General features: G+C 67.4%; 112 protein-coding genes and 1 tRNA gene (2 of these 113 only partly in view). 66 read left to right on the top strand and 47 right to left on the bottom strand.

Annotated elements, in window-relative coordinates; all coding sequences use genetic code 11:
* The 3 genes in view from J0J01_RS18515 to J0J01_RS18505 are tightly spaced (at most 34 nt apart) and all read left to right on the top strand, a layout consistent with a single transcriptional unit that may run on beyond the window.
* Positions 1–1,156 carry the 3' portion of a polysaccharide biosynthesis tyrosine autokinase gene (locus J0J01_RS18515; RefSeq protein WP_296383230.1) on the top strand. 1,088 nt of this gene lie to the left of the window's left edge, so 1,156 of the gene's 2,244 nt are visible here — the last part of the coding sequence; its start codon lies off the left edge, out of view; its stop codon occupies positions 1,154–1,156.
* Between the two features lie 34 nt (positions 1,157–1,190).
* Positions 1,191–2,177, top strand: coding sequence for an MBL fold metallo-hydrolase (locus J0J01_RS18510; protein ID WP_296383228.1), 987 nt, complete (start codon positions 1,191–1,193; stop codon positions 2,175–2,177).
* A gap of 21 nt (positions 2,178–2,198) precedes the next feature.
* Complete coding sequence (locus tag J0J01_RS18505; RefSeq protein ID WP_296383225.1) at positions 2,199–3,086, top strand: decaprenyl-phosphate phosphoribosyltransferase; 888 nt, start codon at positions 2,199–2,201, stop codon at positions 3,084–3,086.
* An 11-nt stretch (positions 3,087–3,097) separates the two neighbouring features.
* On the opposite strand, the gene J0J01_RS18500 is transcribed toward J0J01_RS18505, so the two are convergent.
* A tRNA-Gln gene (locus tag J0J01_RS18500) sits at positions 3,098–3,171 on the bottom strand.
* A gap of 86 nt (positions 3,172–3,257) precedes the next feature.
* Between J0J01_RS18500 and J0J01_RS18495 the strand changes: the two genes are divergently transcribed.
* Positions 3,258–4,664, top strand: coding sequence for an SDR family NAD(P)-dependent oxidoreductase (locus tag J0J01_RS18495; protein ID WP_296383224.1), 1,407 nt, complete (start codon positions 3,258–3,260; stop codon positions 4,662–4,664).
* Between the two features lie 5 nt (positions 4,665–4,669).
* Here the strand turns inward: J0J01_RS18495 and J0J01_RS18490 are convergent, their stop codons facing one another.
* Genes J0J01_RS18490 through J0J01_RS18475 form a run of 4 tightly spaced genes read right to left on the bottom strand, consistent with a single transcriptional unit; the run spans position 4,670 to position 9,434 of the window.
* Positions 4,670–5,827: a hypothetical protein gene (locus J0J01_RS18490; RefSeq protein WP_296383223.1), complete on the bottom strand. Its 1,158-nt coding sequence runs from the start codon at positions 5,825–5,827 to the stop codon at positions 4,670–4,672.
* A 2-nt stretch (positions 5,828–5,829) separates the two neighbouring features.
* On the bottom strand, positions 5,830–7,254 hold the full coding sequence (locus J0J01_RS18485; protein WP_296383221.1) for an MBOAT family O-acyltransferase: 1,425 nt from the start codon (positions 7,252–7,254) through the stop codon (positions 5,830–5,832).
* Positions 7,251–9,182 (bottom strand): HAD-IIIC family phosphatase, encoded by a 1,932-nt coding sequence (locus J0J01_RS18480; protein WP_296383220.1) that lies wholly within the window; start codon positions 9,180–9,182, stop codon positions 7,251–7,253. Before J0J01_RS18480 ends, J0J01_RS18485 begins: the two co-directional genes overlap by 4 nt.
* 9 nt (positions 9,183–9,191) lie before the next feature.
* Positions 9,192–9,434 (bottom strand): acyl carrier protein, encoded by a 243-nt coding sequence (locus J0J01_RS18475; RefSeq protein WP_296383217.1) that lies wholly within the window; start codon positions 9,432–9,434, stop codon positions 9,192–9,194.
* Between the two features lie 229 nt (positions 9,435–9,663).
* Between J0J01_RS18475 and J0J01_RS18470 the strand changes: the two genes are divergently transcribed.
* Together J0J01_RS18470 and J0J01_RS18465 are read left to right on the top strand one after the other, a co-directional pair.
* Entirely contained in the window at positions 9,664–10,746 is a 1,083-nt protein-coding gene (locus J0J01_RS18470; RefSeq protein WP_296383215.1) for a Ppx/GppA phosphatase family protein, read from the top strand.
* A 4-nt stretch (positions 10,747–10,750) separates the two neighbouring features.
* Complete coding sequence (locus J0J01_RS18465) at positions 10,751–11,473, top strand: RlmE family RNA methyltransferase (RefSeq protein WP_296383452.1); 723 nt, start codon at positions 10,751–10,753, stop codon at positions 11,471–11,473.
* Here J0J01_RS18465 and J0J01_RS18460 read toward each other — a convergent pair.
* Positions 11,470–12,474, bottom strand: a complete 1,005-nt coding sequence (locus J0J01_RS18460) for an SGNH/GDSL hydrolase family protein (RefSeq protein ID WP_296383213.1) — start codon at positions 12,472–12,474, stop codon at positions 11,470–11,472. The two genes, J0J01_RS18465 and J0J01_RS18460, sit on opposite strands and share 4 nt — an antisense overlap.
* A 124-nt stretch (positions 12,475–12,598) precedes the next feature.
* Between J0J01_RS18460 and J0J01_RS18455 the strand changes: the two genes are divergently transcribed.
* Positions 12,599–13,108: a DUF1993 domain-containing protein gene (locus J0J01_RS18455; protein ID WP_296383211.1), complete on the top strand. Its 510-nt coding sequence runs from the start codon at positions 12,599–12,601 to the stop codon at positions 13,106–13,108.
* Between the two features lie 125 nt (positions 13,109–13,233).
* Positions 13,234–14,694: an IMP dehydrogenase gene (gene guaB / locus J0J01_RS18450; RefSeq protein WP_296383210.1), complete on the top strand. Its 1,461-nt coding sequence runs from the start codon at positions 13,234–13,236 to the stop codon at positions 14,692–14,694.
* 25 nt (positions 14,695–14,719) lie between these two features.
* Here the strand turns inward: guaB and J0J01_RS18445 are convergent, their stop codons facing one another.
* Positions 14,720–15,790, bottom strand: coding sequence for a GDSL-type esterase/lipase family protein (locus J0J01_RS18445; protein WP_296383207.1), 1,071 nt, complete (start codon positions 15,788–15,790; stop codon positions 14,720–14,722).
* A gap of 1 nt (position 15,791) precedes the next feature.
* Entirely contained in the window at positions 15,792–16,817 is a 1,026-nt protein-coding gene (locus tag J0J01_RS18440; RefSeq protein ID WP_296383205.1) for a GDSL-type esterase/lipase family protein, read from the bottom strand.
* Between the two features lie 177 nt (positions 16,818–16,994).
* Here J0J01_RS18440 and J0J01_RS18435 point away from each other — a divergent pair, with 177 nt between their 5' ends.
* From J0J01_RS18435 to J0J01_RS18365, 15 genes are all read left to right on the top strand, one after another.
* Positions 16,995–18,419: an RsmB/NOP family class I SAM-dependent RNA methyltransferase gene (locus J0J01_RS18435; RefSeq protein WP_296383203.1), complete on the top strand. Its 1,425-nt coding sequence runs from the start codon at positions 16,995–16,997 to the stop codon at positions 18,417–18,419.
* The gene (locus J0J01_RS18430; RefSeq protein WP_296383201.1) at positions 18,385–18,972 is read left to right on the top strand and encodes a GNAT family N-acetyltransferase; all 588 of its coding nucleotides are present in this window, start codon (positions 18,385–18,387) and stop codon (positions 18,970–18,972) included. The genes J0J01_RS18435 and J0J01_RS18430 overlap by 35 nt, the downstream gene beginning before the upstream one ends.
* A gap of 426 nt (positions 18,973–19,398) precedes the next feature.
* Positions 19,399–20,949, top strand: coding sequence for a glutamine-hydrolyzing GMP synthase (gene guaA / locus J0J01_RS18425; protein WP_296383199.1), 1,551 nt, complete (start codon positions 19,399–19,401; stop codon positions 20,947–20,949).
* Between the two features lie 74 nt (positions 20,950–21,023).
* Positions 21,024–22,334: a GTPase-associated system all-helical protein GASH gene (locus J0J01_RS18420; RefSeq protein WP_296383198.1), complete on the top strand. Its 1,311-nt coding sequence runs from the start codon at positions 21,024–21,026 to the stop codon at positions 22,332–22,334.
* Between the two features lie 3 nt (positions 22,335–22,337).
* Positions 22,338–23,282 carry a hypothetical protein gene (locus tag J0J01_RS18415; RefSeq protein WP_296383196.1) on the top strand — a complete coding sequence of 315 codons (945 nt, stop codon included), beginning with the start codon at positions 22,338–22,340 and terminating at the stop codon, positions 23,280–23,282.
* A gap of 2 nt (positions 23,283–23,284) precedes the next feature.
* Positions 23,285–24,115 carry a hypothetical protein gene (locus J0J01_RS18410; protein WP_296383195.1) on the top strand — a complete coding sequence of 277 codons (831 nt, stop codon included), beginning with the start codon at positions 23,285–23,287 and terminating at the stop codon, positions 24,113–24,115.
* A 6-nt stretch (positions 24,116–24,121) separates the two neighbouring features.
* Entirely contained in the window at positions 24,122–26,578 is a 2,457-nt protein-coding gene (locus J0J01_RS18405) for an effector-associated domain EAD1-containing protein (RefSeq protein ID WP_296383193.1), read from the top strand.
* Positions 26,578–27,645, top strand: a complete 1,068-nt coding sequence (locus J0J01_RS18400; RefSeq protein WP_296383192.1) for a caspase family protein — start codon at positions 26,578–26,580, stop codon at positions 27,643–27,645. The genes J0J01_RS18405 and J0J01_RS18400 overlap by 1 nt, the downstream gene beginning before the upstream one ends.
* A gap of 305 nt (positions 27,646–27,950) precedes the next feature.
* Positions 27,951–28,937, top strand: coding sequence for a tripartite tricarboxylate transporter substrate binding protein (locus tag J0J01_RS18395; RefSeq protein ID WP_296383190.1), 987 nt, complete (start codon positions 27,951–27,953; stop codon positions 28,935–28,937).
* A 55-nt stretch (positions 28,938–28,992) separates the two neighbouring features.
* On the top strand, positions 28,993–29,433 hold the full coding sequence (locus tag J0J01_RS18390) for an AbrB/MazE/SpoVT family DNA-binding domain-containing protein (protein WP_296383188.1): 441 nt from the start codon (positions 28,993–28,995) through the stop codon (positions 29,431–29,433).
* Positions 29,414–29,950: a DUF6036 family nucleotidyltransferase gene (locus J0J01_RS18385; protein WP_296383186.1), complete on the top strand. Its 537-nt coding sequence runs from the start codon at positions 29,414–29,416 to the stop codon at positions 29,948–29,950. The genes J0J01_RS18390 and J0J01_RS18385 overlap by 20 nt, the downstream gene beginning before the upstream one ends.
* Before the next feature lie 46 nt (positions 29,951–29,996).
* On the top strand, positions 29,997–31,625 hold the full coding sequence (locus J0J01_RS18380) for an ABC-F family ATP-binding cassette domain-containing protein (RefSeq protein WP_296383183.1): 1,629 nt from the start codon (positions 29,997–29,999) through the stop codon (positions 31,623–31,625).
* Positions 31,626–31,986: 361 nt separating this feature from the next.
* The gene (locus J0J01_RS18375) at positions 31,987–32,994 is read left to right on the top strand and encodes a C-terminal binding protein (protein WP_296383181.1); all 1,008 of its coding nucleotides are present in this window, start codon (positions 31,987–31,989) and stop codon (positions 32,992–32,994) included.
* Positions 32,995–33,071: 77 nt separating this feature from the next.
* Positions 33,072–33,413 (top strand): metalloregulator ArsR/SmtB family transcription factor, encoded by a 342-nt coding sequence (locus J0J01_RS18370; RefSeq protein WP_296383179.1) that lies wholly within the window; start codon positions 33,072–33,074, stop codon positions 33,411–33,413.
* A complete protein-coding gene (locus J0J01_RS18365; RefSeq protein WP_296383177.1) occupies positions 33,406–33,864 on the top strand; it encodes an SRPBCC family protein in 459 nt (152 codons plus the stop codon). The genes J0J01_RS18370 and J0J01_RS18365 overlap by 8 nt, the downstream gene beginning before the upstream one ends.
* A 26-nt stretch (positions 33,865–33,890) precedes the next feature.
* On the opposite strand, the gene J0J01_RS18360 is transcribed toward J0J01_RS18365, so the two are convergent.
* Together J0J01_RS18360 and J0J01_RS18355 are read right to left on the bottom strand one after the other, a co-directional pair.
* Entirely contained in the window at positions 33,891–34,283 is a 393-nt protein-coding gene (locus J0J01_RS18360; protein ID WP_296383175.1) for a cupin domain-containing protein, read from the bottom strand.
* A complete protein-coding gene (locus tag J0J01_RS18355) occupies positions 34,280–34,810 on the bottom strand; it encodes a DinB family protein (RefSeq protein WP_296383173.1) in 531 nt (176 codons plus the stop codon). Before J0J01_RS18355 ends, J0J01_RS18360 begins: the two co-directional genes overlap by 4 nt.
* 91 nt (positions 34,811–34,901) lie before the next feature.
* On the opposite strand from J0J01_RS18355, the gene J0J01_RS18350 reads away from it, so the two are divergent.
* The 4 genes from J0J01_RS18350 to J0J01_RS18335 all read left to right on the top strand — a co-directional run bounded on the left by J0J01_RS18350 (position 34,902) and on the right by J0J01_RS18335 (position 37,093).
* Positions 34,902–35,561 (top strand): TetR/AcrR family transcriptional regulator, encoded by a 660-nt coding sequence (locus J0J01_RS18350; protein WP_296383172.1) that lies wholly within the window; start codon positions 34,902–34,904, stop codon positions 35,559–35,561.
* 34 nt (positions 35,562–35,595) lie between these two features.
* Entirely contained in the window at positions 35,596–36,450 is an 855-nt protein-coding gene (locus J0J01_RS18345) for an oxygenase MpaB family protein (protein ID WP_296383170.1), read from the top strand.
* Positions 36,447–36,794, top strand: a complete 348-nt coding sequence (locus J0J01_RS18340; protein WP_296383168.1) for an ArsC family reductase — start codon at positions 36,447–36,449, stop codon at positions 36,792–36,794. Before J0J01_RS18345 ends, J0J01_RS18340 begins: the two co-directional genes overlap by 4 nt.
* Before the next feature lie 80 nt (positions 36,795–36,874).
* Entirely contained in the window at positions 36,875–37,093 is a 219-nt protein-coding gene (locus J0J01_RS18335; protein WP_296383166.1) for a bacteriocin, read from the top strand.
* A 39-nt stretch (positions 37,094–37,132) separates the two neighbouring features.
* Here the strand turns inward: J0J01_RS18335 and J0J01_RS18330 are convergent, their stop codons facing one another.
* Entirely contained in the window at positions 37,133–37,465 is a 333-nt protein-coding gene (locus J0J01_RS18330) for a DUF2794 domain-containing protein (protein WP_296383164.1), read from the bottom strand.
* 109 nt (positions 37,466–37,574) lie between these two features.
* Here J0J01_RS18330 and J0J01_RS18325 point away from each other — a divergent pair, with 109 nt between their 5' ends.
* The 3 genes from J0J01_RS18325 to der are packed head-to-tail and all read left to right on the top strand — an operon-like array spanning position 37,575 to position 40,974.
* A complete protein-coding gene (locus tag J0J01_RS18325) occupies positions 37,575–38,219 on the top strand; it encodes a tetratricopeptide repeat protein (RefSeq protein WP_296383162.1) in 645 nt (214 codons plus the stop codon).
* A gap of 9 nt (positions 38,220–38,228) precedes the next feature.
* Positions 38,229–39,551 carry a PQQ-binding-like beta-propeller repeat protein gene (locus J0J01_RS18320; RefSeq protein ID WP_296383161.1) on the top strand — a complete coding sequence of 441 codons (1,323 nt, stop codon included), beginning with the start codon at positions 38,229–38,231 and terminating at the stop codon, positions 39,549–39,551.
* The gene (gene der / locus J0J01_RS18315) at positions 39,538–40,974 is read left to right on the top strand and encodes a ribosome biogenesis GTPase Der (RefSeq protein ID WP_296383159.1); all 1,437 of its coding nucleotides are present in this window, start codon (positions 39,538–39,540) and stop codon (positions 40,972–40,974) included. Before J0J01_RS18320 ends, der begins: the two co-directional genes overlap by 14 nt.
* A 216-nt stretch (positions 40,975–41,190) precedes the next feature.
* Here the strand turns inward: der and J0J01_RS18310 are convergent, their stop codons facing one another.
* From J0J01_RS18310 to rpsF, 13 genes are all read right to left on the bottom strand, one after another.
* Complete coding sequence (locus tag J0J01_RS18310; RefSeq protein WP_296383157.1) at positions 41,191–41,901, bottom strand: SDR family NAD(P)-dependent oxidoreductase; 711 nt, start codon at positions 41,899–41,901, stop codon at positions 41,191–41,193.
* Between the two features lie 129 nt (positions 41,902–42,030).
* Complete coding sequence (gene purF, locus J0J01_RS18305; RefSeq protein ID WP_296383154.1) at positions 42,031–43,485, bottom strand: amidophosphoribosyltransferase; 1,455 nt, start codon at positions 43,483–43,485, stop codon at positions 42,031–42,033.
* A 45-nt stretch (positions 43,486–43,530) separates the two neighbouring features.
* On the bottom strand, positions 43,531–44,100 hold the full coding sequence (locus tag J0J01_RS18300; protein WP_296383152.1) for a CvpA family protein: 570 nt from the start codon (positions 44,098–44,100) through the stop codon (positions 43,531–43,533).
* Positions 44,101–44,124: 24 nt separating this feature from the next.
* Entirely contained in the window at positions 44,125–45,576 is a 1,452-nt protein-coding gene (gene radA, locus J0J01_RS18295) for a DNA repair protein RadA (protein ID WP_296383149.1), read from the bottom strand.
* 3 nt (positions 45,577–45,579) lie between these two features.
* Positions 45,580–46,428, bottom strand: coding sequence for a protein-L-isoaspartate(D-aspartate) O-methyltransferase (locus tag J0J01_RS18290; protein WP_296383147.1), 849 nt, complete (start codon positions 46,426–46,428; stop codon positions 45,580–45,582).
* 11 nt (positions 46,429–46,439) lie between these two features.
* Positions 46,440–47,216, bottom strand: a complete 777-nt coding sequence (locus J0J01_RS18285; protein ID WP_296383145.1) for an ATP-binding cassette domain-containing protein — start codon at positions 47,214–47,216, stop codon at positions 46,440–46,442.
* Position 47,217: 1 nt separating this feature from the next.
* Complete coding sequence (locus tag J0J01_RS18280; protein WP_296383143.1) at positions 47,218–47,997, bottom strand: ABC transporter permease; 780 nt, start codon at positions 47,995–47,997, stop codon at positions 47,218–47,220.
* Positions 47,994–49,151, bottom strand: coding sequence for an alanine racemase (gene alr, locus J0J01_RS18275; RefSeq protein ID WP_296383141.1), 1,158 nt, complete (start codon positions 49,149–49,151; stop codon positions 47,994–47,996). Before alr ends, J0J01_RS18280 begins: the two co-directional genes overlap by 4 nt.
* Positions 49,152–49,160: 9 nt before the next feature.
* Positions 49,161–50,684, bottom strand: coding sequence for a replicative DNA helicase (locus J0J01_RS18270; RefSeq protein WP_296383139.1), 1,524 nt, complete (start codon positions 50,682–50,684; stop codon positions 49,161–49,163).
* Positions 50,685–50,789: 105 nt separating this feature from the next.
* Positions 50,790–52,037: a cyclopropane-fatty-acyl-phospholipid synthase family protein gene (locus tag J0J01_RS18265; RefSeq protein WP_296383137.1), complete on the bottom strand. Its 1,248-nt coding sequence runs from the start codon at positions 52,035–52,037 to the stop codon at positions 50,790–50,792.
* Positions 52,038–52,248: 211 nt separating this feature from the next.
* A complete protein-coding gene (gene rplI / locus J0J01_RS18260; protein WP_296383135.1) occupies positions 52,249–52,827 on the bottom strand; it encodes a 50S ribosomal protein L9 in 579 nt (192 codons plus the stop codon).
* Entirely contained in the window at positions 52,824–53,084 is a 261-nt protein-coding gene (gene rpsR / locus J0J01_RS18255) for a 30S ribosomal protein S18 (protein ID WP_296383134.1), read from the bottom strand. Before rpsR ends, rplI begins: the two co-directional genes overlap by 4 nt.
* Positions 53,081–53,539 carry a 30S ribosomal protein S6 gene (gene rpsF, locus J0J01_RS18250; RefSeq protein ID WP_296383132.1) on the bottom strand — a complete coding sequence of 153 codons (459 nt, stop codon included), beginning with the start codon at positions 53,537–53,539 and terminating at the stop codon, positions 53,081–53,083. The genes rpsR and rpsF overlap by 4 nt, the downstream gene beginning before the upstream one ends.
* Positions 53,540–53,764: 225 nt before the next feature.
* On the opposite strand from rpsF, the gene fabD reads away from it, so the two are divergent.
* The 10 genes from fabD (at position 53,765) to J0J01_RS18200 (ending at position 63,173) form a co-directional block, all read left to right on the top strand.
* Positions 53,765–54,706, top strand: coding sequence for an ACP S-malonyltransferase (gene fabD / locus J0J01_RS18245; protein WP_296383129.1), 942 nt, complete (start codon positions 53,765–53,767; stop codon positions 54,704–54,706).
* 58 nt (positions 54,707–54,764) lie between these two features.
* Positions 54,765–55,502, top strand: coding sequence for a 3-oxoacyl-[acyl-carrier-protein] reductase (gene fabG, locus J0J01_RS18240; RefSeq protein ID WP_296383128.1), 738 nt, complete (start codon positions 54,765–54,767; stop codon positions 55,500–55,502).
* A gap of 131 nt (positions 55,503–55,633) precedes the next feature.
* Positions 55,634–55,873 (top strand): acyl carrier protein, encoded by a 240-nt coding sequence (locus J0J01_RS18235; RefSeq protein WP_296383124.1) that lies wholly within the window; start codon positions 55,634–55,636, stop codon positions 55,871–55,873.
* A 33-nt stretch (positions 55,874–55,906) separates the two neighbouring features.
* A complete protein-coding gene (fabF, locus tag J0J01_RS18230) occupies positions 55,907–57,163 on the top strand; it encodes a beta-ketoacyl-ACP synthase II (RefSeq protein WP_296383122.1) in 1,257 nt (418 codons plus the stop codon).
* A 14-nt stretch (positions 57,164–57,177) separates the two neighbouring features.
* Complete coding sequence (gene mltG / locus J0J01_RS18225; RefSeq protein ID WP_296383120.1) at positions 57,178–58,218, top strand: endolytic transglycosylase MltG; 1,041 nt, start codon at positions 57,178–57,180, stop codon at positions 58,216–58,218.
* A 2-nt stretch (positions 58,219–58,220) separates the two neighbouring features.
* Positions 58,221–58,922 (top strand): molecular chaperone DnaJ, encoded by a 702-nt coding sequence (locus J0J01_RS18220; protein ID WP_296383118.1) that lies wholly within the window; start codon positions 58,221–58,223, stop codon positions 58,920–58,922.
* A 115-nt stretch (positions 58,923–59,037) separates the two neighbouring features.
* Complete coding sequence (gene galU / locus J0J01_RS18215; RefSeq protein WP_296383116.1) at positions 59,038–59,916, top strand: UTP--glucose-1-phosphate uridylyltransferase GalU; 879 nt, start codon at positions 59,038–59,040, stop codon at positions 59,914–59,916.
* A gap of 3 nt (positions 59,917–59,919) precedes the next feature.
* On the top strand, positions 59,920–61,230 hold the full coding sequence (locus J0J01_RS18210) for a UDP-glucose/GDP-mannose dehydrogenase family protein (RefSeq protein ID WP_296383115.1): 1,311 nt from the start codon (positions 59,920–59,922) through the stop codon (positions 61,228–61,230).
* Positions 61,231–61,250: 20 nt separating this feature from the next.
* A complete protein-coding gene (gene pgmG, locus J0J01_RS18205; RefSeq protein WP_296383113.1) occupies positions 61,251–62,651 on the top strand; it encodes a phosphoglucomutase/phosphomannomutase PgmG in 1,401 nt (466 codons plus the stop codon).
* 96 nt (positions 62,652–62,747) lie between these two features.
* Positions 62,748–63,173, top strand: a complete 426-nt coding sequence (locus J0J01_RS18200; RefSeq protein WP_296383111.1) for a gamma-glutamylcyclotransferase family protein — start codon at positions 62,748–62,750, stop codon at positions 63,171–63,173.
* Here the strand turns inward: J0J01_RS18200 and J0J01_RS18195 are convergent.
* The gene (locus tag J0J01_RS18195) at positions 63,160–64,512 is read right to left on the bottom strand and encodes a D-alanyl-D-alanine carboxypeptidase (protein ID WP_296383109.1); all 1,353 of its coding nucleotides are present in this window, start codon (positions 64,510–64,512) and stop codon (positions 63,160–63,162) included. The genes J0J01_RS18200 and J0J01_RS18195 overlap by 14 nt on opposite strands.
* Before the next feature lie 161 nt (positions 64,513–64,673).
* Here J0J01_RS18195 and J0J01_RS18190 point away from each other — a divergent pair, with 161 nt between their 5' ends.
* The 4 genes from J0J01_RS18190 to J0J01_RS18175 all read left to right on the top strand — a co-directional run bounded on the left by J0J01_RS18190 (position 64,674) and on the right by J0J01_RS18175 (position 68,435).
* Positions 64,674–65,399: a hypothetical protein gene (locus tag J0J01_RS18190; RefSeq protein ID WP_296383107.1), complete on the top strand. Its 726-nt coding sequence runs from the start codon at positions 64,674–64,676 to the stop codon at positions 65,397–65,399.
* Positions 65,400–65,470: 71 nt separating this feature from the next.
* Complete coding sequence (gene clpS, locus J0J01_RS18185; protein WP_296383105.1) at positions 65,471–65,896, top strand: ATP-dependent Clp protease adapter ClpS; 426 nt, start codon at positions 65,471–65,473, stop codon at positions 65,894–65,896.
* A gap of 26 nt (positions 65,897–65,922) precedes the next feature.
* Entirely contained in the window at positions 65,923–68,247 is a 2,325-nt protein-coding gene (gene clpA, locus J0J01_RS18180) for an ATP-dependent Clp protease ATP-binding subunit ClpA (protein ID WP_296383103.1), read from the top strand.
* Positions 68,244–68,435: a hypothetical protein gene (locus J0J01_RS18175; RefSeq protein WP_296383102.1), complete on the top strand. Its 192-nt coding sequence runs from the start codon at positions 68,244–68,246 to the stop codon at positions 68,433–68,435. Before clpA ends, J0J01_RS18175 begins: the two co-directional genes overlap by 4 nt.
* A 4-nt stretch (positions 68,436–68,439) precedes the next feature.
* Here the strand turns inward: J0J01_RS18175 and J0J01_RS18170 are convergent, their stop codons facing one another.
* Positions 68,440–69,621 carry a GNAT family N-acetyltransferase gene (locus J0J01_RS18170; RefSeq protein WP_296383100.1) on the bottom strand — a complete coding sequence of 394 codons (1,182 nt, stop codon included), beginning with the start codon at positions 69,619–69,621 and terminating at the stop codon, positions 68,440–68,442.
* Between the two features lie 415 nt (positions 69,622–70,036).
* A complete protein-coding gene (locus tag J0J01_RS18165; RefSeq protein ID WP_296383098.1) occupies positions 70,037–73,669 on the bottom strand; it encodes a vitamin B12-dependent ribonucleotide reductase in 3,633 nt (1,210 codons plus the stop codon).
* Between the two features lie 303 nt (positions 73,670–73,972).
* On the opposite strand from J0J01_RS18165, the gene J0J01_RS18160 reads away from it, so the two are divergent.
* The 4 genes from J0J01_RS18160 (at position 73,973) to J0J01_RS18145 (ending at position 75,533) form a co-directional block, all read left to right on the top strand.
* Positions 73,973–74,329: an NADH:ubiquinone oxidoreductase subunit NDUFA12 gene (locus J0J01_RS18160; RefSeq protein ID WP_296383097.1), complete on the top strand. Its 357-nt coding sequence runs from the start codon at positions 73,973–73,975 to the stop codon at positions 74,327–74,329.
* 4 nt (positions 74,330–74,333) lie between these two features.
* On the top strand, positions 74,334–74,783 hold the full coding sequence (gene mlaD, locus J0J01_RS18155) for an outer membrane lipid asymmetry maintenance protein MlaD (protein ID WP_296383095.1): 450 nt from the start codon (positions 74,334–74,336) through the stop codon (positions 74,781–74,783).
* Positions 74,783–75,025 (top strand): hypothetical protein, encoded by a 243-nt coding sequence (locus J0J01_RS18150; RefSeq protein WP_296383093.1) that lies wholly within the window; start codon positions 74,783–74,785, stop codon positions 75,023–75,025. Before mlaD ends, J0J01_RS18150 begins: the two co-directional genes overlap by 1 nt.
* A gap of 70 nt (positions 75,026–75,095) precedes the next feature.
* Positions 75,096–75,533: a DUF2155 domain-containing protein gene (locus J0J01_RS18145; protein WP_296383091.1), complete on the top strand. Its 438-nt coding sequence runs from the start codon at positions 75,096–75,098 to the stop codon at positions 75,531–75,533.
* Here J0J01_RS18145 and aat read toward each other — a convergent pair.
* From aat to J0J01_RS18120, 5 genes are read right to left on the bottom strand one after another with little or no spacing between them, the layout of a single operon-like run.
* Positions 75,470–76,120 carry a leucyl/phenylalanyl-tRNA--protein transferase gene (gene aat, locus J0J01_RS18140; protein ID WP_365737452.1) on the bottom strand — a complete coding sequence of 217 codons (651 nt, stop codon included), beginning with the start codon at positions 76,118–76,120 and terminating at the stop codon, positions 75,470–75,472. The two genes, J0J01_RS18145 and aat, sit on opposite strands and share 64 nt — an antisense overlap.
* Before the next feature lie 4 nt (positions 76,121–76,124).
* On the bottom strand, positions 76,125–77,468 hold the full coding sequence (gene accC / locus J0J01_RS18135) for an acetyl-CoA carboxylase biotin carboxylase subunit (RefSeq protein WP_296383090.1): 1,344 nt from the start codon (positions 77,466–77,468) through the stop codon (positions 76,125–76,127).
* Positions 77,468–77,926 (bottom strand): acetyl-CoA carboxylase biotin carboxyl carrier protein, encoded by a 459-nt coding sequence (gene accB / locus J0J01_RS18130; protein ID WP_296383088.1) that lies wholly within the window; start codon positions 77,924–77,926, stop codon positions 77,468–77,470. Before accB ends, accC begins: the two co-directional genes overlap by 1 nt.
* Before the next feature lie 21 nt (positions 77,927–77,947).
* Positions 77,948–78,424 carry a type II 3-dehydroquinate dehydratase gene (gene aroQ / locus J0J01_RS18125; RefSeq protein ID WP_296383086.1) on the bottom strand — a complete coding sequence of 159 codons (477 nt, stop codon included), beginning with the start codon at positions 78,422–78,424 and terminating at the stop codon, positions 77,948–77,950.
* A gap of 40 nt (positions 78,425–78,464) precedes the next feature.
* On the bottom strand, positions 78,465–78,980 hold the full coding sequence (locus tag J0J01_RS18120; RefSeq protein ID WP_296383085.1) for a MarR family transcriptional regulator: 516 nt from the start codon (positions 78,978–78,980) through the stop codon (positions 78,465–78,467).
* Between J0J01_RS18120 and hppD the strand changes: the two genes are divergently transcribed.
* The 5 genes from hppD (at position 78,979) to J0J01_RS18095 (ending at position 84,715) form a co-directional block, all read left to right on the top strand.
* Positions 78,979–80,076: a 4-hydroxyphenylpyruvate dioxygenase gene (hppD, locus tag J0J01_RS18115; protein ID WP_296383083.1), complete on the top strand. Its 1,098-nt coding sequence runs from the start codon at positions 78,979–78,981 to the stop codon at positions 80,074–80,076. The genes J0J01_RS18120 and hppD overlap by 2 nt on opposite strands.
* 145 nt (positions 80,077–80,221) lie before the next feature.
* On the top strand, positions 80,222–81,382 hold the full coding sequence (locus J0J01_RS18110; RefSeq protein WP_296383082.1) for a homogentisate 1,2-dioxygenase: 1,161 nt from the start codon (positions 80,222–80,224) through the stop codon (positions 81,380–81,382).
* A gap of 136 nt (positions 81,383–81,518) precedes the next feature.
* A complete protein-coding gene (locus tag J0J01_RS18105) occupies positions 81,519–82,511 on the top strand; it encodes a fumarylacetoacetate hydrolase family protein (protein ID WP_296383080.1) in 993 nt (330 codons plus the stop codon).
* Positions 82,512–82,604: 93 nt separating this feature from the next.
* The gene (gene maiA, locus J0J01_RS18100) at positions 82,605–83,249 is read left to right on the top strand and encodes a maleylacetoacetate isomerase (protein WP_296383078.1); all 645 of its coding nucleotides are present in this window, start codon (positions 82,605–82,607) and stop codon (positions 83,247–83,249) included.
* Positions 83,246–84,715: a hypothetical protein gene (locus J0J01_RS18095; protein ID WP_296383076.1), complete on the top strand. Its 1,470-nt coding sequence runs from the start codon at positions 83,246–83,248 to the stop codon at positions 84,713–84,715. The genes maiA and J0J01_RS18095 overlap by 4 nt, the downstream gene beginning before the upstream one ends.
* 360 nt (positions 84,716–85,075) lie before the next feature.
* Here J0J01_RS18095 and J0J01_RS18090 read toward each other — a convergent pair whose 3' ends face one another.
* Together J0J01_RS18090 and J0J01_RS18085 are read right to left on the bottom strand one after the other, a co-directional pair.
* Complete coding sequence (locus tag J0J01_RS18090; protein WP_296383074.1) at positions 85,076–85,834, bottom strand: DsbA family protein; 759 nt, start codon at positions 85,832–85,834, stop codon at positions 85,076–85,078.
* Positions 85,835–85,855: 21 nt separating this feature from the next.
* Positions 85,856–87,181 carry a M48 family metalloprotease gene (locus tag J0J01_RS18085; protein ID WP_296383071.1) on the bottom strand — a complete coding sequence of 442 codons (1,326 nt, stop codon included), beginning with the start codon at positions 87,179–87,181 and terminating at the stop codon, positions 85,856–85,858.
* Between the two features lie 130 nt (positions 87,182–87,311).
* On the opposite strand from J0J01_RS18085, the gene J0J01_RS18080 reads away from it, so the two are divergent.
* From J0J01_RS18080 to J0J01_RS18070, 3 genes are read left to right on the top strand one after another with little or no spacing between them, the layout of a single operon-like run.
* Positions 87,312–88,601, top strand: a complete 1,290-nt coding sequence (locus J0J01_RS18080; RefSeq protein ID WP_296383068.1) for a gamma-glutamyltransferase — start codon at positions 87,312–87,314, stop codon at positions 88,599–88,601.
* A 4-nt stretch (positions 88,602–88,605) separates the two neighbouring features.
* Positions 88,606–89,757, top strand: a complete 1,152-nt coding sequence (locus J0J01_RS18075; protein ID WP_296383066.1) for a pyridoxal phosphate-dependent aminotransferase — start codon at positions 88,606–88,608, stop codon at positions 89,755–89,757.
* Positions 89,754–90,749: a DUF3298 domain-containing protein gene (locus J0J01_RS18070; protein WP_296383064.1), complete on the top strand. Its 996-nt coding sequence runs from the start codon at positions 89,754–89,756 to the stop codon at positions 90,747–90,749. The genes J0J01_RS18075 and J0J01_RS18070 overlap by 4 nt, the downstream gene beginning before the upstream one ends.
* Here the strand turns inward: J0J01_RS18070 and J0J01_RS18065 are convergent.
* Positions 90,708–91,178 (bottom strand): nuclear transport factor 2 family protein, encoded by a 471-nt coding sequence (locus J0J01_RS18065; RefSeq protein WP_296383062.1) that lies wholly within the window; start codon positions 91,176–91,178, stop codon positions 90,708–90,710. The genes J0J01_RS18070 and J0J01_RS18065 overlap by 42 nt on opposite strands.
* A gap of 77 nt (positions 91,179–91,255) precedes the next feature.
* Here J0J01_RS18065 and J0J01_RS18060 point away from each other — a divergent pair, with 77 nt between their 5' ends.
* Both J0J01_RS18060 and J0J01_RS18055 read left to right on the top strand, forming a co-directional pair.
* On the top strand, positions 91,256–92,413 hold the full coding sequence (locus tag J0J01_RS18060) for an acyl-CoA dehydrogenase family protein (protein ID WP_296383060.1): 1,158 nt from the start codon (positions 91,256–91,258) through the stop codon (positions 92,411–92,413).
* Positions 92,414–92,425: 12 nt separating this feature from the next.
* Entirely contained in the window at positions 92,426–93,481 is a 1,056-nt protein-coding gene (locus J0J01_RS18055; RefSeq protein ID WP_296383057.1) for an acyl-CoA dehydrogenase family protein, read from the top strand.
* A 17-nt stretch (positions 93,482–93,498) separates the two neighbouring features.
* Here the strand turns inward: J0J01_RS18055 and J0J01_RS18050 are convergent, their stop codons facing one another.
* Positions 93,499–93,897 carry a hypothetical protein gene (locus tag J0J01_RS18050; protein WP_296383055.1) on the bottom strand — a complete coding sequence of 133 codons (399 nt, stop codon included), beginning with the start codon at positions 93,895–93,897 and terminating at the stop codon, positions 93,499–93,501.
* 301 nt (positions 93,898–94,198) lie between these two features.
* On the opposite strand from J0J01_RS18050, the gene J0J01_RS18045 reads away from it, so the two are divergent.
* Together J0J01_RS18045 and J0J01_RS18040 are read left to right on the top strand one after the other, a co-directional pair.
* Positions 94,199–95,140 carry a 2OG-Fe(II) oxygenase family protein gene (locus J0J01_RS18045; protein ID WP_296383052.1) on the top strand — a complete coding sequence of 314 codons (942 nt, stop codon included), beginning with the start codon at positions 94,199–94,201 and terminating at the stop codon, positions 95,138–95,140.
* Entirely contained in the window at positions 95,137–95,844 is a 708-nt protein-coding gene (locus J0J01_RS18040) for an ABC transporter ATP-binding protein (RefSeq protein WP_296383050.1), read from the top strand. The genes J0J01_RS18045 and J0J01_RS18040 overlap by 4 nt, the downstream gene beginning before the upstream one ends.
* 3 nt (positions 95,845–95,847) lie before the next feature.
* Here J0J01_RS18040 and J0J01_RS18035 read toward each other — a convergent pair whose 3' ends face one another.
* The 5 genes from J0J01_RS18035 to J0J01_RS18015 all read right to left on the bottom strand — a co-directional run bounded on the left by J0J01_RS18035 (position 95,848) and on the right by J0J01_RS18015 (position 100,716).
* Positions 95,848–96,570, bottom strand: a complete 723-nt coding sequence (locus J0J01_RS18035) for an ABC transporter ATP-binding protein (protein ID WP_296383046.1) — start codon at positions 96,568–96,570, stop codon at positions 95,848–95,850.
* Positions 96,567–97,508, bottom strand: a complete 942-nt coding sequence (locus J0J01_RS18030) for a branched-chain amino acid ABC transporter permease (protein ID WP_296383044.1) — start codon at positions 97,506–97,508, stop codon at positions 96,567–96,569. The genes J0J01_RS18035 and J0J01_RS18030 overlap by 4 nt, the downstream gene beginning before the upstream one ends.
* Complete coding sequence (locus J0J01_RS18025) at positions 97,505–98,380, bottom strand: branched-chain amino acid ABC transporter permease (protein ID WP_296383041.1); 876 nt, start codon at positions 98,378–98,380, stop codon at positions 97,505–97,507. Before J0J01_RS18025 ends, J0J01_RS18030 begins: the two co-directional genes overlap by 4 nt.
* Before the next feature lie 151 nt (positions 98,381–98,531).
* Entirely contained in the window at positions 98,532–99,761 is a 1,230-nt protein-coding gene (locus J0J01_RS18020; RefSeq protein ID WP_296383038.1) for an amino acid ABC transporter substrate-binding protein, read from the bottom strand.
* Positions 99,762–99,825: 64 nt separating this feature from the next.
* Entirely contained in the window at positions 99,826–100,716 is an 891-nt protein-coding gene (locus J0J01_RS18015; protein WP_296383036.1) for an NAD(P)-dependent oxidoreductase, read from the bottom strand.
* Positions 100,717–100,767: 51 nt separating this feature from the next.
* Here J0J01_RS18015 and J0J01_RS18010 point away from each other — a divergent pair, with 51 nt between their 5' ends.
* From J0J01_RS18010 to J0J01_RS18000, 3 genes are read left to right on the top strand one after another with little or no spacing between them, the layout of a single operon-like run.
* A complete protein-coding gene (locus tag J0J01_RS18010) occupies positions 100,768–101,550 on the top strand; it encodes an SDR family NAD(P)-dependent oxidoreductase (protein WP_296383034.1) in 783 nt (260 codons plus the stop codon).
* Between the two features lie 34 nt (positions 101,551–101,584).
* Positions 101,585–102,676: a TRAP transporter substrate-binding protein DctP gene (dctP, locus tag J0J01_RS18005; protein ID WP_296383032.1), complete on the top strand. Its 1,092-nt coding sequence runs from the start codon at positions 101,585–101,587 to the stop codon at positions 102,674–102,676.
* 46 nt (positions 102,677–102,722) lie between these two features.
* Complete coding sequence (locus J0J01_RS18000; protein ID WP_296383029.1) at positions 102,723–103,025, top strand: hypothetical protein; 303 nt, start codon at positions 102,723–102,725, stop codon at positions 103,023–103,025.
* A 138-nt stretch (positions 103,026–103,163) separates the two neighbouring features.
* On the opposite strand, the gene J0J01_RS17995 is transcribed toward J0J01_RS18000, so the two are convergent.
* The 3 genes from J0J01_RS17995 to J0J01_RS17985 all read right to left on the bottom strand — a co-directional run bounded on the left by J0J01_RS17995 (position 103,164) and on the right by J0J01_RS17985 (position 105,227).
* Complete coding sequence (locus J0J01_RS17995) at positions 103,164–103,334, bottom strand: hypothetical protein (protein WP_296383027.1); 171 nt, start codon at positions 103,332–103,334, stop codon at positions 103,164–103,166.
* A 73-nt stretch (positions 103,335–103,407) separates the two neighbouring features.
* Complete coding sequence (locus J0J01_RS17990) at positions 103,408–104,280, bottom strand: aldose 1-epimerase family protein (protein WP_296383026.1); 873 nt, start codon at positions 104,278–104,280, stop codon at positions 103,408–103,410.
* Positions 104,281–104,285: 5 nt separating this feature from the next.
* Entirely contained in the window at positions 104,286–105,227 is a 942-nt protein-coding gene (locus tag J0J01_RS17985; protein ID WP_296383024.1) for a tripartite tricarboxylate transporter substrate binding protein, read from the bottom strand.
* Positions 105,228–105,431: 204 nt separating this feature from the next.
* Here J0J01_RS17985 and J0J01_RS17980 point away from each other — a divergent pair, with 204 nt between their 5' ends.
* Together J0J01_RS17980 and J0J01_RS17975 are read left to right on the top strand one after the other, a co-directional pair.
* A complete protein-coding gene (locus J0J01_RS17980; RefSeq protein ID WP_296383022.1) occupies positions 105,432–106,628 on the top strand; it encodes an aminotransferase class V-fold PLP-dependent enzyme in 1,197 nt (398 codons plus the stop codon).
* A gap of 122 nt (positions 106,629–106,750) precedes the next feature.
* Complete coding sequence (locus J0J01_RS17975; RefSeq protein ID WP_296383020.1) at positions 106,751–106,978, top strand: hypothetical protein; 228 nt, start codon at positions 106,751–106,753, stop codon at positions 106,976–106,978.
* A 170-nt stretch (positions 106,979–107,148) separates the two neighbouring features.
* On the opposite strand, the gene J0J01_RS17970 is transcribed toward J0J01_RS17975, so the two are convergent.
* Entirely contained in the window at positions 107,149–107,403 is a 255-nt protein-coding gene (locus J0J01_RS17970; protein WP_296383018.1) for a hypothetical protein, read from the bottom strand.
* An 86-nt stretch (positions 107,404–107,489) separates the two neighbouring features.
* On the bottom strand, positions 107,490–108,704 hold the full coding sequence (locus tag J0J01_RS17965; protein WP_296383016.1) for a tetratricopeptide repeat protein: 1,215 nt from the start codon (positions 108,702–108,704) through the stop codon (positions 107,490–107,492).
* A gap of 137 nt (positions 108,705–108,841) precedes the next feature.
* Here J0J01_RS17965 and J0J01_RS17960 point away from each other — a divergent pair, with 137 nt between their 5' ends.
* Positions 108,842–109,630: an RMD1 family protein gene (locus tag J0J01_RS17960; protein ID WP_296383014.1), complete on the top strand. Its 789-nt coding sequence runs from the start codon at positions 108,842–108,844 to the stop codon at positions 109,628–109,630.
* A 10-nt stretch (positions 109,631–109,640) separates the two neighbouring features.
* Here the strand turns inward: J0J01_RS17960 and J0J01_RS17955 are convergent, their stop codons facing one another.
* Positions 109,641–109,961, bottom strand: the 3' end of a protein-coding gene (locus J0J01_RS17955; protein WP_296383012.1) for a ribonuclease E/G. Its footprint extends 2,439 nt past the window's final position; 321 of the gene's 2,760 nt are visible here — the last part of the coding sequence; its start codon lies off the right edge, out of view — the gene reads right to left on this strand; its stop codon occupies positions 109,641–109,643.

The raw sequence follows: 109,961 nt of genomic DNA, 5'->3' as shown, positions 1-109,961 counted from the left end.
GATCATCTCCAGCGTCCAGGGCGACGCCGAGGCCGCGCGCGCCAAGGAGGCGCAGTTGCAAGCCCAGGTCGACGACCTGGAGCGCCGTGCCGGCGGACTGGGCCTGAACGAGGTCGAACTGCGCCAACTCGAGCGCGAATCCCAGTCGTCCCGCGCTGTCTACGAGGACTTCCTGAAGCGCTCCAAGGAACTGCGCGAGCAGCAGGACATCCAGCAGCCCGACGCGCGCATCCTGGCACCGGCCAACCTGCCGACCTCGCCGGCCTTTCCGCGCTATGCGCTGACCATGGCTGGCGCGCTGGCGATCGGCCTGGTGCTGGGCGCCGTCGTCATCCTGCTGCTCGAGCGCCTCGACGGCGGCTTCCGTACCGGCGAGCAGATCGAGCGCCTGACCGGCCGGCCGCTGATCGGCATGGTCCCCGGCCTGTCGCGCTCGACGCTCGGCAAGATGGTGCCGGCACGCTTCGCCATCGAGAAGCTGACATCGGCCTACGCCGAGGCGCTGCGCTCGGCCTATACCGCGATGACGCTCGGCAACCTCGACAAGCCGCCGCGCGTGGTGATGGTCACCTCGTCGCTGCCGGCCGAGGGCAAGTCGACCTTCGTCTGCTCGCTGGCAGGCTTGGTGGCACGCTCCAACATCGACAAGAAAATCCTGGTGATGGACTGCGATCTGCGGCGCTCCTCGGTCGCCGGCACGCTCGGCGTACAGCGCACCGAGGGCACGATCGACGAGTACCTGGCCGGCACCAAGACGCTCGACCAAGTGATCGGCCGCGACGAGCAGAGCGGCGTCTATTATATCCTGGCCCGCAGCAATACGCCGAACTCGGCCGAAATCCTCGATTCGAACGCGATGAAATCGTTCATCAAGTCGCTGTCGGAGCAGTTCGACCTGATCTTCCTCGACACGCCGCCGATCATGGCGGTCGCCGACGCGCTGGTGGCGGCGCGCATCTCCGACTACGTGCTGTTCCTGGTGCGCTGGGAGCGCACGCCGCGCGAGATTGCGATCAATGCGTTGCGGCTGTTCCGCGACCTTCCCAAGAGCATCGGCGTGGTGTTGGTGCAGGTCGATATCCGCCGTCACTCCAAGTACGGCTACGGCGACTACGGCTACTACTATTCCAAGTATCGCGACTATTACAGCAGCTGAGCTCCCTCAGACGCGCTGAGCCTTCGAGACGGCCATGCTTCGCTTCAGCTTCATCGGCAATGCCTGCGGGATCTTCATCGGCAAAAACGGGACCCGGGTCCTCTGCGATCCCTGGCTCGTGGACGGCGTGTTCGAGGGGAGCTGGTGCCATTATCCGCCGCTGAAGACCAAGGTCGAGGATGTCCTCGGCGTCGATGCGGTCTACGTCTCCCATCTCCATCCCGACCATTTCGACGACCGTCACTTCAACTTCGCCAAGGACAAGCCGCTGATCGTCCTCGATCACGGCCGCAACTTCCTGCCGAAGAAGCTGCAGGCGATGGGCTACACCAACTTGATCGCGATCAAGGAGTGCGAGACCGTCAAGTTCAACGAACTCGAGATCACGCTGTTCGCGCCGTTCGTCAAGCACGCCTACGAGGATGCCGAGCTCGGTAACCTGATCGATTCGGCGATGCTGATCTCCTGCGACGGGGTCTCGGCGTTCGACGCCAACGACAACAATCCCGGCCGATTTGGCGACGTCAGCGCTGCCGAGATGATCGGCCGCGAGTACGGGCCGATCGGCCTGGCGATGCTGCCGTACAACGGCGCCAGCGGTTTCCCGTCCTGCTTCGACCATTTCACCGACGCCGAGAAAGTCGAGAAGTCGCGGTGGGTGCTCGGCCGCAATTTCGAGCTGATGCGCGAGGAGATCCTCGCCATGAAGCCGCGCTTCGTGCTGCCCTTCGCCGGCGCCTATGTCCTGGGCGGCGACCTGCGGCATAAGAACGCCTATCTCGGCACCACGACCTGGGACGAATGCGCCGACTGGCTGCGCGAGCGCGGTATCACCAACGTGCGCTGCCTGCGCGAGGGCGACGTCCTCGACTGCTCGCTCGACCCGCGGCTGCTGCGGCGGATTCTCGACCGGCGGTCGCACTGGAATAACGCGGAGATCGGCTGCCATATCTCGATGCGCCGCATCCCTGACAAATATGAGCCGGACCTGCACACCGCCCTGCAGTTCTTCCATCTCTAGGTCCGGCCCGCTTTTGCTATCATGGGTGCCGGGGTAAGGGGAGTAAGGACAATTCCGAGCACAGCCTATTCGCTGCTGCGGCTGGGGCGGCCGAAGCAGTGGGTCAAGAACACGTTCGTCCTGGCGCCGCTGGTCTTCGCGCGGTCCTTCACGGATCCAGTCGCCATCCAGCAGGCGCTGTTCGCGCTGGCGATGTTCTGCATCGCGTCGTCGGCCTGCTACGTCGTCAACGACATCAAGGATATCGAGCGCGACCGCGCCCATCCGATCAAGAGCTGGAGCCGGCCGCTCGCGGCCGGCCACGTGTCGCTGAACGCCGCGATGGCGCTGCTGGCGGCGCTCTACGCGGTGCTGGTGGCGGGCTTCATCCTCCACCCGGCGCTGATCGTGCCGATCGGCGGCTACATCGCGCTGAACCTCGCCTACAGCTTCTACCTCAAGAACCAGCCGGTGCTCGACATCTTCTCGGTCGCCGGCGGCTTCGTGCTGCGCATCTATGCCGGCGCCGAGGCGATCAACGTGCCGCTGTCGAGCTGGATGGCGGTCACCACGCTCTGCCTTGCGCTCTACCTCGCCGCCATCAAGCGCCGCCAGGAGCTGGTCACCGCGGGCTCCGAGGGCCGCCGCGTGCTCAAGGACTACTCGGTCAACCTGGTCGACCGCTATGCCGAGATGTCGGCGGTCGGCGCGCTGATCTTCTACAGCCTGTTCGTGATGTCGAGTAACCCGCAGCTGGTCATCACCATCCCGATGGTGATCTTCGGCCTGTTTCGCTACTGGTACCTGGTCGAGACGCGCGAGAGCGGCGAATCGCCGACCGACGTGCTGCTGACCGACTGGCCGCTGATCGCCTGCATCCTGGCGTGGGGCGCGGCCTGTCTCTATGCGTTGATGGGGAGCACGGCCTGAAGGCGCGCGGCTGGCTGGGGGACCAGGATTCGAACCTAGACTAACCGGGTCAGAGCCGGTTGTTCTACCGTTAAACTATCCCCCAGCGGGCGCCGAACGGCCGGCAGGCGGGTGGGTTTAGCGGCCTCTCAGGCCCTTGGCAAGCGGCCTCTCGAAGGCACAGGAGTCGACGTGACGGTCCGTTCTTTCGCCCCGCAGGAAGTCCAGAGCTTCGGCCGGCTGTCGGGCGACGTGAACCCGATCCACGTCGATCCGATTGCGGCGCGCCGGATGATTTTCAATCGGCCGGTCGTGCACGGCGTCATGCTGATCGCCTGGCTGCTCGACGATCAACTGCGACAGCATGGAGGCGGGCGGGCGCGCCTGCGGGCGTTGAAGGCGCTCTTCCTTCAGCCGGCGCCGGTCGGCGATGAGCTCACGCTCGAAAGCAGCGGCCAGTGGCCGAAGCTCCGGTTCAGGATCCTGTGGCGTGGCACGGTCGCAGCGCGCGGCTCGGTCGAATACGAGGACCGCTCGGCCATCGACGACATGCCGGTGAGCGAGGCGCCCGCACCCGGGGCGCCGGCTCTGGTCGACAGCAGCGCCTTCGCGTCGATGACGGGCGAGGAACGGCTCGAGCTCGGCCCGGGCCTCGAAGCGCTGTTTCCCGATCTCGCCTCCGGATTGCCGCGCAGCCAGATTGCCGTGCTTGCGGCGCTGACGCGAATCGTAGGCATGCATTGCCCCGGCCTGCGCTCGATCCTGGCCGAGATCGATCTCGGGTTCGAACAGCAGGCCGCGCCGGCCCTGGCGTGGAAGGTGGCTGAGTTCGACGACCGGTTCGGCCGCCTGACGCTCGAGGTCGGCTCGCCCCTGGTGCGCGGCACGATGGTCGCGTTCGAGCGGCCGGTCGCCGAACGCTCGGCGAAGGAGGCTGTGCTGCTGTCCTCGATCGCCTCCGGTGAATTCAATGGCGTCAAAGCCCTCGTGGTCGGCGCGACTCGCGGCCTGGGCGGAACTCTCACCCGGCTGCTGGTCGTGGGCGGCGCCGAGGTGGTTGGCACCTTCAACATGGGCAAGGACGAAGCGGCAGCGCTCGCGAAGGAGCTGGGCAGCGGGCCCGGCCAATGCCGGTTCGAGCGGCTCGACATCTTCGAGCACGACACCGCAGGCCTGCGGAGGATCGCCGACGATGCCGGCGGCTTCACCCATCTTCTCTACACGGCGACGCCGCCGATCTTCGTCGGCGCCAAGGGAAGCTTCTCGGACGCGCTGTTCGAGCATTTCCTCGAGGCCTATGTCCGGGCGTTCCTGCGCCTGTTCGAGACGGTGCAGGCGCAGGGCCGGTCGCTGTCGAGCGTGCTCTTCCCGTCATCGGTGGCCGTCGCCGAGCATCAGCCGGGACTCACGGAATACGCGATGGCCAAGGCCGCCGCCGAGGCGATGATCGCATCGCTGGCGGCGAAGCATCGTGACATCCGCTTTCTCGCGCCGCGGCTGCCGCGGCTCGAGACCGACCAGACGATCAACCGCTCCGGCGTGACGGGCGAGGACCCGGCGCCACTCGCGCTCGACCTGCTGCGCCAGCTCCGGGGTTAGTTAGGTCAGCGGCACTGATCGCCGGTGACGATCCCGAGCTTCTCCAGCGTCTTGGCGAGCTTCTCGGCGACCAGCCGCTGCGATGGGACGTTGAGATGGCCGTCGACCGGATAGAACAGCCGTGAGGGATGAGGTTCGCTGGAGATGAGCTCCAGCCCGTCGATGTACGGCACGCCGCTCGCCTTGGCGATGGCGCCCATCTGCTTGGTGAAGGCGGTGGCCGAGGCGCGGGTCTCGTCGGTCTTGAGTTCGAGCAAGGCCGCCTGCACGCGCTGCGGAAAAGCGACGAGCACCAGCCGCGCGCCGGCCTGCCGCGTCTTCTCGGCCATCTCGCCCAGGATCAGGTGAGCGTCGTCATAGCGCTTCTGCCAACCCGGCGACGTCGCGGCCAGCAGGTAGTCCGAGGTATCGCCGAAGGCGGCGTCGGTATAGGCGCGGTAGAGGCGGACGTAGAGCGGCAGGTTCTGGAACACGTAGTGCTGCGTGATCTCCAGCACGCGGCTCTTCCGGAGCGACCGCCGTGCCCGGACCAGCAGCGACATGCCGCTTTCATCGGTCGTGGGAATCCGCGACTTGCGCATGACATTGGGGGCGTGCCGGCTCTCCCACTCCTGCCTGGACATCGGCTCGAACATGTCGGTCGGCATGACCATCAGCACGACGGCCGACGGATGCAGCTTCAGCGCCGCGTCGAGCCGGAAGTACTGATCGAAGAACAGGTAGTCCTCGACGGCGAGGTTCTGGAGGTCGATCCCCCTGGTGCACTGCTTGCGCAGTGAATCGGCCATCACCTCGGCGAGCGAGTCGGGCTGGTTCACCCGGTTGCCGGCGAGGAACGAGTTGCCGAGTAGAGCGATCCGGACCCCGGTCGGCATCTCGGCGGCGCACGGCCCGTCGCTGCGCAGGCCGCAGGCGTTGTAGCGATAGAGGATCTCGCTCTGGCCTTCGGAAATGCGCTCCCGCCGCACGCAATTGGGGGCGTAGACCTGGCCGAGCCGCGCCGGCACGAGGCAGGTCGGATCGCTGTACTTGGGCCACAGCCAGCGCGCCAGGATCTCGGCCGATCCCATCATCGCGACCGTCGTCAGGATCGCCGTCGCCAGCATGGCGAGCAGCATCTTCCGGAGCGGAAGCCCGGCGGCGGGGACTTGTACGGTGGCCACGGTCAGAATCCCCCGTAGACGAAGCCGGGAACCGGGGCGTCGACCACGAAGGTGGAGAAGACGAGGATGATGATCTGCGCCGTCGCCAGCGAGGTGCGCGCGAGATAGGCCGGCGGCCAGCGCGGGATGCCGGCCATCACGGCGGCGGCCGCTGCCGCGACAATGCCCAGCACGAAGATCGCAACAAAGATCAGGGCGAGGCCGCCGGCGATGTCGAGCGTCGGCAGGTTGTGCAACAGGATCGCGACCATGGCCTGGTCGGGCCACAGGCAGACCACGCTGGCGAAGAAATGCGTGAGTGTCAGCGCCCGTGCGGCCGATCGGTACCAGAGCTCGCCATCCAGCGCCCGCAGGCCCTGCCGGCCGAGCCGGGTGGCGAGCCAGGTGCGATAGCGCTGATGGGCAAGCGCGCCGAGGCCGAGCAGGGTGCCGTAGACCAGGCCCGAGAGGGACGGGCTGTGCCAGGCGCCGATCACGAAGAAGGCGATGAAGGTGCAGGCGAGGCTGGCATTGGCGGCGGCCGCCTTGGTCGCGGTGCGCTCGACCATGTAGCGCTGCAGGGGGCCGAACAGGTAGATGCGGATCCACAGCGACAGCGTGATGTGCCAGCGCTGCCAGAACTCCTGGATGTTGGCGGCGGAGAATGGCCGGTCGAAGTTCTCCGGCAGGTCGAAGCCGAGCAGCCGCCCGATCGCGACAACGACGTCCATGTAGCCGCTGAAATTGGCGTAGAGATAGGCGACGAAGGCCACGATCGCGGCCGCGATCCACCAGGCACGCGCGCCGTGGTCGGCTGCCGTCGGGATGTCGGAGAGGGCCGTCCGGAAGAAGTACTCGAACACTCCCGACAGGACGAGGATCTTGAACAGGCCGGTGACGACGCGCGCGGCCTGCCGGCCGAAATCCTCGATCGAGATGCTGACGCGGCGATCGAGAAAACTGCTGCCGGCAAAGCCCTCGAGGCGCTGGATCGGGCCAGACAGGAACGACAGGAACAGGAAATTGTAGTTGAAGGTCGTGGCGATCGACGGCCGCTCCGCCAGGCTGCCGTCCTTGAAGTCGATCATGATGTGCAGCGTGCGGAACAGCACGTAGGACAGGCCGACGGTCGCCATGATCGCCGCCGGTCCGGTCGGCAGCGCATCGAACGGCGGATAGCGCTTCACATAGAGGAAGAAGGCGATCACGACGGCGATCGAGGCCATCGCCACGCCGCGCGATTGGCGGATGAAGAACAGCGAGGCGTAGCCCATGGCGGCCAGCGCCAGCACCGGCCACAGCGCCAGCACGTTGCCGACCATCAGGTGGAGGACGACGACGTTCGCCGCCACCAGCACGGCCCCGCGCAGCAGGCGCGACGGCGGCAGGCGGCCGACGACGAAGAGGGCCGCGCAGACGGCCAGGAACCGCGTATCGACGAAGATCATTCGGCCGCGGCGCTGTCGAGGATGACCGGGGTGAAGCCTTCGCGGATCACCTGCATGGGCAGGCTCTTGTCCGCCGTCGAGGCGACGTCGAGGCGCCAGACGCTCTCACCGCCATCGCTTTGCTCGACCAGATCGAAGCCCAGCGTCTTGTAGTGTTCGCGCACCATGCCGTTGCGCTCGGTCGGGATGTAGCGGCCGACCACGGTCTTGATCCCGGCCTGGCGGGCCTGGGTGACGATCTCCTGCAGCACGGCTTCCTCGACGCGCCGCTTCAGCACGCGGCAGCTCATCAGCCAAGTATCGATCTCCCAGATCGAGCCTTCGGCGCGGCAGACGATGACGCAGATCATGCCGTTGTCGCCGAACATGTCGGCAAGGCGGACCTGCAGGGTGAAGATGCCGGCCTGGCGCTGCATATCGGAGACATCGACCTCCGAATAGCGCCGGGTGGTCAGGTTGAACTGGTTGGACTTGTTGATGAGCTGCGAGATCCGTGCGCGACCGGGATCGTCGAACGGCGCGAAGTGGATCTTCATCTTGAGCGACCGCAGGTAGCCGTCGAGGTCGCCGGCGGCGCCCTCGAGCTTTCGGCGGCTGGCATTGGCCTGATAGTCGTCGGCCCGCTTGCCGTCCTCGGACGAGTAGGCGATCGCCTCGAAATAGCCCGCCGCCCAGATCGTCGAGGCGTATTGCGACGGATCGGCTGGCAGCTCCGGCACCGCGACCTGCGGCAGGAAGCGGCGGACCAGCGCGCGTTCGGCCGGGTTGTCGTCGAGGAAGACGAACGAGTCGAGGCCGAGCGACAGCTCCTCGGCGATGGCGCGGATGTTGGTCGCCTTGTCCTCCCAGTTGGCCTGGAAGCAGGCGATGTGGTTCTCGTGCAGCAGCATCTCGGGATGGCTGCGGAAGGGCTCCAAGGCGCGCGCCTCGTCGTTCTTCGACGACACTGCCAGCACGATGCCGCGCTGACGCAGCCGCAGCGCCATCTGCTGCACCGACAGGAAGGCCTCGCCCAGCGCGCTGCCGTTGCCGAGCGCGATGCCCTCGAGGCCATCGTCGCCGATCACGCCGCCCCACAACGTGTTGTCGAGATCGAGCACCAGCACCTTGCGGCTCTTGCCGCGATAGGCGGCGAGCAGGCGGCACAGGTGGTCGGCGTAGAGCGGGGTCAGGTGCGGGTCGAACGGCAGCTTGCCGTGGTTCCAGTTGGCTGAGTCGTGCCAGCGGTCGAGGCCGACGGTGGCGGCAAGCGACGCGACGTCGAACAGCAGGTCGCCGCTGGCGCCGATCGAATCGGCCAGCTCGCGGTTGAAGCCGTCGATCGCGCGCCCGAGGGTACCAGGCAGGGCGGCATCGAAGCTGCCGAACAGCGCGGCCGGGACGCTCGGCACGGTCTGGACGATCGAGGCGGCACCCGCATTCTCGCGCAGGTTGGTCCGCAGCGTCTGGATGAGGGACAAGCTGTCGACGACGCCGTTTTCCGACTGGCCCGGATTGTCGATACTTTCAATCAAGGGTAGTGCACGATGGTCGATCGCCAGTAGCGCCAGGTCGGGCTTCCACTGGCTCACCGTTGACTGGGCGTCGAGCGCCTCCTGGGCGACGGCGCCGAACGGCGCCTCGAGCACTTCGACCCGCAGGCCGTGACGCAGGCCCGTGGCGCGGATTGCCGGCGCCAGCAAGGAGAGGGTGCCGTTGCCGAGCAGGGCGAGGCGGACGGTGCCGAGGGTCTTCAGCGCGTTGCCGGCGGCCTCGCAGCGGCCGAGGAGGCGGGCGAGCTGGCTGAGCTGGTTGATGTCGAGGGTATGGTTGGCAAGGCGCCGAAGCTCGCTATCCGCGCCGCTCGAGGCAGGGTCGACGGCGCGACACCGCTCGCGAAACTCCTCTGCCGCGGGCAGCCACGGCAGCTCCGGAAGAGACCACGTCATGGCGACCGCTCAGCTCCCCGCTTTGGCTGTGATGAGCCCCACAAGCTCGCCGACATTCTTCAACATGCCGACTTCCGATGCCGCGAAACGCACACGGAATTCCTTCTCGACGGCGAGAATGAGCCGGATGTGGCTCAGGCTGTCCCACCCTTCGACATCGGCGGCCGTGGTCCGGTCGCCTATTTCGGTCTCTGAATCAAATACGTCGAGAAAGATCTTCTTCAGGCGTTCGTAAACCTCACCCCGTCCCACTCAGCCCCCTTAGAAAATCGCGCAAGGGTAGCGCGGGGGCGCTGTCGGGTCCAGTGACCATGCATGAAGTGTTGACGACGATGGCACTGGAATCCCGTGTCTTTCCGTCGCTTGCGGCGGGCTTGCCGCAGTTCGCGGGAGACCGCCGGGTGCAGCCGGGCTGTGGCGCGGCATTTGGTCCGGGGCCCGTCCTCGGTTACCATCCGAACAGAAGAAACAAGAGATCGGAATGGCCGGGGACCTAACGCCGGATCAAAGGCAAAAGGGAGGCTGGCACAGCGGTCGTTTCGCGCACACCTTCGCCGCCATCGATCTCGGCACCAACAATTGCCGGCTCCTGGTGGCCCGGGCGTCCGTCGACGGCTTCGAGGTGCTCGATGCCTATTCGCGGCCGGTCCGGCTGGGCGAAGGCGTGGCGCTGAGCGGAACGCTGTGCGGCGAGGCGATCGATCGCACCTTGGAGGCGCTGGATGTCTGCGCCTCCAAGATCGAGCGTCATCGCGTCACGCGTGCCCGCCACATCGCCACCGAGGCCTGCCGGCGTGCCTGCAACGGCGAGGACTTCCTGGGCGTCGTCCATGCCCGTACCGGCCTGCGCTTCGAGGTCATCCCGCCCGCCGAGGAGGCGCGGCTGGCGCTCGCGAGCTGCGAGAACCTGCTCGATCCGGACGTGCCCTATGGCCTGCTGATCGACATCGGCGGCGGTTCGACCGAGGTGAGCTGGATCAAGGTCGGCCGGAGCGGCGGCCGCTGCGGCGGCACCTCGATCGAGCTGATCGACATGACCTCGGTGCCGTGGGGTGTCGTGACGCTCACCGAGTCGTGCGTGCACGGCCATCCGCGCGAGCGGCGGGTCGAGCGCGCCTGCTACGACGAGATGGTGGCGCGCATCCGCGCCGACCTGCGGCCGTTCTGCGCCCGCCACAGCATCGGCGGTGCCGTCCAGCGCGGCGAGGTCCAGATGATCGGGGCGTCGGGCACGGTCACCACGGTCAGCGCCCATCACCTCGGGCTGAAGCGCTACAACCGCACCCTGGTCGACGGCTCGCGGCTCAGCCACGAATCGATCCTGCGCGTCTGCGACCAACTTTCGGTGATGTCGGTTGACGAGCTCACCACCTTGCCCTGTATCGGCACCGACCGTGCCGATCTCGCCCTGGCCGGAGGCGCGATCCTCGAGGCGGTATGCCGGCAGTGGCCGGCAACGATGGTCACCGTCGCCGATCGCGGCCTGCGCGAGGGCGTGCTGATGGACCTGATGCGCCAGGCCGACCGCGATGCCGATCCGCACCACCGCCGCCAGCCCGGCTGATCCCATGAAGAAGAAGGGCAAGGGGAGCCGGCCGACGGGAAGTCTGCCGACGGGCAGGGCCGCCACGGTGCGCGTGAAGACCGCGCGTGGCCGCACCACCTCGTCGCAGCGCTGGCTGCAGCGCCAGCTCAACGATCCCTATGTCGTCGAGGCGAAGAAGCGCGGCTATCGCTCGCGCGCCGCCTTCAAGCTGCTGCAGCTCGACGACCAGTTCCGCTTCCTCAAGCCCGGGGCGCGGGTGGTCGATCTCGGCGCGGCGCCGGGCGGCTGGACCCAGGTCGCGGTCGAGCGGGTGCGGCCCGAGCGCAGCGGCGGCGTGGTGGTCGGCATCGACCTCACGCCGGTCGAGCCGATCGCCGGCGCCACGGTGCTGGCCAAGGATTTCTACGACGACGATGCGCCCGAGGTGCTGAAGGCGCATCTCGGCGGCCCGGCCGACGTGGTGCTGAGCGACATGGCGGCCGCGGCGACCGGCGATCCGCAGATCGACCATCTGCGCATCATGGGGCTGGCCGAGGCGGCGCACGATTTCGCGTCAGAGGTGCTGAAGCCCGGCGGCAGCTTCGTCGCCAAGGTGCTGCGCGGCGGCACCGAGCGCCAGCTGCTCGATCGCCTGAAGCGTGACTTCGTCAAGGTGAAGCACGTCAAGCCCGAGGCCAGCCGCACCGATTCAGCGGAGATGTACGTGGTCGCGACGGGATTCCGCGGCGGAGCAGGCGCTCGCTAGCAGCCCTTCTGCTGGGTGCGGCAGAGGTCGTCGAGCACCGGCAGCAACTGCTTGATCATGCCGTCGGTGAAGGCGGCGTCGGCCTTGCTGTTGGGATGTGGGTCGGGGACGGTTACCCACAGGCTCGACGGATCCATCTTCTCGACCGTCGGCAGCAGGTCGACGAAGGGCAGGCCGGCGGCGTCGACAGCCTTCTTCACCTTGTCGGTCACGTCCTGGAAGGGATAGGGCTCGAGCTCGCGCAGCTCGGGCAGGTGGAAGACGATGATCTTGATGCCGGTGGACTTGGCGATCTGGCCGAACTCCCCGAGCGCTTTCTGTGTCGCCTGCCAGCCGGGTGCGTCGTCGCGGTAGAGGTTGCGATAGTAATGCCTCCAGTCGGGCCGCGGGCCGAACTGGCGGATCAGCGAATCGAGGCGGTAGTTCAGCACGATCCACGCCGCCGAATGCAGATCGAGCCAGCTCTCCTTGGGATAGGTCGGCATCGGCTCGCCGTCGTTGATGAAGTAGGTCAGCACGACGATGTCGGGCTTCATCTTCATCCCGGTGTCCTTGAAGTTCGTCAGCTCCTGGGCGGTGTTCCAGTTGCCGACGCCCTCGTTGAAGCCGTCGACCTTGCGGCCTTGCCTGGCGAGCTTGTCGATCACCAGATGCGCGAAGGTGTCCTGCTCGGCGACGCCCCAGCCCATGGTCGTCGAATCGCCGACGAAGGCGATGCGCGCCACGCCCGGCGCCGCCTGCTCGCCGATCGCGGGGCCGCGGAAACCGTGCGCCTCGGTGCGCACCGGCACGCTCATCAGCGAGGCGCTGCGGTTGGCGCCGTGCTTGTGGCCCATGTCGGGACGAAAGTCGCGCTCCTTCACCTGGGTCGCGTACTTCCACATCTCGAGCTCGTAGGTCATGCCGTCGTCGACGAACAGCCGCGTCATCGCCTCGAGCAGAAGGCCGCAGACCACGAGCACGACCGCCACCAGGACGATGTTCTTCAGCGCGCTTTTCATTCTCTCGTCATCATCCCGGCGAAACGGCCGGCACCATACTCCACCGAGCCTGATTTCCAAGCTGTGTGAAGGCCCTCGGGTTGGCTAGATTTGCCGCATTCCAGCCCAACCGGAGGAGAGTTCCGTGGCTTTTGGCATGTATGCAGCATCGGTTCCCGTCTATCAGCGCCAGCTCGGCGCCATATCCAAGGTCCTGGAGAGGGGCTCGGCCTGGGCCGAGGCCAGGAAGGTCGACGAGGCCGTCCTCATGGGCACCCGCCTGATCCCCGACATGCTGCCCTTCAGCCGCCAGGTGCAGATCGCCTGCCGATTTGCCGAAGAGAGCGCCGCCCGGCTGGCCGGCGCCGAGGTGCCCAAGGCGCCGGAAAACGCCGAGAAGACCCTCGCAGAGCTCAGGGCGCGCATTGCCGCGGTGCTCGAAGCGCTCAAGGCCTACAAGCCCGGGCAGATCGACGGCAGCGAGAGCCGCGAGATCAGCCTCACCATCGCCGGCAACCCGATCAAGCTCACGGGCGAGCAGTACCTGACCGGTCTCGCCCTGCCGAACTTCTATTTCCACTGCACGACGACCTACGCAATCTTGCGTCAGGCCGGCGTGGAGATCGGGAAACGAGATTTCCTCGGCGCCCGGTAGGGCTTTGTGGACAGCCGCGGGTTGCCAACAGGCTTGGTTTATCCGCGGCAATGTGTATAACGGCTCGCCAACCCGGCGGCCCCCCAAAGGGCCGCCGGTTTTGTTTTCTCCGAGCGGAGGTTGGCATGCGGTTTCAGGAAGCGCTCACATTCGATGACGTCCTCCTGAAGCCTGCCGCCTCGGCAGTGCTGCCCAACCAGACCGACACCCGGACCCGGCTCACCCGCACCATCGAGCTCAACATCCCGCTGATGTCGGCGGCGATGGACACCGTCACCGAGGCCCCGATGGCGATCGCCATGGCGCAGTACGGCGGCATCGGCGTCATCCACAAGAACCTCGATCCCGAGGCGCAGGCCAACCAGGTCCGCAAGGTCAAGAAGTTCGAGTCCGGCATGGTGGTGAACCCGGTCACCATCCATCCCGACCAGACCCTGGCCGACGCGCTGGCGCTGATGGAGCGCTACAACATCTCCGGCATCCCGGTGGTCGAGCGCACCGGCAAGCTCGCCGGCATCCTGACCAACCGCGACGTCCGCTTCGCCACCGACAACAGCACGCCGGTGAGCGCGCTGATGACCTGGGAGAAGCTGGTCACGGTGCGCGAGGGCGTGAGCAGCGACGAGGCCAAGAAGCTCCTGCACCAGCGCCGCATCGAGAAGCTGCTGGTGGTCGATGCCGAGTACCGCTGCATCGGCCTGATCACCGTCAAGGACATCGAGAAGGCCAACAAGTTCCCCGGCGCCAGCAAGGACGAGAAGGGCCGCCTGCGCGCCGCCGCCGCGACCGGCGTCGGCGAGGACGGGCTGCGCCGCGCCCAGATGCTGATCGACGCCGACGTCGACGTGATCGTGGTCGACACCGCGCACGGCCATTCCAGGGGCGTGCTCGAGGCGGTGACCAGGGTCAAGAAGCTCAGCAACTACTGCCAGGTGATGGCGGGCAACGTCGCCACCGCCGAGGGCGCGCAGGCGCTGATCGATGCCGGCGCGGATGCGGTGAAGATCGGCATCGGCCCGGGCTCGATCTGCACCACCCGCATGGTGGCGGGCGTCGGCGTGCCGCAGCTCACCGCGATCCTCGAGGCCGCCGAGGTCTGCCACAAGGCGGGCGTGCCGGCGATCGGCGACGGCGGCATCAAGTTCTCGGGCGACCTTGCCAAGGCGATCGCCGCCGGCGCCGACTGCGCCATGATCGGCTCGCTGCTCGCCGGCACCGACGAGGCGCCGGGCGAGGTGCTGCTCTACCAGGGCCGCTCCTACAAGTCGTATCGCGGCATGGGCTCGATCGGCGCCATGGCGCGCGGCTCGGCCGACCGCTACTTCCAGCAGGAGGTCGAGAGCACGCTGAAGCTGGTGCCCGAGGGCATCGAGGGTCGCGTCCCGTACAAGGGCCCCGTCGGCAATATCGTCCACCAGCTGGTCGGCGGCCTGAAGGCGGCGATGGGCTACACCGGCAACGGCACCATCAAGGCGATGCAGACCAACTGCCAGTTTTTGCGCATCACCGGCTCGGGGTTGCGCGAGAGCCATGTGCATGACGTCGAGATCAGCCGCGAAGCGCCGAACTATCGGGTGGGCATGTAGTTGTGACATCGCGCGAGCGCGCGGATTACCGCGCGGTGGCCGGCGGGATGTGACGCGCCGCGAGCTCGGCGGCGATGCGTTTCGCCGCCAGCTCGGTGCCGATGGGCGAGGGATGGCCGCGGCGGTAGATCGTTCCCAGGCCCTGCCGGCGCACGCCCTCGTCGATGGTCTCGAACAGGTCGAGGGTCGCCAGCCCCGCCGCTCCGGCGCAGGCCAGCACCGCGTCATCGGTCTTCCGCGTCACCCGGCGCCAGCTCTCGTCCCGCCAGTGGAACGAGTCGTACTCCGCCACCACCAGCACCGGCACGCCGATCGCCGCCAGCCGCTTGAAGAGGGGGCAGGCGAGGCGCTCGCCCTCGCCGTGCGGCAGCACGCGCACATGGTCGATCGCCCATTCGTATTGCCAGCCCCAGGGGCGCAGCACGGTGTCGAGCAGCACCGACCAGCCGAACAGCCGCTGCCAGAGGTCGAGCGTGGAGCGCGGGTCGGGCGAGGGCGGCACCGGCACGTTGCGCTCGACCAGCTCGCCGTTCACCGGCTCGAAGTACGGCTTCTCGGCGCCCCAGACGCGCTTCATCTCGGCCCGCCGCACGTCGTCGGCGATGAAGCTCAGGATGATCGCCGCGGGCTTCGCCTCTTTCGCCACGATCTCGGCGCGCAGCACCATCTGGTCGATGCCGTAGCCGCTCATCGCGGCGTTGATCACGCGGCGGCCGATCAGCGGCTGCAGCCGCGCCGGCCAGCTCTCGCCGTCGCGCACCTCGTCGCCATGCGCGAACGAATCGCCCACCACCAGAACCGGCGGCTCGGCGAGCGCTATGCCCTCCGGCGCCGGCGTCGGCCGCAGGCCGTGCGCGTCGTAGGTGAGCGCGCCGTCGCCGCCCGAGCGGTAGCCAGGCCGGCCGACGAAGCCCAGCCGCGGATCGGGCACGGCGCGGCTGCTGTCGCCGCGGGCCCAGCTGTCGTTGCGCTGCTTCAGCACCAGGTTGGGCCAGTGGGTGAGGCCGTCCCAGCCGTCGAGGGCGCGCACGCCGAGCTCCAGCACGACCAGGCTGAACAGGATCGAGCCGACCAGAAGCGCGAGGCGTCCGGCCATCTCAGGGCGCGCCGTTCAGCGCCGCCGCGACCAGCGCAGCGATCAGCCGGTTGCCGGCGTCGTTCATGTGCCACAGGCCGTAGAGGTGCTTGGGCTCGGCGCGGGCCAGCGGCTCGAAGGTGTCGAGCACGCCGAGGCCGGCCCGTTGACCGCAGCGCAGCACGCCGGCGGTCAGGCGCCGCTGCTCGGCGGCGAACTTGGGATCCTGCCAGACCACCGGATCGTACTGCGCCATCAGCAGCACGCGCGCGCCGCTGATCTGCTGCAGCTCGGCCAGCCGGCCCGCCAGCAGGCAGGCGATGCGCTCGCCCTCGCCCTCGCCGTGGACGCGGATGTGGTCGCCGAACCAGTCGTGCAGCAGGTCCAGCCGGCGCAGCACGAAGTCGACCAGGAACGAATGGCCGAGCGTGCGCTGCCAGATCGAAAGCGTCGTGCGCGGATCGGGCCGCGGCGGCACCGGCACGTTGCGCAGCACCAGGCGGTCCCCGGCGATGTCGAAGTAGGGCTTGTTGGCGCCCCACAGCCGGCTCATCTCGGTGCGGCGGATGTCGTCGGCGATGAAGCCGACCACGATCGCCGACAGCGCGCGGCCCGCCGCGACCTTCTCGGCGCGCAGCACGCTCTGGTCGAAGCCGTAGCCGCTCACCCCGGCATTGAGCACGCGCGCGCCGCCGAGCCGCTGCAGATGGGCGGGCCAGGTCTCGCCGTCGCTCACCTCGTCGCCGTAGGTGTAGGAATCGCCGACGGCCAGCAGGGCCGGGCCGGGCCGGGCCTCGCCGGTCAATCGGAAGCCCTCGCCGTCGAAGGTGACGCCGGCCGCCGTGTAGCCGGGCCTGGGCTCGTAGCCTAGCAGGGGATCGTCGATGAAGCGGCTGTGCTCGCGGTCGGCCAGCACTTGCCGCGCGTTGAGCACCAGGTTGTCCCAAGGCGGCCAGCCGTAAACGGCGCGCAGCCCGATCTCCAGCACGCCAAACGTCAACACGACGGCCGCGATGGCAAGGCCGGTCCGCCCGATCCACTCTCTCATCGCGGCCACCATAGCCCATTGCGGTCGCGGGCAGGGCGCCGAGAGCCTGCGCGCAGCGCGCGCAGAGTTGGTCGCAGAGTTGGCCGCAGAGTTAGCCGTTGCGCGGCAGGTCCATTCATCGTAGCGGCAGGGTCGAAAGGAACGACTGTGACACCGGGCGCACGGGTTGCCGCCACCATGGAACTGTTGGACGCGATCGTCAGCCAGCCCCTCAGAGAGGGAAGGGCCCGGCCGGCCGACGGCGTCGCCAACGCCTACTTCCGCACCCGCCGATTCATCGGCGGCGGCGACCGCCGCGCCGTGTCCGATCGCGTCTGGGGAATCCTGCGCCGCTGGGGCCAGCTCTACTGGTGGCTCGAGCGCACGCGCCATCCCGACAGGTCGCCAAGTGGCGACCGCTCGGCGCGGGCGATCGTCGCGGCCGACCTGATGCTGCACGAGGGCGTGAAGCTCGCCGAGCTGGAGGCGATGTTCGACGGCGGCCGCTACCGCCCGGCGCCGATCGACGATGCCGAGCGCCGCGCGCTGCGCCAGATGGAGGGGCATTCGCTGCCCCATCCCGAGCAGCCCGACTGGGTGCGGCTCAACGTGCAGGAATGGGTGGCGCCGCATCTGCGCGATGCCTACGGCGACGCCTGGGGCCGCGAGATCGCCGCCCTCGAGACGCCGCCGCCGGTCGACCTGCGCGTCAACCGGATCAAGGCGACGCCGGAGCAGGCGCGCAAGGCGCTGCATGGCGAAGGCATCGAGACCGAGCCGATGCGCTACGCGCCCGACGGCCTGCGGCTCAAGCGCCGGCTGTCGGTGGTGGCGGGGCCGGCCTTCCAGGAGGGGCTGGTCGAGATCCAGGACGAGGGCTCGCAGCTCATCGCGGTGCTGGTCGGCGCGAGGCCGGGCATGCAGGTCGCCGACTATTGCGCCGGCGCCGGCGGCAAGACGCTGGCGATCGCCGCCGGCATGAACAACAAGGGCCGTGTGGTGGCGATGGACGTGCTGGAGACGCGGCTCGACCGCTCCGCCCAGCGCCTGCGCCGCGCCGGCCTGCACAATGTCGAGCGCCGCTCGATAACCGACAACGCCAAGTGGCTTAAGCGGCAAAAAGGCGCCTTCGACCGCGTGCTGGTCGACGCGCCGTGCACCGGCACCGGCACGTGGCGGCGCAATCCCGACGGCCGCTGGACCTTGGCGCCCAAGGACCTCGAAGAGCTGGTGCCGAAGCAGGCCGATATCCTCGACCAGGCGTCGCGGCTGGTGAAGCCGGGCGGCCGGCTGGTCTATGCGACCTGCTCGGTGCTGCCGGCCGAGAACGAGCGGCAGATCGAGGCCTTCCTCGAACGGCATCCCGAGTTCGCCGTGACGCCGATCGCCGAGCTCGAGTTGGCGCCGGAGCTCGCGGCCGGGCCGTACCTGCGGTTGTCGCCCCTCAGGCATGGCACCGACGGCTTCTTCGGCGCCGTGCTGACGCGCCAGGGGATCGATAAGGAAATCGAACGTCCGCGCGATCGCGATCATACCGACGGCTATTTCGACGATCTCGACGACCCCGACACCGGCCCCCACCCCGACGATGTCGATCACGATCCGCCGCGCCCGGAAGAGTGACGCCGGGGCGATCGGCCGGGTCCATGTCGAGACCTGGCAGTCGGCCTATGCCGGGCTGCTGCCCGACGCGATGCTGGTGCGCATGTCGGGCGTGCGCCAGTCGGCGTGGTGGTCGCGGGCGATCGAGGACCCGCGCGAATCGCGCGGCATCTTCGTCGCCGACGACGAGGACATGGGCGTGGTCGGCTTCGGCAGCTGCGGGCCGGTGCGCGACATCCCCGAGGGGCTCGACGGCACCGAAGCCCGAGTCGGCGAGGTCTACACGCTCTATGTCGAGCCCGACTTCCAGAACCGGGGGCTGGGCCGCCGGCTGCTCGACGCCATGTTCCGCCAGCTCCAGGCCGACGGCTGCGACACCGCCGTGCTGTGGATGCTGGCCGACAACCCGACGCGCTTCTTCTACGAGGGGCTGGGCGGCGCCCTGGTCGGGCGGCGGACCGACCGCATGGGCAGCACCGAGGTCGAGGAGGCGGCCTATGCCTGGCGCGACCTCGAGGCGCCGCTGATCCGCCGCAAGCTCGCGCCAGAATCGGAAGGCGGGGAGGAGGGCTAGAGAGTCCACGGGAGTCCACTCGCGAGTGGACCGGATGGAGGCCGATGGCATCGGCATTTGGGGCTCCGAGTCCACGAATCCACCGACACAGGGGCCCCCCGAAAAAAACACCCATCGCCGGGAGTGCCGGGCTGTCCGGGGTGGGTGAAGGGCATCAGGCGCAAGGCGGGCATCGTCATGCGGGCACACTGCCTCAGGCCGGCCGGAACACCTATTCTGGGCAATGGAAGCTGCTGTTTGTTCGGGAACAGGGCCCTCTCAGGCCGTTCCATTGCCCATAATGCGGTTGCACCGCGAGCCCTTATCCACAGGCTTTTCGCTGGGAGTGCGCCTCTCCAGAGGCGCTCATGAGCGGCACTGGAGTGCCGCGCTCCCAGCACCCGAATCCCACATTGCAGCGTTCCGCCCACGCCCTTATATCGGCCCATGAGCGACCGTCTGCTGATCGTCGATTTTGGTTCCCAGGTCACCCAGCTGATCGCCCGGCGCGTCCGAGAAGCCGGCGTCTACTGCGAGATCCATCCCTTCCAGTCGGTCGATGCGTCGAAGATCGAGAAATTCGACCCGCGCGGCATCATCCTCTCCGGCGGCCCGGCCTCGGTGATCGAGGGCCAGTCGCCCTCCGCCGATCCGGCGGTCTTTTCCGCCAAGGTGCCCGTGCTGGGCATCTGCTACGGCGAGCAGACCATGGCGCAGCAGCTCGGCGGCCAGGTCGAGGCCGGCCATCACCGCGAGTTCGGCCGTGCCGAGGTCGAGGTCAAGGCCAGGTCGGCGCTGTTCGACGGCGTCTGGCAGCCGGGCGACCGCAAGCAGGTCTGGATGAGCCACGGCGACCGGGTGACCAGGCTGCCGCCCGGCTTCGGGGTGATCGCCACCAGCGAGAACGCGCCGTTCGCGGCGATCTCCGACGAGGCTCGCGGCTACTACGCCGTGCAGTTCCATCCCGAGGTGATGCACACGCCCGACGGCGCCAAGCTCCTCCGGAACTTCGCGCTCAAGATCGCGGGCTGCAGCGGCACCTGGACCATGGCGGCGTTCCGCGAGCGGGCGATCGCCCAGGTCCGCGCCCAGGTCGGCAAGGGCAGGGTGATCTGCGGCCTCTCGGGCGGCGTCGACTCCTCGGTCGTGGCGGTGCTGCTGCACGAGGCGATCGGCGACCAGCTCCAGTGCGTGTTCGTCGACCACGGCCTGCTCAGAAAGGACGAAGGCGAGCAGGTCGTGCGGCTGTTCCGCGACCACTACAACATCCCGCTGGTCCATGCCGACGCCTCGGGGCTGTTCCTCAAGGCGCTGGCCGGCGTCACCGACCCGGAGACCAAGCGCAAGACGATCGGCGCGCTGTTCATCGACGTGTTCGAGGCCGAGGCGAAGAAGATCGGCGGCGCGCAGTTCCTGGCGCAGGGCACGCTCTATCCCGACGTGATCGAATCGGTCTCCTTCACCGGCGGCCCGTCGGTGACGATCAAGAGCCATCACAATGTCGGTGGCCTGCCCGAGCGCATGAACATGAAGCTGGTCGAGCCGCTCCGCGAGCTGTTCAAGGACGAGGTGCGCGAGCTCGGCCGCGAGCTCGGCCTGCCGCCCGACCTGGTGAACCGCCATCCGTTCCCCGGGCCCGGGTTGGCCATCCGCATCCCCGGCGACATCACCAGGGAGAAGCTCGACCTGCTGCGCCAGGTCGATGCCGTCTATCTCGACGAGATCCGCCGCGCCGGCCTCTACGACCAGATCTGGCAGGCCTTCGCGGTGCTGCTGCCGGTGCGCACCGTCGGCGTGATGGGCGACGGCCGCACCTACGACCAGGCCTGCGCGCTGCGCGCCGTCACCTCGACCGACGGCATGACGGCCGACTACTTCCCGTTCGACCACGGCTTTCTGGGCCGGGTCGCCAACCGCATCATCAACGAGGTGCGGGGGATCAACCGGGTGACGTACGACATCACCAGCAAGCCGCCGGGGACGATTGAGTGGGAGTAGAAGTTTTTCTCGGTTTGGTTGATGCTGTGCCTGTGCCTAAGCATCAAAGCGGGGCGGAATAGGTGAAAGCATCCATGAGCGACGAGATTCTCCTTAAGTTTCTAGAAGCCGGCGTACTGAATGTTGGCTCCGACGATACGAAGCTCGAAAAGCTGCGCGACACGACCAAGGATCTTGCTGCTGCTCTGGAGAAGACGCCTGCGCGAACGACACAATGGACTCTCGTTGCGGTTGATCCGGAGATTCCAGCGCAAGACCCGATCGTCGCTGAGGCTTGGACAGCCCTCAAGAAGAATTGGGTTACGGTCGTCAATAGCTACCAGTCTGTGCCGATCGCGCTTCTACGAGCGTCTCTGCTCGACGCTCTCGTTCAGAGCGCTGCCAAGAACGACGCGATTGCAGTGGCTTTCGCCAACAGTGCGCGGAACATGCTGCCGCACATGCCGCTCGGCGATGAGGCTGGTGTGTGGCAGGCAGCCGTCGAACGTGTCGAAGATTTGGTCGACGCCAAGGCAGAGGCTGAGTGGACGACGCCAGAGGCCGTCCAGATCGCGCCCATGGCCTATGATGGAGCCGGCGACATAAAGATCGGAGGCGGCGGTAGCGTTCTTAAACGAGAGTCCCTCCAGGCAAAGATCCTCGCGGCAGCGGGCGCAACCGGTGGCAATAACGCCAACCCGCATTGGCCGAACAACAATCCAAGTGCCTGGGCTCAGGAATTCGCCTCTCGCATGACCGTGGCTGTCGCGGATGCAATCGATGCCGTCTCCAAGGCCAACGCGATCGCGCCTGTGGATCTGTCACCGCCCCTCAAGGATCTCGCATCTGCTGTCGGTGGGTATGTCGGCGACGTTATGCAAGCCTTCAGTGCGGCCACCTCCGGGCTGCAGCGACGTGCGAATCTCCTATGGTGGAAAGAGGCGCTCTATTCCCCCAGTGCCCGGATCAGCTACCGCGTGATGGAACCGTTTTCCGCAGCGTCAATCATGGCACTAGATCTGTTCGAGCAGGTGCCGACGTTCTCGCCTGCGAGCGTGTCGGCCTTTCTCAACGAGGCGATCCTCCTTCTGCCAAAAGTATCCGCCCGTGAAGACACGAGCGTGCCCAAAATCGTGGCCGATTTGCTTAGCGATGTGCAGACCGCCCCGTTGCGTGAAGTTGCCAAGGGCTGCGCCCCATCGTCGGAAGGGCGCCGTCCGGTCCTTACCATCATCGGCCACGTCTCGCCCGAGACGGTGAGCGGCATTGCATTTCGGCAGGCTGTTGGCCTCGGAGACGACGTTCGCATGGGGCCCGCGCAATGGGGAGCGCATCTCTTCCGCGAACTGCAGGCGGCCCGCGCTACGCAAACGGCCAATCCCAAGCGGCCTCGGCGCAAGGCTTAAGCTATGGCGAAATGCCCAGTAGCGACATGCTTCGCGCCTGATACCCTGTGTGGGCTCGGCAATCTCGACTATCGCAAATGCCCGCGCTGGGCAGGCGACGGGGACGGGTCGCCTACCGTTTCCGGCGCGGATGAACAGATTTTGCTGCCTTGGACGGGCACGGCGCTTGGCCTAACGGACTTGAGCTTCATTTCGGGTCGAGAGAAGCCCCTTACTGTCGCCATCGCCGGACCCGAGAGCGCGGGCAAAACTACCCTACTCGCCAGTTGGTACCTTCTGATGGGGCGGGGCAGGCTGCTCGACGACCAGACGAATTTTAACGGCTCCTTCTCGCTAGCCGGTTGGGAGGCGATCGCCGGATCTCTGCGATGGGAGCCAGGCCAGCCTCCCACTTTCCCCCCACACACCACGAGCCGCGACGCTCGTGCTCCCGGTCTTCTCCACGTCGCGATCCGAAAGAGGAATGGGCGGTCGCGCGACTTGGTCTTTGCTGATGCCCCGGGCGCCTGGTTTCAGAAATGGTCAGTGAACGCTGATGCGACGGATGCTGAGGGTGCGCGCTGGCTCGCGCGCCATGCAGACATCTTCCTGATCGTCGCCGATCGGCAGGCTTTGGCTGGACCAAAGCTCGGTCAGGCTCGCAACGGATTTCAACTGCTTGCCAAGCGTATCGCGGCCGAGCGACGCGGGCGGCCCCTCGCCCTTGTGTGGACCAAGGGCGATGTCGCGATCGGCAGTGCAGTGGAAGCCGTCATCCGTGCGGCGGTCATGGACGAGATGCAGGATGCAGCAGAATTCACGATCAGCATCTTTGGAAAGGAAGAGGAGAGCCGGATCAGCTTTGTATCCTTGTTTGAATGGATCATTCGGACCCGGCGACCAGGTGCCGTTTTCACGCGCGATATCGGCGCAAAGACCGACCCCCTGTTCCTCTTCGGCCGGAGATAGTAATGGCCGGTTCTCAACGATCTATCCTCCTGCTCGGGGAGTCCAATGTCGGCAAGACCCATTATGGCGCGCAGGTGCTCAAGCGCCTGATCGTCGGTCGCTCATCCCTAAAGATGTTTGGTCAGGCGACAAATCTCGGGCCGTTCGAGCAGGCGATGGACTGCCTCGCGGACGGTCGCGCGACCGGTCATACGCCGTCCAAGACCTATGACGAAAGCGTCTGGCCGGTCGTCGACGCTCGCGGCAATCGTGCAGAGCTGATCTGGCCGGACTATGGCGGCGAGCAGATTAAGAACCTAATTGCCGATCATCGGATCGCCGTTGCTTGGCGTGATCGCGTGCTCTTGGCGACCGACTGGATCCTGTTGGTGCGCCTTCATATCCTGAAGCACGATGCCGATATTTTCTCGCGCCCACTCGCAGAGCTTGGCAAAACGTCGACGCCGCCAGCCGAGCGTAAGCCTTCCGATCAGGCGCGGCTGGTCGAGTTGCTACAGATGCTGCTCCATGTTGCACCTGTATCACGCGACATGCCGATCGGAGTGCCTTCGCTCACTATTCTCCTGAGTTGCTGGGACGAGGTCGAGGCGAAGACTTCACCTCGCGAGGCGCTCCGGTCGAGCCTGCCTTTGTTCAGTGATTTCGTGGAAAGCGTTTGGGAGCGACCAACTGTCGTTGGGTTGTCGGCACTCGAGCGGCCACTCAGCGAGGAGCAGTCGGACATCGATTACGCCACCCGGGGGCCTGAAACCTTCGGGTATATCGTGCAGCCAGAAGGATCCGAAAACCACGACATCACTTGGCCGATCACGCGCCTCATCGGAGGGACTTAGCGCGAGATGCGGGTCGAGTCCGCTATCTACGGGGAGGTCGCCAATGGCCACGCTCTTCGCGTTGCCAGCGCGGATGTCGAATTCGCTAGGAGCATTGCCGGGCGTTTCGATCTCCCGTCCAACCCACCTCCCGGCGTCGTGTGGTCACCCGCCATCAGCGGTTTCCCGGCGCATGGCCGATATGTTGTGGGGCGGACCTTCCTCGATACGGATGCTCCGCGCGGTAACATGGTACTCGCGCATGCACTGTTCACGTCACTCGATGACATCCAGGATTTCACCTCGCTCGCGCGCCTGCTCGATCGGCTCGCGGTCCGATTTGATCAGATTCCGGAGCCTGTTGGGTTCGAGATCGAGGACGCGCCCATCGTGGTTACGGCGCCAGAGCTTCGCGAGGTCGCTGCGCTGTTGGGCGTACGCGGAAAGAGGCCGATCGTAAAACTCGGAGCCGACGGGATCGAAACGCTCGCTGCGGCGCTATGGGCGCATCTCTGGCCGGGCATGCGCCGGAAGTTCGCCTTTCGTCTGAGCTTTGGCCCCGACGATGTTGTCGAGGCTCCTGCCCCGGTGATCGTCTACAGCCCACAGTCGCTGGCGGTGCGCTGGCAGGCCTATCCGGTGATCGGCCAGGCGTCCTCTCCGGCATCGCGTGCAGCGGAAATTCTTTCCGGCGATGCCGACGCCGCCCTGGTGATGGGCTTCGCAACGAGCATCGGTCGGCCCGACCTCGATCTATCCGAGTTCCCGCTAGCCGTACGGGCTCAAGATCTGATTGCACAGGGTACTGACTTTGATGCGCTCGCTGGGGGCATGCGGCTCATCAACTTGCTGGCACCTGCGGATTGTGGCGAACCGATCAAGGCGGACCTGATCCGGCGCTTGGCGGCCATGATGCCTACCGCAACCGCGGCGCAAATGATGAGCTTGCGAAATTTCAGTTTGGCGGGTTTCTCGACCCTGCAGCCGGTGTGGGAGGCGGCAGAACGCTGGATGGAGACACAAGACGCAAGCGCTTCGACGGAAGTGGTGGAACTGACCCGCATTATCGCGGCGAGCCACAACCCTGGTGAGGCAATTGCCGACTGGCGAATGGCAATTACACGCGGCGGGCGCGCTATGGCCTCCGTCCAGCCTACTCGGTTTGCGATGGCGTTCTGGACTTGGCTTTTGCGGCAGCCTCAGCTTATCGAGGCCTTGTTCGATTTCGTTCCTCACGACCCCGCGGCCGAAAGATCGCTCCTGGGCGCGATCCCACAGCGGCTCGATTTCGACGCCTCCGCACTGCTACACCACCTCGCGATCCGTAGCTGGCTCACGCTTCATGGAGCCGTTCTAGCGGCGAGCCGAGCACCAGCGGACGCCGTACGTGCGCAGCTCGATGTCGACAAATCGGCATCCTTTCTCGACGGGCTTCGTGCGGCACTCTCTCGCGCGCGGCCGGCGGAGCGCGTGGCTATTGCCATCGCGGGGCACGAGCAACGGCTCGACGTCATTGCTGGCGCTGAGATTGCGGCCGACTTCAGCCTCCTCCGGGCGCTTGACTATCGAGACGTTGCTACGCAGCGGCTATGGGTCGTGGCGATCGATATCAACGCCGCTAGCTGGCAGGGAGTTGAAGAGCCTTTTATTGCGCGCAACGCGATCCTGGATCGCCTTCTCGACAACGATCGCGTATTCGCGCCGCTCATCGGGGCTTTCAGCGCCACACCCCTCGCGGATCTTTCGGATTACGGGCGCCGCGCCGAGGTCTGGGATCGGATTGATCCTGCTGAGCCTTTCCTTGCAGCGACAGCCGAGGGCTGGCTGCGCCGCGCCGGGGATGGCAATCCCTATCCATTCGATACTCGACTGGAAGAGACCGTGATGCAGCCGGGGCGGCTGGATTCTTGGCTCGGCCGCCGGATTGGCATAGCCTTGAACATCATCGCGTCGCTCGACCGGTTGCCGCAAGAACGGGCTCTGGTCTGGTTTCGCGATCAAGCCAAAGCCGGATCATTCACCATTCATGACGCAGAGCTGCTGGGGCGGATCATTCTGGACCGCAGATGGTCAACCTTGCTCGATCGTGTTCGCGACCGCGTATGGCTTCAGCGTGAGTTCATGCCGGCGCTCAGGGTTTGCGCTACCATGCTCTTGCCCATCACTCGTTGGATGCTGGGACTCAGCCCTATCAGCGTGGAAGAGAAGTGGGAGGGCTTAGCTGCCCTCGCGTCCGATCTCTATCCCGGCGGCCCCGAGGAGCGGGACCTGTGGGAGCGTTCGGGGGGCCGCAATTCCGCTCTCTTGAGGCGAACTACGGGTGCTGAAATTTGGCGGGCAGCGCTGCGGGCAGTTCGTCGGGGTGACGGCCCACAAATAACGATACTGCTGGCGGAAATGCTAAAGGACTACAAGAATAATCGAGACCTTCGCTTCATGGTGAACGATACGGACATCACCCGGCCGCAGAAGAGGGGATGGTAATGGCCGCGACCGGTGCTTTTCCCGGAGCCCATGCGCTGTTAGTGGCAATCGCAAACTACCGCACGGTTCGCAATCTGCCAGAAGCGGTGATCAACGACGCGGATGATATCGCAACGGTCCTGCAGTCTTCTGAGCGATGCGGCTATGATCCTGCCAAAGTGCGCATCCTGCGTGACGCGAAAGCAACCAAGGACGCCATTCTAGCCGAGCTAGATCGCTTAGCAGCCGTGGCCGGTCCTAATGACTCGGTCTGCATCTATTTCTCCGGCCACGGCTGGCGGGCTGACCATGCGGAGGAGAGCTTTCTCCTCCCGGTTGACGTCGCTCGCGCCGACCTTACGGGTACGGCGATCGCGGCTTCCACCTTCTCCGATAAATTACATGCGATCGGCGCCAATCGGGTCACGGTGTTCCTGGACGCTTGCCATGCCGGTGGCGCTGGTGCGATCAAGGGCGCTTCCGATCCAGATGGCGAAACGCTTGGCATTTCGTCGAAATCGATCGACATGCTGTCAGCTGGGGTAGGCCGTGCAATCATCGCGTCGTCGCGGCTGACCGAGACTTCCCTGATCTTACCCGGTGCGCGGAACAGCGCCTTTACGACTGCGTTACTCGAGGGACTGAACGGTGCAGCCGACTTTTATGGCGAAGGCGTAGTGAAGCTTTTCAGTCTCTTCGAATATGTTGCCGATCGAGTGCCGGCGATAACTGCGGACCATCAGCATCCGATCTTGCGCACGAAAATCGAAAAGAACTTCGCCATTGCCTTGAACCTTGGGCGTAATGCAGGGGCGAAGGGACCTGGTGATGCTACGACGCTGCTAGACAGCGTTAGAGAGCTGATAGTCGGTCTCTACCCGGGCGGTCCTGCAGATCGCGATATCTGGGAGCGTGCGGGAGGCGACCTTTCGCGGCTAACCCTCGGTAGGCCAGGACGCAGTGTATGGTTCGAAGCACTGAAGCTTCTCGAAAGGGGAGGTGGCGGCGACAACATAAGTATCAAGAAGCTGATCGCGGAAGCGCTGAACGACTATCCTCGCAACGAGCACCTGCTTGCGTATTCTTGAACGGTTGGGTCAGTCATGTGGGTGCCTAGGTCAGCTTTGATCGTCGGATGTGCTGCCGATCTTCCGCTAGGAAATCCGCATTGAACTGCTGCTGGTCCATACCGCCGACGTGATGGCTGACGGCCGCGCCTGAGGCCAGCACGCGCGCTGTCTGAAATCGATCGGTGTCCCGCGCCTAGAGACCCGTACTGCTCAGGCGCCGAGGGGCAGCCATGGAGGTCGCGCGCGAAAGGGCGCATTCTGCCGGGAATCAACGGGGACGGCAGGATGCCGTGTGGCCGGCGTCATGTGGGAAGGAATGAGTCATGGACCGTCGATCCTTCACGAAGGGCCTTGCGGCGCTTCCCCTGATGCTGGGCGGTTCGGCCGGCCGATCCGCCCAGGCCCAGGCCCGCTGGGTGCCCGACAAGCCCATCCGCATCGTCGTTCCCTTCGCGGCGGGCGGCAGCACCGATGTCACTGCGCGGCTGGTGGCCGGTGCGCTGGCCGAGCGGCTGGGCCAGTCCGTCGTCGTCGACAATCGCGCCGGCGCCGGCGGCAATATCGGCGCCGAAACCGTCGCGCGGGCGGAGCCTGACGGCACCACGCTGCTCCTGGCGACGAGCTCGACGAACGCCACCAACGCCGCGCTCTATCGGCGGCTGGCGTTCAATCCGCTGCGCGACTTCACGCCGATCTCGCAGATCGCCTTCGTGCCGAACCTGCTCGTCGTCAATCCCGAGCTGCCGGTGAACAGCATCGCCGAGCTGGTGGCTTACGCGAAGGCCAAGCCGGGCCAGTTGAACTACGGCTCGGGCGGCGCCGGCAGTTCCCTGCATCTGGCCGCCGCCGTTTTCGCCTTCCGGGCCGGCCTCTCCATGGTGCACGTGCCCTATCGCGGCGGCGCCCCGGTCGCGGCCGACCTCGTCTCCGGCAAGCTGCAGCTGAGCTTCAGCCCAATGGTCGAGGTGCTGCAGCAGGTGAGGGCGGGCAAGCTGCGCGCGCTCGGCGTCACCCCCTTGCGGCGCTCGGCGCTGCTCCCGGACGTCCCGGCCATCGGGGAAGTGATCCCGGGCTACGAGGTGGCGCTGTGGAACGGCATCATGGGCCCGGCGGGACTGCCGGCGCCGGTGGTGGCGCGCCTCGGCTCGGAGATCGCCGCCATCGTCGGCAGCCCGGACATGCGGGCGCGTCTTGCCGAGCAGGGCTCGGATCCCGTGGGCAGCACCCCTCAGGACTTCGCCGCTTTCGTCGCCGCCGAGCAGCCGAAATGGGCGGAGCTGGTGCGTATCTCGGGGGCGACCGTCGATTGACCGCCCCGAGCTGGGCGGCTTGCGACTGTAGTTATAACGCGTTATAACTACAGTCATGAAACTGGGCATTCGCAGGATTGGCAATTCGCTGGGCGTCATCCTGCCCAAGCCGCTCCTCGAGTCATGGGCGGTCGGCGAGGGCGACCAGGTGGAAGCGACCCCCAAAGGTCTGCGCCCTCCTACGAAGGGGGAGCTGGCACCGCAGGCTCTGGATGACCTGAAGCGGTCGATTGCACTCGCCGTCGTGCGGGATTTCACGCCGTCGCAGGTTCGCGCCCAGATCCTGGCCAACCTGCATCGCTGGCGGGAGCAGGGCGTCTGGGTATCGGCCTACGACGAGTGGCGGGACATCGCCCGGCGCGGCGACGACGGCGAGCTGTTCGCGGCCATGCTGGGGCGCGACGATACGGCGACGCGGCTGCGCGAATCGATGCCGTTCGTCGGTCTGTTGGCACAGTCGGAGGTTCGGCGCCTGCATGAAGAAGCAGCAGCTTGATCACATCCTGCGGGCGGCGGGCACCATCACGGGGCAGAAGCAGTTCGTGATCGTCGGCAGCCAGGCGCTGCACGGCAAATATCCCGATCTGGCCGACACGATCGTGATGTCCGCGGAAGTCGATCTGTTCGCGCCCCGGCAACCGGATGCGACCGAGCTGCTGAGCGAGATCGGCGTCGATTCGCCGTTCCACGCGACCTACGGCTTCTACGCCGACCCGGTCGATGAAGCGACGGCGGTGCTGCCGAAGGGATGGAAAGGGCGGCTGGTCAATCTGCCGGCCGGCGATACGGGCGGCGTCAGAGGCCTCTGCCTGGAGCCGCACGGTCTGGCCATTTCGAAGTACGCCGCTCGCCGCGACAAGGACAAGGCCTTCACCCGGCAGCTCGCGAGGAGGGGGCTGGTCGATCGCGAGACGCTGTTGGCGCTGGTCGAACAAACGCCCATCTCCGCGGAAATCAAGGAGCGGATCCGAGGGTACATAGAGAGCGATTTCGCTTCTGTGCCTGCGCGCTAGCGTCACCTCGACTGACGGCACGGCGGCCGACTATGACCCCGGCCGCATGATTCGCCTCGATAACATCAGCAAGCAGCACGGCCATCAGATCCTGTTCATCGACGCGTCGATGGGGCTCCAGAAGGGGGAGAAGGCGGGGCTGGTCGGGCCCAATGGCGCCGGCAAGACGACGCTGTTCCGGATGATCGCCGGCCAGGAGCAGCCCGACGACGGCCAGGTGTCGGTCGATCCCGGCATGACGCTCGGCTACTTCAGCCAGGATGTCGGCGAGATGTCGGGCCAGAGCGCCGTATCGGCGGTGATGGATGGCGTCGGCCCGGTGAGCGCGCTCGCCACCGAGATCGCCCGGCTCGAGGCGGCGATGGCCGATCCCGAGCAGGCGAATGACATGGACGCCCTGGTCGAGCGCTATGGCGAGATGCAGGGGCGGTTCGAGGAGCTGGACGGCTATGCGCTGGAGGCGCGGGCGCGCGAGGTGCTGGCGGGCCTGAGCTTCAGCCAGGAACGCATGGACGGCGATGTCGGCCTGCTGTCGGGCGGCTGGAAGATGCGCGTGGCGCTCGCCCGCATCCTGCTCGCTCGGCCCGACGCCATGCTGCTGGACGAGCCGAGCAACCATCTCGACCTCGAAAGCCTGATCTGGCTGGAGGACTTCCTGAAGACGTACGACGGCGCGCTGCTGATGACCAGCCACGACCGCGAATTCATGAACCGCATCGTCGGCAAGGTGGTGGAGATCGACGGCGGCGCGCTCGTGACCTACTCGGGCAACTTCGATTTCTACGAGGCGCAGCGGGCGCTGAGCGAGCAGCAGCGCCAGGCGCAGTACGAGCGCCAGCAGGCGATGCTCGCCAAGGAGCTGAAGTTCATCGAGCGCTTCAAGGCGCGGGCGAGCCACGCCGCCCAGGTCCAGAGCCGGGTGAAGAAGCTCGACAAGATCGAGAAGGTGGAGCCGCCGCGGCGGCGCCAGTCGGTGCGGTTCGAGTTCCGCGCCCCGCCGCGCTCGGGCGACGACGTCGTGAGCTTCCGGAACGTCCACAAGGGCTATGGCAGCCAGCCGGTCTATGCCGGGCTCGAGCTGCGGATGCGGCGCAAGGAACGCTGGTGCGTGCTGGGCGCCAACGGCGCGGGTAAATCCACGCTGCTGAAGCTGGTCGCCGGCGCGACCGAGCCGGATCAGGGCAGCGTGACGCTCGGCGCCAGCGTCCGGATGGGCTACTTCGCCCAGCACTCCATGGACCTGCTGGACGGCGACGAGACGGTGTTCGAATCGCTGGATGGGTCGTTCCCGCAGGCCGGCACGGGCGCGCTGAAGTCGCTGGCCGGGTGCTTCGGCTTCTCCGGCGACGATGTCGAGAAGCCCTGCCGCGTGCTGTCGGGCGGCGAGAAGGCGCGGCTGGTCATGGCCAAGATGCTGTTCGACCCGCCGAACTTCCTGGTGCTCGACGAGCCGACCAACCATCTCGACATGGCCACGAAGGAGATGCTGGTCGCCGCCCTGGCGGAATTCGAGGGCACCATGCTGTTCGTCAGCCACGATCGCCACTTCCTGGCGGCGCTCTCCAATCGCGTGCTGGAACTGACGCCCGAGGGCGTCCATCAGTACGGCGGCGGCTACACGGACTATGTGGCGCGGACCGGCCAGGAAGCGCCCGGTCTTCACCCCGGCGCGTAGAGCAAGATGACTTGAGCTCCCTCCGTCGTCCCGACCGGAGCCGAGCGTAGCGAGGCGTAGCGGAGGGACCTCTTTTTACTGATGCATGTTCAAAAAGAGGTCCCTCCACTCCGCGCCTTCGGCACTCCGGTCGGGACGACGAGAGAACTCGAGTCATCCGCTCCAGAGCATCGCTCGGCTGGTTGGGGACGAGCTCGAGAGGGCGACCGCCGAAGGAGTGGCCGTTCCCCGTGGTGAAATTGCAGAAGGACATCTCGTGGCCACCGCATCGGGTTCGAGGAAGGCGCGGTCCTGTTTCCTGTTTTGCCGTCGTGCTCGAGGTGCCGCTAGGATGCCGCGTTCAGCGGGAGATGCCCAGACCATGGTCAAGACCGTCCTCTATGCCGAGAAGCTGTACGACGACGACGCCGTCGAGCGCGAGGTGTTCGGCTCCGACGTGCGCGTGGTGTGGCGCAACGTCGCCGACCTGTCGCAGCTCGAGGCGCGCGACTGCGCCGACGTCGACGGCCTTTGCGTGCTGCGGCACGCGGTGACCGCCGAGCACCTCGCCAGGTTCCCCAAGCTCGCCTGCGTCGTGCGCATGGGCGTCGGCTACGACAAGATCGATCGCCAGGCCGCCGCCGCGCGCAGGGTCATGGTGTGCAACGTGCCGGACTACGGCACCACCGAGGTGGCCGACCACGCGCTGGCCCTGGCCCTGTCGTTGCGCCGCGGTATCGCGCTCCATCTCGAGGCGCAGCGGCGGCCGCAGCCCGCGCCGTGGCGCTACGTGAGCGACCCGCTGCTGCGGCGCAACGGCGTGCAGACCTTCGGCATCGTCGGCCTGGGCCGCATCGGCACGGCGGCGGCGCTGCGGGCCAAGGCCTTCCAGTTCCGCGTCGTCGCCTACGACCCCTACATGCCGAACGGCACCGAGCTCGGCGTCGGCGTCGAGCGCGTGCATTCGCTCGAGGCGCTGATGGAGCAGACCGACACCTTGTCGGTCCACGCGCCGCTGACCCTGGAAACGCGCGGGATGATCTCGCGCGCCATGCTGGAGCGCATGCCGAAGGGCGGCGTGGTGGTCAGCACGGCGCGCGGACCGATCTGCGATGTCGACGCGCTCGCCGATCTCCTGAAACGCGGCCATCTCGCCGGCGTCGGGCTCGACGTGCTGCCGGTGGAGCCGCCGGTCGAGCCGATCCCCGAGCTGCTGCGCGCCTACCGCGCGCGCGAGCCGTGGTGCGAGGGGCGGCTGATCGTCACGCCGCACTCCGCCTTCTTCACGCCCGAGGCGTGGGACGACATCCGGCTCAAGTCTGCGGAAACCATGCGTGCGGCGATGGTCGGACCGCGGCCGCAGAACGTCATCACGCCGGACATGTTCTGACTGCCGTCATTCGAGGCGACAGACGCTGCGTGCAGGCCTTGACAGGCAACCTATTGGTTCCTTATTAATAGGGAACCATGAAGTTGCCTATTCCGCAGCAGGAGGACGCCGTCTTTCGCGCGCTGGCCGATGCCAGCCGCCGCCACCTGCTCGATCGCCTGCACCGCCGCAATGGGCAGACCCTGGTCGAGCTCTGCGAGGGGCTCGACATGACGCGCCAGGCGGTCGCCAAGCATCTCGCGATCCTCGAGGAGGCCAATCTCGTGGCCACCGAGCGGCAGGGCCGCGAGAAGCTGCATTTCATCAATCCGGTGCCGATCAACGCGATCGCCGAACGCTGGATCCGCAAATTCGAGCGCCGCCACTTGAGCGCGCTCGCCGCCCTCAAGAGCAAGCTGGAAGGAGAAGGCCATGACTGAAGGGGCAAGGAGCAGTTTCGTCTACGTCACCTACATCCGCACCACGCCCGAGCGATTGTGGGCGGCCTTGACCGGCGCGGAGTTCGCCCGGGAGTACTGGCGCGGCGCCTATCCCGAAGCCGAGTGGAAGGTGGGCGGCGCGTGGAAGCTGAAGTTCCCCGACGGCCGCCTGGCCGATGCGGGCGAGATCGTCGCCTGCGAGCCCAACCGGAAGCTCGCCATCCGCTGGCGCAACGAGTTCCGGCCCGAGCTCAAGGACGAGGGCTGGTCGCTCTGCACCATGGACATCGAGCTGGTGGAGGGCGTGGTGAAGCTCACGGTTACGCACGCGATCGAGCGCGCCAACTCGAAGTTCATCGAGGCCGTCTCGGGCGGCTGGCCGCAGATCCTGTCGAACCTCAAGTCGCTGCTGGAGACCGGCTCGGTCATCCTGGGAGCCAAGTATGTCTGATCAACCGAGGTCCGTTCGCGTGAGGGTCAGCGCGGGCGGTGCTCCGTCCCGACGCCGGCGGTGATGAACAGGGCGGTGGCGGGGCCGGCAACGTCCGCCGTGTGCCAGACGCCGCGCGGGTTGACCGCATATTCGCCCGCGCGAAGCGTGGTCTTGCGCGTGCCCTCGGGCAATTCCTGGAGCAGCGTGATCTCGCCGGCGGTGCAGATCACCGCCTCGTCGCCGGCCGGATGCCGCTCCCAGCTCGTCCAGCTCTCGCGGAAGTCGTAGAGCTGGACGATGCGGCCTTCGGCGCCGTCGGCCGCATTGCGTTCGACATAGGCGTCGTACCATTCCCGGCCGCTGAACTCGGGCTGCGGCACGGCGCGGGCGCCGAGGCCGAGATGGATGGGGAAACGATCGAGGGACAGCTTGTTCATCGTACCGCGACCTCCGCGAGGGGAGCCTGGCGCTGCCGGCCGGCGTTCCCGGCCTTCAGGAAATCCGTGATCCGGTCCGGCCAAGGCTGGATGCCGTTCTTCTGTAGCAGAAGCGCGACCTGACCGCGATGGCCGGCGGCATGCATCGCGACGTGCAGGAGCATCTCGCCGCGCGTCATGCTCGCGGGCTCGCCGTTGGAGAAGGCGAAGTCGATCGTCTCGTCGACCTCGTCGGCCACCAGGGCATCGGCATAGTCGGCGTACCAGTTGGCGGTCGCGCGGGCCTCGTTCCTCAGCACCTCGAGGGAAGGGATCTCGGCCGAGCGCGGCGCCGCATAGCCGTGCGGGATCGCCTCGAGATTGTGACGGAAGATCTCGTCGACGGTCTGGATGTGGTCGAGCAGACGCAGGACCAGCACCCGGTCACCGTCGGGCAGTCGGTCGATCGTCTCGGCGACGACGGCATTCAGCCCGTTGGTCGCCCAGCGCTTGTAGTGGATCAGGGTGCGATAGGGGAGGGTGAACATCGCGGCGCCTTTCGAAAGGAGCGTGTTGCGTGCCCAGAATTTGCGAGCTATCACTCGCATTGTCTACTCGCATTGGCAAAGAGGGCGCTCCATGGCGCGTGCAATCCCGACGATCCCGCGGAAATCGGCGTCGCAGAAGCGATCGAAGGCGACGGTCGAGACGCTGCTGGACGCAACCGCTCGCGTTCTCGTCAGGCAAGGCTACGATCGCGCCAGCACCAACCGGATCGCCGAGACGGCCGGCGTCAGCGTCGGCTCGCTCTACCAGTACTTCCCCAACAAGGAGGCGCTGGTGGCGGCGCTGGTCGCACGCCACAACCGGGAACTGCTGGAGCTCGTTCGCCATGCCGTGAAAAAGGTGGCGTCGCTCGATCTTGCGACGGCGATGCGCGAGCTGGTGCGGGCGGCGGTCGACGCCCACCTGGTCGATCCCGCTTTGCATCGCATCTTCGCCGAGCAGGTCCCGCGCATGGGCCAGTTGGCCAAGATCGAATCCCTGCAACAGGAAGCCTTCCTGCTGATGAGGAGCTACCTGGAGGAACACGGCGACGAGATCTCGGTGAGGGACCTCGATGCCGCGACCAAGATCTGCGTAACCGCCGTCGAAGCCCTGACCCATGAGTTCGTCATCAACAAGCCGGACGCGCTGGCCGGCGACCGCGACCGCTTCATCGACGAGGTCACCCGGCTGCTCATGGGCTACCTGATGCCGGGCCGCGTTCCCGATGAACAGAATCGCCGGCGGACCTGAACCCGCCGGCGTCGCGCATGGAAGACCTGTGGCAATGTTGAGCTTCCCGTCGGCCGACTTCACCACGCCTGCCGGCGAGCCGGCGCTGACGCCGCCTGAGTCGGTTTCATGGCGAATCTTCAAGAATCCCGTGGCGCTCTTCGTCGGCGGCGTCGCCGCCGTGCTGCTCGAGCTTGCGGAACCTTCGGTGCGCACCGGCGTGTGGGTGCACACCGATTTTCGCCGCGATCCGGTGCGGCGGCTGCAGCGCACCGGCCTCGCGGCCATGGTGACCGTCTATGGCGCCCGCAGCGTCGCCGAGAAGATGATCGCGGGCGTCGTGGCGATGCACGCGCGGGTGCAGGGCACGACGCCGGCGGGCGAACCCTATCGCGCCAACGACCCGCGGCTGCTCACCTGGGTGCAGGCGACCGCCGCCTTCGGCTTCATCGAGGCCTATCGCCGCTACGCGCGAACGCTCACGCCGGCAGAGATCGACCGGGCCTACGCCGAAGGCGCTCCGGCGGCGGCGCTCTATGGCGCGGCGGACGCGCCGCGATCGGATGCCGAGCGGCGCACCCTGTTCGAGGCGATGCGGCCGGGGCTCGAACCGTCGCCGATCGTCTTCGAGTTCCTGGCGATCATGCGCGACGCGCCGGTCGCGCCGTGGATGCTGCGGCCGCTGCAGCGGCTGCTGATCCGCGCCGCGGTCGAGCTGGTGCCCGACTGGGCGCGCGAGCGGCTGGGGCTCGGCCCGGCCTTCGGCCTGCGCCGGTGGGAGCGGGGACTGGTGCGGCGGCTGGGGGCGCTCGCCGACCGGGTGGTGTTGCCGGGCAGCCCGGCCGTGCAATCCTGTCGCCGGCTCGGCCTGCCGGCCGGCCATCTCTATCGACGGCGAGGGACGGGATGAACCTGACCATCTACGGCATCAAGAACTGCGACACGATGAAGAAGGCCCGCGCCTGGCTGGACACGGCCGGCAAGGCCTACGCTTTCCACGACTACAAGACCGCCGGCATCGACCGCAGCCGGCTGGAAGGCTGGGCGAAGAAGGTCGGCTGGGAAGCGCTGCTCAACCGCGCCGGCACCACCTTCCGCAAGCTGCCCGACGCGGCCAAGGAAGGGCTGACCGAGAAGAAGGCGCTGGCCCTGATGCTGGAGCAGCCGTCGATGATCCGCCGGCCGGTCCTGGAGGCGCCAGGCGGGAAGCTCCTGGTCGGCTTCAAGCCGGAAATCTATAAGGCGGAATTATGATTTAATCGCAGAGTATTACGGCTCCATCTTGACGTACAACCTTAAAAAGCAGAGGGTAGGATCCCCTCTGAGGTTCAACGATGAAAAGCAAGATCCTGGCTGTGATGCTCCTCCCGCTCGCCCTGTCGGTGTCCGCCTGTGGCGATACCTGGGGCCAGCGCGCCGTCACCGGCGGTGCGATCGGCACCGGCGCCGGTCTGGCGGTGGGTGCCGTGGCCGGCTGGCCGTTGCTCGCTCCAGCGCTGGTTGGCGGCGTGGTCGGTGCGGGGATCGGCGCGGCGACCGCCAAGGAAAAATAGCCGCGTAGAATAGCCACATAAAAATAGCCGCCGCAGCGGCTAGCTCAGCAGCAGCTTGAGCTTGCGATCAAAGACACGCAGCACGTCCTCCAGGCTGTCGCCGTGGGCCAATTTGCGCGGGCCGTTATAGACCATGTAGCCGCCCTGGGCGGTGCCCGGCACCTTGGCGATCGCGAACAGGGGCTGCTCGGCGGTGTGGCGGAAGATCGAGAAGGTCGCCATGCCCGGCCGAAAGTCGATGGCATAGTCGCGCCATTCGCCCGAAGCGACGCGCAGGCTGTAGAGATTCAGCAGCCGCGAGAGTTCCCGCCGGTCGAAGGAGACGATCCGGCGCCGGGCCTTCTGGTCGGCCAGACGGTACAGAGTGCTCATGTCGTACCGGTGAATTGTTGCAGAAGGCTGACGGTTTGCCAAACCCCGAGTGGGGGGCTATGAACCGCGGCCAAAGCTGTTGATTCTGCGTCATTTTCAGGAGCCCCGAGTGTCCGACTCCGCCGCCTTCCATGAAGTCGACGAAGCCGTCCGGCAGGACGATCTCAAGCTGTGGTGGAAGCGCTGGGGCACGGGGGTCGTGGCCGTCGCGGTGCTGCTCATCGTGGCGGTCGCGGGTCTGGTCGGCTGGCGCCAGTACGATGCTTCGCGCCGCGGCGAGGCCAGCGCCGCCTATTCACAGGCGCTCGCCAAGATCGAGACCGACCGGGCCGCCGCCCACACCGAGCTGAACAAGCAGGCCGAGAGCGCCCCCGAGCCCTATCGCTCGCTGGCGGCACTCGCCGCCGCGCAACTGCTCGACAGGCCCGAGGAGCAGATCGCCGCGCTGCAGGCGGTGTCTGCCCGCCTGCCGCCGGAGCTTTCCGACCTCGCGCTGGTGATCGCGGGCTACCGCAGCGTCGACAGCGGCAAGCTCGACGGCCTGCTGGGCCAGCTCGCCCCGCTTGCCCAGTCCGACCGGCCGTTCCATGCCGGCGTGATCGAGCTGCAGGCGCTCGCCGCGGCGCGCAAGGGCGACCTCAAGCAGGCCCGCGACCTGTGGAACTCGCTGCTCAAGGATACCGGCGCGCCGCAGGGCGTGCAGCAGCGCGCCCAGGCCATGCTCACTCTTCACGGCCCGGCCGAGAGCAAATAGAAAACACAGATGACCTACGCTTCGCGTTTCCTGCTCGCGGCCCTGCTGCTGCCGCTGTCGCTGTCCGGCTGCGACTGGTTCGACAAGAAGAAGCCGCCGCTGGTCGGCGAGCGGGTGCCGGTCTTCAGCGATCGCAAGGAGCTCGAGCCCGACAAGGAGGCCGGCGCGATCCAGGTCACCCTGCCGGCGCCGGCGGCCAACGAGAGCTGGCCCGAATCGGGCGGCTATCCGAACTACGCCATGCAGCACCTGGCGATCGGCGATTCTCCGCAGGTGCTGTGGACCGCCGACGTCGGCGCCGGCTCCGGCTCGTCGCGCATCCTGACCGCGCCGCCGGTGGTGGCCGAGGGCAAGGTCTTCGCCAAGGACGCCCAGAGCACGGTGTCGGCGTTCGACGCCAACACCGGCGGCAAGATCTGGAGCGTGACGCTGAAGCCCGAGAAGGCGCGCGACACCGACGAGTTCGGCGGCGGCGTCGCCTACTACGGCGGCCGCCTGTTCGTGACCACGGGCTTCGCCAACGTCTTCTGCCTCGATCCCAACGACGGCAACGTGATCTGGAACTCGACGGTCAGCGCGCCGATCCGCGGCGCGCCGCTGGTCATCGCCGATCGCGTGTTCGCGGTGTCGATCGACAACAAGCTGCATGCCATGGCGGCGGTCGACGGCTCGGACCTGTGGAACTTCTCGGGTCTGCAGGAAATCGCGGGCTATGTCGGCGGCAACAGCCCGTCGGGTTTCCAGGACGTCATCGTGGCGCCGTTCAGCTCCGGCGAGCTGGTCGAGCTGCGCGCCGAGAACGGCCGCACCGTGTGGAACGAATCGCTGGTCGGGCCGCGCCGCGAATCGCGCGCCTTCGGCAACCTGGCCGACATCCGCGGCCGGCCGGTGATCGATCGCGGCCTGGTGCTGGCGATGGGCTCGGCGGGCACGCTGGCCGCCATCGACCTGCGCTCGGGCCAGCGCGTCTGGGAGCGCAACATCGGCGGCAGCCAGACGCCGTGGGTGGCCGGCCGCTTCCTGTTCGTGGTCACCAGCGCGGCCGACGTCGCCGCCGTCGAGCGCGACACCGGCAAGGTGAAGTGGGTGACGCCGCTCACCCAGTATGCCGACGAGAAGCGGCGCAATCCCATCCAGTGGGTCGGGCCGGTGCTGGCCTCCGACCGGCTGCTGGTCGGCGGCTCGACCGGCGAATTGCTGGCGCTGTCGCCCTACACGGGCGAGGTGATCGGCAAGCTCGCGATCGGCTCGCCGATGCGGCTGGCGCCGGTGGTGGCCAACCGCACGATCTACATCCTGGCCGATACGGGCAGGCTCATTGCGCTCCGCTGAAGGCAAGTCCCCGGGCAAGCAAAGGGTCGCCATCGTCGGCCGCCCCAACGTCGGCAAGTCTACGCTGTTCAATCGCCTGGTCGGCCGCCGCCGCGCCATCGTCGACGACACGCCCGGCGTGACCCGCGACGTGCGCGAGCAGGACGCCCAGCTCGGCGATCTCGCCTTCACCCTGCTCGACACCGCCGGCTGGGAGACCGCGGGCGGCGAGAAGCTCGAGGCGCGCATGCGCCGCTTCACCGAGCGCGCCATCGACTCGGCCGACGCTGTGTTGTTCCTGATCGACGCCCGCGCCGGTGTGCTGCCGCTCGACGAGGCGTTCGCCGGCTGGCTGCGCAAGCGCGCCGCCAAGGTGATCGTGGTCGCCAACAAGTGCGAGGGCCGCGCCGGCCAGACCGGTCTCGCCGAGGCGCATGCGCTGGGCCTCGGCGCGCCGATCCCGTTCTCGGCCGAGCATGGCGAGGGCCTGAGCGACCTGCACGAGGCGCTTGCCAAGCACATCGAGCCGATGCCCGAGGAGGACGAGGACGACGAGGAGGTCGAGCTCAGCGAGGAGGAGCAGGCGGCGGCGGACGCCGAGCTGCAGAAGCGCCCCGTGCTGCTGGCGATCGTCGGCCGGCCCAATGTCGGCAAGTCGACCCTGCTCAACCGCCTGGTCGGCGAGGAGCGGGTGCTGACGGGACCCGAGGCCGGCATCACCCGCGACGCCATTCGCGTCGAATGGAATTGGAAGGGCCGCAAGGTGCGGCTGGTCGATACCGCCGGCATGCGCCGCCGCAGCAGGATCGAGGCCAAGCTCGAGGCCGCCTCGGTGGCCGACACGCTCGACACCATCCGTCTGGCCGACGTGGTGATCGTCGTGCTCGACGCCGGCGACATGATGGAGAAGCAGGATCTCGCGGTTGCCAGCCACGTGATCCAGGAGGGCCGCGCGCTGGTGATCGCGGTCAACAAGACCGACCTGCTGGCCGAGGACCGGTCGCAGGCGACGAAGCAGTGGCGCAAGCTGCGCGATCGGCTCGAGGCCTCGTTTGCCCAGGTGAAGGACGTGCCGATCGTCGGCATCTCGGCGCTCAACGGCCGCGGCGTCGAGCGGCTGATGCCGGCGGTGTTCGAGACCTATGCGGTCTGGAACAAGCGTGTGCCGACGCCGAAGCTGAACCGCTGGCTGCGCGAGATGGAGACCCTGCATCCGCCACCGCTGGCCCATGGCCGGCGCATCCGGCTGCGCTTCATGACCCAGATCAAGATCCGGCCGCCGACCTACATCCTGTCGGTCAGCCAGCCCGAGGAGTTGGGCGACGACTACCTGCGCTTCCTGATCAACCGCCTGCGCGACGACTTCGATATGCCCGGCGTGCCGATCCGCCTGACCATGCGCAAGCCGAAGAATCCCTACGCCGGCCGCGCCAAGCGGCGCTGAAAGTCTGTGGATAAGGCTTCGCGTTCGCCCCTCATTATGGGCAATGGAACGCGATTCGATCCTTGATCTCATTGCCGAAAATTCTCGGCCAATGCCCAAAATAGGTTTCCCGAAGCGAGCCTGCGATGCTGCCCGCGCGCGGACGTCCCGCGTCTTGAGGAGCAGCAAACCGTGGGTCTGGTCAAAAACGGCGAAAACGGTCGAAACGGCGCGCGGTCAGGACGCGTCGCCGGCCACCCATTCACCGTTCAGCGCGCAGTCGGGCGACGCGAGCGCGATCAGCCGCTCGCCATGCGCTTCCGGTGGCGGCAGCGACTGCGGATCCTCGCCCGGGAAGGCCTGCGCGCGCATGCCGGTGCGGGTGGGCCCCGGATTGTAGAGATTGACCCGCACCTTGGTGTGGGCGCATTCGGCGGCGTAGGTGCCGACCATCATGTCGAGCGCCGCCTTGCTGGTGGCGTAGAGCGACCAGTAGGGGATCACGCGGCGGCTGATGCCGGAGGTGACGAAGATCGCGCGGCCGGCGTCGGAGCGCTGCAGCAGCGGATCGAGCGAGCGGATCAAACGGAAGTTGGCGGTGACATTGACCGCCATCACGCGCTCGAAGGTGTCGGGATCGACATGGCCGATCGGCGACAGGCTGCCCAGCAAGCCGGCATTGCCCAGCAGGATGTCGAGCTTGCCGAAGCGCTCGTAGAGCGCCGCGCCGAGCCGATCGATGCCGGGGCCGTCGGTGATGTCGAGCGGGACCAGGGTGGCGCCCTCGCTGCCCTGCGCCTTGATCTGGTCGTCGACCGCCTCGAGCCCGCCGACGGTGCGGGCGACCAGCACGCAATGCGCGCCTTCCTTGGCGAAGGCCACGGCGGCGGCGGCGCCCAGCCCGCGCGACGCGCCGGTGACCAGCGCGATGCGGCCCTTCAGGCGCATGCTCAAACCTCCTCCCCCGTCACACGGGGGAGGATAGAGGAGGGGGAGAGCAATGGACGTGCCTGCGGCCGTCCCCCTCCCTGCCTCCCCCGTATGACGGGGGAGGTGAAGAAGTGGACGGCCATGATCCTAAGCCGGCTCGTGCAGGAGCGAGAGCTGACGGTCCTCGACACCGGTCACGTCGTCGAGCGAGATCGGATAGTCGCCGGTGAAGCAGGCGTCGCAGAAGGTCGGGTTGCGCGGGTCGCGGCCCGGCAGGCCCATCGCGCGGTACAGGCCGTCGATCGACAGGAAGGCGAGCGAATCGACGCCGATGAACTTGGCCATGCCGGCGACGTCGTAGCGCGAGGCCAAGAGCTTGTCCTTGTCCGGCGTGTCGATGCCGTAGAAGCATGGGTCGGTGGTCGGCGGCGCGGCGATGCGCATGTGCACCTCGCGGGCGCCGGCGCCGCGGACCATCTCGACGATCTTCATCGAGGTCGTGCCGCGCACGATCGAATCGTCGACCAGGATGACGCGCTTGCCTTCGATATGGGCGCGGTTGGCGTTGTGCTTCAGGCGCACGCCGAGATGGCGGATGTTGTCCGCCGGCTCGATGAAGGTGCGGCCGACATAGTGGTTGCGGATGATGCCGAGCTCGAACGGGATGCCCGACTGCTGGCTGTAGCCGATCGCCGCCGGCACACCCGAATCGGGCACCGGCACGACCACGTCGGCCGGCACCGGGCTTTCCGTGGCGAGCTGGGCGCCGATCTTCTTGCGCGCCTCGTAGACGCCGACGCCCTCGATCTTGCTGTCGGGCCGGGCGAAGTAGATGTGCTCGAACACGCAGAACCGGCGCGGCTGCTTGGTCCACGGCTTGATCGAGCGCAGGCCGGTGCCGTCGACGATCACGATCTCGCCGGGCTCGACGTCGCGCACGAAGCGGGCGCCGATGATGTCGAGCGCGCAGCTCTCGGAGGTCAGGATCCAGGCGTCGTCGAGGCGGCCGACGCAGAGCGGCCGCACGCCCATCGGGTCGCGCACGCCGAGCAGCGCCTCGTTGGTCAGCATCAGCAGCGAGTAGGCGCCCTTGACCCGGCCGAGCGCGTCGATCACCCGGTCGACGACCGTCGAGTAGTTCGAGCGGGCGATCAGGTGGTTGATCACCTCGGTGTCGGTGGTCGACTGGAACAGGCAGCCCAGCCGCACCAGCTCCTTGCGCAGCAGGTAGGCGTTGGTGAGGTTGCCGTTGTGGGCCAGCGCCAGGCCGCCGAAATCGAAGTCGGCGAAGATCGGCTGGATGTTGCGGTCGGACGAGCCGCCGGTCGTGGCGTAGCGGTTGTGGCCGATCGCGCTGTAGCCCTTGAGCGTGGCGATCACCGACTGGTCGCCGAAGATGTCGCCGACCAGGCCGGCGGCACGGTGATTGTAGAAGTGGCGGCCGTCGTAGGTGACGATGCCCGAGGCTTCCTGGCCGCGATGCTGCAGGGCATGGAGCCCGAGCGCGGTGTGGGCTGCGGCATCGGTCGTCCCGTAGATGCCGAACAGCGCACATTCCTCGTGGAACTTGTCGTCTTCCGGAGGGCGCCTGGGGGTCAGCACGATGGCCTTATATCTGGGGGCCGTCGTCCGTGCATCAAGGATATGTCACTGCGGCGGTTTGGGCATTTCCGGCAGCTTGATCTGCCCGGGATCGAGGTTGATGTCGGGCTTTTGCGTGAGCCGTGTGCGGAATCCCGGCGGCAAATGAGGCTCGATCGCCTCCGCCATCTCGCGGATCAGGGGAAAAGTCGCCCCACCCTCGACCACCGGCGGGACCGGCTTGGGACCCAGGTATGTGTAAAACAGGAAGGCCAGGCCCATCGCCGCCCAGGCGCAGATCACGCCGAAACCCGCGCCGAGGATGCGGTCGGGCTTGTTGAGCGGGCTGAAGCGAATCGCCTTGGAAAGGGCGTTGGCCAGCATCACCAGGATGATCAGGGCGCCGACGAACACCACCAGCATGGCGCCGAAACGAGCGAGCTCGGCGCTCTGCACCAGCTTCATGATCTCGGGCTCGATCAGCTGCGAGTAGTTCAGCGCGACCCAGCCGGCGGCGATCCACGAGCCGATGAACAGCACGGCGTGGGCGAAGCCGGACGACATGCCGATGATCGCGCCGAACACGGCGACAGCGATGACGGCCACGTCGAATACGTTGATGCCGAGTTTTTCCATGATCCCCGTGGTGCCCTTCGGGCGTTACTCGCGCCTTTGCCCCGGGCCTGCCTCGCGTCGCTTCTCGAGGGGCCGATCAGCCGGCTGGAAACGGGCCACAAGGTCGGCCAGATGCTCGATTTCGTCAACAATGATGCCCTCCGGCGGGCGCGGCGCAGGGCCGCTGCCGGAGCGCCCACGGGGCGCCAGCGCAGAGCGGAAGCCGAGCTTGGCGGCCTCGCGCAGCCGCGCCTCGCGTTGGCCGACCGGGCGGACCTCGCCGCCCAGGCCGATCTCGCCGAACACCGCCATGTCGGCTGGCACCGGCTCGTCGGCGAGCGAGGAGACCACGGCGGCGGCGACCGCCAGGTCCGCCGCCGGTTCACTGATGCGCAGGCCGCCCGCGACGTTGAGGTAGACGTCGTTGGCGCCGATGCTGACGCCGCAGCGGGCCTCGAGCACGGCCAGCACCATGGCGAGGCGATTGCTGTCCCAGCCGACCACCGCTCGGCGCGGCGTGCCGAGCGCCGAGGGGCTGACCAGCGCCTGGATTTCCACCAGCACCGGCCGCGTGCCCTCGATGCCGGCAAAGACGCAGGCACCCGAGACGTGGCCGCGCCGCTCGGCGAGGAACAGGGCCGACGGGTTGGCGACGTCGGAGAGGCCGCGATCGGACATCTCGAACACGCCGATCTCGTCGGTCGGGCCGAAGCGGTTCTTCACCGTCCGCAGGATGCGGAACTGGTGGCCGCGCTCGCCCTCGAAATAGAGGACGGTGTCGACCATGTGCTCGAGCACGCGGGGACCGGCGATCGCGCCGTCCTTGGTGACGTGGCCGACCAGCAGCACGGCGATGCCGCGGCGCTTGGCGAGCTCGACCAGCGCCTGCGCCGAGGCACGCACCTGGGTCACGGTGCCGGGCGTCGATTCGACCGTGTCGAGCCACATGGTCTGGATCGAATCGATCACCGCCACCCGCGGCGCGTCGGGCCGTTCGAGCGTCGCCACGATGTCGCGCACCGAGGTCGCCGCGGTGAGCTGCACCGGCGCGCCGCCCAGCCCGAGTCGCTCGGCGCGCAGGCGCACCTGGTCGATTGCCTCTTCGCCGGAGACGTAGGCGCAAGCGGTGTGCTGCTTGGCGAGCGCCGCTGCGACCTGCAGCAGCAGGGTCGACTTGCCGATGCCGGGATCGCCGCCGATCAGCAGCGCCGAGCCGACGACCAGCCCGCCGCCGCAGACGCGATCGAACTCGATGATGCCGCTTTTGTAGCGCGGCGGCTGCGGCGTCGAGCCGGTGAGGTCGGCGAACTCGAGCGTGCGGCCCCTATGGCGCCCTGGGCCGCCGCGGGCGAGGCCGCCGCCGCCGGCGGGACCGGGCGCGAGGCCAGCTTCCTCGGTGATGGTGTTCCATTCGCCGCAGCTCTCGCAGCGGCCGCTCCATTTCGAGGTGACGGCGCCACACGACTGGCAGACGAAGCGGTTGATTGCGCGTGCCATGGCTCAGCTCAGCTCGCGCTTGCTGAGGCACCAGCTTTCGCGATGAAGCCAGCACGTCTCATCCCGGTCGTGCGCTTCGCGCCGCAGACTGCGAACTGCCTGCTGCCCGACCGGGTCGCCGAGCGCGGCCGACAAGGCTGCTTCGTCATCGGGGTTGCGGGCGCCGGCACAGGGATAGAAGCCGACCCAGCCTGCCGATCGGGCCGCCAGGGCGTCGCCCCGGCGATCGACGCGCAGCATGAAGCCGCCCCGCAGCCCGAGGTTGCCGGCCGTCAGCGGCAGCAGCAGGTGTCCACCGTCGGCCAGGGCGTCGAGCCACCAGGCATGCGGCGCCGTTGCGCCGGCAAAGGCAACGATGAGGTCCCATTCGCCGGCAATCGGCTGGCCGGCGTCGCCCTCCCGAATGGCGGCGGCAGGCCACCCCTCGAGATTGCGCGTCGCCGCGGCGGCGAGCGGCGGATCGATCTCGATGCCGTCGACGCGGCCGGTCCGTCCGACCAACTCGGCAAGGATGGCTGTGTAATAGCCCGATCCGGTGCCGATCTGCAGGACGCGATCGCCGCCCTCGAGTCCGATGCGGTCGAAATGGCGCGCCCACAGGATCGGCTCACCGATATTGAGGCCACGCGTCTCGTCGAGCGCGATCAGGACGTTGTGGTACAGCCGGCGCGGATCGTCGTCGGGCGTCGACCAATAGCCGTCCATCAGATGCCGGATGCGCCAGGGTCCCGGACCGGCGAAACGCTCGCGCGGCACCGCGGCGAAGGCATCGACCACACGCTGATCGCCGAGATGGCCGATGACGCGCAGGTCCTCGGCAAACCAGCGACGGACCTGCTCGAGGTCCGGCATGCCGGCCAGGCTCACAGCCGCCGCACCTGCATCTGGATCGGGCCTTCGGCACGGCCGTGGATGAACTGCTCGACATGGGCGTTGCCGCAATGGTCGATCTCGCCGACCGCGCCCTGCCAGATCAGCTTGCCCTCGTACAGCATGGCGATGCGATGGCCGATCTTGCGCGCGGACGCCATGTCGTGGGTGATCGACACCGCGGTGGCGCCGAGGTCGCTGACGCACTTCACGATCAGCTCGTTGATCACGTCGGCCATGATCGGGTCGAGGCCGGTGGTCGGCTCGTCGAAGAAGATGATCTCGGGCTCGCGGGCGATCGCGCGGGCCAGCGCCACGCGCTTCTGCATGCCGCCCGACAGCTCCGACGGGAACAGCTCGGCGATGTCGGGGCCGAGGCCGACATTGCCGAGCTTGGCGATCGCGATCTCGCGCGCTTTCGTGGGCGCCATGCCGTCGCTCTGGATCGGGCCGAAGCCGACGTTCTGCCAGACGCGCAGCGAGTCGAAGAGCGCGCCGCCCTGGAACAGCATGCCGAACTTGCGCATGACGTGCTGGCGGTCGGAGTCGCTGAGGTTCGCGGTCTCCTCGCCGTCGATCTTGATCGACCCGGAATCGGGCTCCATCAGGCCGAGGATGCATTTCAGCAGCACCGACTTGCCGGTGCCCGAGCCGCCGATCACCACCACCGATTCGCCCGGCGCGACGTCGAGGTCGATGCCGCGCAGCACTTTTTTGTCACCGAACGACTTGGTGACACCCCGGAGCGAGATCTTCGGTACGGCGCTCATGTCAGCGGGCGAAGAAGGCTTCGGTGATGAAGTAATTGGCGGTCAGGATCAGGATCGAGGCCGACACCACCGCATTGGTGGTGGCGATGCCCACGCCCTGCGCGCCGCCCTTCGACGTGTAGCCGTGGTAGCAGCCCATCAGGGTGATCAGGAAGCCGAACACCGCGGCCTTCACCAGGCCCGAGAACACGTCCTGGAACTGCAGGAAGTCGATGGTGTTGCGCAGGTACGTGGCGTCGTTGAAGTCGAGCTTGTAGACGCCGACCAGGTAGCCGCCCAGCACGCCGATGATGTCGGCGACCAGCACCAGGATCGGCAGCGTGATGACGCCGGCGATCAGTCGCGGCGCCACCAGGTACTTGAACGGATCGGTCGACAGCGTCTTCAGCGCATCGATCTGCTCGGTGACCCGCATGGTGCCGATCTCGGCCGCCATGGCCGCGCCGACGCGGCCCGCGACCATCAGGCCCGCCAGCACCGGCCCGAGCTCGCGGGTCAGCGACACCACGACCACGTTGGGGATCGCCGATTCGGCCGAGAAGCGGGCGAAGCCGGTGTAGCTCTGCAGCGCCAGCACCATGCCGGTGAAGATCGCGGTCAGGCCGACCACCGGCAGCGAGTAGTAACCGATCTCCAGCATCTGCCGCAGGATCTGCGCCTTGTAGTAGGGCGGCTGCACGGTGCGCTGGAGGGCGCGGCCGGCAAAGGACGTGACGGCGCCAATCGTGGCCAGCAGCGCCAATGTCACGCGGCCGAGCAGGGTAACCAGAGGGATGCTCACGCGTGACGCTCCGAATCGACATAGACCCGCGCATAGCGGCGGCCGAGCGCGGTCATTACTTCATAGGCATTGGTGCGGGCATGCTCGGCCAGGTCGTCCGCCGTCAGGTGCGGGCCCAGCACCTCGACCAGCGCGCCGGGCTGGCTCTCGGCCTCGGGCACGTCGGTCACGTCGACCGTCACCAGGTCCATGGAGATGCGACCGATCACGGCGAGCTTGCGTCCGCCGAGATGCACATGGGTGCGGTTGATGAGGGTACGGAAGTAGCCGTCGGCATATCCAAGCGCGATCGTGGCCACGCGACTGGGCCGCGCTGACCGCCATGCGGCACCGTATCCAACGGTCTGGAGAGCGTCAATTCGACGGACCTGCAGGATGCGTGCGTGCAGGGTCACGGTCGTCAGCATCGGGTTGGGCCGGCCGGGCAGGGGGTTGATGCCGTACAGCGCCGCGCCCGGCCGCAGCATGTCGAAGTGGTAGTCGGGCCCGAGAAAGATGCCGGAGGAGTTGGCGAACGACGCCGGCGCGCCCGGCATGGTGCGGACGAAGCTGCGGAAGCGCGAGAGCTGCTCGCCGTTGATCGGGTTGTCGGGCTCCTCGGAGACCACGAGATGGCTCATCAGCAGGGCGAGCCTGAGGCCGCGCAGGCGGCCGCGGTCGGCGGCCAGCGCCTGCGCCTCCTCCGGGCTGAAGCCCAGGCGGTGCATGCCGGTGTCGACATGGATCACCGCGTCGAGCGGCCGGTTGTAGCGCTGCGCTGCCGCGCGCCAGGCATTGAGCTGGTTGAGATGGTTCAGGACGGGCGTCAGGCCGGCCTGGACGAAGTCGGGCTCGGTGCTGGGCAGCAGCCCGTTCAGGACGTAGATCGGATGGTCCGGCACGACCGCGCGCAACGCGAGGCCTTCGTCGATATGGGCGACGAAGAAGTGCCGGCAGCCCGCCGCCGCCAGGCGCGGCCCGACCAGCGCGGCGCCGGTGCCGTAGGCGTCGGCTTTGAGCACAGCGGCGCAGTCGACCGGCCGGCCGTCGGCACGGCCGGCATCGCGCAGGCCGCGCCAGTTGGCGGCGATCGCGCCAAGGTCGACCGTGAGAATCGCGCCGGCCCGGCGCGTCTGGGCCGCTTCGGACGCGGCCTGGTCGGCGGACGAGGACATCGCGCGATCTTACTCGAAAGCGGGGCCGGCGCCGTCGGCGGGCAGATTGCCGAACTTGGTGAACTGGCCCTCGAAGGCGAGCCGCACGATGCCGGTCGGGCCGTGGCGCTGCTTGGCGATGATGACCTCGGCCTTGCCGTAGTTCTGCTCGCAGCGCTGCTTCCAGTCGTCGACACGCTGGTTGAAGTGCTCGTTGGATTCGTTGTCGCGCCGCTTCGGCTCCTCGCGCATCAGGTAGTAGTCGTCGCGGTAGATGAACATCACCACGTCGGCATCCTGCTCGATCGAGCCCGATTCACGCAGGTCGGCGAGCAGCGGCCGCTTGTCCTCGCGCTGCTCGACGGCGCGGCTGAGCTGGGACAAGGCGACCACCGGCACGTCGAGCTCCTTGGCCAGCGTCTTGAGGCCGCGGGTGATCTCCGAGACTTCCTGCACGCGGTTCTCCTGCCGCGTCTTGCCCGAGGGGGCGAGGAGCTGGAGGTAGTCGACGATGATCAGGCCGAGCCCGTGCGTGCGCTTGAGGCGCCGCGCGCGGGTACGCAGGCCGGCGATGGAGAGCGCCGGGGTGTCGTCGATGAAGAAGTTGAGATGCTCGAGCTCGCGGCTGATGTTCAGCACGCGGTCGAAGTCGGCGCTGATCAGCTCGCCCTTTCGGATCTTCTCCGAGGGCAGCTCGGCCTGCTCCGACAGCATGCGGGTGGCGAGCTGCTCGGCCGACATTTCCAGCGAGAAGAAGCCGACCACGGCGCCGTCGACCACCTTGGGAGCGCCGTCGACGATCTCCTCGCGATAGGTCTTGGCGGCGTGGAAGGCGATGTTGGTGGCAAGCGCGCTCTTTCCCATGGCGGGGCGGGCAGCCAGGATGATCAGGTCCGACCTGTGCAGGCCGCCGAGAAGCTGGTCGAGCTGGAACAGGCCGGTCGCCACGCCGTTGAGCTGGCCGGCCCGGCCGTAGGCCGCTTCGGCGGCGACCATGGCCTCGGTCAGCGAGGTGCGGAAGGACTTGAAGCCGCCCTCGGCCTGACCGGTGGAGGCGAGGTCGTAGAGCTTCTTTTCCGCCGTCTCGATCTGTTGCAGCGCCGTCTCCTCGACGTCGCCGGAGAAGGCGCCGTTGACCACGCCCTCGCCGAGATCGATCAACTGGCGGCGCAGGTAGAGGTCATGGACCGCGCGGCCGAAGGCGCCGGCATCGATGACATGCACCGACGCCGAGGCGAGCTGCGCGAGATAGGCGGGGCCGCCGACCGCCTTCATGTCCTCGTCGTTCTCAACGTAGGTCTTGAGCGTGACGGCGCTCACCACCTGGCCGCGCTCGATCAGGCGCGTCAGCGAATCGAACAGCTTGCCGTGCAGCGGATCGGCGAAGTGCTCGGGGCGCAGGAATTCGGCGACGCGCTGATAGGCGGCGTTGTTCACCAGAATCGCGCCGAGCAAAGCCTGCTCGGCCTCGAAATTGTGTGGCGGTTCGCGCAGCCGGACGTCTTCGGCGCCGGGCAGACGCGTGACGTTCGACGTTTCCTTGAGGGGCTCCATGTGAGCCTTCTTACGAGCGTGAGGGGACGGCCACCATGTCAAATGAGTGACCCTCGATCAACACGCCGGCTGATCGCGTGGACAGCGGGGAAAACTTCCGCGCTCCTATTCCGCAGCCATCGAGCGGGCACGCGCGACGGCGACGCCGCGTTCGGCATCGACGATGTAGTCGCGCGTCAGCGGCACCGCGTCCTGGCGGCGCGCGATCTGGATCTGGAAGACCATCTGGTTCATGTACCGGAAGGCGACCTCGCAGCCGGCGAGATAGAATTCCCACATCCGGCAGAAACGGTCGTCGTAGCCCGCGAGCTGCTTGATCCGCTCCTTGTTGGCGAGGAAGCGATGGCGCCAGTGGCGCAGCGTCTCGGCATAGTGCAGCCGCAGGATCTCGATGTCGGTCACCCACAGCCCGACCTTCTCGATCGCCGCCAGCACCTCGGACAGGGCCGGGGTGTAGCCGCCGGGGAAGATGTACTTCTTGATCCAGGTGTTGGTGGCGCCCGGCGGCTCCATGCGGCCGATCGCGTGCAGCAGCATGACGCCGTCGTCCTTCAACAGGTCCTTCGCCTTGCGGAAGAACTCGACATAGTGGGTGACGCCGACATGCTCGAACATGCCGACCGAGACGATACGGTCGTAGCGGTCGGGCTCCTGGCGGTAGTCGAGCAGCTTGAAGCGGACATGGTCGGCCAGCCCGGTCTCCAGCGCGCGCCGGCTCGACACCGCGAGCTGTTCCTTGGACAGCGTGACGCCGGTGACGTCGACACCGTATTCCTTGCCGAGGAACAGGCCGAGCCCGCCCCAGCCCGAGCCGATGTCGAGCACCTTCTGGCCGGGCTGCAGCAGCATCTTCGAGGCGACGTGGCGCTTCTTGTCGAGCTGCGCCTGCTCCAGCGATTCCTCGCCGGTCTTGAAGTAGGCGCAGGAATACTGCCGGTCGCGGTCGAGGAAGAAGTCGTAGAGCTGGTCCTTGAGGTCGTAGTGATGCGCCACGTTCTGCTGGGCGCGGCCGATCGGATTGTACTGCTCGATGGTCCGGACCATGCGCTGCCAGGCATAGGACCAGCTGACGAACGGGGTCGCTTCAAGGGCGGTCATGTTGCGGCCGAGCAAGTCGACCAGATCGTAGATGTCGCCGCCGTCCTCGACGGTCAGCGTGCCATCCATGTAGGCCTCGCCGAAGGCGAGCCGGGGGCGAAGCAGCAGGCGCAGACCGGTCCAGCGGTCGTGTATCCGCATGGTCACCGAGGGGCCCGGCTTCGCGCCCGCAATCCGGTGCGCCCCGCCGGTCGAATCGATGATGGTCAGTTGGCCTTCCCCCAGTACCCGGGAAAGAACCTTGGCTAGGAGCATCCGTCGTACCTCACGGGCCGGTGAGGGGAACCTCCACCGGCAATGCCACTTTCTCGCCTTAAATGTTAATCCGATTGGCGATTTCAACGCAAAGGGCGGGACGAAAGACACGATGAAATATTCTTCGGACCCCAAAAATAAAATGCCCGCCGTTGCGGGCAGCAACGGCGGGCGTCGTTTCGTGGGTCGAGTGGAGGGATTCGACCGCGGTTTACTTCTCTTCCGGCGTGGCCCCGGCCTCGGCCGGAGCGGCCTCACCCTCGCCTTCGGCGGCGGGCTTGGCCTCGAACAGGGCAGCAGCCTGCTCGGCGGCGCGCTGGGCGGCCTCGGCGGCCTCCTGCGCGGCGCGTTCGGTCTCGGCGACCAGCTTGCCGCCCTTGGCCAGGAACTCGGCCTCGTCCGGCGAGCGGGCGACCAGCGCGGTGATCTCGACCGTGACCTCCGGATGGAGGTGGACCTTGATCCGGTGCGAGCCCAGCGCCTTGATCGGCTTGTCGAGCTCGACCTGGCTGCGCTCGAGCTTGACGCCCTCGGCATTGGCCGCGTCGGCGATGTCGCGCGAGGTTACCGAACCGTAGAGCTGCAGGGCCTCGGAGGCCTGGCGGATGAGGGTGACCTTGAGGTCCTTCATCTTCTCGCCGACCTGCTCCGCCTCGCTGCGGCGCTCGAGGTTCTGAGCCTCCAGCACCTTACGCTGCGATTCGAAGTAGGTGATGTTGTCCTTGGTGGCGCGCAGCGCCTTCTTCTGCGGCAGCAGGTAGTTGCGGGCGAAGCCGGGCTTCACCTTCACCACATCTCCCATCTGGCCGAGCTTCGGCACGCGACGTAGGGCAGGAGCGCCAGGAAGCGGGCGCGCTTGATCGCCTGGGCGAGCTCGCGCTGCTTCTTGGACGACACCGCGGAGATGCGGCTCGGCACGATCTTGCCGCGCTCCGAGATGAAGCGCTGCAGGAGGCGCACGTCCTTGTAGTCGATCTTCGGCGCATTGGCGCCGGAGAACGGGCAGGACTTGCGGCGGCGGGTGAAGGGACGACGTTGCGCGCTCATTCTTCTTCTCCCATGCCGGTGGGGCTGGCGGCGGCTTCCTCACCGAAGCGCGGACGCTCACGGCGCGGGCGCTCGCCCCAGCCGCCGCGGTCGCCTCGGTCACCGCGATCGCCCGGCCGGTCGGCCTTGTCGGCGCCGCGCTGCATGACGGCCGACGGACCCTCTTCGAGGGCGTCCACGCGCACGGTCAGGTAACGGATGATGTCTTCGTTGATCGACATGGTGCGCTCGAGCTCCTTCACGGCGGCCGGCGGCGCATCGATGTTCATCAGGGTGTAGTGACCCTTGCGGTTCTTCTTGATCCGGAAGGTGAGGGAGCGGAGGCCCCAGTATTCCTTCTTCTGGACGGTACCGCCCTGGGCGGTGACCAGTTCGGCGAACTGGTTGGTCAGGGTCTCCACCTGCGTCGCCGGCACGTCCTGGCGCGCGATGAAGACGTTCTCGTACAATGCCATCGAGGCTCCTTATGGCTGTTAGCGACCCGGAGTTCGAAAACCGGCCGGATCTAGCCGGCCCCAACCTCGGGAGAGGAACGGACCGGCAAGGAGACGGGGCCGATTTAGGCCCCGAAGAGCGGCGGTTATATACGCAAATCCCCCGAAAGCAAGCCATTCCGGGCAGGGGGCAGGCTGGGGTATAGGGACCGCCAATTCAGGGCAAGAACCGGGAGAAAGCGCCCCATGAGCCGTGCATTCGTCTTTCCGGGACAGGGATCCCAGGCCGTCGGCATGGGCGCCGACCTGGCCGGCGCGTTCGCCACTGCCCGCGACGTCTTCCAGGAGGTCGACGAGGCGCTGAAGCAGAATCTGTCGAAATTGATGCGCGAAGGGCCCGAATCGGACCTGGTCCTGACCGAGAACGCCCAGCCGGCATTGATGGCGGTCAGCGTCGCCGTGGTGCGGATCCTCGCGAAGGACGGCGGCAAGCCGCTGACCGCGCTGGCCAGCCATGTCGCCGGCCATTCGCTGGGCGAGTATTCGGCGCTGGCGGCGGCGGGGTCGCTGCCGCTGGCCGACGCGGCGCGGCTGCTCAAGCTGCGCGGCCAGTCGATGCAGAAGGCGGTGCCGGTCGGCGTCGGTGCGATGGCGGCGCTGCTCGGCATCGAGCTCGAGCCCGCGCAGGAGGCGTGCAAGGAGGCCGCCCAGGGCGAGGTCGTGGCGGTCGCCAACGACAATGGCGGCGGCCAGGTGGTGGTCAGCGGCCACAAGGCCGCGGTCGAACGGGCCATCGAGGCGGCCAAGCCGCGCGGCTCCAAGCGCGGCATGCTGCTGCCGGTGAGCGCGCCCTTCCATTGCCCGCTGATGCAGCCCGCCGCCGACGCCATGCAGGAGGCGCTGGAGAAGGTCACCCTGTCGACGCCCTCGGTGCCGCTGGTGGCCAACGTGCTGGCCGCGGAGGTCACCAACCCGGCCGACATCAAGCAGCGGCTGGTCGAGCAGGTCACCGCCATGGTGCGCTGGCGCGAGAGCGTGCAGTACATGAAGACGCAGGGCGTCCTCACGCTCGTCGAGTGCGGCACCGGCAAGGTGCTGTCCGGCCTGGTCAAGCGCATCGACCGCGAGATGACCGGCCTAGCGCTCAACACGCCGGCCGATATCGAAGCCTTCTTGAAGACGAGTTGAGCTTTCGCTCCCCTTCGCGGACTCCGCGAAGGGGAGGAAGGACCATGAGGAGACACGGATGTTCGATCTCACCGGCAAGACGGCGCTGGTCACCGGCGCCTCGGGCGGCATCGGCGGCGCGATCGCCCGCGCCCTCCACAAGCAGGGCGCCGCGGTCACGCTCTCGGGCACCCGCGCCGACGCGCTGGAGCAGCTCAAGGCCGGGCTCGGCGAGCGGACGCATGTGGTCACCGCCAAGATGGACGATCCGACCGACATCGACCGCCTCGCCAAGGAGGCCGAGGCGGCGATGGGCAAGATCGACATCCTGGTGAACAACGCCGGCATCACGCGCGACAATCTGTCGATGCGCATGAAGGACGAGGACTGGGAGAAGGTGCTGCAAGTCAACCTCACCGGCACCTTCCGCCTGACGCGAGCGGCAATGCGCGGGATGATGCGGCGTCGCCACGGCCGAGTGATCAACATCACCTCGGTCGTCGGCGTCACGGGCAACCCCGGCCAGGCCAACTACGCCGCGGCCAAGGCGGGCCTGATCGGCATGTCCAAGTCGCTGGCCCAGGAACTGGCGTCGCGCGCCATCACCGTGAACTGCATCGCGCCGGGTTTCATCGCCACGCCGATGACCGACGTGCTGACCGACGAGCAGAAGAAGGGAATCCTCGGCCGGGTGCCGGCCGATCGGCTGGGCACGCCCGACGAGATCGCGGCCGGCGCGGTTTACCTCGCCAGCGACGAGGCCGCGTACGTGACCGGCCAGACCCTGCATATCAATGGCGGCATGGCGATGATTTAGGGGAGAAGGCCCACAAGTGCCTGATTTCGTGGGCTTTCCGCCGCTGGTTTTGGCCGGACGGCTATGTTAGAGACCCCGAAATCGCCAACCCCTCCGGCGAAACGACTTTGAGAGACGGGAAGGACAAGAGAATGAGCGATATTGCCGAGCGCGTGAAGAAGATCGTCGTCGAGCACCTCGGCGTCGAGGCCGCCCAGGTCAAGGAAGACGCCAAGTTCATCGATGACCTCGGCGCGGACTCTCTCGACACCGTCGAGCTGGTCATGGCCTTCGAGGAAGAGTTCTCGATCGAGATTCCGGACGACGCGGCCGAGAAGATCCAGACCGTCGGCGACGCCATCAACTTCATCAACAGCAACTCCAAATCCTAGGTCCCTTCCGTTCAACGTGAAGGCAGACTGACGATGCGACGAGTCGTCGTTACGGGCATGGGCATGGTGACGCCGTTGGGTGACGGCGTCGACACCAACTGGCGCAGGCTGATGGCAGCCGAGTCCGGCATCCGCGCGATCCAGGCGTTCGACACCGCCGATCTCGCGACCAAGATCGCGGGCGAGGTCCCCCAGGGCGACAAGGAGAGCGGCCTGTTCAATGCCGACCTCTACATGCTGCCCAAGGACCAGCGGAAGGTCGACAAGTTCATCGTCTTCGCCATGGCCGCGGCCAAGCAGGCGGTCGAGGATTCGGGCTGGAAGCCGCAGGACGAGGAAGGCCTCGCGCGCACCGGCGTGATGATCGGCGCCGGCATTGGCGGGCTGAGCACCATCTACGAGACGTCGCTGGTGCTGAAGGAGCGCGGACCCCGCCGGGTCAGCCCGTTCTTCATCCCGTCGGCGCTGATCAACCTGGCCTCGGGCCAGGTTTCGATCGAATACGGCTTCAAGGGGCCGAACCACTCGGTGGTCACCGCCTGCGCGACCGGCGCGCATGCGATCGGCGACGCGGCGCGGTTGATCCAGCTCGAGGACGCCGACGTCATGGTGGCGGGCGGCGCCGAGGCCGCGATCTGCCGCATCGGCATCGCGGGCTTCAACGCCTGCAAGGCTCTCTCGACCGACTTCAACGACACGCCGACCCAGGCCTCGCGGCCGTGGGACAAGCGGCGCGACGGCTTCGTCATGGGCGAGGGCGCAGGCGTCGTGGTGCTCGAGGAGTACGAGCACGCCAAGAAGCGCGGCGCCAAGATCTACGCCGAGATCCTGGGCTACGGCCTGTCGGGCGACGCCTACCACATCACCGCGCCGTCGGAAGACGGCAACGGCGCGATGCGCGCCATGAAGTCGGCGCTGAAGCGCGCCAGTCTCGGCACCGACCAGATCGACTACGTCAACGCCCACGGCACCTCGACGATGGCGGACGTGATCGAGCTGGGCGCGGTCAAGAAGACCTTCGGCGCCGATGCCTACAAGCTGTCGATGTCGTCGACCAAGTCGGCCACCGGCCATCTGCTGGGCGCCGCTGGCGCGATCGAGGCGATCTACTCGATCAAGTCGGTGCTCGAGCAGGCGGTGCCGCCGACGCTCAACCTCGACGAGCCCGACGCCGGCTGCGACATCGACCTGGTGGCCAAGCAAGCCAAGCAGCGCAAGGTGCGCTTTGCGCTCAGCAACTCCTTTGGCTTCGGCGGCACCAACGCCTGTCTGATCGTCGGCCCCGCCTGACCCGGGGCTGAGGCATGCTCAGCTTTTTCCGTTGGGTCCTTGTCTGGATCGCATTGCTCGTCACCGTGATGGGTGGCGGGCTGCTGCTCGGCCACCAGATGCTGGTGGCGAGCGGGCCGCTCGAGAAGACCAGGACCGTGCTGATCCCGCGCGGCGCCGGCCCGGCCACCATGGCCAGGATCCTGACGGGCGAGGGCGTGATCTCCCATCCGCAGCTGTTCCGGGTCGCGCTGATGGTCGATCCCAATCCCAAGCCGATCAAGGCCGGCGAGTACGAGGTGCCGCCGCACATCTCGATGTCGGCGCTGGTCGACCTGCTGCAGTCGGGCAAGGTGGTGCAGCGGCGCCTGACCATCCCCGAGGGCGCCACCACCGCCGAGATCGTCGAGCTGGTGCGCAAGACCGACGCGCTGAGCGGCGAGATCACTCTCGACCTCAAGGAGGGCGACCTCCTGCCCGAGACCTACTTCTACTCGCGCGACGACACCCGCGACGGCGTGCTGTCGCGCATGAAGGAGGCGATGGAGAAGACACTCGACGAGGCGTGGCGCAAGCGCACCGCCGGGCTGCCCTATGCCAGCAAGCGCGACGCGCTGATCATGGCCTCGATCATCGAGAAGGAAACCGCGATCGCCGCCGAGCGGCCCCGGGTCGCCGCGGTCTACGTCAACCGCCTGCGGCTCAAGATGAAGCTCGAATCCGATCCGACCACGATCTACGGCGTGACCGGCGGCAGGGGCATGCAGGGCAAGGAGCTGACGCGCGCCGACCTGCAGTCGAGCTCGCCCTACAATACCTACGTCGTGGCCGGCATACCGCCCGGGCCGATCTGCAATCCCGGCCGAGCCGCGATCCTGGCGGCCCTCTCGCCGACGTCGCGCGACCGCTCGCTGTACTTCGTCGCCGACGGGCAGGGCGGGCACGCCTTCGCCGCCAACGTCTACGAGCACAATCGCAACGTGGCGCGCTGGAAGGAAATCCAGAAGCAGAAGCAAGAACAGGCGTCGCAGCCGCCGCAACCCAACGCGCCGGCGCCCCCACCCGCCAAGCCATAGCCATGCCGGCGGTGCTCCTGGCGCTGGCGGTGCTTGCGGTCCTGGGGATCGGCCTCTTCTGGTTCATGCGGGCGAACCCTTCCAGCGTCGCGCGGACGCTGCGGCCGCTCCTCGTGGGGCTGGCCGTCATCGGCGTCGGCGGCCTGCTGATCTTCGGCATGCGCCTGCTGCCGGAGCTTCTGCCGGTGCTGCTGCCGATTGCAGGCTTCGCAGCGATCGCGCTGCTCAGGCGCTGGCTCAACCGGCAGCCGAGTGGCGACTTCAACCAACCCGGCGGCCAGCGTACGCATGTGAACACGGCCTTCATCTATGCCTGGCTCGAGCACGGCACCGGCGATATCGGCGGCCGGGTGCTGCAGGGCCGCTTCGCCGGCCGCAGCCTGGAGACGATGACCGAGGGCGAACTGCGCGACCTCTACGGCGACTGCGCGTCGGACTCCGATTCGCTGAAGGTGCTGGAGTCCTACCTCGATCGCCGGCTGGGTGCGGACTGGCGACAGGCATCGCCACCGCCCCGCGGTCCGCACACAGATATGACACGGCAGGAGGCGCTGGCCACCTTGGGGCTGCAAGAAGGTGCGACGGATGAGGAAATCCGCGCCGCGCACCGACGTCTCATTGTCCGGATGCATCCCGATGCCGGCGGAACGGCGGAACTGGCGGCGCTCATCAACCGCGCCAAGGACGTCCTGCTTGGTTTATGAGATGGGGGGTATGACTTGCCGGCTCCAGCCGGGCGTGGCATGAACCGCCGCCGTGACGCGGTCAAAGCGTTGATTTACCTGTCAAATATTGTTGCCGAAGAAGAGGTCGACCGACATGGCCCAGCGCGTCCGTAAAGCCGTCCTGCCGGTCGCGGGTCTTGGTACCCGTTTCCTGCCGGCGACCAAGGCGATGGCCAAGGAGATGCTGACCGTCGTCGATCGGCCGCTGATCCAGTACGCGGTCGAGGAGTGCCTCGCCGCCGGCATCGAGGAATTCGTCTTCGTCACCGGCCGCAACAAGGGCGCGATCGAGGATCACTTCGACCACGCCTACGAGCTCGAGACGACGCTGGCGCAGCGCGGCAACAAGCGGGTCGAGCTGAAGCAGGCCGAGCAGGCGACGATCAAGCCCGGCAACGCGATCTTCACCCGCCAGCAGAAGCCGCTCGGCCTCGGCCACGCGGTGTGGTGCGCGCGCCACTGGATCGGCCGCGAGCCGTTCGCCGTGCTGCTGCCGGACGAGCTGATGGTGAGCTCGCCGACCTGCACCGCCCAGCTCGTGGCGGCGCACGAGAAGACCGGCGGCAACGTCGTCGCGGTGATGAACGTGCCGCGCGAGCAGACCAAGAGCTACGGCATCGTCGCCATCAAGACGGAGAAGGACGGACTCGCCGAGATGACCGGCATCGTCGAGAAGCCGAAGCCCGACGAGGCACCCTCGACCCTGGCCTGGATCGGTCGCAGCATCCTGATGCCCGAGGTGTTCGACCATCTCGACAGGCACGAGGTCGGCGCCGGCGGCGAGATCCAGCTCACCGAGGCGATGGCCAAGCTGATCGGCACCCAGCCGTTCCATGCCATGCGCTACACCGGCGGGCGCTATGATTGCGGCAACCGGCTGGGCTTCCTCGAGGCGAACGTCGCCGTCGCGCTCGGCCGCAAGGACACGGCGTCGGAGACGCGGGCGCTGCTCGAGCGCCTGCTGAAAGGCTAAGCGATGCGCATCGCCATAATCGGGTCGGGCTATGTCGGGCTGGTGTCCGGCGCCTGCTTCGCCCAGTTCGGCCACGACGTGGTTTGCATCGACAAGGATCCCTCCAAGATCGAGCGCCTGAAGAAGGGCGAGATCCCGATCTACGAGCCCGGCCTCGACAAGCTGGTGACCGACAACGTCAAGGCGGGGCGGCTCGAGTTCACCACCGAGCTCGCGGTCGGCGAAGCCGACGCGGTGTTCATCGCGGTCGGCACGCCGACCCGGCGCGGCGACGGCCATGCCGACCTGACCTACGTCTATGCCGCCGCCGCCGAGCTCGCCGGGGCGCTCCGCGGCTACACCGTGGTGGTCACCAAGTCGACCGTGCCGGTCGGCACCGGCCGCGAGGTCGCGCGCATCATCCGCGAGAGCCAGCCGAGCGCTGAGTTCGACGTCGCCTCGAATCCCGAGTTCCTGCGCGAGGGCGCGGCGATCGAGGACTTCATGAAGCCCGACCGCGTGGTGATCGGCGTCGAGAGCCAGCGTGCCCGCGACGTGATGGCCGCGGTCTATCGGCCGCTCAACCTGATCCAGACGCCGATGGTGTTCACCAACATCGAGACTGCCGAGGTCACCAAGTACGCCGGCAACGCCTTCCTCGCGACCAAGATCACCTTCATCAACGAGATCGCCGACCTGTGCGAGAAGGTCGGCGCCGACGTCCACGACGTGGCGCGCGGCATCGGCCTGGACGGCCGCATCGGCCGCAAGTTCCTGCATCCCGGCCCGGGCTTCGGCGGCTCGTGCTTCCCCAAGGACACGCTGGCGCTGGCCTACACCGCGCGCGAGGTCAATGCGCCGCAGACCATCGTCGAGCAGGTCATCGAGGTGAACAACGCCCGCAAGAAGCGGATGGCGCGCAAGGTCATCGACTTCTGCGGCGGCACGGTCGCCGGCCTCAACGTCGGCGTGCTGGGGCTCACCTTCAAGCCCAACACCGACGACATGCGCGATGCGCCCTCGCTCGACATCGTGCCGGCGCTCCAGGCGGCGGGCGCCAACATCGTCGCCTTCGATCCCGAGGGCATGGGCGAGGCGGGCAAGCTCCTGAAGAACATCACCTTCGCCAAGACCGCCTACGAGGCGGCGTTCGAGGCGGACGTGCTGGTCGTGATCACGGAGTGGCATGAGTTCCGCGGGCTCGATCCGCGGCGTATCAAGCAGGTCATGCGCCAGCCCCGCATCGTCGACCTGCGCAATATCTTCAATCCGGAAGAGATGCGCGGTCTCGGCTTCACCTACGAAGGCGTCGGCCGGCCCCGGCCGCGCCCCTGACAGTCATTGCGGAGCGATTGATGAGCAAGACGGCCCACAAGTTCGATTCCTCCATCCTGCGCGAGTACGACATCCGAGGCGTCGTCGGGAAGACGCTGCACGTCGCCGATGCGGGTGCCATCGGCCGCGCCTTCGGCACGATGGTCAAACGCAAGGGCGGCAAGCGCGTGGCGCTGGGCTATGACGGCCGTCTCAGCTCGCCCGAGCTCGCCAAGGCCTGCGTCGAGGGGCTGAACGCGGCCGGCATCGACGTCATCGAGATCGGGCTGGCGGCCACGCCGATGCTCTATTTCGCGGTCTGGCACCTCGATGCCGACGGCGGCATCCAGATCACCGGGTCGCACAATCCGCCCGACTTCAACGGCTTCAAGATGATGATGGGCAAGAAGTCGTTCTTCGGTGCCGACATCCAGAAGCTGGGCGAGATCGCCGGCAAGGGCGACTTCGAGGAGGGTCAGGGCAAGGTCGAGAAGCGCCCGGTGCTCGACGACTATGCCGCCCGCCTGCTCAAGGACGTGAAGCCCGGCCGCAAGCTCAAGGTCGCCTGGGATACCGGCAACGGCGCCGTCGGCGTGTCGATCCGCGCCGTGGTCGGCAAGCTTGCCGGTACCCACTACATCCTGAACGAGAAGGTCGACGGCACTTTCCCGGCGCACCATCCGGATCCCACGGTGCCGGAGAACCTCAAGGAGCTGCAGGCCAAGGTGAAGAAGGAGGGCTGCGACCTCGGCATCGCCTTCGACGGCGACGGCGACCGCATCGGCGCGATCGACGGCAAGGGCCGCATCCTGTGGGGCGACCAGCTCATGATCCTGTGGGCGCGCGACGTGCTGAAGGCCCACCCGGGCGCCACCATCATCGGCGACGTCAAGGCGAGCCAGGCGCTGTTCGACGAGATCCAGCAGGCCGGCGGCACGCCGCTGATGTGGAAGACCGGCCATTCGCTGATCAAGACCAAGATGGCCGAGCTCAAGGCACCGCTCGCCGGCGAGATGAGCGGCCATGTCTTCTTCGCCGATACCTTCTACGGCTTCGACGACGCTCTCTATTGCGGGCTGCGCCTGCTGAACATCGTGGCCGGCGGCAAGGAGAGCCTCGCCAGCATGCGCGACAAGCTTCCGCAGCTGATCAACACGCCGGAGCTGCGCTTCGACTGCCCGGACGACCACAAGTTCAAGGTCGTCGACGAGGTCAAGGCGCGGCTCAAGAAGGCCGGCGCCAAGCTGAACGACATCGACGGCGTACGCGTGAACACGCCGGACGGCTGGTGGCTGCTGCGGGCCTCCAACACCCAGCCGGTGCTGGTCGCACGCTGCGAGAGCCACAACGAGGATGGTCTCGAGCGCCTGAAGGCCGACCTCAAGGCCGCCCTGTCGGCCAGCGGCGTCGAGCTGCCGGACGAGCCGAGCGCGCACCACTAAGGGTTCATGTCTCCTGGACCGCGGGCCTCCAGGCCCGCCTCATGAGTCATGAGCGGGCCTGGAGACCCGCGGTCCGTATGATATGAGAAGCACGTTATGCGCTTCTTCTTCTACGGCACGCTGCTCGACCACGACGTCATCAGCCTGGTGCTGGGCCGACGGCTACCGCCGCAGGCCTACACGCCGGCGGCCCTGCCGGGCCATGCGCGCCGGCGGGTCAAGGGCGCGAGCTATCCGATCGTGGTGCGCGATCCCAAGGACGAGGTGAGGGGCGCCATCGTCGGCGGCCTCAGCATCCGCGACGTCGAGCGCCTCGCGCGCTACGAGGGGCCGCGCTACCGCATCGCGCCGCTCAAGGTGCGGATCGACGGGGCGATGACCACGGTGTCGGTGTTCGCGCCGCTGGAGGAACGGTTCCAGCCGACCAGCGGCGCATGGGATCTCGCCGCCTGGCAGCGACGCTACAAGCGGGCGTTCCTCGCCCGCGTCAAGCCGGCCCTCAGCGCGATCAGCGCGCGGTGATCTGCAGCGCCGAGCAGTGGATTTTGCGCGCGCTCAGCTTCTTGCAGCCGTCGACCGCTTCCTGCTGCGAGAGGTTGGTCAGGCGCGCGCGATGCAGTGTCTTGTCCGGAAGCTGGACCTCGTCGATCGTCACGGCACCGTGACCGCGGGTTGCTTCCGGCAGCGCGCCGGTCGCCCGCTCCAGCGCTGCCTGCGCGGCCCGTGAATCGCTGAACGATCCGACCTGGATCACCCAGCTGCCGGCGATGGTCGCCGGGGCGGTGCTGGCATGCACCACGGCGGAAGGCTCGGACTTGGTGAAGCCCGCGAGGCTGCGGCCGTCGAGCGGGCCGATGCCCGGCACGAAGTTGGCGGCGGTGTAGCGCGCCGAGGCCGGCACGCGCGCGCTCGTCCAGGGCTGGATCGACTGCGCCTGGGCCGCCTGGAAGCCCTGATCCATCAGGTCGGCCATCAGCCGGTCGCGCTGGAAGGCGGTGTTGCCGCCCATCACCACGCCGATCAGGCGGCGGTTGTCGCGCACCGCCGACATCACGAGGTTGAAGCCCGAGGCGTTGGTGTAGCCGGTCTTGAGGCCGTCGGCGCCGGCGTAGCTCGCCAGCATGCGGTTATGGTTCTCGAGCGAGCGGCCGCGATAGTTGTACGAGAGGACCGAGAAGACCGGATAGTAATGCGGGAAATCGCGCAGCAGGGCGTTGGCGAGCCGGGCCATGTCGCGCGCGGTGGTGACCTGCTCGGGGTTGGGCAGGCCCGAGGCGTTGCGATACACGGTCGAGGACATGCCGAGCTGGCGCGCCTTGTTGGTCATCTGCGCGGCGAAGGCTTCCTCGCTGCCGCCCAGCGTTTCGGCCAGCAGCACCGCGGCGTCGTTGGCCGAGCGGGTCACCAGGCCCATCACCGCATCGCGCACCAGCACCGTGCCGTTGGGTTGCATGCCCATCTTGGTCGGCGGTGCATTCAGAGCGCTCATCGACACCGGCAGCGCGTCGCCGAGCGACAGCTTGCCCGAATCGAGCGCCGAGAAGGTGAGGTAGAGCGTCATCAGCTTGGTGAGCGATGCCGGATGCCGCAGCTCGTCGGGCTGGTCGGAGCCGAGTTCCCGGCCGCTCGCCGCATCGACGATCAGGTAGGCGTCCTTGGCGTTGACGTTGGGATTGGGCACCCAGGGCGACGGCGTTCGCACCGCCTTGCTGAGCGCATGCCCTTTGCCGCTCGGCGTCGGGCGGGCCTTCGCCGAGTTCGGCTGGGCCTGGACGCTGCCTTGAACCAGCAGAGTCGCAACGAGAGTGCAGATGGCAAGCCCGTGAAGACCTGCCACAAAGCGCCTGAGGGAGGGGGTCATCTCAAAAACGCCACAGGGTGAAAGTCTAATTATTCTTGCCCACACAAGAGGTTATGGGCGATTTCTTGAAGAATACAAAAGTTGTGGGATTAATGCAACTTTCGGAGGGCCGCCATGCTGCCCCATTGGTTCGAAAACTGCATGGCAAAGAGGGTCCGACCATGAAGAAGCTGATGGCTGCGGCTTTAGGGCTCACTGTCGCGATCGCTTCGACGACCGCCTGGGCGCAGCGCGCCGAGCGCAACGTCGATCCGCCGGTCGTGCGCAGTCTGAACTGGTTCGGCTATGTCGGCGGCGACGACATCCGCGCCGCCTGCCGGCCTGGCGAGCGCAGCCGTGTCAGGCTGGTCTATAATGCGCTCTGGGAGGAGCAGGTCCGGACTTACGAGCTGTTCCTGCAGCCTGACGGCACGGCCGGGCTGAACATGGGCGTGCTGGTCGATCAGAGTGCGTCGACCACCGTCTCCAGCATCTTCATCGGCTCGCTCGGCGATGCGACCGCGCCTTGGCGCATGCGAAAAGGGCAGCGCCTGCTGCCGGCGCCGGAGACCGCGGATCTCATGGGGTTGTTGCAGGCGAGCGCGGCCTTCGGCCCGCCACGCGATGGCCTTCGTCTGCCCGACAACGACTTCTGGTGGACCGTCGCGTCCTGCCGCAACGGCGTCTGGGGCTTTCAAGCCTATCATTATCCCACTGACCGTTTCGCGACTGTACGCTTTGCGGAGAAACTGTTTGCCCTCGACAACGTTGGCATAGCGGTGAACCGCCCGCGCAACCTGGAGCCCGCCGAACTGCGGCGCGATCCGATCAACTTGCGTCCGGGACGCGGAGACAGGGCGGACCGCTGGACGCTGGTTGTGGGAAAGGATGGCTTGCGGCCGAGGTAGCGGTATGGCGGAAAGGCTTGGCATCCCTATATAATTCGTAGATCGGTTCGACAGAGGTCAAGACGAGCGAGATGATTTCTTCCGGTTCCGCAGACGACTGGCGCCTTCTCGGCGACCGGCTCGGTGGCCCGAATGAGCCGCCGGGTGGTCCGCCGAAGCCGCCGTCGCGCCGGGACGATGGAAGCAGTAACGACGAAGGCGAAGGGCGTTCGGGGGCGCTGACGCTCACCCGGACACGGACCAAGAAGCCGTCGATGTACAAGGTGTTAATGCTGAACGACGACTACACGCCGATGGAGTTCGTCGTCGACGTCCTGCAGCACATCTTCCAGAAGACCCGCGAAGAAGCGACCAAGATCATGCTGCATGTCCATCAAAAGGGCGTCGGCGTGTGCGGGGTCTATACCTACGAAGTGGCCGAGACCAAGGTCACCCAGACTGTCGATTACGCGCGCAAGAACCAGCATCCGCTGCAGTGCACGCTCGAGAAAGAGTAGTCAGCCGTTAGAAGTCGAGGTGTTCGATGTCCATGTTATCCAAGAACCTCGAGAAGTCCCTCCACCGTGCCTTCGCCCTCGCGGGCGAGCGCCGGCACGAATACGCCACGCTCGAGCACCTGCTGCTGGCGATGACGGAGGACGAGGATGCGACCCCCGTGCTCAAGGCCTGCGGGGTCGATATCGATCGCCTGCGCCATGATCTCGAATCCTTCATCGACAACCGGCTGAAGGGCATCGTCACCCAGACGCCGAGCGAGCCGCTGCCGACCGCGGGCTTCCAGCGCGTGGTGCAGCGCGCCGCGGTGCACGTGCAGTCGTCCGGTCGCAAGGAAGTCACCGGCGCCAACGTGCTGGTCGCGCTGTTCTCCGAGCGCGACAGCCATGCCGTGTCGTTCCTCGAGAACCAGGGCATGTCGCGGCTCGACGCGGTCGACTACATCAGCCACGGCAAGGCCAAGGTGCCGGGCCGCGCCCGCGCCCGCCGCGTCACCGGCTCCGAGGAGGAGAACGGCGGCGAGGCCGCGGTCAAGCAGGGCAACGAGGCGCTCTCCGCCTACTGCGTCGACCTCAACCAGAAGCATCGCGAAGGCCGCGTCGATCCGCTGATCGGCCGCGAGCACGAGGTCGAGCGCACCATCCAAGTGCTGTGCCGGCGCACCAAGAACAACCCGCTCTATGTCGGCGAGCCCGGCGTCGGCAAGACCGCGATCGCCGAGGGCCTGGCCCGCAAGATCGTCGAGGGCGAGGTGCCGGACGTGCTCAAGGAGTCGGTGATCTACGCGCTCGACATGGGTGCGCTGCTCGCCGGCACGCGCTATCGCGGCGACTTCGAGGAGCGGCTGAAGGCGGTCCTCGCCGAGCTCAAGAAGAAGCCCAACTCGGTGCTGTTCATCGACGAGATCCACACCATCATCGGCGCCGGCGCCACCTCGGGCGGCTCGATGGATGCCTCGAACCTGCTCAAGCCCTCGCTGCAGTCGGGCGAGCTGCGCTGCATCGGCTCGACCACCTACAAGGAATACCGCAACTACTTCGAGAAGGACCGCGCGCTGGTGCGGCGCTTCCAGAAGATCGACGTCCCGGAGCCCTCGATCGCCGACGCCATCGAGATCATGAAGGGGCTGAAGCCGGTCTACGAGAAGCACCACCACGTCACCTACACCGACGACGCCATCAAGGCCTCGGTCGAGCTGTCGGCGCGCTACCTGCACGACCGCAAGCTGCCCGACAAGTCGATCGACGTGATCGACGAGGTCGGCGCCGCCCAGATGCTGCGGCCGCAGGACCAGCGCAAGTCGACCATCGACGTGCCGGACATCGAGGAGATCGTCGCCAAGATCGCGCGCATCCCGCCGAAGTCGGTGTCGAAGGACGACACCGAGATGCTGCGCAACATCGACCGCGACCTGAAGACGGTGGTGTTCGGGCAGGACAAGGCGATCAACCAGCTCGCCGCGGCGATCAAGCTCGCCCGGGCGGGCCTGCGCTCGCCGGAGAAGCCGATCGGCTCCTACCTGCTGGCCGGCCCGACCGGCGTCGGCAAGACCGAGGTGACGCGCCAGCTCGCGCGCCTGCTCGGCCTCGAGCTGATCCGCTTCGACATGTCGGAGTACATGGAGCGGCACAGCGTCAGCCGCCTGATCGGCGCGCCGCCGGGCTATGTCGGCTTCGACCAGGGCGGCCTGCTGACCGACCAGGTCAACCAGCACCCGCACTGCGTGATCCTGCTCGACGAGATCGAGAAGGCGCATCCGGACGTATTCAACATCCTTCTGCAGGTGATGGACTACGGCAAGCTGACCGACCACAACGGCCGCACCGTCGACTTCCGCAACGTCATCCTGTGCATGACCACCAACGCGGGCGCGGCGGATCTCGCCAAGCCGGCGCTGGGCTTCGGCCGCGAGGTCCGGCACGACGAGGACGATGATGCGATCAACCGCATGTTCGCGCCGGAGTTCCGCAACCGGCTCGACGCGACGATCAAGTTCGCCAACCTGGGACCGGAGAGCATGAACCGGGTGGTCGACAAGTTCGTGGCCGAGCTCGAGGTCCAGCTCGCCGACCGCAAGGTCTTCATCGAGCTCAGCGACGGTGCCCGCCGCTGGCTGGCCGAGAAGGGCTACGACCGCCTGTTCGGCGCGCGGCCGCTGGCCCGCGTCATCCAGGAGCATCTCAAGAAGCCGCTGGCGGAAGAGGTGCTGTTCGGCAAGCTTTCCAACGGCGGCGGCACGGTACGTGTCGACGTCGAGGGTGAGGGTGCCGCGGCCAAGCTCGTCTTCATCTTCCTGCCGCCCGAGCCGAAGGCCCTGCCGCCGGCCAGCCAGGAACCCGTGCTGGCTGAGTGAAGGCTCTACGGCCCCTCTGGGTCGCTGCCCGGACCGCGGCGCTCGCCACCGCGGTCTATGCGGTGGTTCTCTACATCATCGAGCGCAGCGGCTGGAAGGGGCTGGCGTTCTCGTGGCTCGACACCACGGAGTACGTCGTCTTCTTCGCGATCTTCTTCCTCGGCATGCTGATGGCACCGAGGGGCTGACGGCTCACGACGACTGGTTTTCCTTCCGGAACGGCGAGTACTGCATCAGCTCGGCGATCTCCTGCTCGACCGCCGGGCGTTCCTGCTTGAGGTAGTTGTCGACCGCGCGCCGGAAGCTCGGATCGACGATCCAGTGAGCGGAGTAGGTCTTCACCGGCAGGTAGCCGCGCTGGATCTTGTGGTCGCCTTGCGCCCCGGCCTCGACGCGCTGCAGTCCGTGGGCGATCGCGTAGTCGATGGCCTGGTAGTAGCAGGCTTCGAAATGCAGGAAGGCGTGGCTCTCCAGGCAGCCCCAGTAGCGGCCGTAGAGCGTGTCGTCGCCCTTGATGTTGAGCGCGCCGCCGACCGGGCGGCCGTCGCTCTCGGCCATCACCAGCACGACCTTGTCGGCCATCGTCGAGCCCAGGATGTCGAAAAACGAGCGGGTGAGGTAGGGCGAGCCCCACTTGCGCCCACCGGTGTCCATGTAGAAGGCGAAGAAGGCGTCCCAGTGCTCGGGCTTGAGGTCGTCGCCCGAGAGCTGGCGGATGACCAGCCCGTCGCGGCGCACCGAGTCGCGCTCCTTGCGGATCGCCTTGCGCTTGCGTGAGGCCAGCGCGCCCAGGAAGTCGTCGAAGGTCCCGTAGCCGTCGTTGGCCCAGTGATACTGGCGGCCGAGCCGCTGCAGCCAGCCGTGCGCGCCGAAGCGCTTCCAGTCGGCCTCGCTGCAGAAGGTGGCGTGCACCGAGCTGATGTTGTTGTCGTCGGCGATCTTGGCCAGCATGTCGATCATCGCGTCGCGCACGCCGTCGGCGTACGGGCCCGGACGCACGAACAGCCGCGGCCCGGGCACCGGCGTGAACGGCACCGCCGCCTGCAGCTTCGGGTAATAGCGGCCGCCGGCGCGCTCGAAGGCCTGCGCCCAGCCATGGTCGAAGATGTATTCGCCCTGGCTGTGGCCCTTCACATAGAGCGGCACCGCACCATGCAGCGTGCCGTCGTCGGTCTCGGCCAGCAGGTATTGCGGCTGCCAGCCGGTGCGGCGGCCGACCGACTTGGAGTCTTCCAGTGCCTTCAGGAAGGCGTAGCTGAGGAACGGGCTGCCGGCCGAGCCGGACGCCAGCGCGCAGGCATCCCACTGCGCGGCTTCCACGCCGGAAAGGGTATCGACGACGCGCAGGCCGACGGTCGGGCTGTCATCGGGCATGGCAGGGAGCATAGCGCGAATCGTGCCAGCAATGGGGCCGGCATCGGGACATGCCTGCCGGTCCAGAACTGCAGGCAAAAGAAAAGTCCGGCAGCTGAGGCACGCCGGACGTCAGGTTCGCCTTTCACCCGCAAGCGGGCGTCGATTGGCTTAGCTGCACAAATTCTTGAAGGTGGCCTCCGGCGGGGCTTCCGAATGAAGGAAGCGCCCGACCGGAGGCCGAAAGGCGTTTGGTTAGAGGGGCCAAAGCCTGGGGCTTTGGCCTACGCCCTTACCTGATTTACTGCTTCTTCTTCTTAGCAGCCTTCTTCTTCGCAGCTTTCTTCTTAGCAGCCATAACTGTCTCCTATGGTTAGCTATGAGGTCCTCAACCGTGAGACCCCTGGGGTACGCGGGTACGCTACGCCACGCATGCTCAACTGCACCCGGTGGTGCCGCCGCAGGTCGTGCATTTGAGGCACGTCCCGTTGCGGACCATGGTGAAGTTGCCGCATTCCGGACAGGCATCCCCCTCGAAGCCTTTCAGCTTCGCGGCGTAGGCCGATCCGGTCGCGACGCCGACGACGGCCGTTCCGGCGTTGTGCGCCGAAGCGACGGCTGGGCCGTCCGTCAGTCCGTGGGGCGCGGAGGCGGCGGCGAGCGCTTCATCGGCGATCGCGACACTGCCGGCCGTCCGGCCGTTCAATACGTAAAGGTTGCTGCGCATGTAGCCGACGCTGGCGATGCGGCTCACCGCATCGGCCGCCGCCTGGGCGGCGTCGCTGCCGGCTGCGGGCAGGCCGTCCTCGACCATGCCGCGGCCGACGCCGTCGGGCTGCAGGTCGGCCTGCTCGACATGCGCCAAATCGTTTCGTCCGAGATAGGAGATCGCGAGTTCGCGGAACACGTAGTCGAGGATCGACGTCGACATCTTGATCGCGTCGTTGCCCTCGACCATCCCGGACGGCTCGAAGCGCGTGAAGGTGAAGGCCTCGACGAACTCCTCGAGCGGCACGCCGTATTGCAGGCCGATCGAGATCGCGATGGCGAAGTTGTTCATGACGCTGCGGAAGGCGGCGCCTTCCTTGTGCATGTCGATGAAGATCTCGCCGACCCGGCCGTCCTCGTACTCGCCGGTGCGCAGATAGACCTTGTGACCGCCGACGATGGCCTTTTGCGTGTAGCCCTTGCGCCGCTGCGGCAGGCGTTCGCGGCCGCGGGCGACCTCGCGCTCGACGATGCGTTCCACGATCCGCTCGGCGATGATCGGCGCGCGGGCGGCCGGAGTCATGTCGACGAGGTCGTCGTTCGCGGCGACATCGTCGCCGATCGCCATGGCGGAGAGCGGTTGCGAAAGCTTGGAGCCGTCGCGATAGAGTGCGTTGGCCTTGAGGCCAAGCTTCCAGGACAGTTCGTAAGCCTTCCTGCAGTCGTCTACCGTTGCAGCATTCGGCATGTTGATCGTTTTCGAGATCGCGCCTGAAATGAACGGTTGTGCTGCAGCCATCATGCGTATGTGACTCTCTGCAGACAAGCAGCGTGTGCCATCTCGTCCACAGGGATTTGCACAATCGAACACAGAAAGATGTTCGCGCTTGAGATCGGGTGCGCTCTCGATCGACATCGTCCCGCAGGCGTAGGTGTTCGCCTGCGCGATGTCGGAGCGCGAGAAGCCGAGGCGCGCCAGCAGGTCGAGCTGTGGATCGTTGAGCTCGGAGTCGTCGAGCGCCAGCACCTTGCGGCAGAAGTCGTCGCCCAGCGAGTAGCGCGAGAAGGCGAAGCGGATGTCGAAGGCCGTCGGCAGCGCCTTCTCGAGACGCTCCAGGGTCTCGGTATCGAAGCCGCGCGCCGCCAGGGTCTGGTGATTGATCGCCGGCGCACCCTTCAGCGTGCCGTGACCGACCGCGTGGGACACGATCCGGGCCGTCGTGGCCGCGTCGTAGCCAAGGGTGGCGAGCGCCAGCGGGACCGTCTGGTTGATGATCTTGAAGTAGCCGCCGCCCGACAGCTTCTTGAATTTCATAAGCGCGAAGTCGGGCTCGATGCCGGTGGTGTCGCAATCCATCACCAGGCCGATCGTGCCGGTCGGCGCGATCACCGAGACCTGGGCGTTGCGGAAGCCGTGCTTCTCTCCGAGAGAAAGAGCCCGATCCCAGGCTTTCTTGGCGGCCGCCGCGAGATCGGCGGGGCAGTGGGCGATGTCCAGCGCCACCGGCGGCGTGGAGAGGGCCTTGTAACCGCTCGCCTGGCCGTAGGCGGCGCGGCGATGGTTGTGGATGACCTGCAGCATGGCCTCGCGGTTGGGCGCGAAGCCGGGGAAGGCGCCCATGCCGGCGGCCAACTCGGCGGAGGTGGCATAGGCCGTGCCGGTCATGATCGCCGTGATCGAGCCGGCGATCGCGCGGCCGGCGGCCGAGTCGTAGCCCAGGCCGCGGGCCATCAGCAGGGCGCCGAGATTGGCGTAGCCCAGGCCGAGCGTGCGGTAGCGGTAGGAGAGCTCGGCGATCCGGCGCGACGGGTACTGCGCCATCATCACCGAGATCTCGAGCACGACGGTCCACAGCCGGCTGGCATGCTCCAGCGCCGCCGTGTCGACCGACCCGTCCTCGCGGCGGAACCGCATCAGGTTCAGCGAGGCGAGATTGCAGGCCGTGTCGTCGAGGAACATGTACTCGGAGCACGGATTGGAGGCGTTGATCCGGCCCGACTCGGGGCAGGTGTGCCAGTCGTTGATGGTGGTGTCGAACTGCACGCCGGGGTCGGCGGAGTGCCAGGCGGCCTCGGCGATGCGGTCCCAGAGCTGGGCGGCGCTCACGGTCCTGATCGCCTGGCCGGTGGTGCGGGCGGTCAGCGCCCAGTCGCGGTCCTCGGCGACGGCGCGCAGGAAGTCGTCGGTGACGCGGACCGAGTTGTTGGCGTTCTGGCCCGAGACCGTGGCGTAGGCCTCCGACTCCCAGTCGGTGTCGAAGGTCGGGAACTCGATGTGGCGGTAGCCCTGGCGCGCGAACTGGATGACGCGCTGGATGTAGTTCTCCGGCACCTCGGCGCGGCGGGCGGCGACGATCTCGCGGCGCAGGCGCGGGTTCTGCTTGGGGTCGAAGCCGTCGTCGCACGCCTGCATGATGGCGTTGAGATGCCGGTTGGCGAGCTTCGAGCCGGCGACCAGGGCGGCGACCTTCTGCTCCTCGAGCATCTTCCAGGAGACGAAGTCCTCGACGTCGGGATGGTCGACATCGACCACGACCATCTTGGCCGCGCGCCGCGTCGTGCCGCCCGACTTGATGGCGCCGGCGGCGCGATCGCCGATCTTGAGGAACGACAGCAACCCCGACGACTTGCCGCCGCCGGAGAGCTTCTCGCCCGAGCCGCGGATGCTGCTGAAGTTGGAGCCGGTGCCCGAGCCGTACTTGAAGAGGCGCGCCTCGCGGACCCAGAGGTCCATGATGCCGCCGTCGCTCACCAACTCGTCGGCGACGCCCTGGATGAAGCAGGCATGCGGCTGTGGCCGCTCGTAGGACGAGTCGGACGGATGGGATTCGCCGTCGCGATGGTCGACGTACCAGTGGCCCTGGCCCGCGCCGTCGATGCCGTAGGCCCAGTGCAGCCCGGTGTTGAACCATTGCGGCGAATTCGGCGCCGCCATCTGCGCGGCGAGCATGAAGCAATGCTCGTCGTAGAAGGTGCGGGCGTCGGCTTCGCCGTCGAAGTAGCCGCCCTTCCATCCCCAGTAGGTCCACGCACCGGCCATGCGATGGAAGACCTGACGCGCGCTGATCTCGCCGCCGAGCTGCTGGTCGGCCGCCGTCTCGTCGGGAACCGAACGCCACAACCACTCGGGGACATCGGCCTCGGCGACTTTCTTCAGATGGCGCGCGACGCCGGCGCGGCGGAAGTACTTCTGCGCCAGCACGTCGGTGGCGACCTGCGACCACGCGTCGGGCACTTCGATGCTGCGCTGCTGGAAGACGATGGTGCCGTCGGGATTGCGGATCTCGGAATCGCCAGCACGGAACGCCATCCTTTCGAATGGCGATTCTCCTGCTCGCGTAAACCGGCGCTCCAAGCGCATCGACCGATCCCCCGTACCCAGTTGCCGTCGTTAAAAGTTCAGTCGCGGGGTGCTCGAAGTGTTAGGCTGAGCACGCACATATGGGCACACAGCGATACTAAATTACAAAATCTTGTGTGCGCAACTACATTTTGTAGACCAGTATGTTGATGGCACTACATGATGCAACTTGGCAACACAGGGGGCGAGACCGGCTAATTCGCATGACGACGAACGATCGTCGCGAGGCTGTGCGTACCGTCGCGTTGCCAGTCACAAAGCGCCCGCGTACAAGCGGCGCACGGCTTTTACGAGAGTGAGTGAATGACGTTCGGCACCTGGCTCTTCACCAAGATGCGCGGCGAACTTGTCGGGAGCGACGAGCAAGGCAATCGCTACTTTCAGGACAAGCGTCTGATCCCCGGCATGCGCCGCCGCAAGCGCTGGGTGATCTACAACGGCGAACCCGAGGCCTCGCGCGTGCCGCCCGACTGGCACGGCTGGCTGCACTACACCTCCGACACGCCGCCGCCGGCCGGCGGCTACCCGCGCCGGCCGTGGCAGAAGGAGCATGTGCCCAACCTCACCGGCACGCCGGTCGCCTACCATCCGCCGGGCTCGACCGTGGTGGCGAGCGAGAACAAGCCCAAGCCGCACTACGAGGCCTGGCGCCCAGGGTGATCACGTGAATCGCAACTTCGTCGAGACGATCGTCGGCGCGCTGGTCCTGCTGGTCGCCGGCGTCTTCGTCTTCTACGCCTTCGCCAAGTCCGACCGCTCGGGCCCCGACGGCTACGAGGTGGTCGCCCGGTTCGGCCGCATCGACGGGCTGAAGCGCGGCGCCGACGTCACCATGAGCGGCGTCAAGGTCGGCACCGTCACGTCGATCGAGCTCGACCGCAAGACGTTCCAGGCGGTGGTGCGACTCGCGGTGTCGTCGAGCGTGCCGATCCCTGAGGACACCAACGCCAAGATCGTGGCCGAATCGCTGCTCGGCGGCATGGTGGTGGTGCTTGATCCCGGCGGCGACAAGACCATGTTGAAAGCCGGCGGCGAGATCAACAATACGCAGGACGCCATTTCCTTCACCGAGTTGCTCGCCAAGTTCATGTTCAGCGGCACGGGGTCGAAGTGATGAACGCTCGGGTTTCCAAGACGCCGCCCAAGGCGTCGCCGGTGTGGCGGCAATCGGACGGCAAGCCCGTATCCTGCCTCGAAAAGATCAAGGTCCTGAACCAGAACATCTCGGAGATCGAGACCCTCTGCGCCGACGCGCTGGAGGACGGAGTCCTGATGGGATGCGACGCGGACCAGATCAAGCAGGCGCTGCACGAGCTGATCGAAGGCTTGCCGGTTCCTCACGACAAGAAGGGCTGAACCCTTCTGTCATCCTGAGCGCAGCGAAGGATCTCATGGCCTTTCAACACGCATACTGGTGGCAATCGCCATGAGGTCCTTCGCTGCGCTCAGGACGACAGGATTTGTGTTCCTGGCTGTCATGGGCACCGCCGCCGCGCAGCAGGCCAATCCGTCGTTGCGGGCGATCCCGGACGGGCCGGGCAAGCGGGTGGCCGAGCTGCAGGGCCTCGACAAGGTGACGGCGCGCACGCGGCGCTTCTACGCCCCGGTCGGCGAGACCACGCGTTTCGGCACCCTCGACATCCAGGTCGGCGACTGCATGGTCAACACGCCGGACGCGCCGCCGGAATCGGCGGCCTACCTCACCATCATCGATCACAAGCCGGGTCAGTCCGAGCAGAAGCTGTTCGCCGGCTGGATGTTCGCCTCGACCCCGGCACTGTCGGCGCTCGACGACGGCGTCTACGACGTGCGTGTGCTCGCCTGCACGATGGTGCAGGGATCCTCGCCCCCCAGCTCGCGCTGAAACGCGGCGCGGCGGTCGACCGCCTCGGCCAGCAGCACCCGGAACTCCTCGCGCGGCATCTCGACCGCGCCGAAGCTGCGCAGATGCTCGGTCATGAACTGGCAGTCGAGCAATCGGAAGCCGCCCTTGATCAGCCGCGCCACCAGATGGACCAGCGCCACCTTGGAGGCATCGCGCTCGCGGCTGAACATGCTCTCGCCGAAGAACGCCGCGCCGACCGACACGCCGTAGAGGCCGCCGACCAGGTGGCCGTCGCGCCGGCATTCGATGCTGTGGGCGTGGCCGCGCCGGTGCAGGTCGCCATAGAGGCCGAGGATCGGCTCGTTGATCCAGCTCTCGGGGTGGCCGGGCCGGGGCTCGGCGCAGGCGCGCATGACGTCGGTGAAGGCCTGGTCGGCGGTGACCTCGAAGGTACCCTGGCGCACCGTGCGGGCCAGCCGCTTGGGCAAATGGAAGCCGTCGAGCGGCAGGACCGCGCGCAGCCGGGGATCGAGCCAGTAGAGCTTGGGATCGTCGCGGCGCTCCCCCATGGGGAAGACGCCGATGCGGTAGGCCTGGAGCAGCAGCTCGGGCGTGATCTCCAGCATCCGGCTACTTCTTGAGGCCGACCAGCTTCTCCAGCCAGTGGATGTTGTACTCGCCGTCGATGAATTCCTGCTGTTGGATGATCTTCTGGTGCAGCGGGATGGTGGTCTCGATGCCGCCGATCACGAACTCCTCGAGCGAGCGGCGCAGGCGCATCAGGCACTCGTTGCGGCTGGGCCCGCTCACGATCAGCTTGGCGACCATCGAATCGTAGAACGGCGGGATCGAGTAGCCGGCATAGAGGCCGCTATCGACGCGCACGCCGAGGCCGCCGGGCGGATGGTAGTCGATCACCTTGCCGGGCGAGGGCGTGAAGGTCTCGGGGTTCTCGGCATTGACCCGGCATTCGATGGCGTGGCCGTGGAACTGGATGTCCTTCTGGCTGAGCGCCAGCGGCCCGCCGGCGGCGATGCGGATCTGCTCGCGCACCAGGTCGATGCCGGTCACCGCCTCGGTGATCGGATGCTCGACCTGCAGGCGGGTGTTCATCTCGATGAAGTAGAACTCGCCGTCCTGGAACAGGAATTCCATGGTGCCGGCGCCGCGATACTTGAGCTTTCGCACCGCCGCGGCGGCAAGCTCGCCGATCTTGGCGCGTTGCTCGGCGTTGAGGGCCGGGGAGGGCGCTTCCTCCAGAACCTTCTGGTGCCGACGCTGCAGCGAGCAGTCGCGCTCGCCGAGATGCACGCCTTCGCCACGGCCGTCGCCCAGCACCTGGATCTCGATGTGGCGCGGCGCGCCGAGATACTTCTCGAGGTAGACCGAGTCGTTGCTGAAGGCGGCCTTGGCTTCGGCGCGGGCCAGCGAGAACGCCTCGGCGGCCTCGTCGGGGCTGTTCACCACCTTCATGCCGCGGCCGCCGCCGCCGGCGACCGCCTTGATCAGCACCGGCCAGCCGATCTTCTCGCCCAGCTCGACGACCTCCCCGAGCGAGCCGACCGGGCCGGGCGAGCCGGGCACCAGCGGCAGGCCGAGCTCCTGGGCGGTCTGCTTGGCGACGATCTTGTCGCCCATCATGCGGATGTGCTCGGCGGTCGGACCGATGAAGGTGAAGCCGTGCGCCTCCACCGCTTCGGCAAAACGCGCATTCTCCGACAGAAAGCCGTAGCCGGGATGGATGGCGTCGACGCCGGCGATGGTCGCGGCCGACAGGATCGACGGGATGTTGAGATAGCTGTCGCGCGCCGGCGGCGGCCCGATGCAGACCGATTCGTCGGCCAGCCGGACATGCATGGCGTCGCTGTCGGCGGTCGAATGCACGGCAACGGTCTGGATGCCCATCTCGCGGCAGGCGCGATGGATGCGAAGCGCGATCTCGCCGCGATTGGCGATCAGGACCTTGTCGAACATTATTCGACGATCATCAGAACTTCGCCGAATTCGACCGGCCGCGCGTTCTCGATCAGGATCTGGGTGACGGTGCCGGCCTTGGGCGCCTTGATCGGGTTGAAGGTCTTCATCGCCTCGATGATTAGCAGCGTCTGACCGGCCGCGACCTTGTCGCCAACGTTGACGAACATCGGCTTGCCGGGTTCGGGCGACAGGTACGCAGTGCCGACCATCGGCGATTTCACGGCCCCCGGATGGTCACCCGCGGCAGCGACCGCAACCGGCACCATCGCAACCGGGGCGGCGGCGGCCATCGGGGCGAGGGCGATCGGCGCGGTGGCCGAAGCGGTCACCGTGGTCGGCCGGGCGACCCGGATCTTGCGCTCGCCGTCGGCCAGCTCGATCTCGCCCAGATTGGTCTCCTCGAGGATGGCCGCGAGCTTGCGGATGAAGTCGGTGTCCATCTCGAATTTGGCCATGGGGTTTCTCTCCCGAAAATCTTATCGCGCCAGCAGGCGGGCGAGCGCCTGCAAGGCCAGGAGATAACCCTGGCTGCCGAGCCCCGCGATCACGCCGACCGCGGCCGGACTTATATAGGAGTGATGCCGGAAGGCTTCACGCTTGTAGATATTGGAAAGGTGCACTTCCACTGCCGGCAGTTCGGCGGCGTTCAGGGCGTCCAGCAGGGCCACCGAGGTGTGGGTATAGGCCCCGGCATTGATCACGATGCCGGAATTCTGCTCCCGGGCGGCCTGGATGCGGTCGACCAGAGCGCCCTCGTGGTTGCTCTGCAAGAACTCGACGCCGAGGCCAAGCCGCTTGGCTTCCGTCCGGCAGGCCGCCTCGACGTCGACCAGGGTCTCGCGGCCATAGATCTCCGGCTGCCGCTTGCCCAGCATGTTGAGATTGGGCCCGTTGAGCACCAGCACCGGCTTCGTCTCCGAGGCCGGCGGGCGCCGGGCGGCCTTAGCGGCCAAGGCTGCCTCCGTCGTAGGTTGGCCGGCCTTATAGCAGTAACTAGCGGTTTTGACGCAATAGCTGGGCGTGGATGAAAAGCCGGTCGCTGAGCGCATCGAACTGGCGCCGTTCCTCGGGCGTCAGCGCCCCATAGAGCTCGGCCTCGTATTCCAGGGCTAACGGCACGATCCGGGCATGGACGCTGCGGCCGCGGGCGCTGAGCCTGAGGGGCGCGCGGCGGCGGTCGGCCCGGTCCGCGGTCCGCTCCACCAGCCCGCGTTTCTCCAGGCCTGCCACGGCCCGGCTGACCGCCACCTTGTCCATGACGATACGTTGACCCACCTCAGAGGCGGTGAGCGGCGCGAACCGGCCCAGTGCCGCCATCACCCGCCATTCGGTCACTGCCAGGTCGAACGGGCCGGCGTAGAGGTCATGCAGCGATTCGCTGACAAGCTGGGCCAGCACCGACAGCCGATAGGGGAGGAATTTCTCCAGCTCGAGGGTCCGCGAGGGGGCTTGCAAAGGGGACGGCATAATAGTTACATCTGAAACCAATCGGCGTTGGAGGTCAATCATGGCAAGCGCAAGCGTCAGCGACCCCAAGCTCCTGCAGGCCGATCCGGTCAATCCAATGGGCACCGACGGCTTCGAGTTCGTCGAATACACCGCGCCCGATCCCGCTGCCCTCGGCCGCCTGTTCGAGAGCATGGGCTTCGTGAAGGTCGCGAAGCACCGCTCCAAGAACGTCTCGCTCTACCGCCAGGGCGACGTGAACTTCATCGTCAATGCCGAGCCCGACAGCTTCGCCCAGGGCTTCGCCCGAGTGCACGGTCCCTCGATCTGCGCCATCGCCTTCCGGGTGAAGAACGCGGCCTTCGCCTACCGGCGGGCGCTGTCGCTCGGCGCCTGGGGCGTCGAGGGCAAGGTCGGGCCGATGGAGCTCAACATCCCGGCGATCAAGGGCATCGGCGATTCGCTGATCTACCTGGTCGACCGCTACGGTTCCAAGGGCAGCATCTACGACGTCGACTTCGAGTACCTGCCGGGCATCGATCCCAATCCGCAGGGCGTCGGCCTCACCTACATCGACCACCTGACGCACAACGTCCATCGCGGGCGCATGGCGGAGTGGGCGGACTTCTACGAGCGGCTCTTCAATTTCCGCGAGATCCGCTACTTCGACATCGAGGGCAAGCTGACGGGGCTGAAGTCCAAGGCGATGACCAGCCCGTGCGGCAGGATCCGCATCCCGATCAACGAGAGCTCCGACGACAAGTCGCAGATCCAGGAGTATCTCTCCGCCTATCACGGCGAGGGCATCCAGCACATCGCGCTTGGCACCAACGACATCTACGACTCCGTGGAAGCGCTCAAGCTCAAGGGCGTGCCGTTCCAGGACGTTCCCGATACTTACTATGAGCAGGTCGATGTGCGCCTGCCAGAGCACGGCGAGAACCTCCAGCGAATGAGCGCCGACCGCATCCTGATCGACGGCGCGCCGACCAAGGGCGGCGGCCTGCTGTTGCAGATCTTCACCCAGACGGTGATCGGCCCGATCTTCTTCGAGATCATCCAGCGCCGCGGCAACGAGGGCTTCGGCGAGGGCAACTTCCGCGCCCTGTTCGAATCGATCGAACTCGACCAGATCCGCCGCGGGGTATTGAAGGAATAAATCCTCCCCCGTCATCGGGGGAGGTGCCCCGCTCATAGCGGGGCGGAGGGGTCGGAGGCATCGCGAAGAAGCTCATGACCCCTCCGTCGGCGCAGACGCCGACACTCCCCATGTGAATGGGGAGGAAAGTTAGAGGAGGAACGAGATGGCCAAGAATTGGATTCCCTTGCGCCAGGTGGAGGGCACGGCCTCGCGCCAGGCGCATGTCCGGCTGCCTGAAGGCACCTACGAGCGCGAGATCAGCAAGGAGGGCTTCTTCGGCCCCTCGGCGCAGTTCCATCACAAGCACAAGCCGACCGACTGGGTCGACTTCGACGGGCCGATCCGCCCGCGCGCGCTCGACCTCAACAAGCTCGCAACGGCGCACGCCAATCCCTGGCAGGGGGAGCTGGTGATGAATAACCCGCACCTGCAGATGCGGATCTGGAAGCTCGACCAGCCGATGACCGAGCTCGCGCGCAACAGCGACGGCGACCAGCTCCTGTTCGTCCACGAGGGCGCGGGCGACCTGTTCTGCGACTACGGCCATCTCGAGTATCGCGACGGCGACTACATCGTGATCCCGCGCGGCACGATGTGGCGGCTCTCCCCGAAGCAGCCGACCGTGTCGCTGATGATCGAGGCGACCAACGACCACTTCACCCTGCCGGAGAAGGGCATGGTCGGCCGGCACGCGATCTTCGATCCGGCGATGCTCGACACGCCGCACATCGACGACGCCTTCAAGGCGCAGCAGGACGAGCGCCCCTGGAAGGTCTCGGTGAAGCGCCGCCATGCGCTGTCGACCGTGACCTTCCCGTTCAATCCCCTGGACGCGATCGGCTGGCACGGCGATCTCAGCGTCGTGCGCATCAACTGGCGGGACATAAGGCCGCTGATGAGCCATCGCGCCCATCTGCCGCCGTCGGCACACACGACGTTCGTGGCCGGCCGCTTCGTCGTCTGCACCTTCGTGCCGCGGCCGCTGGAGAGCGATCCCGAGGCGCTGCGCCTGCCGTTCTTCCACAACAACGACGACTTCGACGAGGTCATCTTCTATCACAAGGGCAGCTTCTTCAGCCGCGACAACATCCATCCCGGCATGATGACGGTGCACCCGTCGGGCTTCACCCACGGCCCGCATCCCAAGGCGTTCAACGCCGCCACCAAGTCGGTCCAAAGTGGCGGCAAGACCGAGACGGACGAAGTGGCCGTCATGGTCGACACGCGTGACGCGATCGACATCGCCGCGATGCCGGCCGGCGTCGAGTTCGAAGGCTACGTGAAGTCGTGGCGTCCCCCCGAGATGAAGCAGGCGGCAGAGTAGGCGAAGCACCACGACCACCTCACCCTGAGGAGCGGCCCGCAGGGCCGCGTCTCGAAGGGTGGGCAACACCGAGACTGTGGCCACCCTTCGAGACGCACCGCTGCGCGGCGCTCCTCAGGGTGAGGGAAGGGAAGAGATGAAACTTGCGTCCTTGAAGGAAGGCGGCCGCGACGGCACGCTGATCGTCGTCGACCGCGACCTGAAGCGTGCCGTGCGCGCCAGCGCCATCGTGCCGACCCTGCAGAAGGCCCTGGAGGACTGGTCGACGTTCGCGCCCAAGCTCCAGGGCCTGGCCGAGACGCTGCGCGACGACAGGGCGCCGGGCTCGTTCGAGCTCGATCGCACGGCGCTCGCGGCGCCGCTGCCGCGCGCCTACCAGTGGGCCGACGGCTCGGCCTATGTCGTGCATGTCGAGCTGGTGCGCAAGGCGCGCGGCGTCGAGATGCCGCCCAGCTTCTGGACCGATCCGCTGATGTACCAGGGCGGCTCGGACTCCTTCGTCGGCCCGACCGACGAGATCGAGCTGGCCGACGAAGCCTGGGGCATCGATTTCGAGGGCGAGATCGGCGTGATCACCGACGACGTGCCGATGGGCATCTCGCCCGAGGCGGCGCGCAAGCACATCAAGCTGGTGACCATCCTGAACGACGTGTCGCTGCGTAACGTGATCGTCACGGAGCTGGCCAAGGGCTTCGGCTTCTTCCACGGCAAGCCGGCGACCGCCTTCGCGCCGGTCGCGGTCACGCCCGACGAGCTGGGCGAGGCCTGGGACGGCGCCCGGCTCGACCTGCCGCTGATCTCGACCTTCAACGGCAAGGAGTTCGGCCATCCCAATGCGGCGACCGACCTGACTTTCGATTTCGGCCAGCTCATCGCCCACGCAGCGAAGACGCGGTACCTCGAGGCCGGCACCGTCGTCGGCTCGGGGACTGTCGCCAACCGCGACTCCGCGGTCGGTTGCTCCTGCATCGCCGAGCGACGGGTGCGGGAAACAATCGATACCGGCAAGCCCGTGACACCCTTCATGAAATTCGGCGACCACATCCGCATCGAGATGTTCGACAAGGCCGGCCAGTCGATCTTCGGCGCCATCGACCAGAAGGTCGTGAAGTACGACCCGCCGGGCTGATGTTTTTGTCATCCTGAGCGAAGCGAAGGATCCTTCGCTTCGCTCAGGATGACAGCCTACGCCCCCAGCCTCTAAGGTGCCTCCGGAGGCCTCATGAAGCTGATCGGCTATTTCCGCTCGTCGGCGGCGTTTCGCGTGCGCATCGCGCTCAACCTCAAGGGCATCACGGTCGAGCATGCGTCCCGCCATCTGCGGAAGGGTGAGCATCGCGCGCCCGACTACGTCGCGATCAATCCACAGAAGCTCGTCCCGGCGCTGGTGCTCGACGGCGGCGAGGTGCTGACCCAGTCGCTGGCGATCCTGGAGTATCTCGAGGAGACGCATCCCGACCCGCCGCTGCTGCCTGCGGACCCGGTCGGCCGCGCGCGGGTGCGTGCGCTCGCCCTGATCCCGACCGCCGACATCCATCCGATCCAGAACCTGCGGGTGATGGCCTACCTGCGCGAAATGTACGAGCAGTCGGAGGAGGGCACCTTCGCCTGGTCGCGGCACTGGATCGAGACCGGCTTCGAGGCCTACGAGGCGTCGGTCGCCCACAACCGTCACACCGGCGCCTTCAGCCACGGCGACCTGCCGACCATGGCCGACCTCTGCCTGGTGCCGCAGGTCTTCAACGCCCAGCGCTTCAAGGTCGACATGGCGAAGTTCCCGACCATCCAGCGCATCTACACCACCTGCATGCAGCATCCCGCCTTCGACTCGGCGCAACCGTCCAAGCAGCCGGACGCCGAGCCATGAGGAAAAGCCTCGTCGCGGCGCTGGCCGCCGTCGTGGTGGCCGGCGCCGCCGTCGCGGCGGTACCGCTGGTCGAGCATCGCGCCGCCCGGCAGATCAAGGCCGACATCGAGCGCGACGGCGCCACCAGGGTCGATTCTGTCGAGGTCGGCCTGTTCGACCGCAAGATCGTCATGAACGACCTGAAGGCCGTGCGCGTCGGCGAGATCAGCATCGGCCGCTGGGAGGCGTCGGGCCTGGCCTGGCCGCTGGGCGAGCTGATCAAGGGCAACACACCGTTGTCGGGACTGAAGCTCGGCGATCCCCTGCGGGCGAAGCACCTCGAGGTGCACGACCTCACCATGGTCCAGGACAAGGCCCGCTGGTCGGTCGCGTCGTTGGCGGTCGATGAGTTCAGCCTCGATCGCTATGACCCGGCGGTCGGGCCGGGCCAGTTCAGCCATCTCACGGCGCGCATCCTCGCCGCCCTGTCGATGGGCCATGCGGAGGAGAAGGGCGCGACCGTCACCAACCTGCTCACCAACGAGAAGCTCGCGATCGACTCGCTGGTGATCAACCGGTTCGACAAGGGCCAAGTCGGCGCGATGGTCATGACCGGCTTCGAGCTCGGGGGCAAGCCGCTGGGCGAGCCGATGTTCCGCATGGCCGAGTTCAAGCTCGGCGACCTCGATTTCCAGCGCGGGCTAAAGGCCATGAGCGGCGTGGCGTGGCGGCCGGGCATGCCGCTGGGCCGCGTCGATCTCGGATCGGCGAGCATGACCGGCTTCGGCGGCGAAGCGCTGCGGCGCTACGGCATCGCGCTCGGCAGCATCACCCATCAGAGCAAGTACGAGAACAAGGACGTCCGGCATTCGCGCATGCTCGTCGAAGGCTTCGTCCTCAACCCGCCGGCCGGCAACCGCGAAGCGCTGCAGATCCGCATCGTGCTGCAGGCGATGGGGCTGAAGGAGCTGAAGCTCGCGATGGACTGCTCGGGCACCGAGGATCGCGCCAAGGGCGAAGTCGGCGTCGATCGCTGCGCGCTGAGCGGGCCCGATCTCGGCGAGGTCGACCTGTCGCTCAAGGTGGTCAACGCCGATCCGCCGTTCTGGCAGGCGATCGACGACGGCAACACCTTCGCGCTGCTGGGCAGCAAGGCGGGCGTGGGCGGCGCCAGGATCGTCGTCGCCGATCGCGGCCTGGTCGAGCGCTCGATGAAGGCCGTCGCGGCCACCTCCGGTCAGGCGCCGGCGGCGGTACGCGCCGCCTTCGCCCAGGAGGTCCGCCGCTATCAGCCGCCCGGCGTGCTGATCACCGACGATCTCAGCAAGCTGCTCGACACCGCGGCGCATTTCATCGAGCGCGGCGGCACCTTCACCCTGGAGGCCAAGCCGCCGAGCCCGATCGGCCTCGACAAGGCGCCGTATTTCAGCCGGCCCGGTCCCGACCTGGTCGACGCGCTCGGCCTCTCGGCGACGCTCTCCCGTTAGCCATCGCCTCTTACGTCGAATCGCCTCGCCTTCGAGATGCCTGTTTGGCTGTGGATAAGCCTGCGCGGACGAGCCTCATTATGGGCAATGGACTGCGAGCCGGTTCCTGATTTCCGGGGCCAAAATTCGCGGCCATTGCCCATATTGGGAGTCTGACGTGCGTTGCTGCAGTGTGGCGCGCATGATGAGGCCCGCTTTTTGTTCGAACCGTCGCGCGCCACGGGCGCGGAGAGCCGGCGCACAAGAGGCGGAGCATCTCAAAAAAATTTTGGGACTCGGAGGCCTCCGATGCTGATGCCATCGGCATTTACCCCGCCCCACGGCCCCTTGGGACGAGTGGGACGGCGAGCGGACCCTGCTCTACCCCTTGCGCGCGTCGGCGATCATCTGCCTCAGCGTGCCGGCATCGACCGCGCCGGGCACGAACTGCTTGCCGATCACGAAGGCCGGCGTGCCGCGCACGCCGAGCGCCTGGGCGAGCTCCATGTTGCGCTCGATGATCGCCTTCAGCTTCGGATCCTCCATGTCCTTCTGCAGCTGCGCGACGTCGAGGCCGACCGAGCCGGCGATCTCCATGATCTTGTCGCGGTCGAGCTTGCCGTTGAACTCCATCAGCGCATTGTGCAGGGCGAGGTGCTTGTTCTGCGCCCGCGAGGCCAGCGCCGCCAGCGCGGCGATGCGCGACGGCTCGCCGAGGATCGGCAGGTCCTTGAACACCAGCCGCACCTTGCCGTCGGCGGCCAGCACCGACTTCACCGCGGCGTGGGCGCGCTTGCAGTAGGGGCACTGGTAGTCGCTGAACTCGACGATGGTGACGTCGCCGTTAGGATTGCCGGTGGTCGGGGTCTCGGGATCGTTCAGCAGCCCCTCGCGGTGCTCCAGGATCGCCTTCACGGCCTGCGTGTCGCGCTGGCTGTCCTGCTTGCGCTCGAGCTCCTGCATCGCCTCGACCAGCACCTCGGGGTTGGCGATCAGGTAGTCGCGGATCGCCTTGCCCAGCGCCGCCTTGTCGGGCGTGGCCGCGGCCGATGCCGATGCCCGGTCGGGCAGGGCACGCACGCCGAGGACGGCGCCGATGGCGATCAGGCCGCCGCAGAGGATGAGGAGAATCGAACGCATGGGATCACTCCGGAAGAGGGGTTATTTCTTGCGCGGCCGCGAGTTGATGTAGGCCTTGATGTCCTGCGCCCGCTGCCAGGCCGGCGTGCCGGCCTGCAACTGGCGCTCGGCGGCGGCGGCATGGGCCTGCGCCTCGGCGCGCTGGCCGCGGATGATCGCCATCTCGGCGCGCGCCAGCGACGTCATGCCGGGATTGTTGAGCCTGGAGTAGCCGGACGCCATCAGGCGCCACAGATCGAAGCTGCCCGATTCGGTCTGCGCCGCCATCTCGAGGTTGCGCACCGCCTCGCGGTCATTCTCCGGCTTGTTGGTCTCGAGCAGGGCGCGGGCGAAATCGACCTTGATGATGCCCACCGCCGGCAGCAGCTGCACCGCGCGCCGGTAGGACGGCACCGCTTCGTTGGCACGGCCGTTCTCGTAGAGCATCTGGCCGCGCAGCTCGTGGAAGTAGGGATCGTTGGGCTGCTCCTTCAGCAGGCCGTCGATGGTGAGCAATCCCGAGCCGAGCGCGCCGGTGCGATAGAGCGCGATGGCGCGGGCGTAGCGCGCCGGCACCGAGCGGTCGGCCTCGGAGAAGCGCTGCAGCGCGCTGCTGGGCGAGATGAAGCCCAGCAGCTTCGCGACCATGCGATGGTGCATGTCGAGGAACTGCGGGGTGTCGGGCGTGTTGGTGTAGGGCGAGCGCGCCGCCGCCTGCTCGAACGCGTCGATGCGCTCGGGCGTCAGCGGATGGGTCGTCAGGTACGGGTCGCGCCGGCCGATCAGCATGCGCTCCTCGCGCTGCAGGACGCGCAGGAACTCGATGGTGCCCTTGACCGACTGGTGGGTGCGCTCGAGGAAGGTCATCGCCGCCTGGTCGGCCGAGCTCTCCTGGGTCTGGGTGTATTTCAGGAAGGCCAGCAGCGAGCCCGGCGCGCCGATGCCGCCGCCCGAGTCGGCCGGCGCCGGGCGGCCCATGCCGCCGCCGCCGATCGAGCTGCCGGCCATCGCGCCCGCGCCGAGCAGCGCCTCGAGGATCTGCAGCGTGGAGAGCCGCTCCATCTCCTCCTGCGCGCGCGCGAGATGGCCACCGGAGATGTGGCCGGTCTCATGCGCCAGCACGCCGATCAACTGGTTGGGCCGCTCGGTGCGCATCAAGAGGCCGGTGTTGATGAAGATGCGCTGGCCGCCGGCGACGAAAGCGTTGAGCGTGCCGTCCTGCACGATCATGATCTCGACCGCACTGGGATCGAGACCGGCGACGCGCCAGATCGGCGTCACCATCGTGCGGATGCTGTTCTCGATCTCGGCGTCGCGGATCAGACTGAGCCGTTGACCTTGCTGCGCAAGCCCGGCACGAAACGGCACGAGCGCGAGCAAGGTGACACAGAAGAGGGTTAAGATGCGACGGGACACGGGTGGCACGGCTGTGGCGCAGGCTATGAACGCTCGCGCGCGCCGTCAATTGCGCAGGGTGGCGCTGTTTTCCGCCTTAATATTGACGGGTTGTAGCGGCGGTGGTGAGCCTGAGCGCGAGAATCTGGCCAATCCGACCGGTGTTGCCACCAATCGCGCGCCGCTCAGCGCGATCTTTCGCGGCACCAAGTTCGCCGGCGTCGCCGCCGACGAAAGCCGCGCCGCCGAGGTCGGTCGCGACGTCCTGATCGGCGGCGGCAACGCCACCGATGCCGCAGTTGCCATGTACTTTGCTATGGCGGTCACGCTGCCGTCGGCGGCCAGCCTGGGGGCGTCGGGTGTCTGCATTGCCCATAACGCAAAGACGCACGCCGGGGAGGCCTTCGTCTTCGCCCCCGTGGCGGCTCCGGGCGGCGTGCGCGGCACCCAGATCACGGTGCCGAGCGGCGTGCGGGCGGTCACCCTGATGCATGCCCGCCATGGCTCGGCGCCGTGGCAGGCGGTGGTGGCGCCGGGCGAGCGGCTGGCGCGGCTGGGTGTGCCGGTATCGCGCGCGCTGTCGCGCGATCTGCAGGCCGGTGCGGCGGTGCTGGGCGCCGACAGCGAGGCGCGCCGTATCTTCGGCCGCGGCACCGGCACGGCGGTGACCGAGGGCGACAATTTCATCCAGACCGATCTCGCCGCCACTCTGGGCATCATCCGCCAGCGCGGCGGCGGCGATTTCTTCGGCGGCAGCCTGGGGCGCGTGATCGCCGACCAGGTCGCGCAGATCGGCGGCAACATGCCGCTCGAGAGCCTGCGCAATGCCGTGCCGCAAGCCGGCCCGCCGGCCGGTGAAAGCTACGGCGGCTTCAAGGTCTATGTCGCGCCGGCACCGATGGCGGGCGCGCAGGTGCTGGCCGGATGGCGGGGCGAGGCGGGGCCGAGCGGCACGGTGCCGACCGATTCGGGCGGTATCGCAGGCTTCGCCGCGATCGACACCGCGGGCGGCGCGGCGGCCTGCAGCCTGTCGATGGGCCAGCTGTTCGGCGCGCGCGTGATGGTGCCCAATACGGGCATCCTGCTCGGCACGCCGACCGCCGACAGCACGGCGGTGAGCCCGCTGGTGATCGGCAATCCGGGCAACGGCGAGGCGCTTTTCGCCGGCGCGGGCGGCGGCTCGCCGTCGGCCGCCTATGCCACGGGCTACATCGCCCGCGGCACGGTGCGCGACAAGCAGTACGTGGGGGCGGCGCTGCAGGCGCATGCCGGCCGCGGCGGCTGGGTCAATGCCATCGCCTGTCCCGACGGCGTGCGCGGCGGTGGCTCGAGCTGCAACAGCGGCAACGATCCTGCCGGCGGCGGGCTCGCACTGAACGCGACGCTGCGCTGATCCGATGTCGCGTCCGCTCTCGCGCCGCTCGGGCGCGGTCGATCCCTTCATCGTCATGGACGTCATGGCGGCCGCTGCCGAGAAGGAGGCCGCCGGCGACACCGTGATCCATCTCGAGGTCGGCCAGCCCAGCACGCCCGCACCCAAGGGCGCGCTGGCGGCCGCGCACGCCGCCCTCGACACCGACCGCATCGGCTATGTCGCGGCGCTCGGCATCCCCGCCTTGCGCGAGCGCATCGCGCGACACTATCGCGAAGCCTATCGGGTCGAGGTGTCGCCCGAGCGTGTGGTCGTCACCACCGGCTCGTCCGGCGGCTTCCCGCTGGCGTTCCTGGCGAGCTTCGATGCCGGCGACCGCATCGCGCTGGCGGCGCCGGGCTACCCGGCCTATCGCAACATCCTGGCGGCGCTCGACCTCGAGGCGATCGATCTGCCGACCTCCGCCGCCGACCGCTTCCAGCCGACGGTCGCGGCGCTAGAGAAAGCAGGGCCGATCGCCGGCCTGATCGTGGCGAGCCCCTCCAATCCGACCGGCACGATGGTGACGCGCAGCGAGCTCAAGACGCTCGCCGACTGGTGCCATGCGCACGGCGTGCGGCTGATCTCCGACGAGATCTATCACGGCATCGTGTACGAAGGTGAGGCTGCATCGGCAGTCGAGGTCTCCGACCACGTCATCGTGGTCAACAGCTTCTCGAAGTACTTCTCGATGACCGGCTGGCGGGTCGGCTGGCTGGTGGTGCCGCCCGATCTGGTGCGGCCGATCGAGCGGCTGACCCAGAACTTCTTCATCTCGGTGCCGACGCTCAGCCAGCATGCCGCGGTCGCCGCCTTCGACTGCCGCGACGAGCTCGATGGCCATGTCCGCCGCTACAAGACCAACCGCGACCTGCTGATGGCCGGCTTGCCGTCGGCGGGGCTCGACCGGCTCACGCCGGCGCAGGGCGCTTTCTATATCTATGCCGATGTCTCGCACCTCACCAACGACAGCCGCGACTTCTGCAAGCGCATGCTGGCCGAGGCGGGCGTGGCGACCACACCGGGCGTCGACTTCGATCGCGCCCGCGGCGCCGGCACGCTGCGCATCTCCTTTGCCGGCTCGACCGCCGAGATGGAGGAAGCGGTGCGCCGGCTGAGGCAGTGGCGGCGCGGATGACGCTGCGGCTCGCCCTCGTTCTGGCGCTGCTCGCGCCGGGCATTGCCGTCGCGCAGCCGAGCTTCGACTGCGCCAAGGCCTCGACTCCCGTCGAGCGCGCGATTTGCGGCGATGCCAGGCTCGCGGCCGTCGATCGCGAGCTCGCCAGCGTCTACGGTGCCCTGCTCGGCAAGCTGTCGGGGCCGGCCAAGGAGCATCTGACCAACGACGAGCTGCGCTGGCTCTCCAATCGCGGCAAGAGCTGCACCGCGGAGCTGGCCTGGTGTCTCGGCAACCGTTACCGCCTGCGCCTCGCGACATTGAAGGCGGCGGGAGAGGGCGAGTACCCCTCCATCAGCGAGCAGGCGCTGCAGCAGACCGGCAAGGTCAAGGCGATCGCCTACGAGATCGACGCGCGCTATCCGCAGTTCGACGGCAGCGGCGACTTCCGAGACCTCAACAAGTACTTCGCCAAGACTGCGCGCAACGGCGCGAAGGATGCGATCCCGGCCGCCGATGTGTACGATCCGCGCGAGCAGACCTGGACCTACGACCAGAGCTTCGCGCTCTACCGGCCCGGGCCGAACGCGGTGGCCGTCGAGGTCACGTCCTACATCTTCACCGGCGGCGCGCACGGCTCGACCAACGTGAGCGCCACGCTGGTCGACTTGCGCGGCGGCAGCAGTGTCGAGCCGGCGGAGGTCTTCAAGGAGGGCGCACCGTGGGAGCGCAGCCTGACCGACATGGCGCGCGCCGACCTCAAGAAGCAGTTCATCGAGCGGCCGGGCTTCGACGACGCGCTGCAACCCGACAAGTTCGACAAGATGCTGAAGGAATCGGACCGCTACCTGTTCAAGGCCGACGCGCTCGAGCTGATCTTCAACCAGTACGAGGTCGGGCCCTACGCGGCCGGCATCTACAGGGTGACGATCCCATACGCGCGGCTCGCCAACCTGCTGCGGCCCGACGGCCTAGTGCAGCTTGCGCCGGTCGGGGAGGGGCGTCGCCGCTGACGCAGTCTGTCGCCGCTCGACCACCGGCACGGGGCCGGAATGATGGCCGACCATGTGCCAGCCGTCGCTCAGGCGGACGAAGGTGTTGGTCGCCATCAGTTGGCCGTTGGCCAGGATCTCGCGGCAGACCACGATGGCGAGGCCGCCCCGGCCGACCACCCATTCGTCGGTACAGCGCACCCGCGGCGCCTCGGGATGGCCGAGGATGCCCCGCCAACTGCTCAGGATGTCGGCGCGCTCGTGCAGGGGGCCCTGGCCGGGATGCAGGCAGACCATGGCGCCGGTCGGCGCCCAGATCTGCTCCATGGCCTCATAGTCGCGGTCGTTGAAGGCGCGGTAGAAGGCGCGATTGGCCGCCAGCACGGCGTCCCTTTCGTCGTCGTCGAATTCCGCTATCGGCGGCGGCAGGCGAGGCGGACGGCGCGGCATTCGACCCTCGAAACTCCTCTGTTGCGTGGTCTAGGATTAGCCGACACAGAGGAAGCATCCAACCGCCGAGAAGGCCAATGTCGATCCCCAAGCTCGAATTCCCGCCGTTCCATCTGCCGCCGGAAGCCGAGGCGCTCCGCGGCGAGGTCCGCGAATTCCTGAACGAGACACTGCCCAAGGTGAAGTCTGAGGACCGCTTCGCGAGCTGGAACACGTTCTCTCCGCAGTTCTCGCGCGAGCTCGGCAAGAAGGGCTGGATCGGCATCACCTGGCCCAGGAAGTACGGCGGCTCGGAGAAGAGCTTCCTCGAGCGCTACGTCGTCACCGAGGAGCTGCTGGGCAACAGCGCGCCGGCTGGCGCGCACTGGGTCGCCGACCGCCAGTCGGGTCCGCTGTTGCTGCGCTTCGGCAGCGAGGAGCAGCGCGAGGCGATCCTGCCGAAGATCACCAGGGGCGAGTGCTACTTCTCGATCGGCATGAGCGAGCCCGATTCGGGCTCCGACCTGGCGTCGGTGCGCACGCGCGCCGAGCCGGTGCCGGGCGGATTCCGGGTCAACGGCACCAAGGTCTGGACCTCGGGCGCGCATCGCAACCACTACTGCATCGCGTTGGTGCGGACCTCGGGCCAGCACGGCGACCGCCACAAGGGCCTGAGCCAGCTGCTGGTCGATCTCAAGACGCCGAACATCACGATCCGGCCGATCATCAATCTCGCCGGCCGGCACGACTGGAACGAGGTCACGTTCAGCGACGCCTTCATTCCCGAGAGCTGCCTGATCGGCAACGAGGGCGACGGCTGGCTGCAGGTGACCAGCGAGCTCGCCTTCGAGCGCTCTGGCCCCGAGCGCTTCATGCAGAACTACTACGTGCTGCGCGAGCTGGTGCGCGTGCTCGGCCGCCAGCCGGCCAAGCGTGCGGCCTCGATCCTGGGCCGCCTGATCGCCCGGCTGTGGACGCTGCGGCAGATGTCGGTCGCGGTGGCCGGCATGATGCAGGGTGGCAAGTCGCCGGTGATCGAGGCCTCGTTGGTCAAGGACCTCGGCACGATCTACCAGCAGGACCTGCCGGAGATCGCGCGCGTGCTCGCCGAGAGCGACGCGACCACCGAGGAAGACATGGCCGATTTCCTCGATACCGCTCAGTACGCCACCATGATGGCGCCGAGCTACACCATCCAAGGCGGCACCACCCAGGTCCTGCGCGGCATCGTCGCCCGCGGCCTCGGTCTGCGCTGAAGGGAGACCACGATGGACCGCGAAACCCGCGACATGCTGCTGGAAACCGCCGATCGCTTCTTCACCGAGCGGGCCGGCAAGGACATCGTCAACGGCGTCGAGAAGGGCGTGTGGCCGAAGGATCTCTGGAAGGAGATCGAGGAGATGGGCCTGCCGCTGATCGCCGTGCCCGAGGACAAGGGCGGCGCGGGCGGCACGCTCGGCGACATGCTGGCGGTGATGCGGCTCGCCGGCTCGCACGCCGTGCCGGTGCCGCTCGCCGAGACCGCGCTCGCCAACCTGCTGGTCGCGGCGGCCGACGGCGTGCCGGCGACCGGGCCGAGCACGCTCGCCCTGGGCGACGTCGTGTTCGAGGGCAATCGTCTCAGCGGCAAGGTCGACCGCGTGCCGTTCGCCGCGGTGGCCGAGCATTTCGTGACCATCGCCAACGCCGCCGGCCGGCCGATGGTCGCCGTGGTGTCGGCCTCCGACGCCAGCGTCAACGAGGTGGCGAGCCATGCCGGCGAGCCCTATGGAACGGTGACCTTCGACAACCCGCCGTGCGAGTTCGCCGAGATCTCGCCGGTCAGCGTCGAGCGCGCCGTCGAGCTGGCGGCGCTGATGCGCGCCATGCAGATGGCGGGCGCGGCCGACAAGGTGCTGGCCACCGCGGTCGAGTACTCCAAGCAGCGCGTCCAGTTCGGCCGGCCGATCTCGACGTTCCAGGCGATCCAGCAGATGCTGGCAGAGCTCGCGAGCTTCGTCGCCGCGACCATCGCCACGGCCGAGGCGGCGGCGCGCGATGCCGACGAGGGCGGGCTGGCCGACGGCGGCCGCTTCTCGATCGCTGCGGCCAAGAGCCAGACCTCGGAGTTCGCCCAGCGCATCGCCGGCATCGCGCACCAGTCGATGGGGGCCATGGGCTTCACCCACGAGCACATCCTGCACCACTACACGCGCCGCCTCTGGGTGTGGCGCCGCGACTTCGGCAGCGAGACCTTCTGGGGCGAGAAGATCGGCACTGCCTTCGCCAAGGCGGGCCCGCAGGCGCTGTGGCCGTCGCTGACCGCGAGCAGGTACGCGAGCTAGACGGGGTGCCGCCGGCCTCAGCGTCCCTTCAGCCGGCTGGCGTAGGACAGGCAGGCGCCATTGTTGCCTTCGTAGTCGACGCTCTGGATGATGCCGTTCCTGGCGTCCGCCACGGCGCGGATGGTGCAGGCGAGGTTTGACGTCCTCGGCACGTAGGAGGTGGAGGTCGTCGTCACCGGCACCATGCCGACGTAGCCGATACCCGTCGTGCTGACCGGCGTCATCGACGTGTAGGTCATGTCGCTGCGCCAGGTGTAGACCGTGCGCCCCATGATGGTCTGCTCGGCGTTGGGGAAGCCCAACTGGGCCACCAGGCTGTCGATCGGCGCGCCGACGAACTTCGGCAGCTCCTCATCGAAAGTGCCGAAGGCACATCCACCGGCCAACAGCGCGATCAGCATCGTCATCATCTTCATGGACGGATCCCGCTCTCCTTCAACCGCGTGCAGCGTATAGGAGAAAAATAATATAGAACAGCAACCTTGGGTTACAATTCGCCTTGGCGTACCACCACCGCGACGATGCGGCGCCAGGCGCGGGCTGCGAGGCTCTTCGGCGCGCCGGTCGGCCGACTGATCGTTGATCCCGGCGACGCGCACACGGCGGAGATGATGGCGAGTCCGCGGTGCGGCCATCCGTCAGGTCGGTGTTCCTGCCCGATCTCGACGAAATCGATTGGCCTTGGCATCGCCTTTGCGTGCTGACACATAGTCAGGCATGGGCAGCGACAGTCTTCCGATCATCGATTTCGCCGGCGCGAGCGACGAGCAGCTGGCGCGCCAGCTCGACCAGGCGTTCACCGATATCGGCTTCTGCTACTTCAGGAGCATCGGCGTCCAGCAGGCGCTGGTCGACGACGTGTTCGAGGCGTCGCGGCGTTTCCACGCGCAGTCGCGCGCGGCGAAGGATGCGATCGCGATGAACGGCTTCCATCGCGGCTACATGGCGCCCAAGACGTCGATCATCCAGACCTCGTCGGTCGCCAGGGTCACCAAGCCGAACGACTCCGAGTCGTTCATGTGGATGCACGAGGTGCCGGAGAGCGATCCGCGCTTCGGCCGGCCGCTGGACGGCCCGAACCTGTGGCCCGACCTGCCGGGCTTCCGCGAGCCGGTCGAAGCCTACGAGCAGGCAATGCAGGATTTCTGCCGGCGCCTGTTGCGGCCGCTGGCGCTGGCCCTCGGCCTGCCGCGCGACTGGTTCGTGCCGTACTTCGGTCAGCCGACGCTCTTCCTGCGCCTGCTGCACTATCCGCCGCATGCCGTCGACGCCGCGGACGACGCCTTCGGTTCGGCGCCGCATACCGACTACGGTTTCATCACGATCCTCTGCCAGGACGCGCAAGGCGGCCTCGAGGTGCGGCGCAAGGACGGCACGTGGCTCGCTGCGCCGCCGCTCGGCGGCACCTGGGTGGTCAATGTCGCCGACATGCTGTCGCGCTGGACCAACGGCCGCTGGCAGTCGACGCCGCACCGGGTGAAGAACCTGTCGGGCGGCGACCGCTACTCCTGCCCGTACTTCTTCGACATGTCGATGGACAGCCTCGTCGAGGGCCTGCCGACCTGCGGCGCGCCGAAGCATCCGCCGGTGCGCTACGGCGACTACCTGCTCGAGCGGCTGGACAAGAACTACGCCTATCGCCGGCAGCCCGCGGCATGAGCGCGCTCGAAGTCTCGGGCCTGGCCTTCGCCTACGACGGCGCGCTGGCGGTGCGCGACGTGTCGCTCGCCGTGCAGCCGGGCGAGATCGTGGCGCTGCTCGGCGCCAACGGCGCCGGCAAGTCGACCACCGTGCGCATGATCGCGGGCGTGCTCAATCCGCAGAAGGGCGCCATCCGCTTCGGCGGACAGGCGATGACCGGCGTGCCCAGCCATCACGTCGTGCGGCGCGGCATCACCCTGGTGCCGGAGGGCCGGCTGGTCTTCCCGCAGATGACGGTGATGGAGAACCTGCAGCTCGGCGCGCACGTCAAGCAGCGCGGCGAGGTCGGGGCGCTGGTCGAGCAGGCCTTCACGCTGTTCCCACGCCTCGCCGAGCGGCGCAGCCAGCTTGCCGGCTCGATGAGCGGCGGCGAGCAGCAGATGCTGGCGATCGCGCGCGGCCTGATGGCCGAGCCCAAGCTGATCATCCTCGACGAGCCGTCGCTCGGCCTGATGCCGATCGTGACGCAGGAGGTCTTCAGGCTGATCGAGGCGGTGAACAAGCGCGGCATCAGCGTGCTGCTGGTCGAGCAGAACCTGCACCAGGCGCTGCGCATCGCCCATCGCGGCTACGTGCTGGAAAAGGGCTCGGTGGTGCTGGCCGGCACCGGCGAGGAGCTGCTGGCCAACGACTACGTGCGCAAGGCCTTCCTCGGCCACTGAGACTCAGGCGGCGTCGGGCGTCCCGAGATAGGCCGCGATCACCTTGGGATCGTTGGCGACGGCCTGCGGCGGGCCGTCGCCGATCAGGCGGCCGGCATCGAGCACCAGCAGCCGGTCAGAGACCTCCATCACCGACGGCATGTCGTGCTCGACCAGCACGACGGTGACGCCGTTCTTCCGCACCTGGCGCAGCACGTCGATCATCGCCGCGGTCTCGGTCGGGTTGAGGCCAGCGCACGGCTCGTCAGCCAGCAGCAGGTCGGCGCGTGTGGCGATGGCGCGGGCGACCTCGAGATGCCGTAGCTGGCCGACGGTCAGCGCCGCGGCCGGCTGCTCGGCGAGATGGGCGATCGAGGCGAGCTCCATCGCGCGGCGGGTCGTGACGGCGACGTCGCGGGCGCCGGCCTTGCCGAACAGCGCGCCGATGCGGACATTCTCGAAGACGCTGAGATCGCGGAAGGGACGGGCGATCTGGAAGGCGCGCGCCACCCCGAGCTCGGCGATGCGGTTGGTCGGCAGTCCGGTGATGCGCTTTTCCTTGAAGCGGATCTCGCCCGCGGTGGGCGGCAGGTAGCCGGTGATGAGGTTGAACATCGTCGACTTGCCGGCGCCGTTGGGGCCGATGATGCTGGTGATCGAGCCCTCGGCGATGGCGAACGAGACGTCGCTGATCGCCGCCAGGCCGCGGAAGTTCTTCGACACGCCGCGGACCTCGAGCACGCTCATGCGGTCTTCCGCCGTTTGAGCAGGCCGCTGACGCCGCCCGGCGCCGCCAGGATCAGCAGCACCAGCAGCAGCCCGGTCGCGAACAGGTGGAAGTCGAGCAGGCGGCCCAGGATCACCTGGGTGATGAAGACCAGCAGAAAGGCGCCGATCACCGGCCCGAACAGCGTGCCCATGCCGCCGAGCAGCGAATAGACGATCAGGCTGAGATTGGTGTCGTCGCGATAGACCGAGTCGGTGGTGATGTAGCCCAGCGAATGGGCGTAGATCACGCCCATCAGGCCGGTCAGCACGGCCGAGATCACGAAGGCGGTGCGCTTGTAGCGCTCGGTCGGCACGCCCAGCATGCGGGCGGTGTCCTCGTCCTCGCGGATGCTGAGCAGGCCGGCGCCGAAGCGGCTGCGCTTGATCTGCCAGGCGGTCAGCAGGATCAGCAGCGCGCCGGCGAGATAGAGCTCGTAGAAGAAGTTCGCAGGATCCATGCCGGCGGGCGCGATCGGCGGAAAGTTGAGACCCATCGAGCCCTGGAAGAAGTCGATGTTGTTGGTGACCTCGGCGCAGACATGGCTGACGCCCAGCATGGCGATGGCGAAGAAGGTGCCGCGCAGCCGCAGGATCGGATAGGCGATCAGCGCCGACAGGATGGCGCACGCCGCCGCCGCTGCCAGCAGGCCGACCGGCAGGAGCAGGGCGGTCGGCAGGGTGGAGAATTGGTTCTCGACCAGTCCGGCGATGAAGGCGCCGACGCCGATGAAAGCGGCGTGGCCGAAGCTCGCATAGCCCGCGAAGCCGCCGAGGATTCCCCAGGCGAGCCCCAGGCCCGCCGAGTAGAGCATGAGCTGGCCGACGCGGACGTAGAACGGCGGCAGGACCATTGGTCCGGCCGCGAGCAGGACGGCGGCGGCGATGACCAGCGCGATGAGGGCAGGGGTGCGGTTCATCGCGAGGCCGAGAAGGCGTTGCCGAGCAGGCCCTGCGGCCGGATCAGCAGCAGGATCACCAGCAGCAGGAACATCGTCACGTTGGGGAAGGCGGGGCCGACATACTGGGCGGTGAGGGTGCTCACCAGCCCGAGCAGCAGGCCGCCGATCAGCGCGCCGGCGGGACTGCCGACGCCGCCCAGCACGACGACGACGAAAGCGTTCAGGGTCCAGGTGCCTTCGTCGTTGGGCGAGAAGGGCAGGATGATGCCGATCACGATACCCGCGGCGCCGGCGAAGGCGGCCGAGACGGCGAAGGTCAGCGCATAGACGTGGCGGACGTTCACGCCGCAGAGCCGTGCTGCCAGGGTCTGCTGCGCGGTGGCGCGGATCACGCGGCCCATCGGCGAATAGCGCAGGAAGGCGGCGAGCAGCGACAGCAGCACGAGGCTGGCGATCAAGGCGCTGACGCGCACGGCGTCGAAATTCACCGGGCCGAGCTTGAAGGAGGCGAAGGCGTAGCTCGGCGTGATGCTCTTCATGTCGGGCGAGAACAGCCAGATCATGGCGTTCTGCAGCATCAGCGCCACGCCGAAGGTGAGCAGCATGGAATTGATCGAGGCGCGATCGACCGCGTGCTGGATCAGGTAGCGCTGGTAGCAGTAGCCGACGCAGAACAGCACCGCCATCACCGCCGGCAGGCAGAGCAGCGGATCGATGTGCAGCGCCTCGGAGAAGATCAGCGCCAGGTAGGCGCCCATCAGCACCAGGATGCCGTGGCTGAGGTTGATCACGTGCAGCACGCCGAAGATCAGCGAGAAGCCGACGGCGGCGAGCGCGTAGATTCCCCCCAGCACCAGGCCGTCGGCCAGGGTCTGCGCAATCAGGCCCATGTCGGCCCGCCCTCCCCATTCTGATGGGGAGGTGTCGCAGTAATCTGCGATGGAGGGGCCATAGGCCGCAGTCGTGCTGCCGCCTCTGACCCCTCCGTCAGCGTACGACGCTGATTCCTCCCCCGATGACGGGGGAGGAATGCCTTGTGCCTCACGCCTTTTTGTCCCAGGTCGGTGCAGGATAGACCGGTGCGGCCGACTTGGCGGCCTCGGGGAAGACCGTCTCGAGCTTGCTCTTCTGTACCTGGCCGATCATGCCGCCGAGCGCGAGCGGATCGCCGTCGCCCTCGGGCGAGAACTTGATGCGGGCATAGAAGGTCTCGAAGTCGGCCGCGGCCAGCGCATCGCGCACCGGCTCGGGCTTGAGGCTCTTCGCCGCCTGCATCGCCAGGATGTAGGTCTCGATGCAGGCCGCGGCGCCGGCGACGTGATAGGCGATCGGCCGCGTGTACTTGCTGCGGTAGTAGGCGGCGAACTTCTTCGAATCGCCGAAGAACTTGTCCTTGTAGGGCACGTTCTCGTCCCAGTAGGTCGAGCACAGGATCGCCTCGGAATACTTGCCCAGCGCCTCGCGGTAGGAGCCGAGCTGGGGCCCGAGGCCCTGGAACAGCAGCTTCACGTTGGTGTTGGTCGCCACCATCTGGCGGGCGATCAGCAGCGAATCCTGGTCGTGCACGACGCAGACCAGCAGGTCCGGCGTCTTGGCGCGCACCGAGGCGAGCACGCTCGACACGTCGGTCACCTTGGCTGGCAGCTCGAACTGGTCGAGCCGCTTGAAGCCCTGGGCGTCGCACGAGAGCTTCACGCCCTCGGCCGCGGTCTTGGAGAACGCGTCGTTGTTGTAGATCACCGAATAGGTCTGCGGCGTCGGCTGCAGCGTCTTGAACAGCGCCGCGGCCGAGGCGAACTGCCGGGTCGCGCGCGGATACATGCCGAACACGTACTTGTAGCCGCGGGTGAAGATCGCGTCCGACCCGCCGCCGGTCTGCACCATCGGCTTCTTGGCGCGCTCGGTGATCGCCGCGGTCGGCAGCACGATGTTGGAGCCGAACGAGCCCAGGAAGAACTCAGTGCCCTCGTCGATCTGGCGCTGCAGCAGGGTGGTGGCGCGCGCCGGATCCGACGCGTCGTCGAACAGCTTGAGCTCGATCTTGTACTTGTCGCCGGCGATCTCGACGCCGCCCAGCACCTCGTTGATGTAGGTCGCCGCGGTGACGTAGCCGTTGTTGACGTTGAGGCCGGTCTCCGCCGCCGCGCCGGTCAGCGGCACCGAGCCGCCGATCACCAGCGGCTTCAGGGTCTGGGCGTTCGCTCCGCGAATCGCGGGGGCGGCGAGCGCGACGGCTCCCAGGCCAGCGGTCAGAACCTCACGACGCTTCATCTTGCTGCTCCGTTGCTGGGCGCGATGCTCCCAGATGCCTATCGCCGGTGCAAGATGCATGCCCTCATCCGCGGAATTCGACGCCCGCCCAGTCCTCGAGCAGCTTGGCGATGTGGGTGAAGTCGGAGTCGGCGCCGAACGTCGCCCGCGTGATCGCCAGCATCTCGCGCACCGCGCCGCCGACCACCATCGGCACGCCCATCGCCTCGGCTTCCTCGATGCAGAGCCGCACGTCCTTGTAGGAAAGGCCTGTTGTGAAGCCGAAATCAAAAGTGCGAGGCAGGATAGAGCGCGGGAACTTGTCCTGCGTGGCGCTGTTGCGGCCCGACGAGGCGTTGATGATGTCGAGCAGCACCTTGGGATCGAGCCCGGCCTTCACGCCCATCGCCAGCGCCTCGGAGGTCGCGACCATCGCGGTGGCGGCCAGCAGGTTGTTGGCGAGCTTGGCGCTTTGCGCGAGGCCCGGCTTCTCGCCGGTGAAGAAGATCTTGCCGAAGGTCTTCAGCACCGGCTCGATCTCGCCGAACGCCGGCTTGGGGCAGGACACCATGACCGCGAGCGTGCCGGCCTTGGCGCCAGTGACGCCGCCGCTCACCGGCGCGTCGACCCAGCCGATGCGCTTCTCGGCGAGCTGGCCTGCCACCTCGTTGGCGACTCCGGGACCGGTGGTCGAGAGATCGACCAGCATGCGGATCCTGGTGCCGTTGATGATGCCGGCATTGCCGCCCAGCGCCACGCTGCGCACGATGTCCGGCGTCGGCAGGCTGACCAGCACGATCTCGGCCTGCGACGCGACCTCGGCCGGCGAGCCTGCGATCGTGGCGCCGCGCGCCGCGAACGGCTTGGTCACCTCGGCCGAGACGTCGTAGATGCAGAGCTGGTGTCCCGCATCGAGCAGGCGTGAGGCCATCGGCCCGCCCATGCGTCCCACGCCGATGAATCCCAGCACCGCCATTGTCTCCTCCACGCGATCGATTGGCTGCTAAGCTATCACCCGGGAGGAACCATGCTCACAGGCAAATCGGCGCTCATCACCGGCTCGACGCAAGGCATCGGGCTTGCCATCGCCACGCGGCTCGCGGCGCAGGGCTGCAACGTCATGCTGAATGGGCTGGGCCACCCCGACGAGATCGAGGCCAACCGCAAGCGCGTGGAGCAGGCAGGCAACGTGCGGGCGCTGTTCGACCCGGCCGATCTCGCCGATGCCGGCCAGGTCGCCCGACTGGTCGAGCGCACGATCGCTGCGTTCGGCGGCATCGACATCCTGGTGAACAACGCGGTCGTCCGCTATTTCGCGCCGATCGAGCAGTTCAAGCCCGAGGACTGGGACCACGCGCTGGCGGTCAACCTGTCGTCGGCCTTCCACACCACGCGGCTGGCGCTGCCCGGCATGCGCCAGCGCGACTTCGGCCGCATCGTCAACATGGCGTCGATCTACGGCCTGCGCGCCGTCGTGAACCGCGTCGATTACGTGACGACCAAGACGGCGATGATCGGCTTCACTCGCGCCGTGGCACTGGAGACCGCTAAGCAGAACATCACCTGCAACGCGATCTGCCCTGGCGCGTCGCCGACGCCGTCGATCGAGCAGCGCTTCGAGGCGTTCATGGCCAAGGAGAAGCTGCCGCGCGCCGAGGCGGAAAAGCTTTTCATGGGCTCGCGCCAGCCGTCGGGCCGCTTCGTCGCCGCCGACCGCATCGGCGGGCTCGTCGCTTTCCTGTGCGGGCCCGACGGCGCCGACATCACCGGCGCGGCCATTTCCATCGACGGCGGTTGGAGCACGTCGTAGTCTTTCTCCAACGAGTTTGGAGGGAGAAACGCACATGACCGTATCACGCCGCAAATTCCTGCCCGCGGCCGCCACGGCGGTGGCGGCGAGCGCGCTCGCCGCGCCGGCGATCGCGCAGGAAGCGCCGCACATCAAGTGGCGCCTGACGGCGAGCTATCCGAAGAGCCTCGACACGCTGTTCGGGGCGGTGAACACCATCACCCGTGTGACCAGCGAGCTGACCGACGGCAAGCTCGAGCTGCAGCCGTTCGCGGCGGGCGAGATCGTGCCCGGCCTGCAGGTGCTCGACGCGGTGTCGAACGGCACGGTCGAGGCCGGCTTCACCTACATGGGCTACTACATCGGCAAGGCACCGGCGGCGATCTTCGACGCCTCGCTGCCGTTCGGCCTGACGCCGCGCATGCACGCCGCCTGGCTGAGCTACGGCGGCGGCCGCGCGCTGATGGACGAGCTCTACGACCAGTTCGGCGTGGTCGCGATCACCGCCGGCAACACCGGCGGCCAGATGTTCGGCTGGTTCCGCAAGGAGCTGAAGACGCCCAAGGACTTCGAGGGCCTGAAGATGCGCACCGCCGGTTTCGGCGGCAAGGTGATGGCCAAGCTCGGCGCGGTGCCGCAGCAGATCGCCGGCGGCGACATCTACCCGGCGCTCGAGCGCGGCACGATCGACGCCTGCGAATGGGTCGGCCCGTACGACGACGAGAAGCTCGGCTTCAACAAGGTCGCCAAGTACTACTACACGCCGGGCGTGATGGAGCTCGAGGCGACCAACCAGTTGATGATCGGCAAGAAGGCCTGGGCGACCCTGCCGCCGCGCTACCAGTCGGCGCTGCGGGCGGCCGGCGCCATCGCCAACCAGGACATGATGGCGTCCTACGACGCCAAGAATGCCGAGGCGATCGCCAAGCTGGTCGCCGCCGGCACTCAACTTTCCGTGTTGCCGGACGAGATCGTCAAGGCGCTGCGTGTCGCGCTGGAGAAGGTGCTCGACGAGGAGGCGGCCAACGACGCCCAGTTCAAGAAGATCCTCACGAACTGGCGCGCGTTTCGGGCGAATCAGCATCGCTGGTTCTCGATCGCCGATACACGGGCTGAACTCGCCGTCTTCCGCTCGGCGCCGGCCTAGCGGCCGGCTGGTCCACCGCCTACATTGGGCGGACAGGAGGTGAACCATGACGCGTTCACTGCATCTGATGGCGATCGGCCTGCTCGCGCTGCCGCTCGCCGCTCCCGCCCAGACATGGGCCCAGGCTCCATCGCTCAACGCCGATCGCGACTATTGCCACCGGCTCGGCGCGATCTACGAGCACTATCTCGGCAAGTCCTATGCCTCGCCCTACAACGACTACCGGCGCGGGCCATTGTCGGCGCAGGTCGCGGTCACGCAGTGCGACGGCGGCGACGTTGGCCAGGCGATCGCGATCCTGGAAGATCAGCTCAAGCGGAACAAATTCACCCTGCCGCCACGCGGCTAGAGCGATTTCCGGGCAGATGGAACCGCTCGCGGTTCCATCTGCCCGGAAATGCGCGCACGGGGGTTGTTGTTGCAGCAGGCATATTCCGTTCGGCTGATTCCAGCCGAACGGAATATGCTCTAGCGATCGGGTAAGGAATCAGGCGCAGCTCTCTTCCGGCTGCCGCTGCTCGCGGCGCAGGTAGCGGTCGACCGACTGCAGCATGCGCATGACGGCCTCGTCGACGGCGGGATCCTCGTCGAGCGGCTGGCGCCATTCGGCCAACTGCCGGCCGAGCGCAAGGGGTAACGGAGTGGTCTGCTGCCGCATGATGCCGTAGCAACACCAGGTTGCCCCTGTCAGTTGCGTGGCGAAGCGTGACTTTTCGGTGCCCGAATTGTGGCTAGGCAACCGTGACGGAAATTTCGAAACGCCGCGTCTCTCCGGCGACCAGACTGACGATTCCGGGCTTTTCGGCCAGTTCGCCATCGAAGCCGACCGGACTGGCGAAGCCCTGCCAAGGCTCGAGGCAGACATAGCGCGCCCCCGGCTTGGTCCAGATTCCGAGATGCGGCATCTCCGGAAAGTCGAGCCGCAGCGACGGCCCGGAGGGACCGCCGTAGGTCAGGCTGCGGCTTTGCAAGCGGTCCCAGATCAACGCGTTGCGCTTGAAGAGCGAGTCGGCCAGGGTGAGGCGATTGCCCGTCACCGGCGAGGGCACGGTCGGTCCCAGCAGGTTGTTGTCGAGACCGCGCAGCGGCGCAGGCTCGGGCTTCTCGAAGCGGACCTCGTACTGCTCGCGCGGCACATCCGGCTGCAGTGGCCAGCGGAACGCCGGATGAAAGCCGAACGAAACCGGCATCGGGCCGTCGCCTTCGTTGGCGACCGTCGCGGTCATCGTCAACCGATTGCCGTCGATGGCGTAGGCCATGTCCAGCCGGAACGCGAAGGGATAGCGGGCGCGCGTTTCCTCGGTGGGACGCAAGCGCCAGAGGCAGTGCGACGGCTGTGCGTCCGCCAACTCGAACGTCGAAGTGCGCGCGAAGCCGTGGCGCGACAAGGGATAGCGCTTGCCGCCGACGGTGACGCGATCGTCCTTCACCTCACCGACGATCGGGAAGAGCAACGGCGAGCGGCCCGACCACACGGCGGGATCGCCATCCCACAGCAGTTCCACTCCCGAGGTGGTGTGCAGCCGCTGCAGCTCGGCACCGAGGCTCGAGACGCTGGCGCCCAGCGATTTGCTCGCGATCGAAACGAGTTCTTGTTTGGCCATTGCGCTCACTCCGGCTCGATGCCGGCGACCTTCATCATGTCGCGATAGAGCTGGATCTCGGCGACCTGGATCCGGCGCATCTCCTCGGGCGAGCAGGGCGCGATCTCCGAGCCGCCGGCAGCCTGGCGCTCGACATAGGCGGGTTCGGTGATGGTCTTGACGATGGCGTCGCGCAGCCTCGTGAAGACGGGCTGCGGGATGCCCTTGGGGAACAGCACGCCGGTCCAGGTCATCAGCTCGAAGTCGGGAATGCCCTGCTCGATCAGGGTCGGGATCTCGGGCGTGAGCGTGTAGCGCGTGCGATGGCCGACACCGAGGCAGCGCACGGTGCCCGCCTTGACCTGCGGCAGGCCGGTCACCGGATCGGTGAAGCACATCTGCACGTGGCCGCTGATCGTGTCCTGCAGCGCGAGCGGCGTGCTCTTGTACGGCACGTGCACCATGTCGATGCCGGCCTTGGCCTTGAGCAGCTCGCCCGAGATGCGGGTCGAGGAGCTGCCCGAGCCGAAGTTGATCTTGCCCGGCTGGCGCTTGGCGAGCGTCACGAGCTCCGCCGCGGTCTGCGCCTCGACCTTGGGATTGATCATCAGGAACACCGGCGCCTTGCCGATGATCGTGACCGGATCGAAGTCCTTCAGCGGGTCGTAGGGCAGCGACTTCATCAGCGCGACGTTCGACGCCGCCGCGGTGTTGGAGCAGACGAAGATCGTGTGACCGTCGGGCTTGCTCTTGGCCGCGAGGTCGGCGGCGATGGCGCCGTTGGCGCCCGGCTTGTTATCGACCACCACCGTGGCGCCGAGCAGCCGGTTCAAGCCGTCGCCGACGGCGCGCGCCGACTGGTCGGTCGCCGACCCCGGCCCGAACGGCACGAGGATGCGGATCGGCCCGCTGGGAAAGGTTTCGGCGCGGACGATTGCGGGCGCCGTCAGCGAACTTGTGGCGGCCATTAGAAAACGTCGGGTGATCATGATCGCAATTGTCGCCGGTAGCGGTGCACGACTCCAGCCGCTAAAGCACATTCCGTTCGGAATGTGCGCTGTGAGACCAGCATCACCCGCGCGCGCATTTCCGAGCAGATGGAACCGCGCGCGGTTCCATCTGCTCGGAAATCGCTCTAGTGTGGCGCGGTTTCGTGAGAGGAAAGAGAACCGATGAGCGTGCGTGCGGGACGTGAGTTCCTGGCGATCCCCGGACCGACCACGGTGCCGGACGAGGTGCTGCGGGCGATGCATCGCCCGGCGGTCGACATCTATGCCGGCCCGCTGCTGGCGCTGACCGACAGCCTGCTGAAGGACGTGGCGCGCGTCTTCGCCACCAAGGGCCGCGCCTACATCTACATCTCCAACGGCCACGGCGCCTGGGAAGCCTCGCTGACCAACGTGCTCAGCAAGGGCGACAAGATCCTCGTGCTCGAATCCGGCCGCTTCGCCATCGGCTGGGGCGAGAGCGCGCGCCGCATGGGCTGCGAGGTCGAGATCCTGAAGGGCGACCTGCGCCGCGCCGTACGGCCGGCCGAGGTCGAGGCCCGTCTCAAGGCGGACCGCAAGTCCAATGGGGGCGGCACCATCAAGGCGGTCCTGGTCGCGCAGATCGACACCGCGTCCGGCGTGGTCAACGACATCGCGGCGATCGGCCAGGCGATTCGCGCCGCCGGCCACGAGGCGCTGCTGATGGTCGACGCGGTGGCGTCGCTCGGCTGCATGCCGTTCGAGATGGACAAGTGGGGCGTCGACGTCGCGATGTCGGGCTCGCAGAAGGGCATGATGACGCCGCCGGGTCTGAGCTTCGTCGCCGCCAACGATCGCGCGCGCGAGGTGCACAAGAAGGCCGGCCTGCGCACGCCCTACTGGGACTGGACCGACCGCGAGGGCGACCTGCACTACCAGAAATATGCCGGCACGCCGCCGGAGCATCTGCTGTTCGCTCTGCGCCAGGCGCTCGACCTGCTGTTCGAGGAAGGGCTCGACAACGTGCATCGCCGCCATTTCCTGCTGGCCGAAGCAGTGCGCCGCGCGGTGGGCGTGTGGAGCGAGGGCCAGGCGATCGGCTTCAACATCAGCGAGCCGGGCGAGCGCTCCGATTCGGTGACTTGCGTGACGGTGAACGGCCACGATCCGGAAGCGATCCGGGCCTATGCCAACAAGAAGTGCGGCGTGATCCTGGGCCACGGCATCGGCGAGCTGTCGGGCAAGGCGTTCCGCATCGCGCACATGGGCCACGTCAACGCGCCGATGATCCTGGGTACGCTCGGCGTGATCGAGACCGCCCTGGGCGCACTCGAAATTCCGCATGCCAAAGGCGGAGCACAGGCGGCCATCGACTGGTTGAGCGCCGAGGTCAAAGCCTAGGAACCACAACCGACCCGCGTAAAACTGCACCAGTCTTTCACATCTTGTGCGGTTGCACCATGCGATTCATAGTTCCTCCCAGTCATGCCGGCCTACAAGGCGTGACAACACAGGGAGTGAACATGAACAGGAAGACAATCGTGGCCACGGCGGCAGCCGTGTTCGCGGCCAGCACGTTCGTCGCCGCCTCAGCGTCGGCGCAGGTGCAGTGCCCGGGTGCCAATGCATGCAAGGGCCAGAGCGCCTGCAAGAGCGCGGCCAATGCCTGCAAGGGTCAGAATGCCTGCAAGGGCAAGGGCTTCACGGAGACGAAGACGAGTCTCGAGTGCACGGTCATCAAGTCCCGTTAGGACTTGCATGAGAGAAGGCGGGCACTGCAGCTCCCCTGTGTGCCCGCCTTCTTTTTGCCTTCGCCCTTATTTCACGTTGACGTTGACGCCGAGCAGCTTCCACTCGCCGTCCGATGGAATGAATTTCAGATCGAAGAACAGCCGCTTCGGCTCGGTCGGGAAGAAGCCTTTCACCACGAGCTTGCCGTCGCCATCGACCGCCGGCGCGGGATCGTAGGTCGCGGGAACGACGCGATGACGTCGTAGTCGATGTTCTTCTTGGCGAACGACTTGAACACCTCCGCCAGCTGCTCGGGCGAATATTGCTGCCGGAACGGCTTGGACAGCTTGGCGTGGAAGACGGTGAAGTTGCCGGTCACGATCGCGTCGTTGAGCGTGAGCAGGCAGCTCTTCACCAGCGCCTCCAGCGCGCGCGGGCTCGGCACCTTGTTCTGCGCCGCGGCGGCGAGCGGCAGGACGAGGGCGATCAGCAGCGCGAGCAGGCAGGCGGACCAGCGGCATGCCGCTTGGTTTAGCGGCTCCTGCTGCGCCGGAAAAGCATCGTGATGTTGCGCCGCCGGTTCTCGAAGCCCTCGGCGAAGCGGCACGAGGCGGTCTGGTGGAACAGCATGCCATGGAACAGCAGCCCGCGGTTCTCGGCATAGGCGAACGACGTCTGCCGCGCGCCGAGCTGGCTGAGATGCACACGGATGCGGGTGCTGTCGGCGTTATAGTCGTTGAAGCTCCAGTCGGTTGGCGCCGCGACGTTCCACATCTCCAGGCCGCCGCTGCCCGGTGCCAGGTTGGCCTGGTCGGGCGTGATCCAGAAATTCAGGCTGATGTCGGATTGATCGGCATGGATGTCGGTGCCCGGCCGCTGGTGCTGGCAGACGAACGACCACCAGTAGGTGAGGTGATGTTCGCCCAGGAGTTCGGGCAGCGCGGCCTTGAGCTCGGCCGCGAGCTGCAGCAGCAGCGGGCTGACGAACCCCGATTCGGGATAGGCACCGAGATAGCCGCGGCGGTAGGAGCGCCGCCACACCGTCGATTCGAGGCAGAAGCGCTGCAGCTGCGCCAGCGCGGCGGACGACAGGAGGTCGTCGATGCAGGCCACGCCGCCGCCGTCGCGGAAGGTCTGGGCCACCGCCGCGCCGTCATTGCGCAGGCCGAGCACGCGTGCCGGCGGCGGCTCGTTGCGCCGCATGCGCGGCGGCTCGGCCAGCGCGCGGCCTCCGGCACCGTCGAGCTTGACCCGCGGCGTCACGGTTCCGGCCGTGTCGAGGATCTGGTTGAAGCGCCGGCGCATCTGCTCCCGCTCGGCGGCAGACATCGGCAGCAGGGTGCCGGCCGACAGGCCGTGCAGCCGCTCGAGATAGTCGAGCTGTTCGAGATTGTGCAGGGCGAGATGGACCGGCGTGCCGGCCGCATCTTCCGCGGTTGGTGACGAAAGCTCGACGACGGCGCTGAAGTCGTCGAGAGCCGCCGAGCGCTCGTCGAGCGCCGCGCGGATGCGCGCCAGCAGCGCGCGCGCCTCGACATGGCCGGGCGCCGCCTCGACGACCTTCAGGACATGCTGCTTGGCATCGGCGAGATGGCCCAGCTGCAGATCGACGGCGGCGAGTGCGAGCAGGATCGGCGGGGACGGCCGGTCGACGGCGAGCCGCGCGAGGGCGGCCGCTGCCTCGCCGTAGCGGCCGAACGCGATGCTCTTTTGAACACTACTGGGTACGGGCGATTCGGTACGCATGTGACGTCATGCCTGTATGCGACGATGCCCTTGATGACAGCGCGCAGACCCGATGTCGAGTAATGTTGATGGCTGGCCGTCGGGCGACGCTCGCGTTTTCGTGTGCTCTGCCTGAGAACATGTCAGAGTGCAGTGCCATGACGGACGGCCGAATCCAGCTGCGCGCGGTCCTGCTCGGGCTGCGCATCGACACCAGGAGCCTCGACCATCCCGACACGATGGCGCTGTCGCCGCTCACCCTGCGCGTGGGCGCGCGCGGGACGGCGTTCGTCTTCCGCTATGGCGTCGCGGTGTTCTGCGACGTCTCGCCGGAAGAGGAGCGATCGGTGATCGATTCGCTGCGGCCGAACACGATCGAGCCGCTGGACCCGCCGGAGATCGATGCGGTCGGCGCGATCGTGCGGCCGGAGGAGGAGGACCGGCTCGATCCGGGCGGCACGATCCTCCTGAAGGACGGCGCGATCGAGCGGCTGCAGATCGTCGCCGACGTGCTGTCGAAGAGCCTGGTGCTGGCGCATCACGAGGCGCAGCTCGCGACCACCTTCGATCGCATCGATCGGCTGGCGATCCAGGTCAAGCGGCGCGGGCAGGGCGGCCGTCGCATGCGCGAGTTGGTCCGCCAGATCGGCGACGTGCTCTTGATCCAGCATCGCATGGTCGGAAGGGTGGCGGCGGGCGACAAGCCCGACCTCTTGTGGGACCGGCCCGACCTCGAGCGTCTCTACGATCGCCTCGCCGCCGAATACGAGCTGCCCGAGCGCGGCGAGGCGGTCGACCGCAAGCTCACCCTGGTCAGCGAGACCACGCGCACGGTGCTCGAGCTGATGCAGAACCAGCGCAGCACCCGGCTCGAGTGGTACATCATCGGCCTGATCGCGATCGAGATCGCGCTATCGATCTACGAGCTGTTCTTCCGCGCGCATTGAGCGCGGCGCGTCAGCGCCGCCACCAGCCGCGCTTGGGCTTCTCCGGCGGCGCGTCGGCCGAGATGGTGGGGATCACCACGGCCGGCGGCGGAGGCGGTTCGGGCTGCGCCTGGATCGGTTCCGGCACCGGCTGAGGCGCCCGCGCGACCACCGGTTCGGGCGGCGGCGCGATCGACGGCGGCGGAGGCGGCGAGGCCGCCTCGGTGTTCATCGCCGCATGCGGCTGGAACGGCGGCTGCTCGACAGGCTGGCCGTCCAACGGCGCAGCAGGATGACGGTCCAGCGGCGCGTCCGGCGCGGCCTGACCCTCCTCGGCACGGTCCCAGCCGTT

It is taken from the genome of Reyranella sp. (genome assembly GCF_017305915.1).
GTDB lineage: Bacteria > Pseudomonadota > Alphaproteobacteria > Reyranellales > Reyranellaceae > Reyranella.
This window is presented reverse-complemented; position numbering and strand designations above follow the sequence as displayed.

What these genes read in the sequence shown, in the direction of transcription:
- J0J01_RS18510 (WP_296383228.1), top strand. Translation starts at nt 1,191, where the DNA reads ATGCTTCGCTTCAGCTTCATCGGCAATGCCTGCGGGATCTTCATCGGC.
- J0J01_RS18505 (WP_296383225.1), top strand. Translation starts at nt 2,199, where the DNA reads ATGGGTGCCGGGGTAAGGGGAGTAAGGACAATTCCGAGCACAGCCTAT.
- J0J01_RS18485 (WP_296383221.1), bottom strand. Translation starts at nt 7,254, where the DNA reads ATGATCTTCGTCGATACGCGGTTCCTGGCCGTCTGCGCGGCCCTCTTC.
- J0J01_RS18480 (WP_296383220.1), bottom strand. Translation starts at nt 9,182, where the DNA reads ATGACGTGGTCTCTTCCGGAGCTGCCGTGGCTGCCCGCGGCAGAGGAG.
- J0J01_RS18470 (WP_296383215.1), top strand. Translation starts at nt 9,664, where the DNA reads ATGGCCGGGGACCTAACGCCGGATCAAAGGCAAAAGGGAGGCTGGCAC.
- J0J01_RS18465 (WP_296383452.1), top strand. Translation starts at nt 10,751, where the DNA reads ATGAAGAAGAAGGGCAAGGGGAGCCGGCCGACGGGAAGTCTGCCGACG.
- J0J01_RS18460 (WP_296383213.1), bottom strand. Translation starts at nt 12,474, where the DNA reads ATGAAAAGCGCGCTGAAGAACATCGTCCTGGTGGCGGTCGTGCTCGTG.
- guaB (WP_296383210.1), top strand. Translation starts at nt 13,234, where the DNA reads ATGCGGTTTCAGGAAGCGCTCACATTCGATGACGTCCTCCTGAAGCCT.
- J0J01_RS18445 (WP_296383207.1), bottom strand. Translation starts at nt 15,790, where the DNA reads ATGGCCGGACGCCTCGCGCTTCTGGTCGGCTCGATCCTGTTCAGCCTG.
- J0J01_RS18440 (WP_296383205.1), bottom strand. Translation starts at nt 16,817, where the DNA reads ATGAGAGAGTGGATCGGGCGGACCGGCCTTGCCATCGCGGCCGTCGTG.
- J0J01_RS18435 (WP_296383203.1), top strand. Translation starts at nt 16,995, where the DNA reads ATGGAACTGTTGGACGCGATCGTCAGCCAGCCCCTCAGAGAGGGAAGG.
- J0J01_RS18430 (WP_296383201.1), top strand. Translation starts at nt 18,385, where the DNA reads ATGTCGATCACGATCCGCCGCGCCCGGAAGAGTGACGCCGGGGCGATC.
- guaA (WP_296383199.1), top strand. Translation starts at nt 19,399, where the DNA reads ATGAGCGACCGTCTGCTGATCGTCGATTTTGGTTCCCAGGTCACCCAG.
- J0J01_RS18420 (WP_296383198.1), top strand. Translation starts at nt 21,024, where the DNA reads ATGAGCGACGAGATTCTCCTTAAGTTTCTAGAAGCCGGCGTACTGAAT.
- J0J01_RS18415 (WP_296383196.1), top strand. Translation starts at nt 22,338, where the DNA reads ATGGCGAAATGCCCAGTAGCGACATGCTTCGCGCCTGATACCCTGTGT.
- J0J01_RS18410 (WP_296383195.1), top strand. Translation starts at nt 23,285, where the DNA reads ATGGCCGGTTCTCAACGATCTATCCTCCTGCTCGGGGAGTCCAATGTC.
- J0J01_RS18405 (WP_296383193.1), top strand. Translation starts at nt 24,122, where the DNA reads ATGCGGGTCGAGTCCGCTATCTACGGGGAGGTCGCCAATGGCCACGCT.
- J0J01_RS18400 (WP_296383192.1), top strand. Translation starts at nt 26,578, where the DNA reads ATGGCCGCGACCGGTGCTTTTCCCGGAGCCCATGCGCTGTTAGTGGCA.
- J0J01_RS18395 (WP_296383190.1), top strand. Translation starts at nt 27,951, where the DNA reads ATGGACCGTCGATCCTTCACGAAGGGCCTTGCGGCGCTTCCCCTGATG.
- J0J01_RS18390 (WP_296383188.1), top strand. Translation starts at nt 28,993, where the DNA reads ATGAAACTGGGCATTCGCAGGATTGGCAATTCGCTGGGCGTCATCCTG.
- J0J01_RS18385 (WP_296383186.1), top strand. Translation starts at nt 29,414, where the DNA reads ATGAAGAAGCAGCAGCTTGATCACATCCTGCGGGCGGCGGGCACCATC.
- J0J01_RS18380 (WP_296383183.1), top strand. Translation starts at nt 29,997, where the DNA reads ATGATTCGCCTCGATAACATCAGCAAGCAGCACGGCCATCAGATCCTG.
- J0J01_RS18375 (WP_296383181.1), top strand. Translation starts at nt 31,987, where the DNA reads ATGGTCAAGACCGTCCTCTATGCCGAGAAGCTGTACGACGACGACGCC.
- J0J01_RS18370 (WP_296383179.1), top strand. Translation starts at nt 33,072, where the DNA reads ATGAAGTTGCCTATTCCGCAGCAGGAGGACGCCGTCTTTCGCGCGCTG.
- J0J01_RS18365 (WP_296383177.1), top strand. Translation starts at nt 33,406, where the DNA reads ATGACTGAAGGGGCAAGGAGCAGTTTCGTCTACGTCACCTACATCCGC.
- J0J01_RS18360 (WP_296383175.1), bottom strand. Translation starts at nt 34,283, where the DNA reads ATGAACAAGCTGTCCCTCGATCGTTTCCCCATCCATCTCGGCCTCGGC.
- J0J01_RS18355 (WP_296383173.1), bottom strand. Translation starts at nt 34,810, where the DNA reads ATGTTCACCCTCCCCTATCGCACCCTGATCCACTACAAGCGCTGGGCG.
- J0J01_RS18350 (WP_296383172.1), top strand. Translation starts at nt 34,902, where the DNA reads ATGGCGCGTGCAATCCCGACGATCCCGCGGAAATCGGCGTCGCAGAAG.
- J0J01_RS18345 (WP_296383170.1), top strand. Translation starts at nt 35,596, where the DNA reads ATGTTGAGCTTCCCGTCGGCCGACTTCACCACGCCTGCCGGCGAGCCG.
- J0J01_RS18340 (WP_296383168.1), top strand. Translation starts at nt 36,447, where the DNA reads ATGAACCTGACCATCTACGGCATCAAGAACTGCGACACGATGAAGAAG.
- J0J01_RS18335 (WP_296383166.1), top strand. Translation starts at nt 36,875, where the DNA reads ATGAAAAGCAAGATCCTGGCTGTGATGCTCCTCCCGCTCGCCCTGTCG.
- J0J01_RS18330 (WP_296383164.1), bottom strand. Translation starts at nt 37,465, where the DNA reads ATGAGCACTCTGTACCGTCTGGCCGACCAGAAGGCCCGGCGCCGGATC.
- J0J01_RS18320 (WP_296383161.1), top strand. Translation starts at nt 38,229, where the DNA reads ATGACCTACGCTTCGCGTTTCCTGCTCGCGGCCCTGCTGCTGCCGCTG.
- J0J01_RS18310 (WP_296383157.1), bottom strand. Translation starts at nt 41,901, where the DNA reads ATGCGCCTGAAGGGCCGCATCGCGCTGGTCACCGGCGCGTCGCGCGGG.
- J0J01_RS18300 (WP_296383152.1), bottom strand. Translation starts at nt 44,100, where the DNA reads ATGGAAAAACTCGGCATCAACGTATTCGACGTGGCCGTCATCGCTGTC.
- radA (WP_296383149.1), bottom strand. Translation starts at nt 45,576, where the DNA reads ATGGCACGCGCAATCAACCGCTTCGTCTGCCAGTCGTGTGGCGCCGTC.
- J0J01_RS18290 (WP_296383147.1), bottom strand. Translation starts at nt 46,428, where the DNA reads ATGCCGGACCTCGAGCAGGTCCGTCGCTGGTTTGCCGAGGACCTGCGC.
- J0J01_RS18285 (WP_296383145.1), bottom strand. Translation starts at nt 47,216, where the DNA reads ATGAGCGCCGTACCGAAGATCTCGCTCCGGGGTGTCACCAAGTCGTTC.
- alr (WP_296383141.1), bottom strand. Translation starts at nt 49,151, where the DNA reads ATGTCCTCGTCCGCCGACCAGGCCGCGTCCGAAGCGGCCCAGACGCGC.
- J0J01_RS18270 (WP_296383139.1), bottom strand. Translation starts at nt 50,684, where the DNA reads ATGGAGCCCCTCAAGGAAACGTCGAACGTCACGCGTCTGCCCGGCGCC.
- J0J01_RS18265 (WP_296383137.1), bottom strand. Translation starts at nt 52,037, where the DNA reads ATGCTCCTAGCCAAGGTTCTTTCCCGGGTACTGGGGGAAGGCCAACTG.
- rpsR (WP_296383134.1), bottom strand. Translation starts at nt 53,084, where the DNA reads ATGAGCGCGCAACGTCGTCCCTTCACCCGCCGCCGCAAGTCCTGCCCG.
- rpsF (WP_296383132.1), bottom strand. Translation starts at nt 53,539, where the DNA reads ATGGCATTGTACGAGAACGTCTTCATCGCGCGCCAGGACGTGCCGGCG.
- fabD (WP_296383129.1), top strand. Translation starts at nt 53,765, where the DNA reads ATGAGCCGTGCATTCGTCTTTCCGGGACAGGGATCCCAGGCCGTCGGC.
- fabG (WP_296383128.1), top strand. Translation starts at nt 54,765, where the DNA reads ATGTTCGATCTCACCGGCAAGACGGCGCTGGTCACCGGCGCCTCGGGC.
- J0J01_RS18235 (WP_296383124.1), top strand. Translation starts at nt 55,634, where the DNA reads ATGAGCGATATTGCCGAGCGCGTGAAGAAGATCGTCGTCGAGCACCTC.
- fabF (WP_296383122.1), top strand. Translation starts at nt 55,907, where the DNA reads ATGCGACGAGTCGTCGTTACGGGCATGGGCATGGTGACGCCGTTGGGT.
- mltG (WP_296383120.1), top strand. Translation starts at nt 57,178, where the DNA reads ATGCTCAGCTTTTTCCGTTGGGTCCTTGTCTGGATCGCATTGCTCGTC.
- J0J01_RS18220 (WP_296383118.1), top strand. Translation starts at nt 58,221, where the DNA reads ATGCCGGCGGTGCTCCTGGCGCTGGCGGTGCTTGCGGTCCTGGGGATC.
- galU (WP_296383116.1), top strand. Translation starts at nt 59,038, where the DNA reads ATGGCCCAGCGCGTCCGTAAAGCCGTCCTGCCGGTCGCGGGTCTTGGT.
- J0J01_RS18210 (WP_296383115.1), top strand. Translation starts at nt 59,920, where the DNA reads ATGCGCATCGCCATAATCGGGTCGGGCTATGTCGGGCTGGTGTCCGGC.
- pgmG (WP_296383113.1), top strand. Translation starts at nt 61,251, where the DNA reads ATGAGCAAGACGGCCCACAAGTTCGATTCCTCCATCCTGCGCGAGTAC.
- J0J01_RS18200 (WP_296383111.1), top strand. Translation starts at nt 62,748, where the DNA reads ATGCGCTTCTTCTTCTACGGCACGCTGCTCGACCACGACGTCATCAGC.
- J0J01_RS18195 (WP_296383109.1), bottom strand. Translation starts at nt 64,512, where the DNA reads ATGACCCCCTCCCTCAGGCGCTTTGTGGCAGGTCTTCACGGGCTTGCC.
- J0J01_RS18190 (WP_296383107.1), top strand. Translation starts at nt 64,674, where the DNA reads ATGAAGAAGCTGATGGCTGCGGCTTTAGGGCTCACTGTCGCGATCGCT.
- clpS (WP_296383105.1), top strand. Translation starts at nt 65,471, where the DNA reads ATGATTTCTTCCGGTTCCGCAGACGACTGGCGCCTTCTCGGCGACCGG.
- clpA (WP_296383103.1), top strand. Translation starts at nt 65,923, where the DNA reads ATGTCCATGTTATCCAAGAACCTCGAGAAGTCCCTCCACCGTGCCTTC.
- J0J01_RS18170 (WP_296383100.1), bottom strand. Translation starts at nt 69,621, where the DNA reads ATGCCCGATGACAGCCCGACCGTCGGCCTGCGCGTCGTCGATACCCTT.
- J0J01_RS18165 (WP_296383098.1), bottom strand. Translation starts at nt 73,669, where the DNA reads ATGCGCTTGGAGCGCCGGTTTACGCGAGCAGGAGAATCGCCATTCGAA.
- J0J01_RS18160 (WP_296383097.1), top strand. Translation starts at nt 73,973, where the DNA reads ATGACGTTCGGCACCTGGCTCTTCACCAAGATGCGCGGCGAACTTGTC.
- J0J01_RS18150 (WP_296383093.1), top strand. Translation starts at nt 74,783, where the DNA reads ATGAACGCTCGGGTTTCCAAGACGCCGCCCAAGGCGTCGCCGGTGTGG.
- J0J01_RS18145 (WP_296383091.1), top strand. Translation starts at nt 75,096, where the DNA reads ATGAGGTCCTTCGCTGCGCTCAGGACGACAGGATTTGTGTTCCTGGCT.
- aat (WP_365737452.1), bottom strand. Translation starts at nt 76,120, where the DNA reads ATGCTGGAGATCACGCCCGAGCTGCTGCTCCAGGCCTACCGCATCGGC.
- accC (WP_296383090.1), bottom strand. Translation starts at nt 77,468, where the DNA reads ATGTTCGACAAGGTCCTGATCGCCAATCGCGGCGAGATCGCGCTTCGC.
- accB (WP_296383088.1), bottom strand. Translation starts at nt 77,926, where the DNA reads ATGGCCAAATTCGAGATGGACACCGACTTCATCCGCAAGCTCGCGGCC.
- hppD (WP_296383083.1), top strand. Translation starts at nt 78,979, where the DNA reads ATGGCAAGCGCAAGCGTCAGCGACCCCAAGCTCCTGCAGGCCGATCCG.
- J0J01_RS18120 (WP_296383085.1), bottom strand. Translation starts at nt 78,980, where the DNA reads ATGATTGACCTCCAACGCCGATTGGTTTCAGATGTAACTATTATGCCG.
- J0J01_RS18110 (WP_296383082.1), top strand. Translation starts at nt 80,222, where the DNA reads ATGGCCAAGAATTGGATTCCCTTGCGCCAGGTGGAGGGCACGGCCTCG.
- J0J01_RS18105 (WP_296383080.1), top strand. Translation starts at nt 81,519, where the DNA reads ATGAAACTTGCGTCCTTGAAGGAAGGCGGCCGCGACGGCACGCTGATC.
- maiA (WP_296383078.1), top strand. Translation starts at nt 82,605, where the DNA reads ATGAAGCTGATCGGCTATTTCCGCTCGTCGGCGGCGTTTCGCGTGCGC.
- J0J01_RS18095 (WP_296383076.1), top strand. Translation starts at nt 83,246, where the DNA reads ATGAGGAAAAGCCTCGTCGCGGCGCTGGCCGCCGTCGTGGTGGCCGGC.
- J0J01_RS18090 (WP_296383074.1), bottom strand. Translation starts at nt 85,834, where the DNA reads ATGCGTTCGATTCTCCTCATCCTCTGCGGCGGCCTGATCGCCATCGGC.
- J0J01_RS18075 (WP_296383066.1), top strand. Translation starts at nt 88,606, where the DNA reads ATGTCGCGTCCGCTCTCGCGCCGCTCGGGCGCGGTCGATCCCTTCATC.
- J0J01_RS18070 (WP_296383064.1), top strand. Translation starts at nt 89,754, where the DNA reads ATGACGCTGCGGCTCGCCCTCGTTCTGGCGCTGCTCGCGCCGGGCATT.
- J0J01_RS18065 (WP_296383062.1), bottom strand. Translation starts at nt 91,178, where the DNA reads ATGCCGCGCCGTCCGCCTCGCCTGCCGCCGCCGATAGCGGAATTCGAC.
- J0J01_RS18060 (WP_296383060.1), top strand. Translation starts at nt 91,256, where the DNA reads ATGTCGATCCCCAAGCTCGAATTCCCGCCGTTCCATCTGCCGCCGGAA.
- J0J01_RS18055 (WP_296383057.1), top strand. Translation starts at nt 92,426, where the DNA reads ATGGACCGCGAAACCCGCGACATGCTGCTGGAAACCGCCGATCGCTTC.
- J0J01_RS18050 (WP_296383055.1), bottom strand. Translation starts at nt 93,897, where the DNA reads ATGAAGATGATGACGATGCTGATCGCGCTGTTGGCCGGTGGATGTGCC.
- J0J01_RS18045 (WP_296383052.1), top strand. Translation starts at nt 94,199, where the DNA reads ATGGGCAGCGACAGTCTTCCGATCATCGATTTCGCCGGCGCGAGCGAC.
- J0J01_RS18040 (WP_296383050.1), top strand. Translation starts at nt 95,137, where the DNA reads ATGAGCGCGCTCGAAGTCTCGGGCCTGGCCTTCGCCTACGACGGCGCG.
- J0J01_RS18035 (WP_296383046.1), bottom strand. Translation starts at nt 96,570, where the DNA reads ATGAGCGTGCTCGAGGTCCGCGGCGTGTCGAAGAACTTCCGCGGCCTG.
- J0J01_RS18030 (WP_296383044.1), bottom strand. Translation starts at nt 97,508, where the DNA reads ATGAACCGCACCCCTGCCCTCATCGCGCTGGTCATCGCCGCCGCCGTC.
- J0J01_RS18025 (WP_296383041.1), bottom strand. Translation starts at nt 98,380, where the DNA reads ATGGGCCTGATTGCGCAGACCCTGGCCGACGGCCTGGTGCTGGGGGGA.
- J0J01_RS18020 (WP_296383038.1), bottom strand. Translation starts at nt 99,761, where the DNA reads ATGAAGCGTCGTGAGGTTCTGACCGCTGGCCTGGGAGCCGTCGCGCTC.
- J0J01_RS18015 (WP_296383036.1), bottom strand. Translation starts at nt 100,716, where the DNA reads ATGGCGGTGCTGGGATTCATCGGCGTGGGACGCATGGGCGGGCCGATG.
- J0J01_RS18010 (WP_296383034.1), top strand. Translation starts at nt 100,768, where the DNA reads ATGCTCACAGGCAAATCGGCGCTCATCACCGGCTCGACGCAAGGCATC.
- dctP (WP_296383032.1), top strand. Translation starts at nt 101,585, where the DNA reads ATGACCGTATCACGCCGCAAATTCCTGCCCGCGGCCGCCACGGCGGTG.
- J0J01_RS18000 (WP_296383029.1), top strand. Translation starts at nt 102,723, where the DNA reads ATGACGCGTTCACTGCATCTGATGGCGATCGGCCTGCTCGCGCTGCCG.
- J0J01_RS17995 (WP_296383027.1), bottom strand. Translation starts at nt 103,334, where the DNA reads ATGCGGCAGCAGACCACTCCGTTACCCCTTGCGCTCGGCCGGCAGTTG.
- J0J01_RS17990 (WP_296383026.1), bottom strand. Translation starts at nt 104,280, where the DNA reads ATGGCCAAACAAGAACTCGTTTCGATCGCGAGCAAATCGCTGGGCGCC.
- J0J01_RS17985 (WP_296383024.1), bottom strand. Translation starts at nt 105,227, where the DNA reads ATGGCCGCCACAAGTTCGCTGACGGCGCCCGCAATCGTCCGCGCCGAA.
- J0J01_RS17980 (WP_296383022.1), top strand. Translation starts at nt 105,432, where the DNA reads ATGAGCGTGCGTGCGGGACGTGAGTTCCTGGCGATCCCCGGACCGACC.
- J0J01_RS17975 (WP_296383020.1), top strand. Translation starts at nt 106,751, where the DNA reads ATGAACAGGAAGACAATCGTGGCCACGGCGGCAGCCGTGTTCGCGGCC.
- J0J01_RS17965 (WP_296383016.1), bottom strand. Translation starts at nt 108,704, where the DNA reads ATGCGTACCGAATCGCCCGTACCCAGTAGTGTTCAAAAGAGCATCGCG.
- J0J01_RS17960 (WP_296383014.1), top strand. Translation starts at nt 108,842, where the DNA reads ATGACGGACGGCCGAATCCAGCTGCGCGCGGTCCTGCTCGGGCTGCGC.